A 115343-nucleotide genomic window follows, 5' to 3' on the forward strand; every position below is an offset into this window, starting at 1 on the left:
TGGCGACAGGAGAGTCTAGCACCGGTCAATTCCGGGGTGCGTCGATTGCGACGAGCAATCTCGCCGCGGCGCACGGCGGCGCCACGGATGGATTTTCGGGGGTCGAAAGGACCTGAGAGCAATTGGGCCGGATTGCGGCGGAGAAATCAGTCTGCGGCGCGCCAGGCGGCGACGAAGGCGGCGGCCTGTTCGGCCACCTGCTCCGGCGAGCGGCCCGGGCGGTAGAGGGCCGAGCCGATGCCGAAGCCGGAGGCGCCGGCGAAGCGCCAGGCGGCCAGGCTGTCCGGAGCGACCCCGCCGACCGCGTAGAGCCGCTGGTCGGGGGGCAGAACGGCGCGGACGGCCTTGAGTCCCGCCACGCCCGCGATCTCCGCCGGGAACTGCTTCAGCACCTGGGCCCCGGCGGCGAGCGCTGCGAAGGCCTCGGTCGGGGTGAAGAAGCCCGGCATCGAGACCAGACCCGCGGCGCGGGTGGCGCGGATCACGGCCGGGTCGCTGTTGGGCGAGATGACGATCTGGCCGCCGGCGTCGGCGACGTCGCGCACCGCCTGTTCGCTCAGGACGGTGCCGGCCCCGACGATGGCGCGCTCGCCCAGGGCGTCGCGCAGTAGACGGATACTGGTCAGGGGGCGCGGCGAATTGAGCGGCACCTCCAGACAGGTGAAGCCGGCGCCCAGCAGGGCCTCGCCCACGCCGACCGACTCCTCGGGCGTCAGGCCGCGTAGGATGGCGACCAGCGGCAGGGCGTCGAGCCGCCCGATGATCTCGTCGCTCACTGCGAAGCCTCCCAGATGCGCCACAGGCCCGCGGCCGTGACGGTTTCGACGTCGGCGGTCTCGACCCGAGCATGACCGGCGATGGCCAAGGCCTCGGCGTAGCGGGCCGACAGGGCCGGGGCGCCGACCAGGGTGACGTCGACCGACAGGTCCGCGCCCGCGACCTCGGCCCCGATCAGAAGACCGGACAGGTAGTCAGCGGCCCCGCCGGGATCGAGCCGTCCGGCCAGTCCTTCGACCCGCACGGAGAACAGCGCGGCCGAGACGTCGCGGTCCTCCAGACTGCGTTCGACGCCGCGACGGAAGGCCTCGGCGTCGCCGCCAGGATCGCCCATCCCCGAACCGAGCATGGTGGCGGAGCGAACGGCGGCGAACAACTCGCCGGTCAGGAAGGTGCGGAAACGGGCGATGCGGCCGTCCTCGACGGCGATCCATTTGCTGTGCGTGCCGGGGGCGACCACGAGGCGATCATCGGCGTCGAGGCCGAACACCTGGGTCTCCTCGCCCCGCATGACGTCGCGCAGACGCCCCGCGGGACTGAGGGCGACGCCGGGGACAATCCGAAGGTCGCGACCCGGATCCGGCTTCGCCAGGCCGGCGGCGAGGTCGGTCGCCGACGCAGGACATGGCCGGTAGTCGACCTCAAGCCACCGCCCGCGCGCGCCGGCCATGCCGCAGACCAGGACGGGAGCCTCGCCCAGCCAGTCGCCGGCGACCTCGGCGAGGACGGCGGGGAAGTCGGCCGGCCCCAGGCCCGCCGCGCCGCGCGGATCGCTGCGGTGGGCCAGGACGGCGCCGCCCGCGGCGATCTGCATGACGCGGAGGTTGCTGCCGCCCCAGTCGACCCCGATCAGGGCGGGTTTGTCGCTCATCGCCTCACCGTGCCGGGCAGATCGCGTCGCCTTCGTTCGAGGCGAGCCGGATGTCCTCCAGCGTGACGCCGAAGGCGCCCTGTGTCGACAGCATGAAGGGGGTGTCGACCGCACCCAGGTCGGCGCCCGCGTCCCGGAAGCAGGACAGCCGCACCTTGACCGTCCGCCACTCGCCCACCGGGGCCGCCTGGAAGACGCCGGTGGCGTCCACCGCCCCCTGCCCGACCAGGAGCTGGATCGGGCCCGCCGGCTTCGCGTCGACGCGGTAGCGGAAGGCCAGGGCCATCTCGCCGTTGGCCTGGCGGTTCAGGTCGACCGGACGGGCGGCGAGGGCGGCCTGGCCCTGGCCGGTGAAGGCCAGGCTGATGGCCGACTCCTGAGCCCCGCCGTCGACGGCGCGCATGGTCACCGTCTGGCGCGGCGACTGTCCGAACTTCTCCTGGCCGAGGCGGAACTCGCCGCCCGCGTCGCGCAGCATCAGCGACCACGGCGGGATGAAGCGGCCGTCGACGAAGTACCGGTCCAGGCTGGCGGCGTCGCCGGCCACGCCGCTCTCCTCGCTCAGGGTCGGGACCCGCGCCGGGGCGGCGTAGCTCAGGCCGTAGCCGTAGGCGAACTGCGGGTCATAGCCGGGCTGGCCGCGGTTCAGCGGCGCGCCCGTGGCGTCCTTGGGCCAGGAGAAGCTGAGCTTGCCGTGGAAGTCGTGGCGTGGGCGTCCCTGCGCGTCGCCGATCAGGACGTCGGCTACGCCGGCGCCCTCGGTGCCGGGCAGCCAGGCGGCGACGAAGGCGTCGGACTGGTTGATCTCCGGGTTGGTCCACAGCGGACGGCCCGAGAGGAAGACCGAGACGGTCGGGATGCCCGCGGCCTTGAGACGCTTCAGGGTCTCAAGCGGTTCGGTCTGGACGAAGTCGAGGTTATCGACGTCGCCCTGGAACTCGGCGTAGGGCGTCTCACCGAAGACGACGATGGCCACGTCCGGCTTCCTGTCGAAAGAGCCGTCCGGGCTGAGGGTGGCGCTGCCGCCGCTGGCCGTCACCGCCTCCTGGATGCCGCTGAAGATCGACTGGCCGTTGGGGAAGTCGGCATTCGCGTTGCCCGTGCCCTGCCAGGTCAGGGTCCAGCCGCCCGACGCCTGGCCGATGTCGTCGGCGGAGCCGGCGACGAGCACGTTGGCGCCCGCCCGGATCGGCAGGACTGAACCCTCGTTCTTAAGCAGAACCAGCGACTTGCGGACCGCCTCTCGCGCGATGACGCGGTGTTCGGGCGAGCCGAGGGCTTCGAAACGCCCCTCGACCGGACGGGCGTCCTCGAACAGGCCGGTCTTGACCTTGGCGCGCAGGATGCGGCGCACGGCCTCGTCCAGGCGGGCCTGGGAGATCTCGCCCGACCGGACCTGGGCCAGGGTGTTCGTATAGAGCGGCTTCCAGCTGTCGGGGGCCATCAGCATGTCGATGCCGGCGTTCACGGCCAGGGCGCAGGACTCGTTCGAGCAGCCCGGCAGCTGGCCGTGGGCGTTCCAGTCGGAGACCACGAAACCGTCGAAACCGAGCGGGCCGCGCAGGACATCCGTCAGGATGGTCTCGTTGCCCGAGTGCTTGACGCCGTTCCAGCTGGAGAAGCTGGCCATGACCGACAGGACGCCGGCGTCGATGGCGGCGGGGTAGCCGCCGACGTGGATGTCGACCAGCTCTTGCTCGGAGCCCTTGAAGTCGCCCTGGTCCTTGCCCGTATCGGTGCCGCCGTCGGCGAGGAAATGCTTGGCCGAGCCGGCGATGTGGCCGGGGGCCAGGTGGCCGTCAGCGGTCAGGGCGCCCTGCAGGCCCAGGGTCATCGGGCCGGCGTAGCTGCGGGCGACTTCGGGGTCCTCGGCATAGCCCTCATAGGCGCGGCCCCAGCGATCGTCGCGCGGCACGGCCAGGGTCGGGCCGAAGGTCCAGTCGGCGCCGGTCACGGCGACCTCGAGCGCGGTGGCCTCGCCGATGCGCTGGATCAGGGCCGGGTCGCGCATGGCGCCCAGGCCGATGTTGTGCGGGAAGATGGTCGCGCCGACGACGTTGTTGTGCCCGTGCACGGCGTCGATGCCGTAGATCAGCGGGATGCGGGCGCCGGGGCGGGCCGCGGCGGCGGCGCGGAAGTCCTGGGCCAGCTTGACCCAGGCCTGGGGCGAGGCGCGCTCGTCACCGCCCGGCGAGGAGTTGCCCCCGGCCAGGATGGAGCCGAGCGGATAGGTCGCCAGATCCTCGGGCTTGATGGCCGAGATGTCAGCCTGGATGAGTTGGCCGACCTTCTCCTCGACGGTCATGCGGCTCATCAGCTCGGTCACGAAGGCCTCGGTGCGCGCGTCGCTCATCGCATCGGGCGACGACGCGTGCGGCCAGACGGCCGGGTGGGCGCGCGAGGCGTCGGTGACGATCGAGTCGGCCGGCAGGACGTGGGAGGCCGGCGTCTGCTGGGCGCGGCCATCCGTAGCGCAGCCGGCCGCGGCCAGAACAAGGGCGATGCCGGTGAGGGCGAAAGCACTTTGGGAGACGGGGCGGAAGCGTGAGGTCATGGTCGGTCCGATCCAGCGAAAAGACCGGCGCAGCGGATCACCGCCGCGCCGGTAGTCGGCTCAGGTGCAAGAACAAGGGTCGCGTGAAGGCGTGGGGCCCATTCGGAAACACGGTTGGGCGACTTCCCCCCGAGCCCCTTCGCGAATGACTTCGGCGAGGCCCTTGTTTTTACCAGTGCAAACTTGATGCACAGGTGACAAACCTGTCAACCGCAATCTAGATAGCGCTAACAATTGAATGCGGCCGTCGAGCCGCGCGTGGCGTGGGAGGGGCGGATGCGGCTCGAACTGAACCGGCGACAGGCGGGCGTCGCCCTGCTGGCCACGGCCGCCGCGAGCGCCCTCGCCTGCCCCGCCGCTGCGGCCGCCCCCTATGTCTGGCGCAATGTGAAGGTCGGGGCCGGGGGCTTCATCCCGGGCATCGTCTTCAGCCGCGTAGAGAAGGATCTGGCCTACGCCCGCTCGGACATGGGCGGGGCCTATCGCTGGGATTCGCGGGCCCAGCGCTGGATGCCGCTGCAGGACGGCTCGCCGGTCGGCAACGATTTCGGCGTCGAGAGCATCGCGCCCGATCCGGTCGATGCGAACGTCGTCTATGCGGCGGTCGGCGTGCACCGCCGCGAGCCCGCGGCCATGCTGCGCTCGCGCGACCGGGGCGTGACCTGGGAGCGCTTCCCGGTCGACTTCCGCATGGGCGGCAATGAGGACGGCCGCGGCCTGGGCGAACGGCTGGCGGTCGATCCCAACGACACCCGCATCCTCTATTTCGGCTCGCGCCACGACGGCCTGCAGCGCAGCGAGGACGCCGGCGCGATCTGGCGCAAGGTCGACAGCTTCCCCGTCGGCGGCCAGGGCCTGCAAGCGGGTGGGCCGACTCATCCGGGCCTGAGCTTCGTGGTCTTCGATCCGGCCAGTGGTGCGGCGGGCACTCCGACACGGACCCTGTTCGTCGGGGTGGCCGACCCGGGCGGACCGCGGCTCTACCGTTCGGACGACGCCGGGGCGAGCTGGACGGCGGTCGCGGGCGGGCCGCGGGCCGAGCTGTCCGCGGCCAAGGCCGAGCTGGACGGGCGCGGCGTGCTCTATCTGACCGCGACGCTCGGTGTCGGGCCGAACGGGATCAGCGACGGCCAGGTCTGGCGGCTGGATACGAAGACCGGCGACTGGCGCGACATCAGCCCGCCGCGGCCGCTGGGCGGCTTCATGGGGATCTCGGTAGACCGGCAGAAGCCGGGGACGCTGCTGGTCTCGACCCTGAACCGCTGGCAGCCGGGCGACACCCTGTGGCGCAGCACCGACGACGGACGCAGCTGGAAGAGCCTCCGCGAACAGGCGCGGCACGACGTCAGCGCCACGCCCTTCCTCAACTGGGGCAATGACAAGCCAGACTTCGGCTGGTGGATCGCGGCCCTGGCCGTCGATCCGTTCGACTCCGACCGCGCCGTCTATGCGACGGGGGCGACGGTCTACGCCACGCGCAACCTGACCGAGGCCGACCGGCGCCGCCCGACCGACTGGGCGCCCTGGGTCGAGGGCATCGAGCAGACGGCGGTGATCACCCTGATCAGCCCGCCGGCGGGCCCGGCCCTGCTGACCGGCTTCGGCGACATTTCGGGCTTCGCGCACGAGGACCTGGGCCGCTCGCCGACCCTGCAGTTCACCACCCCGGTCTTCGCCAACACCAACCAGATCGACTACGCCGGGCGCGCCCCGAACATCGTGGTGCGCAGCGGCACGCCCCACGAGGGCGTCGGCTCGGAGGGCCACGACGGCTCGACCATCGCCTGGTCCGACGACCACGGGCGCAGCTGGAAGCCGCTGGGCCGGCCTCGGCCGGCGGGCGTGGCTGAACAGGCGTCGAACCCGCGGATGGACCTGTACCGCGACGCGCCGATCACGGTGACGGCGGACGGGGCGACCTTCGTGCTGGCGACGCCGCAGGTGGTGATCTCGACCGACCGCGGGGCGGGTTGGAAGCCGGCCCAGGGCCTGCCGCTGCTGCTGCGGCCGGTGGCGGACCGGGTCGATGCGGGCCTGCTGTACGCTCTGGATTTCGACCGCGGCGAATGGTGGGTCAGCATCGACGGCGGAGCCAGTTTCGCCCCCGTGCCGAGCCGGGGCCTGCCGGCCGACCTGGCCCGCGACAAGCCGACCTGGCGCGAGCAGGCCTGGCCGCTGAAGGCGACGCCGGGACGCGACGGCGACCTGTGGCTGGTCTCCAAGTCGGGGTTGTTCCACACGGCCGACGGCGGCCAGAGCTGGAGTCGCGTCGACGGCGGGCTGCAGGTCGAGATGATGGACTTCGGCAGGGCCCCGGCGGGATCGACCTACCCGGCCCTGTTCGCGATCGGCACGGCCAGCGACGGGACGCGCGGCGTCTACCGTTCAGACGACCAGGCCCGGTCGTGGGCTCGGGTCAATGACGCCGCCAACGAATGGGGTCGGCGCTTCCGGGCCATCGCGGGCGATCCGCGCGTGTTCGGGCGAGTGTATGTGGCCACCGACGGCCGCGGCGTGGTCTATGGAGAGCCGGGGGAATGAGCGTGAGATCGTCGATGAACCTGTCCCGCCGCGGCCTGCTGGGCGCCGGCCTGGCCGCCCCCGCCCTGACCGGTTGCGCCACGGTGGGCGGCGCCGAGGCCAAGGGGCCGTTCGAAGCCAGCTGGGACTCGCTGATCGCGGGCTATCAGACGCCGGACTGGTTCCGTGACGCCAAGCTGGGCATCTGGGCGCACTGGGGCCCGCAGTGCGTGCCCGAGTTCGGCGACTGGTACGGGCGCCAGATGTATATCCAGGGCAACCCGTACTACGAGCACCACCTGAAGAATTACGGCCACCCCAGCCGGACCGGCTTCATGGAGATCATCGGCCAGTGGAAGGCCGAAAACTGGGATCCCGCGAGCCTGATGGATCTCTACCAGGCGGCCGGAGCGAAATACGTCGTGGCCATGGCCCAGCACCACGACAACCTCGACCTGTTCGACTCGAAACACCACGCCTGGAACAGCCTCAACGTCGGGCCGAAGAAGGACATCGTCGGGACCTGGGAGAGGCTGACGCGCGAGCGCGGCCTGCGCTTCGGGGTCAGCAACCACGGGGCCCACGCCTGGCACTGGTGGCAGACGGCCTACGGCTATGACGCCGAGGGGCCGCTGGCCGGTCGGCGCTACGACGCCGCCTGGCTGCGGCGCGAAGACGGGGCCGGCAAATGGTGGGAAGGGCTGGACCCGCAGGAGCTCTACACCGGCCCGACCTTCGCCCCGCCGGAGGGGATCGCCTCGATCGCCGAGATGAACGCCTGGCACGACGCCCGCGACGGCCAGTGGATCGAGACTCCGCCCGAGAGCAACCCGGCCTTCGTGCGGTCCTGGGTGGCGCGCCAGAAGGACCTGGTCGATCGCTATCGGCCGGACATGGTCTATTTCGACAACTACGGCCTGCCGCTGGGCCAGCACGGGCTGGACGCCACGGCCCACTACTACAACGCCTCGCTGGGCTGGCGCGGCGAGCTGCCGGTGGTCAACGGCAAGCGGCTGGAGCCGGCGCAGCGCAAGGGCATCGTGGAGACCTTCGAGCGCGGCTTCACCGACAGCCTGATGCCCGAGCCGTGGCAGACCGACACCTGCATCGGCGACTGGCACTACAACCGCTCGCGCTTCACCGATCATTCCTATGTGCCGGCCAAGGCCGTGGTGCAGCGGCTGTGCGACGTGGTCAGCAAGAACGGCAACCTGCTGCTCAACATCCCCATGCGCGGCGACGGCTCCATCGACGACGACGAGCGCCATATCCTGGCCGACATGGCCGCCTGGATCGCCGTCAACGGCGAGGCGATCTTCGAGAGCCGGCCGTGGCGCAGCTACGGCGAGGGCCCGACCCAGGTGGTCCAGGGCATGCAGAACGAGGGCGGCGCCCGGCCGTGGACGGCGCAGGACATCCGCTTCACGACAAAGGGCGGACAACTGTACGCCATCGCCCTGGACTGGCCGGAGAGTCGGACGCTGGCCATCCGATCGCTGGGCAAGGCGGCGCTGGAAGGGCGCTCGGTCGAGCGGGTCGAGCTACTGGGCGGCGGCGAGGTGAGGTTCACGCAGACGGGCGAGGCGCTGACGCTGGAGCTGCCGGAGCGGCGGCCGACGGCGTTCGCGCCGGTGTTCCGCGTGCACGGCCGGGGGCTGGTCTAGCGCTTGTCATCCCCGACACCGCGCAGCGGTGATCGGGGACGGAGGCGTACCCCCTTCTGGCCTCCCGGAAATCGCAGCGCGATTATCCGGGAACCGGGAGTCCGCAGCCTGTCTCCCGGATCGCTGCTGGCGCAGCGTCCGGGAGGGGCTTTCAGGAGCGCTGGCGTCCCCGATCTCCGCTTCGCTGGGTCGGGGATGACAAGCTTAGCCTTACTGGATGCCGATCTCGAACGGTACGGCCGGCAGGCCGTCGGGGCCGTAGAGGTTGCACACGGGGCTTTCGGACCAGCAGAAGCGGACCAGCGACGGGGCGGCGCCCTGGCCGATCGGCAGGACGACGTCGGAGCCCTGCACCGCCCCGCTGACGAATCGGCAGCCCGTCGCCGTCGCGCACAGTTCGAAGCCGACGGCCTGGGCCGAGCTGAGCGTGATCAGGCCCGTGCCGATGCGGTCGAAGCCGACGCGGACGACGTCGCCGTCCCGGCGGGCGCTGGCCGGCGACGGCGAGCGGGCCGCGGTCGTGTCGCCGTGGGCCAGGCGGCGGGCCTCAAGGGCGAGGCGGCGGCCGACTTCCTGCTTGTTGGTCGGGTGGATGTCGTAACGGTCGCCGATGTCGATGGCGACGGCGAGGCCAGCGCGCGGATCAGCTTCGACGGTGCGGCGCTGCACCTCGCGCAGCCCCGCCCAGCCCGACGGCTGGGCCACGGCCGAGGCCGGGCCGTAGTTGGCCAGCTGGACGACCAGGAAGGGCGCCTCAGGGGCGTCGAAGGCGCGGCGCCAGTCGGCCATCAGGCCGGGCAGCAGGCGGCTGTAGCCGACGGGATCGCCGACGTTGGACTCGCCCTGATACCAGGCGAAGCCGGTCAGGCCGTAGTCGCCGAACGGGGCGATCATGCCGTTGTAGAGGGTGGTCGTGCCGCTGCCGCCGATCCACGGCGCTCGCGGTGGGGGCGGCAGGTCGGCCAGGGTCGCCGACGGCTTCAGCCGCCAGGGCGCGGCAAGGGAGATCACCGAACCGTCGGCGGCGGTGATGAGCTTCTTGTCGGCCGGGCCCCACATGCCGCCGCCGCCGCCGGTATCGAGCACGCCGACGGCGATGACGTTGCGGCCGGGGCGCAGCACGCCGGGCTCGAGCGTGTAGACGCGCGGCGTATCCCAGCCCTGGGCCCCGCCGACGCGGCGGCCGTTGACGAAGACGACGTCGACGTCGTCGATGGGCCCCAGCTCGAGCCGCGCGGCGCCGCGCGCCTGGGCGGCGGTCAGGGTGACGGCGGTGCGGTACAGGGCGGTGCCGTCGAAGGTCGCCATGTCGGGGACGGCCTCCCAGGCGCCCTCGGGCTTCACCGAGGGCCAGGCGCTGTCGTCGAAGGCGGCCTCGGTCCAGTCCGGCCGGGTCTTCAGGGACGGATCGGCGGCCCGCCACCAGCGGTCGACGCTGGTGTTCCAGAGCCGCTGGGCCTCCTCCGGCGAGCGCTCATAGGCGGCCAGGATATCGAGGGACTCGCGGTAGTCGCCGGCCTTGAGCAGAGAGTCGGCGCTGAGCCAGTCCTCGATGATCGACCCGCCCCAGGACGACGAGATCAGGCCGATCGGGACCTGCTGGGTCTGCCGCAGGTGACGGCCCATGAAGTAGCAGGCGGCCGAGAAATGCGGCGTGCTTTCGGGCGAGGCGGCCTTCCAGACGCTGTTGGCGGGCAGGCGGTCGGTCGGCGACGGCAGGCTGTTGCGGGCGACGTGGAGCAGGCGCAGCTGCGGGTCGGCCGAGGCGGCGACCTCGGTGTCTGCGTTGGTCACCTGCCGCAGGCCGAACTCCATGTTCGACTGGCCCGAGCAGAGCCAGACGTCGCCGATGAGGATGTCGGACAGGGTCTCGGTGCGGTCGGCGACGCGGGCCGACAGGGCGTAGGGTCCGCCGGTCGCCGGCGGTGTCAGCGAGACATGCCAACGCCCCTCTCCGTCCGCCCGGGTCTCGGTGGAGGTCTCGCCGAGGGTGACGGTGACCGGCGCGCCGGCGGCGGCCTGGCCCCAGACAGGGATCGGCTTGCCGCGCTGGAGCACGGCATGATCCTGGAAGACGTCGGCGAACAGCCGATCCTGCGCGGCGGCGGGCGACGCCGCCAGAAGGGTCGTCGCCAGGAGCACCGCGCGCAGTTTCATCGACTGTTCTCCGTGTCCTAGCGGCGGACCTGAACCGCCGAGCCCGAGTACTCGACCACGCGGGCGCCGGCGGCGTCCCAGTCCATCGCCGCGCCGGTCGGGCCGTCGATCCAGCGGATCTTGAAGGTCCGGTTGGCGGGCATGCCCGGATAGGAACCGCTACGCTCGCCGATCGTCAACACGCCCGACGCCTGGTCCCAGCGGACCGGAATGCGCGAGAACTCGCCCCGCTCGTAGCCGTAGGTCGTGCCGGCGTCATCGTAGAGTTCAAACGACCCGTCGGCGCCCGTGTAGACGGTCAAGGTGATCGGGCCGTCCAGCTTCTCGGCGGTGTACTGCACCTGCGGACCGGTCGGCAGGATCGAACCAGCGCGCACGAACAGCGGGATGCGCTCCAGCGGAGCGTCGACCGTCGCCTCGGCCCCGCCGGCGATGCGGCGGCCGGTGTAGGCGTCGTACCAGTCGGCGCCGGCCGGGAAATAGACCGAGCGGCTGCGCGCCTTGTACTGATGCACCGGGGCGACCATCAGGGCCGGGCCGAACATGTACTGGTCGTTGATGTCCTGGACGCGGGCGTCCTGCGGGAAGTCCATGGCCAGGGCGCGCATGATGGTGCCGTCCTCGTGCCAGGTGTCCCCGGCCAGGGTGTAGATGTACGGCATCAGGCGGTAGCGCAGACGCATCTGGTCGGCGAACGCCGCGTACAGGGCGGTGTCCGGCTTGGCCAGGTTATAGACCTCGCGCAGCGGGAACTCGCCGTGCGAGCGGAACACCGGCGAGAAGGCGCCGAACTGGAACCAGCGGAGGTTCAGCTCGTCCCACTCGGCCTGGTCCTCGGGCTTCATGCCGGCCGGGTTCGAGTAGCGCGACTCGACCGAGAAGCCGCCGATGTCGTGGGTCCAGTTGGGCAGGCCCGACAGGCCGGCGTTCAGGCCCGCCGAGACCTGTTCGGCCAGGTCGTCCCAGCGGGCCGCCACGTCGCCCGACCACAGGGTCGAGCCGGTGCGCTGCAGGCCGCCCCAGGCCGAGCGGGTCAGGATGTAGGTGCGGGTGTCCGGCTGTTCGGCGCGGAAGCGCTCGTAGACGCCCTCGGCGTTGACCAGCGGATAGGAGTTGAACAGCAGGGCGCCCGGACCGGCCGCGGTCGGCCCCATGCGCAGGGTGCGCTCTGGGATGTCGAGGTTCGAGTGCATGTCCGGCTCGACCGAGTCGAGCCACCAGCCGTCGAAGTCCTTGTCGCGCATCTTGTCGCTGATCTGGCGCCAGTACAGGTCGCGGGCGGCCGGCAGATAGGCGTCATAGAAGCTGTTGGCGTAGCCGGGTCCGACCCAGTCGCGCGCGCCCATCTCAACGTTGCGGGTGTACATGCCGCCGATCGCGTCGAGCTGCTTGTAGTGGTCCGTCGTCGGATAGAATTTCGGCCACACCGAGATGATGATGTTGGCGTTCAGGTCATGGACGTCGCGGACCATCTGAGCCGGGTCCGGATAGCGGGCGGCGTCGAAATCGTGCGAGCCCCAGGCGTTCTCGGGCCAGTAGAACCAGTCCTGGACGACGTTGTCGATCGGCAGGCCGAGGCGGCGATATTCCTTCACCGTGTCAACGACTTCAGCCTGGGTGTTGTAGCGCTGGCGGCTCTGCCAGAAGCCGTACGCCCAGCGCGGCAGCATGGTCGCCTTGCCGGTCAGGCCGCGGTACTCGGCCATGACCTCGTCGAGGTTTTCGCCCTCGACGAAATAGTAGTCGATGTCGTGGCCGGCCTGCGACCACAGCGACAGGGCCTGCTGGTCGGCCGGCGCCTGCGGGTCAAGGTGGCGCAGGGCGATGTAGCCGTCGCCGGGGATCCATTCGATCTTGATCGGCACCTGACGGCCTGCGGGCAGCTCGACGTCGAAGTCGTGGAACCACGGGTTCCAGTTCTGGCGCCAGCGGTCGATCTTCAACTCGCCGTCGACCCAGACCTTGGCGTAGCCCGACGAGTAGAGCTTGAACTTGTGGTCGCCGGCTTCCGGCGTCTCGATGGTGCCTTCCCAGACGACGCGCACGCCCTCCTGGCCCGAGCGACCCATGTCGCCGACCTGAACGGGCTGGGCCGGCTGGGCCTTGAAGCCCTCGGGCCAGCGCTGCTGGTCGCGGATGAACTCGTAGTTCACCTGGGCTTCCTGGCGCTGAACCTTCAGCACGTCGTTCTGATAGTAGCTGGCCGTCAAGCCGCCGAAGCGGCCGGTGGCGTCGCGCACGATCAGGCGCTCGTCGATCATGCCGTAGGCGCGCGGGTCGCCGAAGCGGGTGATCGAGTTGTTGTCCCACAGCACGCCGTAGCCGCCGGTCGAGGCCACGAAGGGCACGCCGACGTCCATGTTGTGCTGGGCCAGCTCGACGTCCTTGCCGCGGTAGTTGAGCACGCCCTGTTGGTGCTGGCCGAGGCCGTAAAAGGCGTCGTCGGCGCCCGGGTCGAAGACCTGGCGGACGGTCTCGAACTGGTGCGAGCCCTTCTGGTCCTCGATGGTCACCGGCGAGATCTCGCGGCCGTCCGAGCGCTCGGCCAGGATGACCTCGCCCGAGGGCTCGAGGAAGCGCACGGCGCCGGTGTCGAGCGAAACCTCGGCGGTCAGTTCGGCGGTCTTGAGCAGGACGCGGTCGGCCAGGGTCTCAACCTCGAAGCCCGTGGTCTGCGGCTGGGCCGTGACCATCAGGCTGGCGGGGGCCGTGAAGTCGGCGTCCGGCGAAGCGGTGACTCGAATGGCGCGTGGGCCGAAGACCTGCAGGCGGACCGCCCTCGCCTCGCCCGTCTGCGGCGTGACGATGACGCCGTCGGCGGTGCGCTGGACGGCCGAGCCGATCGCGGCTTCGGGCGTCGCGCCGACCCCGGGCGCCGAGGCGCAGGCGGCGCTGGAGGCCGCGAGCAGGACGGCGACGCTGGCCGATTTCAGAAGGCGGGTATTGAGCAGCATACGGAAGCTCCGCTCCGGGGGGAGTTGCGGGTCAGTAGGTGGCGGTGACCACGCGCAGCAGGCGCGGACGGTCGGTGAAGTTGACGCCGTAGTCGGTCTGGTCGCCGTTCCAGACGCTCTCGAAGACCCATTGGCCGTCGGCGTCGAAATGGCCCTGCTCGTAGCGCAGCACCGTTCGGCGCTTGCCGTCGGTCGAGGGCTTGGCGTTGAAGTCGATGCGGGCGCGCAGGCCGGTGGCGATGTATTCGCCCGGCGCGATCTCGGCGATGACCACGCCGCCGCTGGGCTTCTCGAGGTCCGGGGTTTCAGGCAGCAGGTCGGGGCCGAACTGGCCGCGGAGGTAGCTGACGACGGCGGTCCATTCGCCGAGGTCGAGGGTCTGGGACGAGCGATCATCCGGCTCGGAGGCGCCCCAGACCTGACGCTCGTAGGCGGCCTTGGCCCAGACGCGCTGCCAGGGGGCGATGAGGCGATAGACGTCGCGCATCGGCGTCAGGGACTGCTCGTTCACCACCCGGGCGCCGAGCGGGAAGTTGGAGTAGCCGGTGAAGTCGATGCCGAAGGGCGAAAAGCCGATGCCGCCGCGGCCGAGGGTCGAGAACAGGTAGCGCGGGTACTGCACGTCATTGCCGGTCTCGGCGACGAACAGCGGATTGTCGGCGCGGTCGTAGCGGTCGAGGTGGGCCTCGTACTTGACCGAGGCGCGCTCGTAGATGTCGGGCGACAGGAAGTCGATGGCCGGCGCCGCGGCCTGCCAGACCTCGACGACGTTCCAGGTCGGGCCGCCCGAGGCGTAGGTGTTGGGATCCTGGTGATTGACCGGATCGCGCAGGGCGGCGTTGACGTACATCGGCAGCGGGTACTCGGCCTTGCCCGCGGCGGCGACCTCGCCGACGAAGGAGCCGATGGCCCAGGCGTGGAAGAACTCGTCGGCGTCCTTGCCGAACACTTCGCTCCAGGTCCCCGGCTGCTTGCCCATGCGCTGAAGGAGGGCGGCGGGGACCGGACCGTTGAACAGGGCCTGGGCCTCGGGGCCGAAATCGCGGACCGAGCCGTAGGTGCCGGTCTCGTTCTCGGGCTGGACCATGATGACCGTGCGCTCGCGCTCATCAATCTGGCGCAGGTGGCGCATCAGGGCGACGAAGGCGCGCTTGTCGGCCTCGAGCGTAGCCTGCGCGTGCGGCGACAGGGCGTAGGAGTCCGTGCCGTCCGACTTCTGCAGCAGCGGGAAGCGCTCGGGATCGAGGCGGACCCAGGCCGGAGCGTATTTGGGGGCGGTGTTCTTCCAGGTGCCGAACCACAGCAGCACCAGGCGGACGTCGTTCTTGCGGGCCTCGGCGACCAGATGGTCGACGAAGCTGAAGTCGAACTGGCCCTCGACCGGTTCGATCTGCTCCCAGCCGAGCGGGACCTGGACGGTGTTGGCGCCGACGAAGCGGACGGCGGGCCAGACCTCGGCCAGGGGCGTCGGATAGTTGCTCGAGTTGTTGACCTGGGCGCCGAGGATGGTGAAGGGCGCGCCATCGACCAGCAGGGCGTGGCGGTCGCCGTCGCGGACGATGCGGGGAATGGGCTCCTGGGCCAGGGCTACGCCGGCGAGCGCCAGTTGTCCGATCACCACCGCCGCGGCGGTCCAAGCCTTCACACCCATCCCAACACCTCCCACGCAAACATGAAACCGGGCGCCGCCGAGGACGGCGGCGCCCGGGTAGTCGTTCAGGCGCCGGTCCTAGTAGCGGACGCGGAGACGGACGCTGAAGCGGCGGTCGTCGACCTGATAGTCGCGATAGCGGTTCTGGACGATCTGATACGTCTGGAACTCCTGGTTCAGGATGTTCTGGGCGTCGAAGGTCAGAGCCACGTTTTCATTGAAGTCATAGCTGATCGAACCGTCGAGGACGCCATAGGCCTTGCCGAAGATCGGCAACTGGCCGGTGCCCACGTTGTTCGTGCCCTGGAGGTAGTCGTCGCGCCAGTTGTAGGCGAGGCGGGCATTGAAGCCGTACTTCTCGTAGAGCAGGATCAGGTTGTAGCTGTTCTTCGACAGACCCTGGATCGGCACCGAGATCTCGTCCCCGCCCGTCTGGGCATTGGCCGCGATGGTGGCGGCGTTGGAGTCGATGAAGGTGTAGTTCGCCTGGACGCCGAGCCCGTCGAAGGGCGCCGGCAGGAAGTCGAAGAAGCGCTGGCCGCCGATCTCGAAACCTTCCAGCTCACCCTCGTCCACGTTCTCGAGCCGCTGGATGTTGAACTGCACATCCCCGATCCCGGGCAGGAAGTAGGTCTCGAGACCGCTCGTCGTGAAGAACAGGTCTTCGATGTTCTTGCGGAAGACGGTGCCGTAGACGAAGCCGACGTCGTCGAAATACCACTCGATCGAGGCGTCGAACGCCGTGACCAGCTGCGGATCCAGGGTCGGATTGCCGGTGGCGGTGCCTGTGCCGGGGGTGTTCGGATCCGGCAGCGGCGACTGCGAGTTCGGCAGGTAGGTCGGGCTGATGTTGAAGGTCGCGTTCAGCTGTCCGAAGTCCGGCCGGGCCAGGTTGCGCGACGCCGCGAAGCGCAGTTGCAGCTGGTCGGTCACGTGCAGACGCAGGTTCAGGCTGGGCAAGACGTGCGTGTACTGGTTCTCGCCCACGATCGGCGTGACGATCGACAGGGTCGGCGGCGTGGTGCCGGGCGACGGGACGTAGGCCGGGTCACGGTAGTTGATCGTCTGGAACCCGTCCGAGGCCGAGTTGGTACGGACGATGCGGACCCCGGCGTTGCCGTCCCACGACATGCCGCCGACGGTCGAGCCGAAACGGACCACCGTGTAGCCGGCGTAGGTCTGCTCGGTGACGTTCGAGACCTGGGCCGCCGGATCGTTGAAGTCGCGGAAGCCGACGGTCTGGTTGATCGGCGGCGCGCCGAGCATGTCGAACACCGCCTGCGGGTTGGAGACCTGGCGCAGGCCCCACATCCAGACGTCGCCGAAGACGTTCTGGCCGTCGCCGTTCAGGAAGGAGTTCCGGAACGGGAACATCTCGGCCTGATCGGGGAAGTCGCTCAGGCGGAAGCAGCCCGCCGGGCTGGACCAGTTGGCGCAGGTCGAGCCGACCGCGGTCCAGGTGCCGTAGGTGGTCGAGCGGTTGACCGCCGAGCGGTCGGTGGCGCGGACGCCCATGCGCACGTCACGCAGGAAGCCGCCGTCATCGAACTCCCAGGTCAGGTCGGTGCGGAAGGCCAGGCTCTCGGCGTCGTTCAGCTCGCGGTACGGCAGCACGGCGGTCAGGCCGTAGTTGTCCAGGTCTGCGTAATAGTCGTCGCTGGCGCCGAAGGACGGGATCGACGTCGTGGTGTCGAAGTCGAAGACGTAGTTGCCCGGGAACATGGGCACGCCGCCGTTGCCCCAGTCGATCGGACCCGAGGTGTTGGTCAGGACCGACGCCGTCAGGTTCATCGTCTCCATGTAGACGTTGGAGTCGATGTACTGCAGGTCGGCAGTGATCTTGAAGTGGTCGTTGACCTGCCACGAGCCGCCGACCGAGATGTCGGTGGTGTCGGTCTCACGGCCGGTCGAATAGGTGACCGCATCCACGCCCGGGTTGATGAAGGAGCCCGAGGTGGCGATGCCGTCCTCTACGGTGAACACCCCGCCCGGCGCGACGGTCAGCGGCGAGCCGCCGCCGTAGGCGAAGTAGGACAGGCCATTGTCGCGGAAGTCGTAATCGGCGCGCAGGGCCTGGAGGTAGAACTCCATGCTGTCGTTCGGACGCCATTGCAGGGCCAGGGCCGTGCTGAGGCGCTCACGATCGCCGAAGCCGACGGAGAAGCCGCCGCCGTTCGGCACGGCGATCTCCTGGCCGAGGAAGCCGGGGATGTCGGTGCGGGCGAAATAGGGCTCGACGACCGCCTTGTCCTGACGGAAGGCGGTCTCGCCGTAGGACATGTTCAGCATGGCGCCGAACTCGCCGGCGCCGGTCATCCAGCGGTCGCTGACCAGGAAGGAGGCCGAATAGCCGTTGTCGTTGACCAGGTCGTAGTGGGTGCCCGAGACGCTGGCCGAGATCACGCGGTCCGAGGCGTCGAACGGCAGGCGGGTGCGCAGGTTGATGGTGCCGCCCAGACCGCCCTCGATCATCTCGGCCGAGGGGTTCTTGTAGACGTCCACGCCGGCGAGCAGGTCGGCGCCGACCTCTTCCCAGCTCAGGCTGCGACCGCCCGAGGCGGAGAAGATGTCACGGCCGTTCAGTTCCGAACGGACATTGGTCAGGCCGCGGATCGCGATCCCCGAACCTTCGCCGTAGTTGCGGGTGATCTGCACGCCCGAGACCCGCTGAAGGGCTTCGGCGACGTTGACGTCCGGCAGACGGCCGATGTCCACGGCGGTGATCGAATCGACGAACTGCTCGGCGTTCTGCTTGCGCGACTGAGCCGACTGCAGGCTGGCGCGAATGCCGGTGACGATGACCTCGTCGACCTCGTCTTCCTGGGCGGGCGGCGAAGCGTCCTGCGCCAGGACCATGGTCGGCGCGGCCAGCGCGGCGATCGAAAGCACGGAAGCGCCACACATCAGCGCCAGCCGTCCGGCGCGGTTAATCCGAGACATCAATGTCGACCCTCCCCTTTTGTCGCCGCGGCCGCTCTGAGGCAGTCCTGGGGTGACACATTCTCCCAACGGAACGGACTTTTCCGGGCGTGCCGGGTCCGTTCGCATTTCAAGGATGCAACAAGTTTCAGGGAAAGAAAACCGTTTTTTGTTAGCGCTATCATCGGTTGGCGGACCGTTTCCCCGTTGCAACGCTTGCGGACAGGGAAATCATGAGTGAAATCTGTTTCCAGATATGAACCCATGATAACGGTGGGTCAGGCGCGGCAGACGCCATGGGGAGCGACATGACGGACAACCGGCTGAAGCGAATCGTCATCGTCGGCGGCGGCACCGCCGGCTGGATGGCGGCGGCGGTCATATCGAAGAGCCTGCGGCCCGGCTACTGCGCCATCGAGCTGGTCGAATCGCCGGAGATCGGCACCGTCGGCGTCGGCGAGGCGACCATCCCCCCGATCCAGGCGCTGAACCGCCAGCTGGGAATTGACGAAGACGAGTTCGTCCGCCGCACCCAGGCGACCTTCAAGCTTGGCATCCAATTCCAGAACTGGGGTTCGCTGGGCAACGAGTATGTCCACCCGTTCAGCACCTATGGCGCGGACCTGGAGGGCCTGCACTTCCATCACCACTGGCTGCGCGCCAAGGCGAACGGCATCGAGGCCGGGTCGCTGGATGACTATTCTCTGGTTATCCAGGCGATGAAGGCCGGCAAGTTCGCCCGCCCGTCTCAGGATCCGCGTAACGTCCTGTCGCGGATGGCCCACGCCTTCCACTTCGACGCCAGCCTGTACGGCGCCTTCCTGCGCGACATGGCCATGGGCCGGGGCGTGCGCCGGCACGAGCGCAAGATCGTCGGGGTGAACCTGAACTCCGAGACCGGCTTCGTGGAATCGCTGTCGCTCGACAACGGAGAGACGTTGGCGGGCGACCTTTTCATCGACTGCTCAGGCTTCCGCGGCCTGCTGATCGAGGGTGCGCTGCAGACCGGCTACGAGGACTGGTCCCACTGGCTGCCGGTCGATCGGGCGCAGGCCGTGCCCTGCGAGGCCGTCGGCGCGCCGACGCTCTATACCAAGTCCACCGCCCATGACGCCGGCTGGCAATGGCGCATCCAGCTGCAGCACCGCACCGGCAACGGCCACGTCTACTGCTCGTCCTTCACCACCGACGAGGCCGCCCGCGACACGCTGATGGCGAACCTGGACGGCAAGCCCTTGGCCGAGCCGCGCATGCTGCGCTTCCTGACCGGCCGCCGTAAGAAGGCGTGGAACAAGAACGTCGTCTGCCTGGGCCTGGCGTCCGGTTTCATCGAGCCGCTCGAGTCGACCAGCATCCACCTGGTGCAGACCGGTGTGACGACGTTGATGTCCTTCTTCCCCGACCTGCGCTTCGATCAGACGGACATCGACAAGTACAACGCCATTATCCAGGAGGAGTACGAGCACGCCCGTGACTTCGTGATCCTGCATTATCACGCGACCCAGCGGGACGATTCCGAGTTCTGGAACCACGTCCGGACGATGAGCATCCCGGACAGCCTGAAGACGCGGGTCGACCTGTTCCGCAGCCGGGCCCGAGTGTGGGGCAAGCAGGAGGATCTGTTCGCCTTCACCAGCTGGGTCGCAGTGATGCTGGGCCAGGGCATCATGCCGAGCGGCTACGACCCGATGGCCGACCAGAAGCCGCTGGCCGAGCTCGCGACCAAGCTGGAAGGCATGCGCGGGGTGATCCAGCGGGGCGTGGCGAGCATGCCGACGCACCAGCAGTTCATCGACCGCCACTGCCGCGCCTACGACGACGCCGCCTGACGTTCCCTCTCCCGGAGATCGCCCGATGACCCTTCGCTCCATGCTGATGGGCGCCGCGGCGACCCTCGCCTTCGCCTCCCCTGCCCTAGCCCAGGACCTGGGCCTCGCCTCGCCGGACGGGCGGATCCGGCTGACCGTAGCCAGCCCGCAGGACGGAACGGCCACCTATGCGGTCCGGCTGGACGGGCGCGAGATCCTGTCGCCGTCGCAACTGACGCTCGACCTCGAGGCAGGCGGGACGCTGGGCCGCGGCATGACGGTCGAGGGGTCGGCCCGTCGGCAGGGCGAGGACCGCTACGACCTGATCGGCAAGGCCTCGCGCGTCCGCAAGCCGTACAACGAACTGACCGTCGACCTGACCGAGCCGGACCAGCCCGGCCGCCCAGGCCGCGACATGCAACTGGTGTTCCGCGCCTACGACGACGGCGTCGCCTTCCGCTACCTCGTGCCGGCCGCACCGGGGACCGAGACGCTCGGGCTCAAGGCCGAGGGCACGCAGTTCGCATTCCCCGGCGACTATCGCTGTTGGGGGCTGAACCTGGGGCGGTTCAACTCGTCCCACGAGGGGGAATTCGACCCGATCGAGGCCGCACGCTTCCGCGACCACAACGCCTATGACGCGCCGCTGGTCTGCGAGACCGGCGACGGCGGCCCGGCCCTCGCCCTGGCCGAGGCGGACCTGCGCGACTATCCGGCCCTCTACCTTGCCGGGCGCGGCGACGGCGGGACCGGCGTCCAGGCCAAGCTGGCCCCGCGGCTGGACGACCCGCAGGTCGCCGCCCGCACCCGCGTCGGCTCGGACCTGGCTACGCCCTGGCGGGTGGTGATGATCGCCGACCGTCCGGGCGAGCTGATCGAGTCGACCCTGGTGACCGACCTCAGCCCCGGCCCGGACTTCGACGCCTCCTGGGTCAAGCCCGGCAAGGCGGCCTGGGACTGGTGGAACGGCGGCCAGGTCTCGTCCGTGCCGAACGCCGGCATGAACACCGAGACCTTCAAGGCCTACATCGACTTCGCGGCCGCCAATGACTTCGAATACGTCATGATCGACGAGGGCTGGAACCTCGGCGCCGGGGGCGGCGGCTTGGTGCGGCGCGGCGTCGACGTGACCCGGACCATCCCCGAGATCGACATGCCCGCCCTGGTCGCCTACGGCCGCGAGCGCGACGTCGGGGTCCTGCTGTGGGTCAACTGGAAGGCGCTGGACGCCCAGTTCGACGCGGCGCTGGACCAGTACCGCGACTGGGGCGTGGCCGGCATCAAGGTCGACTTCATGGACCGCGACGACCAGCAGATGGTCGACTGGTATCACCGCCTGCTGGGCCAGGCCGCCGAGCATCGGCTGCTGGTCGACCTGCATGGCGCCTTCCACCCGACCGGCCTGGCGCGGACCTATCCCAACTACCTGACCCAGGAAGGGGTGCTGGGGGCCGAGTACAACAAATGGTCCTCGCGGGTGACGGCGACGCACAACGTCACCCTGCCCTACACGCGCATGATCATCGGCCCGATCGACTACACGCCGGGCGGCTTCCGCAACGTGCGGCCCGAGGACTTCAAGGACCGCTTCATCCTGCCGACGGTGCAGACGACGCGGGCGCACGGCCTGGCCATGTATGTCGTCTACGACAGCCCGCTGGCGATCGTGGCCGATACGCCGGACGCCTACGCCGGCCAGCCCGAGATGCCCTTCCTGCAGGCCGTTCCCACGACCTGGGACGAGACCCGCTTCATCGCCGGCGAGATCGGCCAGTCGATCGTGCTGGCGCGGCGCAAGGGCGCCGACTGGTACCTGGGGGCCATGACCAACGAAGAAGCGCGGACGGTGACCGTGCCGCTCGACTTCCTCGGCGGCCGGACCTTCACGGCGACGATCTACGCGGACGGCGATGCGCCGGACCGAACCGTGATCGAGACGCGGACGGTGCGGGCGGGCGACGCCTTGACCCTGAACCTCGCCGGCAGCGGCGGGGCGGCGGTGCGCCTGACGCCCCGCTGATACGAAAACGGCGCCGCTCGGGGAGCGGCGCCGCCTGCGTTCGACCCTCAGGCCACGGTCACCACCAGATGGCGTAGACCGCGATGAGGAAGGCGATGACGCCCAGGGCCGCGATGTTGAAGCCCGTAGTCGTCTTGTAGCTGACGCCCTCGAAGGTGATCGGGACCGGCTGGGTCTTTTGCGGGACCAGGAGGGAGACGATGATCGCCGCCAGCAGGGAGACCACGAAGACGACGCCGACCCGGTTCATGAACGGGAAGACGAAGGCGCCGGTCGACTGCAGCCACCAGAACCCGGCCGACAGCACCACCGACAGGATGGCCCCGGTCAGGGCGCCGGCCTCGGAGGCGCGCTTCCAGAACATGCCCAGCATGAAGATCACCACGATACCCGGGGTGAAGAAGCCGGTGAACTCCTGGATGAACTGGAAGGCCTGCTCGAAGCTGCCGACCAGCGGGCGGGCGGCGATGATGCCGATGACGGTGGCGACCACCGCCGCGATGCGGCCCACCAGCACCAGGTGCGACTCGGACGAGCCCTTCCGGGCCTTGGCGTAAAGGTCGAGGGTGAAGATGGTGGCGATCGAGTTCACCTTCGACGCCAGCGAGGCGATGATTGCGGCGACCAGGGCGGCGAAGACGAGCCCCTTCAGGCCGACCGGCAGCAGGCCCATGACCATCGGATAGGCGGCGTTGTGGCCGACCGCTCCGGGCTCGAACAGGGCCAGGGCGGCGAGGCCCGGCAGGACCACGATGACCGGCATCAGCAGCTTCAGATAGGCGGCGAAGGCGATCCCCTTCTGGGCCTCGGGGACCGACTTGGCGGCCAGGCCGCGCTGGATGATGTACTGGTTGAAGCCCCAGTAGCTCAGATTCATGATCCACAGACCGCCGATCAGGACGGCGATGCCCGGCAGGTCCTTGAAGTGCGGGCTGTCGGGCGAGAGGATCATGTCGAACTTCTCGGGGAACTGGCTGGTCAGGGTGGTGAAGCCGCCGAGAACGCCGGCGTCGCCGCCGATCTGGCCGAGCGCGATGTAGGCGATGATCAGGCCGCCGAGCACCAGCAGGGTGACCTGGACGATGTCGGTCAGGGCCACGGCCTTCAGCCCGCCCCACATCTGATAGGCCAGGGCGAAGAGGCCCAGGATGATGACCGAGACAATCGGATCGAGGCCCGTCAGGGTATGGATCGGCACGGCGCCCAGCCACAGGATCGAGGTCACGTTCACGAAGACGTAGAGGATCAGCCAGAACACGGCCATGACGGTCCGCAGCGTCGGTCCGTACCGCTGCTCCAGAAACTGGGGCATGGTGTAGATGTTGTTGGCCAGGAAGATCGGCAGGAAATACTTGCCGACGATGATCAGGGTCAGGGCCGCCATCCATTCGTAGGAGGCGATCGCCAGGCCGATCACATAGCCCGAGTGCGACATGCCGATGATCTGCTCGGCCGAGATGTTGGCCGCGATCAGAGAGGCGCCGATAGCCCACCAGGGCAGGTTCTTCGACGCCAGGAAATAGTCGGTCGAGGTCTTTTTCGCACCGGTCTTGTCGCGCGAGACCCATTGGGCCAGGCCGAAGATGCAGACGGCGTAGATGGCGAGAATGACCAGATCGATGGTCGCGAGCGTCATGAAATGCCTCCCCGGCGCGGTCCTGTTCCGGACTCGGCCGGGACGCTAGGGGACGCCGGCGGTGTCGGCAATACGGTTTTCATATTCGACACGATGGTTCACAGGTGATCGGGCTGCGGCGACTTCTCCGAAGCAGCGGGAACGGCTAGCTTCGCTATCCGAACGAGAACCGAGGCCTCATGTCGCTGAACGACGATACCGACGACCGCAAATACCGCGCGCCGGCGCTCGAGAAGGGGCTCGACGTGCTGGAGCTGCTGGCGTCGCATGGCGAGCCGATGACGCCGTCGCAGATGTCGGGGGTGCTGGGCCGGTCGGTCAGCGAGCTGTTCCGCATGATCCAGGTGCTGGAGTTCCGCGGCTATATCGAACAGTCGCCGGAGGGCTATCGCCTGACCAACCGGCTGTTCACCCTGGGCATGGCCCAGGCGCCGGTGAAGTCGCTGATCGACGCCGCCCTGCCGGTGATGCGCGAACTGGCTCTGACGACGGTTCAGTCCTGCCACCTGGTGGTGCTGTCGGACGAGCAGATCGTGGTCATCGCCCGCGTCGAGGGACCAGGCGACCTCGGCTTCTCGGTGCGCGTTGGCTACCGCCGCAATGTCATCGACGCCACCTCCGGCCTGATGTTCTACGGCGCGGCCTCGGCCGTGGCCAAGGCGCAGCTGCGCGAGCGGCTGACGGCCAAGTTCGGGGCCGGGCGGACGCAGAAATTCATCAAGGCCGCCGACGAGGCAGGCGCGCACGGCCATGTCGAGCGGGCCAGCGACTTCGTGAAGGGGGTCACCGACCTGGTGGCGCCGGTCATCGGGGCCGACGGGGTCATCGCCACCCTGATCTCGCCCTATATCGAGCGCACCCCGCCGACCTGCAGCATTGAGGAGGCCGTCGGCCACCTTCGTAAGGCGGCGGCGGCGATCTCGGCCGAGATGAGCGCGGTCTCGCAAGCCTCCTGATCAAACAAGCCACCGAAATTGATGACGCGCCCGCCCCGGCGCGTTGACTTCGCACGCCCGGATCAGCATTTTCGCGGACGAACAGCGCTTTCATGAGTGAAAGGTGCTGACTGGGGAGCGCCATGGCCGCCATCTATCCCGATCTCGCGGGCAAGACCGTCGTCGTCACCGGCGGCGCGGGCGGCATCGGCGAGGCCATCACCCGCGCCTTCGTCGCCCAGGGAGCCAGGGTCGGCTTCCTCGATCTCGACGCCGCGCGCGGCGAGAGGCTCCAGGAAGAACTGGGCGAAGCCGCCCTGTTCGTTCGCTGCGACGTGACCGACATCCCGGCCCTGAAGGCTGCGGTGGACGAGGTGCGCGCACGCCTCGGTCCGATCGGCGTGCTGATCAACAACGCCGCCCACGACGAGCGCCACGAGACGCTTGAGGTCACCGAAGACTACTGGGATGGCCGCATGGCCGTGAATCTGAAGCACCAGTTCTTCGCATCGCAGGCCGTGCTCCCCGACATGATGGCCGCCCAGAAGGGCTCCATCGTCAACCTGGGCTCCTGCTCCTGGATCATCGGCCAGGGCGGCATGGCGGCCTATACGGCGTCCAAGTCGGCGGTGCTGGGCCTGACCCGCTCGCTGGCCCGCGACTTCGGCGGGCACGGGGTGAGGGTCAACGCCGTCGCCCCCGGCTGGATCATGACGGAACGCCAGCTCGAGCTCTGGGTCACCCCGGAGACCGAGAAGGAGATCTACGCCAACCAGTGCATCAAGCGCCCGCTGGTCCCCGACGACGTCGCCCGCGTCGTGGTCTTCCTGTCGTCCGACGACGCCTCGGCCATCACCAATCAACACTACGTCGTCGACGGCGGCTGGAACTGACCTGACATGAAGAAGCCGCTGCGCTCGCGCGCCTGGTTCGACAATCCGGAGAACCCGGACATGACCGCGCTCTATCTCGAGCGCTACCTGAACTACGGCCTGACGCGGAAGGAGCTGCAGTCGGACAAGCCGATCATCGGCATCGCCCAGACCGGCTCGGACCTCAGCCCCTGCAACCGCCACCACCTGGTGCTGGCCGAGCGCCTGCGCGAAGGCATTCGCGAGGCCGGCGGCATCGCCATGGAGTTCCCGGTCCACCCGATCCAGGAGACCGGCAAGCGCCCGACCGCCGGGCTGGACCGCAACCTGGCCTACCTCGGCCTGGTCGAGAGCCTGTACGGCTATCCGCTGGACGGCGTCGTCCTGACCATCGGCTGCGACAAGACCACTCCCGCCTGCCTGATGGCTGCGGCGACCGTCGACATGCCCGCCATCGCCCTGTCGGTCGGCCCGATGCTGAACGGCTGGCACAAGGGCGAGCGCACCGGCTCGGGCACGATCATCTGGAAGGCCCGCCAGATGATGGCCGCCGGCGAGATCGACTACGACGGCTTCATCGAGCTGGTGGCCTCCTCGGCGCCGTCGGTCGGATACTGCAACACCATGGGCACGGCGACGACGATGAACTCGCTGGCCGAGGCGCTGGGCATGTCCCTGCCCGGCTCGGCGGCCATCCCGGCGCCGTACCGCGAACGGGCGCAGGTCGCCTATGAGACCGGCCTGCGCATCGTCGAGATGGTGCGCGAGGACCTCAAGCCGTCGGACATCCTGACCAAGGAGGCGTTCCACAACGCCATCGTCGTCAACAGCGCCATCGGCGGCTCGACCAACGCCCCGATCCACCTGACCGCCCTGGCCCGCCACGCCGGCGTCGAGGTGCCGCTAAAGGACTGGGAGACCCACGGCCTGCACGTGCCGCTGCTGGTCAATCTGCAGCCCGCCGGCGAGTACCTGGGTGAGGACTATTTCCATGCGGGCGGCGTGCCCGCCGTGGTCAACCAGCTGATGCAGCAGGGCTTGATCCACGAGGGCGCCCTCACCGTCAACGGCAAGACCATGGGCGACAACTGCCGCGGGGCCGAGATCGTCCTGCCGGACGTGATCAAGACCTTCGACGCGCCGATGAAGACCGACGCCGGCTTCCTGGTGCTGACCGGCAACCTGTTCTCGACCGCCATCATGAAGCTGAGCGTCATCAGCCCGGAGTTCCGCGAGCGCTATCTGTCCGACCCGGCCGACCCCAACGCCTTCGAGGGCCCGGCGGTCGTGTTCGACGGGCCGGAGGACTATCACCACCGCATCGACGACGAGAGCCTGGGCATCACCGAGCGGACCCTGCTGTTCATGCGCGGCGCCGGTCCGATCGGCTATCCGGGCGCGGCCGAGGTCGTAAACATGCGGCCGCCCGCCTACCTGATCAAACAGGGCGTCACCGCCATCGCCTGCATCGGCGACGGCCGCCAGTCGGGCACCTCGGGCTCGCCCTCGATCCTCAACGCCTCGCCGGAAGCGGCCGCGGGAGGGAACATCGCCCTGCTGCAGACCGGCGACCGGGTGCGCATCGACCTGAACACCGGCCGCGCCGACATCCTGATTTCGGACGAGGCGCTGGCCGAGCGCCGTGCAGCCTTCGAGGCGGCGGGCGGGTACACGTACCCCGCCTCGCAGACGCCCTGGCAGGAGATCCAGCGCAGCATGGTCGGCCAGCTGGAAACCGGCGCGACTCTGGAGCCGGCCGTGAAATACCACCGCATCATCGACAAGTTCGGCCTGCCCCGGGACAACCACTAGGACGGCCTGTCCTGGCGTGGAGCTTGTCATCCCGGAAGCGCCGCAGGCGCTATCCGGGACGCGGAACCACTTTGACTGGCGCTCCCGGAAGCTGCGTCGGCAGCTGTCCGGGAGACAGGCAGCGTCGCACAGGCAGTCGCCCGGCTTGCTGCTGCGCAGCCTCCGGGCGGATCAACTAGAAATGCAGCTGGCGCCCCCGATCTCCGCTTCGCTTCGTCGGGGATGACAAGGGGTCAGCGCTCGACCCCGATCTCCATCCACATCGCCATGCTCCCGCCGGGCTGGAGGACGGTAAGGCCGCTGGCCTCGCCGGCGGGCGCGTGGAGCGCGTTCGGGCGGTGGGTGACGGGTTCGACGCAGCAGAAGTCTTCGCCGGGCGCATAGACGTGGGCCCAGGCAGCGTTCGCCGAGGCGCGGACGACGGTCGCCCTGCCCTGCCCCTCGATCCGCGCCACACCGTCCCAACCCGCGTAGCAATGGTCCACGAAGGGGGCGTCGGCGACGGTGCGGCCCTGCGACCAGTCGAGCACATCGGCCGTGCCGACCTGGGCGGTCGGGATCAAACTGCCCTCGGCGCGCCAGACGGAGGTCGCGGCCAGGGTCAGGCGGGTGTCGTCCGCGACCGGGAAATACGGATGCAGACCCAAGCCTGCGGGCATGGCGGCGTCGCTGAGGTTGCGCACCGACAGGTCGACGCGCAGGCCGGCCTCGGTGAGAGCGAAGGTCTGGATCGCCTCATAGGCCCAGGGCCAGGCGCCGGCTTCGTGCCGGTAGACCATCCGGGCCGAGGTCGCGTCCTGGTCCAGCATCTCCCAGGGGTTCAGCCAGCCGTCGCCGTGCAAGGCGTGCGGCGAGAACTGCGGCAGCGCCGGCAGGGACACCGCGCGGCCGTCGAAGGCGAACCGCCCCTCGGCGATGCGGTTGGCGTAGGGGACCAGGGGGAAGCAGGCGACCTGCAGGATGTCGGTCTCGCCCTCGGCGGTCGGACGCAGCACGTCGCGACCGTCGACCGTCAGCCGGGCGATCGAGCCGCCGAGGTCGGGGCGGAGGGACAGGCGCCAGCCGCCCCGTTCGAGGACGATCACAGCTTGACCCGCGCCTGCGGCAGGCCGGGGGTCTCGACCCGGACGCGATACAGGCCGCCGAGCGTCGGCTGGGCCGCGCGCTTGTCGGCGTTCCCGAGCCAGGCGGTGGTGCAGTAGAGGTCGCGCCGGTCGCCGCCGCCGAAAGCCGCCTTGGTCACCGTCTGCACCGGCAGCTCGATCTTGCCGATGCGCTCGCCCGACGGCGCGAAACGGGCCACGCCCCAGCCGTTGAACAGGCCGACGTGCAGCACGCCGTCGGCGTCCACGCTTGGGCCGTCGGCGAAGCCGTCCTCGGTGATGGCGAACAGCCGCTTGTTGGTCAGATAGCCATCGGCGTGGTCGAAGGCGTAGACGCGCCGCTCAGTGGTGTCGTGGTGGTACATCGTCCGGCCGTCCGGGCTGAGCGCCGGACCGTTGGTGACGCGGTAGCCGTCGTCGTGGCGGGTCAGTTCGCCGCCGCGCCAGCGGTAGAGGGCGCCGGAGACGGTGTCTTCGCTGTCGTCCATCGACCCGAACCACAGGGTCCCATCCGGGGCGACGAAGCCGTCGTTCAGCCGGTTCTGCGGCCGGTCCTCTTCGACCCGCTGGATCAGGGCGAAGGCGCCCGTTTCCGGATCGAACCGGTGCAGGCCGCCGCGCACGCCGCAGACCAGCGAGCCGTCCTCGGCCGGAAGGGCGAAGCCGGTCTGGTCCGGCGTATCCCACGAGTCCTTGCCGCCGGTCGCCGGGTCGTAGCGATGCAGCTTGCGGCCCTTGATGTCGACGAACCACAGGCAGCCGCTGGCGTCATCCCAGACGGGGCCCTCGCCCAGCTCGGCCTGGACGTCCCAGATCAGTTCGGGTTGTGCGCTCATCGATCAGCCGGCCGAGTAGGAGGTCTTGGTCAGGGTGAAGAACTCGGCGGCCGCGAAGCCCTGCTCGCGGGCGCCGTAGCTGGACGACTTCGTGCCGCCGAAGGGCACGTGATAGTCGACCCCGGCGGTCGGCAGGTTGACCATGGTCATGCCGGCCTTGGCGCGGCGCTGGAAGTCGCGGGCGTGCTTCAGCGAGCTGGTGACGATGCCCGCCGACAGGCCGAACTCGACGCCGTTGGCGATGGCCAGGGCCTCTTCGTAGTCCTTGACCCGGATGGTCGAGGCGACCGGACCGAAGACCTCTTCGTTGTTGATCCGGCCATTCGGGTCGGTGTCGGCGATCAGGGTCGGCTGGACATACCAGCCGGGCGTTTCGAGGCTCAGGCGCTCGCCGCCGGCGACGATGCGGCCGCCCTCCCCCTTGGCGATGTCGATGTAGCGGTAAGAGGTCTCGCGCTGGTCCTCGCTGACCGCCGGGCCGATCTGGGTGTTGGGGTCCAGGGCCCCGCCGACGCGCAGGGCCGCGACCTTCTCGCCGAGCAGTTGCACGAAGCGGTCGTGGATGCCGTCCTGGACGATCAGGCGGCTGGAGGCGGTGCAGCGCTGGCCGGTGGCGTAGTAGGAGCCGTCGAGCGCGATCATCACGGCGCGCTCCAGGTCGGCGTCGTCGAGCACGATCAGCGGGTTCTTGCCGCCCATCTCGAGCTGGACGCGAGCCTGGCGCGCCACGGCGCCGGCGGCGACGCCGCGGCCCACGCCCTGCGAGCCGGTGAAGGAGATGCCGTCGACATCCTTGTGGTCGACCAGGGCCTGTCCGACGCGGCCGCGGCCGACGACCATGTTGAGCACGCCCTTGGGCAGGCCGGCCTCATGCAGGATGGCGACCAGGGCCTCGGCCGTGGCCGGGGTCGGGCCGGCGGGCTTGATGACGACGGTGTTGCCGAAGGCCAGGGCCGGGGCGGCCTTCCAGGCCGGGATGGCGATGGGGAAGTTCCACGGCGTGATCAGGCCGAAGACGCCGACCGGCTGGCGGTAGGTCTGGATCTCGACGCTCGGGCGGACGGAGGCCAGGTTCTGGCCGTGCAGGCGCAGGGCCTCGCCTGCGAAATATTTGAGGATGCGGGCGGCGCGGGCGGTCTCGCCGATGCCTTCCGGCAGGGTCTTGCCCTCTTCGCGCGAGAGCAGGCGGCCGACCTCCTCCTTGCGCGCCATCAGCAGGTTGGAGGCCTTGTCCAGGATGTCCGAGCGGACCTCGGGCGAGGCCTCGGACCAGGCCGGGAAGGCGTCCTTGGCGGCGGCGACGGCGGCGTTCACTTCGGCGACGTCGCCATCGGGGGTGCGGGCGACCAGGTCGCGGGTGTCGGAAGGGTTGAGGCTTTCGCTGGGCCGGTCGGTCGGGACCTTCTCGCCATTGATCCAGTGGGAGAGTTCGAGCGTGTCGGTCATGGCGAGTTCCTCAAAGTGACACGGGCGGCGGGGGAGCGCCGCCCGTGAGGGTAGATAGTCTTCGACGCGGCCGGGGTCAGCCGGTCATCTCTTCCAGTTCCTTGCCCTTGGTCTCCTGGATGAAGGAGCGGACGAGGAAGATGCTGACGACGGCGGCCGCCGTGTAGAGGGCGTAGGTGCCGCCCAGACCCAGGCCGTCGGCCATGCGCGGGAAGCTCTGCACCACCAGATAGTTGGCGCCCCACTGGGCCAGGCCCGCGATCGCCAGCGCCGAACCGCGCATCTGGTTGGGGAACATCTCGCCCAGCATGACCCACATCACCGGGCCCCAGCTGAAGTTGAAGAAGATGACGTAGAGGTTGGCGGCGACCAGGGCGACCATGCCGGTCGTCGGGGTGAGCGCCAGATTGCCGGCGGCGTCATGGCCGGCGCCCATGAAGGCCCAGGTCATGGCGGCCAGGCTCACGGCCATGCCGACCGAGCCGATCACCAGCAGCGGCTTGCGGCCGATCTTGTCGATCACGGCCAGGGCGGCGAGCACGGCGGCGATCGAGACCGCGCCGGACAGGATGTTGCGCTCCAGGGCCACGGACTCGGAGACCCCGGCCAGCTTCCACAGGGTCTCGCCGTAATAGAAGATGACGTTGATGCCGACGAACTGCTGGAAGGTGGCCAGCATGATCCCGGCCCAGACGATGGGGCGGAACAGGATACCCTTGGCGGCGATGTCCGCGAAGCTGGGGCGGTGGTCCTTGGAGAAGGTGGCGCTGATTTCGCCGACCTTGCGCTCGGCGGCCTCGGCGCCGAACAGCTTGGTCAGGACGGCGCGCGCCGCATCGATCTTGCCCCGGCCGATCAGGTAGCGCGGGCTTTCCGGGATGAAGAACAGGGCCACCAGGAAGACGGCGGCGGGCACGGCCTGGGCCAGGTACATCCAGCGCCAGGCTTCCGTGCCGGCGATGTGGCCCAGCGAGCTGCCGGCGGTCTTGGCCAGGAAGTAGTTGACCAGGAAGGCGGCGGTCAGGCCGGTGATGATCATCACCTGCTGCACCGTGCTCATCCGGCCGCGGATGTTCGCCGGGGCGACTTCCGAGATGTAGAGCGGCGAGAGCACGCTGGCGGCCCCCACCGCCATGCCGGCGGCGAAGCGGGCGGCGACGAACAGGGTGTGATCGCCGGTGAAGCCCTGGATCAGGGCCCCGAACAGGAACAGCAGGGCGGCGACGATCATCACCGTGCGGCGCCCGATCACGTCGGCCAGACGCCCGGCGAAGAAGGCCCCGAAGGCGCAGCCGATCAGCAGCGAACCGACCGTGAAGCCCAGCCCGTCAGCGTCGAGGTTGAAGGCCGCGGTCAGCCCCGCCTGGGTGCCGTTCACGGCGCCGCTGTCGTAGCCGAACAGAAGACCGCCGATGGTCGCCACGGCGACGATGGCGGCGATGAAGCCCATGTTGACCTTGTCCGATCCGGCCAGATCTGGGCCCGAGCCCCCCGTCGGTCCTGCCATTCTCAATCCTCCCTCATGGGCTCTTGCGGCCCCGCTGTCGCAACCTCGGGCTATCTCCAGCCCGCGTCCACGAAATACTCATGCCCGGTGATGAAGCGCGCGTCATCCGAAGCCAGGAACAGGGCCAGGGCGGCGACGTCGACCGGCTCGATGCGACCCTTCAGGCACTGGGCGGCGACGATCTCGGCCTCGCCCTCGGGCGTGTACCATTTCATCTGGCGCGGGGTGCGGACGTTGCCCGGCACGATGCAGGCGACGCGCACGCCGTCCGCGCCGAGCTCGCGGGCCAGGGCGCGGGTCATGCCCTCGATGCCGGCCTTGGCCGTCTCGTACAGCGACAGGTCAGGCAGGCCGAGGTGCCAGCTGATCGAGCCGAGGTTGAGGATGACCCCGGCGCCGCGCTCGCGCATGGCCGGAGCCACGGCCTGAGCCGCGAAATACAGGTGCCGCAGGTTCACCGCGATGCGGTCGTCCCAATAGGCCGGCGTGACTTCGGTCAGGGTGTGGCGATCGTCATTGGCCGCGTTGTTGACCAGGACGTCGACCGGGCCGTGCGTCGCGGCGATGTCGGCCAGGCAGGCGCGCAGGGCCTCGACGTCGCACAGATCGCAGCGGTGGAAGATCGGGGCCGGATCGAACGAGGCCAGGGCGGCCTCGAGCTTGCGCGACTCGTCCTCGAGCACATCGAGGAAGACCACCCGCGCGCCCTGGCGGGCGAAGCCCTCGGTGAGACCGGCGCCGATGCCCGAGCCTCCGCCCGTCACCACCACCAGCCGACCCTTCAGCGAAGGATAGATCGCCCCACTCATTGACTCGCCCCCACCAGGCCCCGCCCGGCCAGATTACGCATCAGCCCCAGCACCCCGAGCGTCCATTTCGGCGCCTGGTCGCAGGTCGTGACCTTGTTCTCGAGCACGCCCAGCCGCTCGGACGAGACGCGCACGACGTCGCCGACCTTGTGGGTGAAGCCCTTGCCCGGGGCGTCACGGTCGTCGATCGGCGCGAACATGGTGCCGAGGTAGAGGGCGAAGCCGTCGGGATACTGGTGGTTCGAGCCGGTCGTCTGTCGCACCAACGCCTCCGGGTCGCGGCTGATCAGGCTCATCGAGCTCTGGCCGCGCATGACGAAGCCATCGTCTCCGACCACCTCCAGGGCGATGGTCGCCTGGCGCACGTCGTCCATGGAAAAGCCGCCGTCGAACAGCCGGATGAAGGGGCCGATCGAGGCGGAGGCGTTGTTGTCCTTGGCCTTGCCGAGCAGCAGGGCGCTGCGGCCCTCAATGTCGCGCAGGTTGACGTCGTTGCCGAGGCTCGCGCCGACCGGGCGGCCCTCGGGATCGCAGACGATGACGACTTCCGGCTCGGGGTTGTTCCAGGCCGAGTCGGCCCGCACGCCGACCCAGTCGCCCCAGCCGACCGAGGCCAGGATGGGGGCCTTGGTGAAGATCTCGGCGTCGGGGCCGATGGCCACTTCCAGATACTGCGACCACAGGCCGTCGTCGATCAGGGCGGCCTTGAGAGCGGTGGCCTGTTCGGACCCCGGCTGCACGGCCTTGAGGTCGCCGCCGATGCGGGCCGACAGGCGCTCGCGGATCGACCCGGCGGCCGAGGCGTCGCCACGCGCGGCCTCTTCGATGACCCGCTCCAGCGCCGAGACCGCGAAGGTCACGCCCGAGGCCTTGATGACCTGCAGGTCGACCGGCGACAGCAGGGTCAGGCCCTCGCTGTCGGATTCCCACGCACGGGTGAAGTCGAGGTCGTCAAGCGCGCCGAGGTCCCGGCCTTCCACGGTCGCGAGGTCGGCGGCGCGGGACACGGCTTCCGCGCTGGTCGGTGCGAAGCCGGAGATGTCGTAGAGCCGGCCGCCGCGCACGAGCACAGGGGTCGGGCCCTCGGCCAATTGGGCACGGCCCAGCAGCAGGGCGTCACGCCAGTCGGCGGGCAGATGATCGATGAGTCGCGCCATTTTCCTCGGCCGCTGGCTTCCCGCTGGGCGGGGCCGGGTCGTTGTATGTTAGCGCTAACAGTCGCCAGCGTCGGCGACCGTGTCAAGCTTTTATGGGTGAAATCACTGTGCGGGAGGGGCCGAGGATTCCCGGACGATCAGCTGGTGGGCGACCAGGTGTTCGGTCGCCTCTTCGGGGTCGCGGTTCGGCCCAGCCTCGGCCAGCAGGCGGATGGCGGTCTCGGCCATCTCGGCGACCGGCTGGCGGATGGTGGTCAGCGACGGCCAGACGGCGGTGGCCAGCGGCGTGTCGTCGAAGCCGACCACCGTCAGCTGACCTGGCACGTCGAGGCCGCGCCGATGAGCGGCGGCGATGGCGGCCGCGGCCATGTCGTCGTTGCTGGCGAAGATGGCGGTCGGCGGACGGCGCGCCGAAAGCAGGCGCTCGGCGGCCTCGAAGCCGGAGCGGTAGGTGAACTCCCCGGCTTCGACCAGGCATTCGGCGGCGGGCTCTGCGGCGGCGATTTCGGTCTCGAAGCCGATCAGGCGCTCGGCGCTGGCGGTCTGGTTGGGCGCGCCCTTGATGAAGCCGATGCGACGGTGGCCCAGGGACAGCAGGTGGCGGGTCATCTCGGCAGCGGCGGCCATGTCGTCGATGCGGACGCTCTGGGCCTCGGACTTGAAGCGGCCGGCGGCGACGGCGACTACGGCCAGGTTATGCGCCTGCACCTCGGCCAGGGCGGCCCAGGACTCGCCATGCGGCGGCGGCAGGACCACGCCGACCACCCCGCCGGCGACCAGCCGGTTGATGGCGGCGCGTTCGCTCTCCGGATCGGGCTCGCACTTCTCGATCAGCAACTGGGCCCCGACGCGGTGCACCCCCTCCAGGGCGCCGATCAGGAACTCGCTCAGATAGCTGGCGCTGGGGTTGGAATAGAGCAGGCCCAGACGGCCGGCGCCGGCGCGGGCCAGGCTCCGGGCGGCGGCGTTGGGGGCGTATCCCAGGGCCTCGACGGCCTTCAGCACGGCCTCGCGAGTGGAGGCCTTCACGCCCGGCGCATTGTTCATGACCCGTGACACGGTCATCGGCGAGACGCCCGCCCGAAGGGCCACGTCGCCGATCTTGACCACCGACTTGCCGGGATCCGCAGCCATTGACGCCCCTCGCCATTCCCCGCGCCGCGCGCGAAGCCTCACTTAGCAACCCCGACGCGCTTGCAACAGCCCGTGATCGGCTCGCGTCCGACGGCGCTTGACCGCAGGTTGCATGCCGCGTCACCTTGCGACGTTCGGCCGAGCCATGGCGCGTGAGGCATGCGGCACGCCGGACGCGTGGTCAGTATCTGGAAACGCACAAGGGCCCCCGACAACCGAGGAGAGCCGCCATGACCAAGACCATCATGCTGATCCACGGCGCCTGGCTGAATTCGGCCAGCTGGGCCGGCTTCAAGGCCCGCTACGAGGCCAAGGGCTATACCGTCGTGGCGCCGGACTGGCCCTATGACGACCGCACCCCGGCCGAGCTGCGCCGCGCCCCGGCGCCCGAGCTGGCGCGGCTCGGACAGGTGGCCATCTTCGACCACTACGATCGGCTGATCCGCGCCCTGCCGGAAGAGCCGATCCTGATCGGCCATTCGCTGGGCGGGGTCATCACCCAGCACCTGCTCGACCGCGGCCTCGGCGTCGTCGGGGTGGCGATCAACCCGGCCCCGACGCCCGGCGTGCCGCTGGGTCCGCATGCCATCGTCTCCGCCCTGCCGGTCTTCAGCGACCTGTTCAGCTGGAAGAAGTCGAAGGTGATGAGCCGCAAATTCTTCGCCGAGCGCTTCGCCCAGACCGCGCCGCGCGATCAGGTCGTCGCGCTGTACGACCGCTTCATCGTGCCCACGCCGGGCAAGGTCTATTGGGACGGCGTCACGGGCGCTTCGGGGCGGATCAACTGGAAGAACCCCAAGCGGGCCCCGCTGCTGCTGATCGGCGGCGAGCTCGATCTGATCGCCGACGCCAGCATGACTCGCGGCATCTACAACAAGCAGAAGCAGGCGCCGTCGCGGACGGACCTGAAGATCTTCGAGGGCCGCTCGCACTGGACCGGCATCGACGCCGGCTGGGAGGCGGTCGCCGACTACGCCCTCGACTGGGCGGTCGAGCACCAGCGCAGCCCGGCGCGGGTCGAGACGGTCGTCTGACCGGCGGAAGGCCGGAGCCTGGCCCTATGTCGACCGACCGCTCCGTCTTCCTGATCCACGGTCTGTGGGTGACGACCGACTCGTGGGCGGACTTCCGCAGACCGTGGGAGGCCGCAGGCTGGACCGTACTGACGCCGACCTGGGGCCCGCTGAAAGGGCGGACGGCGGCCGAACTGAACGCCGCGCCGCCGCCGGAGCTGGGCGGGCTGAGCGTCGGGGCGATCGTCGACGGGCTGCAGGCCGACATCGCCGCCCTGCCCTCTCCGCCGCTGCTGGTGGGACACTCGTTCGGCGGCCTGTTCACCCAGATGCTGCTCGACCGCGGCGTCGGTCGGGCGGGCATCGCGATCAACCCCGCCCCGATCGGCGGCGTCATACCCGGGTGGCTGACCCTGACCGCCGCCCTGCCGCCGATCCTGCGCTGGAACGGGTGGAACCGACCCTATGCGATGAGCCGTCGGCGCTGGGCCGAGCGCTTCGCCAATGCGGCGCCGCCGAAGCTGCAGAACGCCTCCTACGACGGCTATGTCATCCCGGCGCCAGGGCGGGTCTTTTATCAAGCGGCCTTTTGGGCCGGGACACGGATCGATCCGCGGCGCCGAACCCGCCCCCTGCTGATCACCGAAAGCGACCGCGACCGGCTGGTGACGCCCTATCTGGCGCGCGCGGCGTATCGCCTGCAGCAGAGCTCATCGGCCGCGACCGACTACCTCGCCTTCCCCGGCCGATCGCACCTGCTGCTCGCCGAGCCCGGCTGGGAAGAGGTGGCGGCGGCCTGCATCGCCTGGGCCGAGCGTCAGGACACCACGCCTGAACCAACCAGCTCGGCGACACGCTCGTCGGCCAGACCGAAACCGGACAGCACCTCGACGGGGTCGACGGCGCGGCGGCCGGGCATCGAGGGAGACACGGTCGGGGTCGCCGAATAGCGCGGCGCCGGGGCGGGCTGGGTCACGCCGCCCGCCTCGACGAACGTCCCGCGGGCGGCGTTGTGCGGATGCGCCGGCGCCTCGTCCATCGACAGCACCGGGGCGAAACAGGCGTCGCTGTACTCCAGCAGTTCGCACCACTCGGCCCGGGTGCGGGTCAGGAACAGCGCCTCCAGCCTGGTCTTCAAGACAGGCCAGGCGCGGGGATCCATCTGACTGTCGAAGTCGGGGTCTGTGGCCAGCCCGGCGAGCTCACGCAGGCGGCCGTAGAACTGCGGCTCGATGGCGCCGAGAGCGACGTGGCCGCCGTCGGACGTCGCGTAGGTTTCATAGAAGTGGGCGCCGCTGTCGAGGAAGTTGGTCCCCCGCTCGGGCCGCATGCCGCCCATCGCTTTCAGCCCCCAGAACATGCTCATCAACAGGGCCGAGCCGTCGACCATGGCGCAGTCGACCACCTGCCCCTGCCCGGTCCGCTGCGCATGGAGGATCGCCGCCAACATGCCGAAGGCCAGCAGCATGCCGCCGCCTCCAAAATCGGCCACGAGATTGAGCGGCGCGAGCGGCTTCTCCCCTTCCCGGCCGATCGCATCAAGCACCCCGGCCAGGGCGATGTAGTTGATGTCGTGGCCCGCGACCTGGGCGTATGGCCCCTCCTGCCCCCAGCCGGTCATGCGGCCGTAGACCAGTTTCGGATTGTCGGCGAGCAGCACGTCCGGCCCGAGGCCGAACCGCTCCATGACGCCGGGCCGATAGCCTTCGATCAGGCCGTCGGCGGTCTTCGCCAGTTCGCGCACGGCCGCGGCCCCCGCAGGCGACTTCAGGTCGATGGTCAGGGTCGGACGCGAGCGCAGCAGCACGTCCTTCGACGAGTCCGGCAGGCCCGTGCCGCCGCCCGGCCGCTCGATGCGGATCACCTCGGCCCCGTGGTCGGCCAGCATCATGCCGCAGAACGGGCCCGGCCCGATGCCCGCGATCTCGATGATCCTCAATCCTGCGAGCGGACCCGCCATGCGTCGTTCCTCTGCTGGGCGGCCGGCCGAATCCGCGCGCCGCCGCCCAACACCCTCGCACAGGCCTCGTCAAAGGCCAGCGTCGGACGGCTCAGTCGGAGGTGGGTTGCGCCGGGGCGTTGCGCATGGCCAGGACGAAGCCGATCAGCGAGACCAGGCTGGTCACCGCGCCGACAATGGCCAGGGCCGGGGCCAGGTGCGCCTCACCGCCCAGCGCCTCGCTGCCGAGCGAGACGAGCACCGGCGACAGGCCCAGGCCGATCAGCGAGCCGAGGATCATGAAGGCGCCGAGGCAGACGCCACGCTCCTCGTTGGGCACCAAGACGGCGATCGAGGTGGCGGTGATCAGGCCGGTGACAGAGCCGGCGGCCAGCAGAGCGAACAGCACGCCGACAAAGGCGGGAACGCTGGTGACGAGCGGGAACAGGGCCGCCGGGACGCCGATGGCCGAGGCGACGACAGCGCCGATCAGGATGCCGCCGCGCACCGAACTCTTGTGGCCCCTGTCTGCCGCGAAGCCGCCGATCAGCGGGCCGAGAACGCCCGCCACCAGCAGCAGGCCGCCCACCAGGGCGGTCGCCGAGCCGGTGCTCTGGCCGAGGTTGCGCTGAAGCACGGGTACGGCCCAGACGCCAGCGGCGGCGTCCGCCATGATGACGCTGATCTGGCCGACGAACAGCGGGGCGAGGAAGCGACGGCGGGCCCACAGGGCGCGGAGCATGGCCTTCAGGGAGTTGCCGCCGTCCTCGACCTCGTGTCGGGCGGGTTCGCGGATCAACAGCTGCGGGACCAGCAGGACGGCGCTGGCGATCCCGAACACCAGGGCCGCTTCGCGCCACGGGGCCAGTTCGACGCCCGGCAAGGCGGCGCCGGCGACGAAGGCGGTGAACAGGGCGCCGCCGACGATGAAGGCCAGCGCCGGCCCGAGCGTATTGCCCATGCCGAGGAACAGCATCGCCCTGCCGCGGCTCTGCGGCAGAGACAGGTCGGCGAGCACCGAAATGGCGACGGGCACGATGCTCATGGAGCCGAGACCGGCCAGCATCCGGGCGGCGAACAGGGTCTCGAACGACTGGGCGAAGGCGGTCCCGATCATACCGGCCGTCCAGATCAGGCCCAGCACCAGCATCAGGCGCGTGCGCTTGGTGTGATCGGTCAGCCACCCGAGCGGAATGGCGATCAGCGCCATCGGCAAGGCCGCGGCGATGCCCTGCACCAGACCGATCTGGTAGTCGCTGAGCCCCAGGTCGGCCTTGGCCGCCTCCTGCAGCGGCGAGAAGCCGAGGCGCACGGTTCCGGCCGACATGACCACCAACGCCACCAGCAGCACCGCCCGCCAGGCGGTCCGGCGCAGGGGATCGACGGGAGCGACGGCGGCGGCGTCGTCGAGGGTGGGAGCAGTCACGATGGCCATGAGAAGCCTCCGGCGCGCGCGGCGCCTCAGGGGTACGCGGTCAGAGCTGGAAGATCTTTCCGGGATTGAACAGGTCGCGGGGGTCGAGCGCCCGCTTGATGGTGCGCATCATGTCGACGGCCTCGCCCATCTCCTCGACGAGCCAGTCCTGCTTGCCCAGGCCGATGCCGTGCTCGCCGGTGCAGGTGCCGTCCATGTCCAGCGCCCGGCGGACCAGGCGGCGGTTCAGGGCCTCGGCCTCCTCGGCCTCCTCCGGCTTGTTCGGGTCGATGACGAAGACGACGTGGAAGTTTCCGTCGCCGACGTGGCCGAGGATCGGGCCGGGGATGCTGGCGCCCTCGAGATCCTTCTTGGTCTCGAGGATGCATTCGGCCAGGCGGCTGATCGGCACGCAGACGTCGGTCGGCCAGCCCACCGCGCCCTTCCGCAGGCCGACAGCGGCGTAATAGGCCTGGTGCCGCGCCTTCCACAGGCGGGCGCGCTCCTCGGGCAGGTTCGACCACTGGAACTCGCTGCCGCCGTTGTCGTGGGCCAGGGCCGAAACGGTCTCGACCTGTTCCTGGACGTAACGTTCGGAGCCGTGGAACTCGAAGAACAGGGTCGTCTTCTCGGGATAGGCGAGGTTCGACCAGGCGTTGACCGCCTTCATCTGGACGTCGTCGAGGATCTCGACGCGGGCGAGCGGGATGCCCAGCTGGATCGACTGGACGACGGTGTCGACCGCTCCGCCCAGGGTCTCGAAGCTGCACACCGCGGACATGATCGCCTCGGGGATGCCGTGCAGGCGCAGGGTCACTTCGGTGATGATGCCGAGGGTGCCCTCCGAGCCGATCATCAGCCGAGTCAGGTCGTAGCCGGCCGCCGACTTGCGGGCCCGGCGGGCGGTGCGGATGTCACGGCCGTCCGGGGTCACCACGCGCAGGCTCAGGATGGCCTCGCGCATGGTGCCGTAGCGCACGGCGTTGGTGCCCGAGGCGCGGGTCGCCGCCATCCCCCCGATGGTGGCGTTGGCCCCCGGGTCGATGGGGAAGAACAGGCCGACGTCGCGCAGATACTCATTGAGCTGCTCGCGGCGCACCCCGGCCTGGACGGTGACGTCGAAGTCCTCGGCGTTGACCTGCAGGATGGCGTCCATCTGCGACAGGTCGACCGAGACCCCCCCGCGCACCGGCGTGGTGTTGCCCTCGATCGAGGTGCCGGCCCCGTAAGGGATGATCGGCGTGTCGGCGGCGACGCAGGCCTTGACCAGCGCCACCACCTCCTCGGTCGAATGCGGGAAGACCACGGCGTCCGGCAGCACGGTGTCGAAGTGGGCCTCGCTGGCGCCGTGCTGGCTGCGCATGGCCTCGCCGAAGTGCAGCCGGTCGCCGAAGAGAGCCCTCAGCTCGGACGTCAGCGCTTCCGAAAGCGGGGATGCGGGGGACGTAGTCACCGTCAGGCTCCCTTCATCCCGCCTAGAAGCTGTAGCCCACGCGGACGCCCACGCGGCGCCCGTCGCCGATCTGTCCCAGGCTGCCCAGCGCCGGCAGACCGGCGACGGTCAGGACCGAGCTGTCGATGTAGCTTTCATAGTATTCCTCATCGAACAGGTTGTTCGAGAAGATCGCCATCTCGAGGTTGTCGATGCGGTAGATGAGCGAGGCGTTGGCCAGGAAGTAGCTGGTCAGCTTCGGCGAGAAGGTCTCGCTCAGGCTCGAGCCGACCCGGTCGCCCTTGCCGACGACGCCGCCGGTGAAGGTCAGGTCGCCGCGACCCAGCGGCACGACGTAGTCGGTCTGCAGGTTGAGGGTCCAGTCGGGGTTGAACGGGATGCGGTCGCTGGGCAGCTGGCGGCCGGTGGTCTCGACATAGCGGCTGTCGTCGGTGATGCGCGCGCGCTGCAGCATGGCGCCGCCGCGGACCGACCAGGCCTCGGTCAGCTGGGCGTCGACCTCGACCTCGACGCCGTAGCTCTCGGCGTCACCGGTGTTCAGGTTGATGCCGACGATGCCGCCGCCGCCGACCATCGGCGCCAGGCTGTTCTGGCCGATCATGTCACTGTAATCGTTGTAGAAGACTGCGCCCTGGATCGAGAAGGTGCGGTCCGGGCTGGCCAGTTTCGAGCCCAGTTCGTAGGTCCAGACGGAGTCGCCGTCGAAGATCGGGTTCGGCGCGCCCGGGCCGTTGGTGCCGCCGCCGCGGAAGCCGCGGGCGATCGAGGCGTAGACCATCCGGTTCTCGTCGAACTTCTTGCGCAGGGCGATGCGGGGCTGGATCTCCTCGGCCTCGTAGGTCGAGTCGATGGCGCTCTGGAAATCGATCTCCTGGTGGTCGTAACGGAGGCCGACGGTCAGCTCGAGGTCGGGCTGGATGTCCCAGAAGGCGGTGCCGAACACGCCGACAATATTGGCGTCCGAGAAGGAGGTCGCGGTCACCTGGGCGCCGCCGAGGAAGACCAGGGTGTTGGTCGAGCTCTGGTCCGAGGTCTGGTTCGAGGCGAAGACGCCGAACAGGGTGGAGAAGTTGTCGCTCCACTCGCTGTCGAAGCGGATCTCGGCGCTGGTCGTTTCAAGGGTGCCGAAGGTGCTCGACTCGATCAGGGGCAGCGGTTGGAAGTCGCCGTCGCTGGAGCCTTCGTTTTCTCGGCGGTCGTAGGAGACCAGGGCGGTCATGTCGGTGGAGCTGCTGATCGGCAGGTCGACCTTCAGGTTGACGCCGCTGTAGTCGTAGGTCGCCTCGCTGCGCACGTTGGTCTGGGCGTCGCTGCGGTAGTCCGTCGGGCCGGTGGTCAGGGCGTAGAGCGGCCCGGTGCCTTCGACGGTGTCATAGTAGGCGTTGAGCGTGACCACGGCGTCGGCCGGAGCGATCCAGCGCAGCGAGCCGCGGACGGTGTCCTGCTGCAGGCGGTTGGCGTCGTCGTAGCCGAGCAGGCTGTTCTCGATGAAGCCGTCACGGCTCTGGGTGCCGGCGGTCAGGCGGCCCTGCAGCACGCCCGGGATCAGCGGACCGGCCACGGTGGCGCCCACGATGTAGTAGTCGTCCGGCCCGGCGTAGGTGGCGGTGACGCGGCCCTCGACGTCGTCCGACGGCTGTTTGGTGGTGACGTTGATGGCGCCGCCGAGGGTGTTCTGGCCGAACAGGGTCGACTGCGGCCCGCGCAGGACTTCGATCTGCTCCACCGCCAGGGTCGGGCTGTTCAGGTAGGAGGTGTTGGCCTGGTAGACGCCGTCCACGAAGATGCCGACGCCCGGCTGGACGTTGTCCAGCAGGGTGATGCCGATGCCGCGGATCGACAGGAAGCCGCGACCCGCGGCGTCCGAGTTGATGTTCAGGCCGGGGGTGATGGCGGCGACGTCGCGCACCGAGGTCAACTGGCGACGCTCGATGGTTTCCTCGGTCACGGCGGTGACGGCGACCGGCACGTCCGCCAGACGCTCGGAGCGCTTGCGGGCGGTGACGATGATGTCGTCGACCTGAGCGGCGCCGTCTTCGTCGGCCGTCTGGGCCGGAGCAGGCGCAGTCTGGGCCGCGGCGGCGCCGGCGGTGAGGGCGAGAGCGGCGACGCTGGTCGCGAGGATGGTGGTCAGACGCATGATGTCCCCCCTAGGGATCGCTCCGAAATCGGGTCCGGTAGCTGTTAGGGAAAGCATGCCATCGACCGACCTGTATGAAAGGTCAGTGACTATGCCGAACAGCACGGAACGTTGACCGTCGCCGCCGCCGGAACGGCTCAAAGCCCCGCCAGCGCAGCCTTTCCGAGGGCGATCGATCCCAGCGGCCCGGCCATGCCGCCCAGCCCGGGGGCCTGAATGAAGTCTTCCAGCTGGGGCAGGATGCGATCGGCGGTGGCGTAGCCGTTGAGGCTCTCGGCCAGGGCGCGGCGCAGGCGCGGGAACAGCCATGCCTGGCCGTCGGCGACGCCGCCGCCGATCAACACTCGCTCCGGCGCGGTGGTCAGGACCAGGTTGTGCAGCATGCCGCCCAGGGCGTGGACGACCATGTCCCAGACGGGGTCGTCAGGATCGAGTTCGCCGCCCGGTCGCCCGGCGCGGGCGCCGATCGCCGGCCCCGAGGCCAGGCCCTCGACGCAGTCGCCGTGGTAGGGGCAGGCGCCGGGCCAGGTGTCGCCCGGCAGGCGTCCGACCCTGAGATGGCCGGCTTCCGAATGCCCCAGCCCCTGCACCGATCGTCCTTCGACAATCGAGCCCACGCCGATGCCGGTGCCGACGGTGACGTAGGCGTAGCTGCGCAGACCGCGCGCTGCGCCCCACAGGCCCTCGGCGTAGGCGGCGCCGTTGACGTCGGTGTCGATCAGGACTGGCACGTCCAGGTCCGCGCCCAACACGTTCAGATCCGCCTCGCTCCAGCCCGGCTTGGGCGTGGCGACGATGCGGCCGTAGCGCGCCGACTGGCGGTCCAGCTCCAGCGGGCCGAAGCTGCCGATGCCGACCGCCGCGAAGCCAGGCCCTGCGTGCCAGCGCGACAGCACCTTGACCACCTCGCCCAGGGCCTCCGCCGGCGTGGTCGTGGGGATGCGCACCGTCTCGCGGATGTCGTCCGGCCCGGTGGCCAGCAGACAGACGATCTTGGTGCCGCCCAGTTCGACGCCGGCGATCAGCGGATGGTCGTGCGATTCAGTCATGCCCCACCCTGCCCCGAGCTTGGCCGCAACGCTACCAGCAGCTGTAGCCGCCGTCCGTCAGGACGACGGCCCCGGTCATCAGGCTGGCGGCGTCCGAGGCCAGGAAGGCCACCACCGACGCCACCTCTTCCGGCTCGCCGAGGCGGGCCATCGGCGTGGAATCGATCCAGCGCTTGAACATCGGCGCCTCGCGGTCGGCGAAGGCGTTCAACGGCGTGGCGATATAGGTCGGGGCCACGGCGTTGACCCGCACGCCGCGCGCGCCCCATTCGGCGGCCAGCGACTTGGTCAGGTGGTGCACCGCGGCCTTGGAGGCGTTGTAGTGGGCCTGGCCCTGCGGCCGGTTGACGATGAAGCCGCTCATCGAGCCGACGTTGACGATCGAGCCCGAGCCCTGGGCCAACATGTGGCGGCCGAATTCGCGGGCGCACCAGAAGGTCCCGTTCAGATTGACGTCGAGGACGTTGAGCCAGCGCTCGTCCTCCATGTCCTCGGCGTTGATCTCGCTGCGGGCGATGCCGGCGTTGTTGACCAGGATGTCGATACGGCCGTGGCGGGCGACGACGTCGTCGGCGACCTCGGAGACGCGGGCGGAGTCGGTGACATCCATGACAATGCCTTCAACGTCATAGCCCTTCTCGGCCAGGGCGTCGGTGGCGGCGTCGATGGCCTCGCGTGAGCGGTCCGCGATGATCACGCGGGCCCCGGCCTCGGCCATCGCCTCGACGCAGCACAGGCCGATGCCGCTGGCCCCGCCGGTCACGAGTGCGACGCGGCCGGTCAGTTTCAAACGCTCGAGATACAAGGGACTTCCTTCAGTTCAGGACGGCGGCGCAAGGCATGGGCGGCTCGCGCTCGGCGCGGCCCGCGGCCAGGCCGTAAACCTGGGGATCGGCGGCCGAATACTCCGGCCAGGGCAGTTCGCCGGTGCGGGCGAACCGGACCCACAGGCCGTGCACGTGATCCGCCAGGGCCTGCGGCGGGGCCTCCCCGGCCAGGCCGGTCGGTCCTGTGACCACGCCGAGCGTGTCGAAGACGAACGGCAGTTCGATGCCGTGGCAGGCGCCGAGCTCGCCGCCGGTGGCGGGCGAGCGCCAGTCCATCTCATACACGTGGGTCCGGCCGCGGTGGGCGGCGGCGAACTGACGGGCCGGATAGCGGAACACCAGATCGCTGAGGGCCCGGGTGAAGGTCCACCCCGCCTTCTCCCCCTTGCGCGCGTAGGCCTTGAGCACCGGCCCCGCCTTGGGCTCGACGCGGCCGAGGATCAGGCGAGACAGCCAGCCGCTGAGTTTGGGCCGCACGCCGGTGGGGACGAAATAGAGGTTCATCTCCTCGGTGTTGGTCCCGATCAGCAGATCGACCTCGGCGCCCGCGCCCTTGGCCAGGGCGTCGAGCGGGTGATCCGGCAGGACCTCGTCCTTATAGACCGGCAGGAATTTGCTCAGGCCGTAGGCCGGCTCGCGACCCTTCTCGTCGCGCAGATCGACGCGGACCGCGGGCTGGCTGATGCGTTCGAGGGCGACCAGGGTTTCATCGAAGCCGCGGCTGCGGAAGCCGGCGACATCCGGCTTGATGCGCAGCATCCGGGCCAGCTTCTTGACCAGCCGCTGGCCGGCCTCGGGCGGACGGACCATCGAACCGTGGCCGCTCTGGACGATGGCGCGGCGGAACAGACCCTTGGCCAAAGGCGAGACGATCAGATTGGCCACCGACATGGCGCCGGCGGATTCGCCGAAGACGGTGACATTGGCCGGATCGCCGCCGAAGGCCGCGGCGTTGCGCTGAACCCACTGCAGAGCGGCGATCTGGTCGCGCAGGCCAAGATTGGTCGGGACGCCGGGAATCGGCACGAAGCCGTCGACGCCCAGTCGATAGTTGATCGAGATCAGCACCACGCCGTCGCGCGCGAAGGCGGCGCCGTCCTGGACCGCCGCGCTGTTGCTGCCCAGCACGAAGGCGCCGCCGTGGATGAAGACCATGACCGGCCGGCCCGAGGCGCCGCCCTTCGGGGCCCAGACGTTGGCGTTCAGATAGTCGTCGCCGCGCAGCCAGCCGGTCCCGATCAGGGGGGCGATATCGAGACCGGGGAAGTCGCGGACCACCTGAGGGGCGCTGCCGGGCGGGGTCGCCGCATCGCGCACCTCGGTCCACGGCGCATGGGCTTGAGGAAGTGCGAAGCGGCGCTCGCCGACCGGCGCGGCCGCATAGGGCAGGCCGAGATAGCGCACGACACCATCGGTCTCCGCGCCGCGCACGCGGCCGGTGTCTAGGGTCACGAGTATTTCGGCCATGGGCGCTCCGACGTCAGGTCGCGGTAGCATAAACGGCCAAAGCGCCGATCCGGAGCCGTCCGATTGTGCACGGCGGCACGAAGAGGTCACCGCCGCGCCGAGGCTTTCACCTGTATTACAGGTCTTGTCAAACCTGTCAGATAGGTTATCCCTGTCGATCAGGAAGCGATCTCAAGAGCCGGAACGGCCGTCATCGCTCAGGGAAACGACAGGAGCGGCCGTGCAGACCTCCCCTCTTTCAATGACCAGCGATTCCAGCGCCGGTCTCGACCTCCAGCCGGGACTGAAGGTGCATATCGCCCGAAACGGCACGCCGCCGCTGATCGAGGCCGCCGACGCCCGTGCGGCGCGCTGCACCTTGGTCTGGCAGGCCGCCGGCCGCGGGGGCGCACGGGCGACGCTGACGCTCGGATCGGTCGCCGGCCTCGCCGCGCGCCCCCTGCCCGCGACCGAACCGGAGGGCCCCGGCGTCCTGACCGTGACCTTCATCGCCGGCGGCGCCTTCCAGCCGCTGTTCGCCGGCCTGGGCGACGGCGACTATTATCTGGACGACGCGCTGTCGGCCCTGGTCACCGCCGCCGCCTCCCCCGCCATCAACGGCGCGGCCCGCGACCTGTACCAGCGCGCCAAATGCCAGGAGTTGATCTGCGAGATCATCGACCGCGCCGACCGCGGCGAACTGGTGCCGCAGGCCTCGACCTCCAGCCTGAGTTTGTCAGAGATGGAGCGGCTGATGACCGCCCGGCGGATCATCGCCACCCGCTTCGACGAAAAGCTGACCCTCAGTCTGATCGGGCGCACCGCCGGCCTGAACCGCGCCAAGCTGACCCAGGGCTTCCGCGAAGTGTTCGGCCAGACCGTGGCCGACTGCCTGGCCGAGCACCGCCTGACCAAGGCGGCCGCCGACCTGACCTCCAGCAACCGGCCGGTGTCCGCCGTCGGCTACAGCGCCGGCTATCTGAACAACGCCAGCTTCGCCCGCGCCTTCAGCAAGCGCTTCGGCCTTTGCCCGACCGATTTTCGGCGCGCCGGAGGCCAGGTGACGATGGCCGCGTCGACCCCCGTCCCGACGGCCGTAGCCGCCTAGTTGCTTTTTCGGCGGCCATGCTAGGCTGACCGCCTCATCAATCGGTTTCATCGATGCCTTCCGACGTCCATTCCGAAGAAACCCGCGTCCAGTACGTCATGCGCAACGTGGCCGAGCACATCGGCCGGGAGCGGTTGAGGGTCGGCGACGAACTGCCCAGCGAATCGAGCTTCGGCGAACGGCTGGGCGTCAGCCGCCCGGTGGTGCGCGAAGCCTTCGGGGCCCTGGCCGCCCTGAACATCATCGACACGGCCAACGGCCGACGCCCGCGGGTTAGCGCCCTGAGCAGCCAGACCCTGTCGATCTCGCTGGATCACGCCGTGCGTACCGAGCAGATCAGCGTGCGGCAGGTCTGGGAGACCCGGCGCTGCCTCGAGACCGAGACCATCGCGCTGGCCGCCCTGCGCCGGACCGATGACGAGGCCGCGCGCATCAGCGCCATCGCCGCCGCCATGGCCCGCGCGGAGCGGAGCTCGCCGGAGCTGATCAGCCTCGACATCCAGCTGCACAAGGCCATCGCAGAAGCCAGCCGCAACGCCCTGATGGCCAAGATCATCGCCTCGTTCGAGCCGCTGCTGGAGTCCGCCGTGCCGGCCGCCTGGCGCACCCGGCGCACCCAGGCCGAGCATCAGGCCATCATCGAAAAGCACCTCGAACTGGCCGAGATGATCGCGCGCCGGGACCCCGAAGGCGCCCGCCAAGCCATGGACGAACATTTCGACCGCGCCGTCGGCGCCATGCTGGCCGCCCAGGACGTCGCCTGATGGCGAGTCTCTCCGACGCAACCGGCGTCGAGGCCATGCACGACCTGATCGAGACCGCGTTCCGGGCCATCGAGATGGGCGACCATGACGTGCTGGAAACCTGCCTGCATCCCGACGTCACCTATCGCCGCCCCGGCGTGAAAGTGCTGAGCGGACGCGACGAGGTGATGAACTGGTATCGCCGGGAGCGCGTCGCCCTGACCTCGCGCATCCTGATGGACGAGGTCGTGGCCGAAGGCGACCGGGCTGTGGTCCTGGGCATGGTCGAGGGCCGCGGTCGGGACGGAGCGCCGATCCACGAGCGGTTCGCGGACGCCTACGCCTTCGAGGACGGCCTGATCCGCGACCGGACCACCTACTTCTTCCGCCACGGTTTCTGAAACGCCGAAGACCCCGGCCCCCGACCGCCGAAACGATCGGAAACCGGGGTCCCCGGGGTTGGCTGCAGGGGATCAATACAGCCAGTCGTCGAGGTGGAAGCCCTTCTCGGCCGGACGGCCGTCGGTCCAGTCCTCCCAGGTGTGCATCGCCACGGTGCCGGCGAAGACCGACCGAGGGGCGAAGACTTCGAACGCTTCCGGCAGGACCTGCGCATCGAACAGGCCCTTGGCGGAGAGATCGGCGACCCCCGGCAAGACCTGCGGGTCGACGACCTCGCCCAGCAGGAAGGCGTCCTGGTCGGCCGCCGGCAGAACCAGAGCCGTGTCGGCCGACTTGGCGCTCATCAGCGGGGCGCCGGCGGCGACGAGGGTGGAGATGGCCACCGCCGCCGCTGAGCCGAAGCGCACCTGCTCGACGCCGGTCAGCAGATCGATCCCGTCGCGGCCGCTGACCGTATCGGTGATCCGGTAGGCGCCGCCGCCCAGATCCTCGACCGTGTAGTTGGCCCGCGCGCCGCTGAAGACGGCGATGTCGGTCCCGCCGCCGCCGTTCAGGGTGTCGTTGCCCTGGCCGCCGGTGAGGGTGTCCGCGCCCGCGCCGCCAGTGATCACGTTAGCCAGGGCGTTGCCGACGCCGGCGAAGGCGCCCGCACCGGTATACTCCAGGTTCTCGACATTGGCCTTGAGGGTGTGGCTCGCCAGGGCCGTCGCCACGGTGTCGGTCCCCTCGCCCGCCGCCTCGACGATCGAGTCGCCGGTGGCGCTGACGATGTAGCGGTCATCGCCAAGGCCGCCCTGAAGGGTGTTGGCCGTACCGGAGCCGCCGACCAGGACGTCGTCGCCGGCGAGACCGATCAGATAGTCCGCCCCGGCGCCGCCGGTGAGGACGTTGGCGACGGCGCTGCCGATCAGGGTGTCGTTCAGGGCCGAACCGATGAGGTTCTCGATGTCGGTCAGGCTGTCCGAGCCGCCGTCGCCGTCGTTGGAGGCGACGCCGCCGCTCAGGTTGACCGAGACCCCGGCCGCCGCCGCGGCGTAGGTCGCCGTGTCGACGCCCGCGCCGCCCTTCAGCTGGTCCGCCCCGCCGCGGCCGGCGAGGGTGTCATTGCCCTCCCCGCCCTCGAGGATGTTGGCGGCGCTGTTGCCGACCCCGGAGAAGTCGCCGGTCCCGATGAAGACCAGGTTCTCGAAGTTCGCCTTCAGCTCGTAGGCCGCGCGGTTGGTGGCGACGGTGTCCGTACCTTCGCCGGCCACCTCGATCAGGGTGTCGTTGGCTTCGACGATATAGGTGTCGTTGCCCTGGCCGCCCTGCATCTGGTTGGCCAGACCGGCGCCGCCCGACAGCACGTCGTCGCCGCCGAGGCCGAGGAGGACATCCGAACCCGCGCCGCCGAACAGGATGTTCGCGCCGGCCGCGCCGATCAGGGTGTCGTTGAAGGCCGAGCCGACCACATTATCGATGCTGGACAGGGCGACGATGTCGTCGGTGTCCGCCTTCTCGATGGCCGTGCCGGCGCCCAGGTTCACCGTCAGGGCGCCCGAAGCCGCCTCGAAGCTGACCGTATCCATGGCCGCCGCCGAGCCGACGACGGCGTCATCGTCGTCACCCGCCACGAACATCTGGTCCGAGGCGCCGACCGAAGCCGCGAGCACCGCCGCCGCCGGGCCGAAGGCCTCGATGACGTCGTCCGGACGCAGGGTCCCGACGATGGTGTCGCTGCCGCCGTTCTGGCGGAAGACGATCCGGTGCGCCGAGGTCAGGGCCGAGATGTCGACGGTGTCGTCGCCCTCCGAGCCGTCCAGGGTGATGGTGCTGGTGGCCAGGCTGGTGCCGACGAACGAGCCGATCGGGATGAAGACGTCGCCGCCGCCGAAGCCGCTGATGACGATTTCCTCGATATTGTCGAGCTCGGCGATGACCGAGGCGTTGCTCGTCCCGTTGCGGGTGATGACGATCTCGGTGTTGGCGTTCAGGCCGGTGATGCCGGCCGCCAGCGCCGCCGTCCGCGAGTAGATGCGGTAGGTCTCGGCCGAGGCGTCGCCCTGGATGCGGACGGTGTCGGTGTTCAGGCCGCCGTCGATGAAGTCGCGGCCGTCGCCGACGCCGACCAGGATCAGGTCGTTGCCCGCCCCGCCCAGCGACGTGTCGTTGCCGGCGCCGCCGACGAGGACGTCGTTGCCGCCCGCGCCGTTGACGGTGTCATTGCCGCCGTGGCCGAGGACGATGTCGGCTCCCGTGCCGCCATTGGAGGTTCCGGCCGCGTTCGTGCCGTTCACCAGGCCATAGGTTGCACCGGCGAAGCGCAACTGCTCGACCGTCGTCAGGGTGTCTGTCCCTTCCCCGCCGGCCAGATCGGTCACCGTCAGTTGACCCGTCCCGTTCAGGCCGAAGGCGAAGCCGCCCACAGACCCCGCCCAGACCGCCACGTCGGAACCCCCCGCGCCGCCGTCGATCCGGTCGTTGCCGGCGCCGCCGTTGAGCGTGTCGGTCCCGCCGGCCCCGTTGAGCTGGTCGTCGCCGGCATTGCCGTTGAGGGTGTCGTTGGCCCCGAGGCCGAACAGGCCGCTGGTGCCGTCGGCGATATCGTCGCCGGCGGTGCCGTTGAAGGTGTTGGCGAGGAACGCGATGGCGTCCCAGTTATCGCCGACCACGCCGGTGGGGACCGAGTAGACCACCTCGGCATTGCCGCGGGCGTCGGTGAAGCTGACCTCGACGCGCAGGGTCCCGCCCACCTGGCCGCCGAAGCCCAGGATGCCGTCATTCGGCGTGAAGGACGCAGCGGTGGCGCCGCCGATGTCCGTCCAGGTCGTGCCGCCGTTGGTCGACACCTGCCACTGGTAGGAGAAGGCGCCCAGGCCGTTGCCGTCCTGGATGCCCGCGGTGTTGACGGTCAGGGTCTGGCCTTCGGTCGGCGTCTGGTCGTTGATCACCGGCAGGCCGGTGGCCGGCGCGTTGACCAGCTGGTCGACGTCGTACTCGACCGTGCCGCCGTTGCCGTCCGAGAAGCGCAGCCGTTCGATGTTGAACAGCCGGTCCTCGCCGTCGGACAGCGGGCGGGTGTTCAGGCCCTCCACATTGCCCGGATCGCCGTCGTCGCCCTGAGCGTCCTCGTCGAAGCCCGTATGAGAGATGGTGACGCTGCCGTCAGCGTTGCGGGTGAAGGTGTAGTTCTCGACCACGTCCGTATAGACGGCCACGTCGACGCCGGTGTTGGCCAGGTCGCCGTCAATGATCTCGCGGACGATGACCAACTGGCCGGCATGAAGTTCGCCGGACAGCATGCGGGCAGCGAGCTGGGTCATGCTGTCGACGCTGAACAACTCGGGTCCGCTGCCGTCGTTGTTGGCCCTCACGCTGATGCGCACGTTGAGCCAGCTGTCGCCGTCGATGATGTCATTGCCGGCCAGGCCGGTAATGACGTCGCTGCCGCCGCCGCCCAGGAGGATGTCAGCCGCGGCGGCGGTGTTCATCACCACCACTTCCTGATTGCCGTTGGCGTCGAGGACCGGCGAGCCGTCCTCATTGACCACGGGCACCCGGGTCAGGTGGGCCACCAGAGCGGCCAGGCCGTCGATCAGGTGGACATTCTTCTCGAGCAGGTCGTTCGAATAGGAGTCCAGCGGCGAGTCCGCGGACGGGATCGCGGCGGTGCCGCTGGCCTCGACCGCGGTATTCACCGGACGGGAGCGGCCGACCAGCACGTCGTTATGGATCCAGCCCGAGAGCCCTTCGACAAGGTCGAAGCGGTCACGCAGGATGACGGCTTCCTGGGTCTCGAAGACCGCGATCCCCAGGTTGGAGTTGGCCGCGTGGGCGTCGCCCTTGTGGATGGCCCAGTCGAAGCCGGCCATGCCGTTGTTCCGCTGGATGCCCTCGGCCTGGAACATGATGTCGTCGCCGGATTCACCGTCGTAGTCGGTGTCGCTGCCGCCGCCGTTCATGACGTCGTGGCCGATGATCCGGGAGTTGAAGAACAGTTCCGAGTTGTCGCCCGACATGATGTCGAAGCGCGGGCCGCCTTCCAGCCAGTCGTCGCCCTCGTTGCCGAGCAGGCCGTCGCCGCCGTCGCCGCCGAGCATGAAGTCGTTGCCGGTGCCGCCGAAGGCCTCCTTGCCGTCCGGGCCGGTGACGATGAAGTCGTTGCCGGCGTTGCCGAAGATCAGGGCCAGGCCCGAACCGCCGTGGATGACGTCATTGCCTTCATTGCCGTGCAGGAAGTCGGTCTCGCCGATGTCCGTGCCGGAGTTGGTGATGATGTCGTCGCCGGCGCCGCCGAAGACCTTGTCGACGCCGTAGCCGGCCTCGATCTTGTCGTCGCCGCCGTAGCCCCACAGGGCGTCGTCACCACCGCCGGCGACGATGGTGTCCGCGTTCTCCGTCCCGCCGACGATGAAGTGCTCGTTGCTGTTGATGCGGATGTAGGCGGCGTCGGTGGTGGTGTCGTTGATCAGGGCGCCGGCCGCGTCCCGGCGCTCGACCAGCCGCGAGACGGCGGCCAGCATCGGATCGTCGTGGGTCGGATCGACGCCCAGCTGCTTGCTGATGTCCATCTCGAGGATGGGCATCTGGAAGGCCGAGAACAGGTCGCCCGGCAGGGCGGTCGAGTCATGGCTGTCCAGGTCGGTGTTGCGACGGACCAGCTCGGAGAAGGTGTTGTTCTCCAGCTCGTTCAGCAGGTTCAGGCCCTGGACCCGCGACAGGTAGTAGAAGCGGTCGGCCTCCTGCAGGTTCTCCATCGTCATTTCGAAGACGAAGCTGAAGGACGAACCGAGCATGCCGCCGAAGGCCATCTTCTTCTCGGCCAGGCCGCCGATCCAGAAGTCGACCGTGTTCAAGCCGCCCAGCGATCCGCCGGCGTAGGTCCCGGTGGCGTTCAGGAAGTCCAGCCGGTCGGCCGGGGCCCCTTCGCCGCCGAGCACCAGCAGCATGGCGGCGTCGCGCTTCTCGTCGACCGTCACCGCGCCGGTGATGGAGCTGTGCGTGCCGTAGGCGGCGATGAAGTTGATCACCGAGGCCGGGTTCTTCAGGTTCACCGCGAAGTCGGCCCAGCTCTCATAGGGCTTCAGTTGGGTGTCGCCGGTCTCCTCGTAGAAGCGGGCGCGGGCCTCGTTCAGCGGCGGGGTGCCGACGTCCCGGCCACGGGCCAGGTTGATGGTGGCCAGGTCCAGCGGCAGGCCCAGCAGGTTGTTGCGCAGGGCCCCGGTGACGAACTCGTCGATCTCGTTGCCCGTCTGGCTCGCCATGCCGCGAATGATGGCCCCGGCCGCAACGTCGGCGTCGCCCGCGCTGGCGAACTCGATCGGATTGAGGAAGCCCTGGATCAGACTGATGTCGTCGCGGACCGGATTGCCGTTCTCGTCGATGCGGATGCGGGCGATGTCCTCGGTCAGCATGGAGTGGCCGAACCGGTAGACGACGTGGGCGAACTCGGCCGCGATGGCCGGGTTGATGTCGGCCGAGGGCTCAAAGACGAAGACGTCGATGTCCGGCTGCATCTTGCGGCCGAACTCCTCGAACACGAGGTGCTGGTACTCCATCTCATTGGTGAAGCGACCGACCTGGAACAGGCGCTCGCCGTCCCACACCAGGGCCGCGATAGCGGCCGGGCTGGTCGGAATCTCGGTGACGTCGACCAGCAGCCACTCATTGAGGAAGGCCAGGTCGCCCGAGCTGAGCGCCAGCGCCTTGGTCTGGTCGACAATCCGGTTGTGCTCCGAGTGGAAGACGTGGTGCACCGCGGTCAGGGCGATGTTCTCGTTCGCCCGACCGTCGCCGGCGATGTAGTGGGCGTCGAGCAGCTCGTTATCGTACGAGGTCTGGTTGCCGCGGGCGTCGTAGCCGCCGGAATAGCCGACCGCCGTATCGCTATCGGCCTGCAGCACGCCGCCGACCGAGACCGGACCGGCCGCGTGGGCGATGTCGTCGAGGAAGGCGTGGCTGGTCAGGATGGCCGAAGGCGGAATGTTGACGCCCAGGCCGCCGTTGGCCGCCGGATCGCCTTCCAGCAGGACGTCGTCCGCGGTCCCGAGCTGACCATCCGGGCCGAGTCCCACGACCAGTTGCGGACGCCCGTTCGCGCCGGGGATGAAGTTGCCGTAGGGGTCCGAGGCGATCAGCGGGATCTTGCCGACGTGGGCGTCGGTCAGGTTGATGCCCAGCATCTCGCGGGCCTGCGCCTTGATGTCGGCCCAGGTGGCCAGCCCGCCGCCCACCGAACCTTCAAGCAGATGGCCGCTGGCGATCGGCGAGCCGTCCGGCCCGTCGATGTATTCGCGCATGAAGATCTGCTTCGAGGCCGTCGAACCGTAGGTCTGGTTCTGGTCGACCCAAGGCGTGGTCAGGTTGGTCGGCGCACGACCGTCGTCTTCCGTGCCGAGGCGGCCGTCGGGTCCCGCGTCGACGGAGACGCGTGTCAGGACCATGAAGTTGGTGTGGCTGCCTTCGACGTAGAGCGGATCGTCCGGCTGCAGAGGCACATACACGCTGCCGCTGCCGCCCTTGGCGACCAGATCGAGACCGTGGTCGAAGAACTGGCCGAAGATGGTCATCCAGCCGTTGTAGGGCGAGGACAGGCCCTCATCGGGCGAGACGTTGGGCAGGAAGACGGAGTCGCCCTCCATCTGGATGCCGTAGCCCTCCAGGGCCAGGGCCAGTTCGGCCTCGGCCGCAGTCAGCACGGTCGGATCGCCGCCCTCGGCGGCTTCGACGGCGGCGTGCAGGGCGCGGATGTCCGCCAGGGCGGCCATCAGCTCGGGTCCGGGAACGCCGGCATACTGCAACGCCGCCATGATGACGGCGGGGTTGTTCAGGGACTGGTCGGCGACGAGGTTCGAGATCAGGCGCGGATCGGCGTCGATCACCGTGCCGCTGCCCGGTCCCGGCATGGTTCCCGGCAGCGGGCCGGAGTTGCCGTAGTCATTGTTGGTGTAGGTCATGCCCGGACCGAAGGTCATCTGGTCGCCGTCGGCGTCGTTCAGATAGCTCGGGGTGAACAGGCCGGGGAAAGACTGGTCCGAGGCGCCCCACAGCTCGCGGCCGGGCAGCAGATTGTTGTAGCTGCCGTCGACCGTGCGCAGGCCGTAGGGCAGCAGGTGGGCCTGGGCGAGGCCGTCGTTGCCCCCGTAGCCGGCCACCAGGGCGGCGAGATTTCCGCCGGCCGCATGGGCCTCGGCGATCTTGATCTGGTTCAGGATGAACTGAAGGTCGTGTTTGACGAGCGTAACCATAGGACTTCTCCCCGCGCATAGCGTTGCTGCGCGCCAAACCGGAGGTCTGACGCTGATTTGAGTTCAACAGGGAACTGATTGGTCATAGCGACGGACGCAGGAGTGCGAGGTTTGCCGCTATAGTTCTGAAGGCCCCATTTCGAACACTAAGTTCAGGTTACGTGAACCATACTCCGCGTCGATATTGTCTCCCGACATAGGCCGGAACCTACCACCCACTTAATCAATTGGTAATAGATTTGCGCTTGCGGAGCGATTACAGCGCATGCGCTACGCGAATACTTCAATCGACCACGCCGAAAGGGCGACGCACCCGGGGCGCGCCGCCTTCGATCTCTCGGAAAACCCGTCCGGCCAGGCCGGACGACGAGCGCCCTACCAGGCCACCCCCACGCGTCGCCCATCGGGGAAGCCCGGCAGCAGATGCTGGCCATAGGGCCCACGCAGCACCAGGGCCGCCTCGACGCGATTGCGAACGCCCAGCTGACGGAAGGCGGCCAGCAAGTGAACCTTGACCGTCCCCTCGCAAATCCCGAGGGCGCGCCCGATCTCCTTGTTGGACTTGCCGTCGGCCAACAGCCCCAGAACATCTCCCTGACGCTGGGTCAGCCCCGGACCGACATCGTTGGCCGGCACGCGCGACACAGCCGCGACCTTGCGCTCGCCTTCAGACACCCGGACCTGGCCGGCGAGAACCGCCCGCAGGTCGGCGGCGATCTGCTCGTCCGCCCGGTCCTTGAGAACATAGCCGCGCGCCCCCGCCGCCAGAGCGTCGCTGGCTCCCAGGGTCGTGCGCGCGCCCGCCACCATGACCACCTTGGCCGCGGGGAAGTTGGCGACGATGTCGCGGACCCCTTCCGCACCATGCAGGTCGGGAAGCTCGGTATCGAGCATGATCAGGCAGGTGGCGCCCCATCCACGCAGGATGGCCATGGCGCCGCCCAGGTCACCGACCCCTGCGACCTGGCTGACTTTCAGATTCCGTTCGGCCAGAGCGAGCAGCCCCGCACGGAACAGAGAATGGCTATCCGCCACCAAAGCTCTCTTGATCGTTCCCATCCCATTCCGCACTTCACAGCGCGGCCTCCAATAACTTCTCCACACATGACAATGTTGACACCCTCATACGTCAACGTAATTCCGTCATTTAATAGTAAGAATTCAGCTCTTTACCTATATAGTCGTAATCAATACAAACTACCCGGTCAGCATCGCGTCAGGTCAGCGTCAGACGGCAGTCAGGTTACGTCAGAAACAAGTCAGTTTTACTGTCAGATCGCCGTCAGGATACGGTCAGGTTCGCGTCAGAGATCTGCGTTACGCTTCCCCTCATGTGCGAAGCTCCTGTCGACCTCGAAAACCTGCGCCGGGCGCTGGAACTCTCCGTGGAGCGGGCGGAGGCGTACACGCGGCGCCTCGCCGAGACGCAAGCTCCTCGCCACCTGTTGGTCGAGGCTCAGGACGACTGGAGCGACGCGGTGTCGAACCTCGCGGCCTACCTGCTGGCCACCGGCGAGCCGGGCTGGGTCGGCTCCACACGCGCTACGGTCTACAGCGCAAGCTCTGCGCCGGAGTTGCGTCCGGTGTAGCTCCTCCCGGCGTCGCCCGCCGGACGCCGCGCCGTTTCGACACAGTCACGTAACGGCGGCTTGCATCAGGAGATGCAACCCCGCATTATGATGGGGAAATTCAATAGTTCCGGTTGTCGGTGTGCGACTTCTACTCGTAGAAGACAATGTTCGACTATCCGACCTGGTATCGGAGAGATTGAACGCGCGCGGCTTCTGTTGCGACTGCGCCTATACTCTCCAGTCGGCCGTGGAATGTCTCGATACGAGCACCTACGACCTCGTCGTGCTCGATCTCGGCCTGCCCGACGGCGACGGCCAGCAATGGCTCCAGGCGCAGCGGCGCCGCGGTTTCCTGCCGCCCACCCTCATCCTGACCGCACGCAATGGCCTCGAAGATCGGATCGAGGGCCTGAACGCCGGCGCGGACGACTACCTGGCCAAACCGTTCGAGGTGGAGGAGCTGATCGCCCGCCTGCGCGCCCTGATGCGCCGCCCCGGCCTGCGCAGCCAGCCGGTGCTCGAAGTCGGCGCCCTGCGCTTCGAATCCGCCTCGCGCGCCGGCGCCTTCGACGGTGCGCCCCTGGACCTGTCGCGACGCGAGGCCGATCTGCTGGAGTTGCTGATGCGCAATGCCGGCTCCCTGGTCCCGCGCCGGGTCATCGATGACGCCCTGTACGGCATCGAAGAAGCAGTGACGCCCAATGCGGTCGAGGCCATCGTGTCCCGCCTCAGGCGCAAGATCGAGACGGCCGGCGGGGAGGCCATGCTCCATACGGTTCGCGGCATCGGCTATCTGCTCCGAGCCCCGGCCGCCCGATGAAGAACTCGATCGCCGCCCGCCTGCAGCTGCGGCTGGTTCTGATCGCCACCCTGCCCTTCCTCGCTCTGTTCCTGTTCGTCCTGTTCGATGTCGACGGCGTGTTCGACGATCGCTACCAAGACCTCGGGATGACGGGCATCGCCTATGAGATCGGCGACCACGTGGTCCTGCCCTTCCTCGTACTGCTGCCGCCGATGGTCCTGGCCATCCCCTGGGCGGTGCGCCACGCGCTGGCCCCGCTCGGCATGACCGCGCGACGGCTCGACGCCGTAAGCGGACGGGACCGCGGCTTCCGCGTGGAGGTTGACGGCCTGCCGACGGAGACCGCGCCTTTCGCCACCGCGGTCAACGATCTGCTGCGCCGCCTCGACGAGTCGGCCGAACGCCAGGAAGCCTTCGCCGCTGACATCGCCCATGAGCTGAAGACGCCCTTGGCCATTCTGAAGCTCGAGCTGGACGCCTACGGCGACCCGCTGGCGGACAAGATCAAGTCCGACATCCGCGCGATGAACCGGCTGATCGAGCAACTGTTGCTCATCGCCCAGCTGGACGCCGACGCCGCCGCACGGCTGGCTTACGACGCAGTCGACCTGGCCGACGTGGCCCGGGACGTGGTCAGCCGGCACGCGCCGCTGGCCATCGCCGACGGCATCGGCCTCGAGCTGCAGGTTCTGAGCGCCCCCAAGGTGAGCGGCCGCCGCGAAGCCATCGCCGCCGCCCTTCGCAACCTCATTGAGAATGGCCTCCGCGTGACGCCGCGGGACCAGCAGGTCACAGTGATCGTCGGGCCGGGAGCGGAGCTGCGCGTTCAGGACGGCGGGCCGGGGCTGACGCCGGCGCGGCTGGATCAGGTCAGCCAGCGGCTGTCCCGGGCGGACAACGCCAGTTTCGAGGGGGCGGGCCTGGGTCTGGCGATCGTCAACAAGATCATGGCCAGTCACAGCGGACGGCTCACTACCGTGCCGGAGGCGCGCGAGCTCAAGCTGGTGTTCGTCGGAGCCCCCGAAGCCGCGGAGGCCTAGGCCGCCAGGCTAGGAGATCTTCTGCGACAGGAAGACGGCCTGATAGGCGAAGGCCAGGGCCGCGAAGACCCCCAGGACGACGATCCGCGTCAGGCTCGGCGGACGGAAGTGGGACACGGCCAGATCGGTCTCGTGACGCCGCATCTGGAGCCGCCGCAGCGCCCGCGTCTTCATCCGCGGCGCCGGGGCGATGAACTGCCCGCCGGCTTCAAAGATGGCGCGCGCGCCATTTCGCTTGTCTCGTGTGTGGTAGGTCATAACGCTCTCCCCGTGTCCTACGGGAACCACGCCGACGCATGAGTCACAACTCGGCTCAACGCACTAAGACCTAGGTCATACGCCTTACAGGCGAATACCTCAGCGGGAGAATCAACCGTCAGCGCGGTTCCGGACCAGGTCGTCCACCACCGACGGATCGGCGAGGGTCGAGGTATCGCCCAGGGAGGAGAGGTCGTTCTCGGCGATCTTGCGCAGGATGCGGCGCATGATCTTGCCGGAGCGGGTCTTGGGCAGGCCCGGGGCCCACTGGATGCGGTCCGGGGCGGCGATCGGGCCGATCTCGCGGCGCACGTGCAGGACAAGCGCCTGGCGCAGCTCTTCCGTCGGTTCGGCGTCGGCGTTCAGGGTCACATAGGCGTAGATCCCCTGTCCCTTGATGTCGTGCGGGAAGCCGACCACCGCCGCCTCGGCCACATCGTCGTGCAGCACCAGGGCCGACTCGACCTCGGCCGTGCCCATGCGATGGCCGGAGACGTTGATGACGTCATCGACCCGGCCGGTGATCCAGTAGTAGCCGTCCTCGTCCCGGCGGCAGCCGTCGCCGGTGAAATACTTGCCCGGATAGGCGCTGAAATAGGTGTCGAAGAACCGCTGGTGGTCTCCCCAGACCGTGCGCATCTGGCCCGGCCAGCTGTCGGTGATGACCAGATTCCCCGAGGCGGGGCCTTCGAGGACGCCGCCGTCGGCGTCGACCAGCTGCAGCTCCACGCCCGGCAAGGGCTTGGTCGCCGATCCCGGCTTCAGGTCGGTGGCGCCCGGCAACGGCGAGACCAAGGCGCCGCCGGTCTCCGTCTGCCACCATGTGTCCACGATCGGGCATCGGCCTTCGCCGACGACCTCGTGATACCAGCGCCAGGCCTCGGGATTGATCGGCTCGCCGACCGTGCCGAGGAGGCGCAGAGACCGGCGGGACGTCGCATGGACCGGCTCGTCGCCCTCGCGCATCAGCGCCCTCAGCACGGTCGGCGCGGTGTAGAAGATCTCGACCTGATGCTTATCGACGACCTGCCAGAAGCGCCCGAAATCCGGATAGTTGGGCACGCCTTCGAACATCAGGGTGGTCGCGCCGTTGGCCAAGGGACCATAGACGCCATAGGTGTGGCCCGTGACCCAGCCGACATCGGCGGTGCACCAGAAGACCTCGCCGGGGCGGTAGTCGAACACCAGCTCGTGCGTCCACGAGGCCCAGAACAGATAGCCGCCCGTCGTGTGCAGCACGCCCTTGGGTTTGCCGGTAGACCCCGAGGTGTAGAGGATGAACAGCGGGTCCTCGGCGTTCATCGGCTCGCACGGACAGTCGTCGGAAACGCCGTGCTTGGCCTCGCCGTAGCGGACGTCTCGGCCCTCGACGATCGGGATGTCGGCATTGGTGTGCGAGACGATCAGAACCGCCTCGACCGCCTTGTCGGCCGGCAGCTTCTCCAGCGCCGCATCGACATTGGCCTTCAACGGCACCCGCTTGCCGCCACGCAGGCCTTCATCGGCCGTGATCACGACCTTGGAGCCGCAGTCCTCGATCCGGCCCGCCAGGCTATCCGGCGAAAAGCCCCCGAACACCACCGAGTGCACCGCTCCGATGCGGGCGCAGGCCAGCATGGCGACGGCGGCTGCGGGGATCATCGGCAGGTAGAGGGTGACCCTGTCGCCCTTGGCCACGCCCAGCCCCTTGAGCACATTGCCCATGCGGCACACCTCGGCGTGCAGCTGCCGATAGGTCAGGCCGCCCGACTGCGCCGGGTCGTCGCCCTCCCACAGGATGGCCGTCTGCTCGCCGCGGGCTTCCAGATGCCGATCCAGGCAGTTCCAGGCGACGTTCAATTCCCCGTCGGCGAACCAGCGGATGCGGAAGTCCTCGCGGTCAAAGGAGACGTCCTTGATCTCGGTCGGGGCGCTGATCCAGTCGAGGCGCTTTGCCTGCTCCGCCCAGAAGAAATCCGGCGTCTCCCTCGCCGCCACGCGGGCCGCCTGGTAGCCGGCTGCGTTCATTCGGGCGCGGACGGCCCACTCATGCGGAACGGGGTAGATCTCGATCGGATCGGTCATGCGGAGTCCGTGGCTGAATCGCTCCGAGGTCGGCGGCGGCGAGCGCTCGCGGCGGTCCCGGCGAAGGAGGCGCGAATGCTGCGCCGCCGAGGGATCATGGTCAACGCCGCCCTGGCCTCTCGACTTCGCCCGCGGCAATCGGCATCGTGGCCGGGATATGGGGCGTTCGACAGTTGATACCTTTGCGGAAGGCGGCCAGCTGCTTCCGCCAAACGGCGACGCCATGATTCCGGTTGTGCAGGCGCCCCCGGCCGTCCCCGCTGCGCCCGCGCCCCCGCTCAATTTCGACGCCGCCCAGGCCGCTCTGGCGGGCGACCGGAGTCTGCAGTTCAAGTTCGATGCGCCGCCGCCTCCGCCGGAGCCGCCGAGCTGGCTCGGCGACGTGCTGCAGTTCCTCGGCCATTTCGCCCCGGTGTTCGGACTGATCTTCTGGATCGGGCTGGCGGCCGCCGTCCTGGGTTTCCTGTGGCTGGTCGGGCGCGAGATCATTCGTATTCGCCTGCCCGAACGCCGCGACAAGCCGTTGCCGCCCTCCGGCGCCGGCGACTGGCGCCCGGCGGCCGCGGCGGCCAAGGCGCTTCTGTCCGACGCCGACGCCCTGGCCGCCCAGGGCCGGTTCGACGAAGCCGTGCACCTGCTGCTGCTGCGCAGCATCGGCGACATCGACGGCTATCTGCCGAATACCGTGCGGCCGGCGCTGACGGCGCGGGACATTGCGGATCTCGGCCGCCTGCCCGACGCGGCCCGCCCCGCCTTCTCGCGCATCGCACGGGCGGTCGAGTCCAGCCTGTTCGGCGGCCGGCCGGTCGACAAGGAAACCTTCCTCGCCTGTCGCCAGGCCTATGAGGCCTTCGCCTTCCCCGCGGCCTGGTCGGCATGACTGAGACGCCCGTCGAACCCACCGCCCGGACCTTCCGGCCCGGCATCGTCCTCGCGCTCATCCTGGCGGCGGTGTTCTCGCTGTCCGCGATCGGCGTGCTGGGCGCCTACGCCCCCGAGCTCGAGCGCGGCGACAATGGCGGCGACCACGCCCTGTCTCGCTCGGCGATCGGCTACGCCGGCGTGGTGAAGCTGCTTCGGGGCCTTGACCGCGCGGTCCTGGTCAGCCGCGGCGCGACGGGGGCCGGATCCGCTGAAAGCCTCCTCGTCCTGACTCCATCGACCGAGCCCGACGCGAGGGCCCTCAACCGCCTGCTCGACAGCCCGACCGCGACCCTGCTCGTCCTGCCGAAATGGCGGGCCGTTCAGGACCCGATGCGTCGTGGCTGGGTGCGGCGGGACGGCACGCTGCCGCCTGCCGCCAGCCTGTCGGTCCTGCCCGAAACCCTGGCCGCCGGCGTGAATTTGCGCTTGGCGTCCGAGGCGGAAACCGTGCAGCTGAGAAACGCGCCGGGAACGCGGCTCGGCGGGACGGTCCACGTCGAGGAACTCCGGACGATCGACGGGCCGGGCTGGAATCCGATCATCACGGACGCGAGGGGCGGCGCCGTCGTCGTCCAACACCAGGACACCGGCGTTTATGTGCTCTCGGACCCGGATCTGCTGAACACCCGCGGCCTGAACGAACCGGGCAAGGCTCTCACGGCCGTCGCCCTGCTCGACTCGCTTCACCCCGCCGAGGGAGGCGTCGTCTTCGACGTGTCCTTGCACGGCTTCGCTCGGCCGCGCAGCGTGATGCGCCTGCTGCTCGAACCGCCCCTGCTCGGCTTCACCCTGTGCCTGGCCTTCGCGGTCGGCCTGGTCGGTTGGCAGGCGATGGTGCGGTTCGTCCCCCATCTCGATGTCCGCCGGGCGGTGGCGCTGGGCAAGAAGGCGCTCGCTGACAACACCGCCGCCCTGGCGCGACTGGCGCGGCGCGAGCACCGGATGGCGACGCCCTACGCCGAGCTGGTGCGCGCCCAGGCCGCCAAGGCGGTCGCCGCGCCGCCCAATCTTTCCGACGAAGCCCTGACCGCCCTGCTCGACCGGCTGGCGAAGCGGGACGACGTTGCACTCACCTATGCCGCCCTGTCCGCTGACGCGGACAAGGCCAAGAACGCGGGCGACCTGATGGCCGTGGCCCGCGCCCTGAATCGCTGGAAATCGGAGATGACCCGTGGACGTGGCTGAAGTCGGGGCGATCGCCGCCCGCATCCGAGCCGAAGTCGGCAAGGCCGTGATCGGCCAGACCGCAACGGTCGACCTGATGCTGACCGCCCTGTTCTGCGGCGGTCACATCCTGCTGGAGGGGCCGCCGGGAACCGCCAAGACCCTGCTGGCGCAGAGCTTCGCGCGCTCGCTGAGCCTGGACTTCGGCCGCATCCAGTTCACCCCGGATCTGATGCCGGGCGACATTCTCGGGTCGAACATCTTCAACTTCCAGACCTCGACCTTCACCCTGACGCGCGGCCCGGTGTTCTGCGACCTGCTGCTGGCGGACGAGATCAACCGCACCCCGCCCAAGACCCAGGCGGCCCTGCTCGAGGCCATGCAGGAGCGCTCGGTCACCGTCGACGGCGACACCCATGTGCTCAGCGATCGCTTCACCGTCATCGCCACCCAGAACCCGATCGAGCAGCAGGGCGTCTACCCCCTGCCCGAGGCCCAGCTGGATCGTTTCCTGTTCAAGCAGACGCTCGACTATCCGTCGCGGGAAGACGAACTGAAGGTGGTCGAGGCCCACGGCTCGCACGCCGGCATGCCCGACCCGGTCGCCCTGGGCGTCCAGCCGGTGGCGGACAGCGCCACGGTCGGCGCCGCCATCGCCACGGTCGCCCGCGTGCGGCTGTCGCCCGAGATCGCCGGCTATGTCGTCGACCTGGTTCGCTCGACCCGCGAAAGCGCCGACCTGGAGACCGGCGCCTCGCCGCGCGCCGGCGCCATGCTGGCCCTCGCCTCCCGCGCCCGCGCCGTCCTCGACGGCCGCGACTATGTCATTCCCGACGATGTCAAAACGCTCGCCCTGCCGGCGCTGCGTCACAAGGTGGTGCTGTCCCCGGCCGCCGAGATCGAAGGCCGTCGCGTCGAACAGGTCATCCGCAGCCTCATCGACCAGGTCGCCGCGCCGCGATGATCTACCCGACGCGCCTTTGCGTCCTGGCCGCCCTGATCGGCGCGCCCGTGGCCCTCGTCCTCGGTCTGCTTCAGCCGGGACTGTGGCTGGTCGCGCCCGGCTGGCTGTTGGGCCTGGGCGCGCTGATGTTGTGCGACGCCCTGCTGGCCGCGTCGCCGCGCAAGGCGGAGATCACACTTGAGACCCCGGACTACGTCGCCGTGGCCCATCCGACCACGGCCCGGCTCGCCGTCGCCTTCCCCCAGCGCACCATCCATCGCGCTATTCAGGCCGCGCTCGACGCCGAGCCGCGGCTCGGGCTGTGCTCGGCGCGCGGCGAGGCGGACGGCGCGGGCGGTTTCCTGTTCCCGATGCAGCCCGATCGACGCGGCCTGGGCGTGTTCCGGGAGGCCGTCGTCCGCTGGCAAGGGCCGCTGGGCCTGACCTGGCGCCAGGCGCGCCGCAAGCTGGATGAGACCGTCGCCATCGGCGCCGACATCCGCCGCATCGAGGATGAGGCGGTGCGCATGTTTTCGCGCGACGCCCAGCACGGGGCCAAGGTCCAGCTGGACATCGGCGAGGGGGCCGAGTTCCACGCCCTCAGCGACTTCCACTCCGGCATGGACCGCCGGACCGTCGACTGGAAGCAGTCTGCGAGGCACCACAAACTGCTCGCCAAGGAGTTCCGCACCGAGCGCAACCACCAAGTGGTCATGGCGCTGGACTGCGGCCGGACCATGAGCGAGCCGGTCGCGGGCGCGCCGCGCATCGACCGCGCCATTCACGGCGCCCTGATCCTGGCCTACGCCAGCCTGCGCGCCGGAGACCGGGCCGGGCTTTTCGCCTTCGACGACCGTCCCCGCCTGTCGACCGGAGCCGTCGCCGGAGTCGGCTCCTTCCCCCTGCTGGTGCGCCAGGCCGCCCGCGTCGACTACGGCGCCCAGGAGACCAACTACGCGCTCGGCCTGACCAGCCTGTCCTCCAGCTTGAAGCGCCGCTCGCTGGTGGTGATCTTCACCGAGTTCGCCGACTCGACCTCGGCCGAGCTGATGATCGAGACCGTCGGCCGCCTGGTGAAGCGCCACCTGGTGCTGTTCGTGGTCATGCGCGACGAGGAGCTTGAAGCCCTGGTCACCGCCGCCCCCGAGACGCCCGAGGACGTGTCGCGCGCCGTCGTCGCCGCCAGCCTGCTGCGCGAGCGCGATCTGGTCCTGGCCCGCCTGCGCCGCCTCGGCGCCCATATCGTCGAGGGCCCGGCCGACCGGCTGGGTCCTGAAATCCTCAACGTCTACCTCGACCTGAAACGGCGGGATCTGCTGTGAGCGAGCTGCAACTCAAGAGCCAGCGTTTCCGCCAGGACCGGGAAGCCGACTGGCGACGTCTGGAGGCGATCGTCGACAAGGCGGAAAAGAAATCGGCCTCGGCCCTGTCCGACACCGAGATCCGCGCCTTGCCGGTGCTGTATCGCTCGACCCTGTCATCCCTGTCGGTGGCGCGGGCGACATCGCTGGATCAGGGGGTGATCGGCTATTTGGAGAGCCTGTCGGCCCGGGCCTATTTCTTCGTCTACGGGGCGCGTTCGACGCCCCAGGAGCAACTGGCCGCCTTCTTCCGTCACGACTGGCCGCAGGCGGTGCGCGGCATGTGGCGCGAGACCCTGGTCGCCCTGGCCGTGACCATCCTGGGGGCCGCCGTGGCCTGGCACCTCGTCGGCACGGACAACGACTGGTATTTCGCCTTCGTCAACGCGGGCCTGGTGCAGGACCGCGACCCGACCGCCTCCTACGCCAGCTTGCGCGCGACCCTCTATCACGACGAGGGATCCGACGGCCTTTCGTTCTTCGCCACCTACCTGTTCACGCACAACGCCTCCGTCGCGATCACCGCCTTCGCCCTGGGCTTCGCCTTCGGGGCGCCGACGATCCTGTTGCTCCTGATGAACGGAGCCATGCTGGGGGCCATGCTGCACGTCTTCTATTCGAAGGGCCTCGGCTACGAATTCACCGGCTGGCTGCTGATCCACGGCGTCACCGAGCTACTGGCCATCATCTTGGCGGGCGCCGCCGGCCTGCGCATCGGTTGGGCGGTCGCCTTCCCTGGCCGGAACAGTCGCCTGGAGGCGATGTCCGCCGCGGGACGCCAGACCGGCGCCGCCATGGCCGGCGTGGTCCTGATGCTGCTGCTCGCGGGCCTGCTCGAGGGCTTCGGCCGACAGCTGATCGTCAACGACGTGGCGCGCTACGCGATCGCCGCCACGACCGCCCTGATCTGGGGCCTGTATTTCTACGGGCCGCGCCCGACCAAGGCTGCGGCATGAGCGCGATCGAACTGGAGACGTCCGCCGGAAAGCGTCAGCGGACCCTGGTCACGCCCGAAGGCCTCGAGTTGCGGCTGGAGCTGGCCAGCGTCGGCCAGAGGTTCAGCGCCCTGGTCATCGACATGCTGATCATCCTCGGCGTGACGATCGCCCTGATCCTGATCCTGTTCAGCGCCATTGCCCTCACCGGCGGGCACGGCGCCGAAATGGTGGGCATCGTGGCGGTGCTCGGCCTCTTCTTCCTGCGCAACGGCTATTTCCTGGCCTATGAGATGTCGGCCAAGGCGGCGACGCCCGGCAAGCGCATGCTCGGCCTGCGGGTGGCGGCGCGAGACGGCGGCCGCCTGCGCTTCAGCGCGGTCTTCACCCGCAACGCCCTGCGTGAACTCGAGCTGTTTCTGCCGCTGCAGGTGATGATCTCCGCGCCGTTCGGCGACGTCGACGCCTGGATCTACCTCCTGGCCCTGATCTGGTGCGGCGTGTTCGTGCTGCTGCCGCTGTTCAACGCCGACCGGCTGCGCGGCGGCGATCTGGTGGCGGGCACCTGGGTCCTGCGGTCGCCGCGCCAGAAGCTGTTGCGCGACATGGCCGACGAGGGCGCCCTGCATCGCCCGACTTTCCAGTTCACGGCCGATCAGCTGAACGCCTACGGGGTCAAGGAGCTGCAGGTTCTGGAGCAGGTGCTGCGGACCGCCGACCGAGGGACGGTGCGCGCCGTGGCCGACCGGATCGCCGGCAAGATCGGCTATGTTCGAGGCGACGCCAGCGACCTGGAGTTCCTCAAGGCCTACTACCACGCCATTCGGGAACGGCTGGAATCCGGCCTGCTGATGGGCAAGCGGCGCAGGGACAAGTTCGACGTCTGACCCCGCGCCGCCCGCGTGATTACTCGAAGATCGCCGCGACGCTGTCCCGGCCGCCGCCTTCCTTGACGGTGCGCAGTTCGACATAGACCGCCGCGACGCCGGCCGCGCCGATCAGCGAGAACAGGGCCTGGAACACGGCGCTGACGATCGTCGCGATCGGGCTGACCGAGCCGAGGCCGCCGCCGGCGATGGCCGCAATGATGTTGACGGGAATCATCAGCACCCAGCTGGCGATCGCATAGATCACGATCAGGCCGAGGATCACCCAGCGATGGTTCTCGGTCAGCTTCATGCTGCGCGAGAACGCCTGGCCGAAATCAGCGCGCTCGGCGACGACCACGGGGCCGACGACGAACCAGATCAGCGCCAGGAAGATGCCCGGGATCAGCAGGAAGACCGCCCCGATGGCGATTGCGATACCGCTGACGATGCCGACGGCGAGCAGCATCCAGAAGGACCGCATGGCGGCGTCCATGCTGTCGCTGAGCGTCGCCTTGCGGCCGAGCAGGTCGGTGACCACGGTGTGGGTCACCACGCCTTGCAGCAGGATGCCGCAGACCAGGCTGACGACCATCCCGATGAGTCCGGCGAAAAAGGCGCCGACCCAGTTCCCATCAGCCACCCAACCGGCGGAGATCAAGTTCAGGACGGCGGTGGGCACGCCCGCGAACAGCAGGGCGGCGAGCAGCAGTGTGGCGGCGTTGGCGCTGATGGCTCCGAAGGTGCGTTCGATGACGCGGCTCATGTCGAAGCGTTGCTGGCCCATGAAGGCTGAAGTCATTTGTGGGTTCCCCTTTACCGTTACAGCAGAGCATTCCCACTTCACGCGAACAACCTCCAGAAGGCGATCGGGGGATAATTCCACCAACCTCAGGCGCGAGACCCCGTTTGCGCAAAATTCTTCCCACGCCCCTTGTGCGTCGCAGCGAGACATGGTTTCCTGATCCTATCACTCGGAGGTTCCCCGTGGTCGCTCGCGCCCACATCGCTGATCGCTCTGTCGCCCGTACGGCGGCGGCGCCGGCGCGCGACTGGACCGTCGAGATCGCCCTGACCACCCTTATTCTCGTTGTAGCGCTTGTGCTGCTCCCCGGAGCGGTGTGGATGCACGCAACCTGACCTAAGACCCCCTCAGGATCGCCCGCAGCCACCCGCTCCCGAAAGGAAGCGGGTTTTTTGTTGTGTGCGGTCCGGCTCTTCCAGAACCGGCTACGCCAGATGACGCAAGATTTTACCCCGGACAGACCCCCGCCCAACGCGCGCAGCCGCGCCGTGACGGCTGGTCCGAACCGCGCCGCGGCCCGCAGCTATCTGCGCGCGGCCGGCATGACCGATGCCGACTTCGACAAGCCGATGATCGCGGTGGTCAACACCTGGTCGAGCGTCACTCCGTGCAACATGCACCTGGACCGCCTGGCCCGGGACGTCCGCGCCGGCATCATCGCTGCGGGCGGCTATCCGGTCGACTTCAACACCATCGTCGTCACCGACGGCATCTCGATGGGCACGGCGGGGATGAAGGCCTCGCTGATCAGCCGCGAGGTCGTCGCCGACTCGATCGAACTGGCCGTCGAGGGCCACCAGCTGGACGGCGTCATCTGCATTGTCGGCTGCGACAAGACCATCCCGGCCGCCGCCATGGCCTTGGCCCGCATGGATATCCCCGGCCTGGTCTACTACGGCGGCACCATCATGCCCGGCCGGATCGGGGCCAGGGACATCTCGGTCCAGGAGATCTTCGAGGCCATCGGCGCCCATGCCTCGGGCGCCCTGGACGACGAAGGCCTGAAGGCGGTCGAGACCGCCGCCTGCCCCGGCGCCGGCGCCTGCGGCGGCCAGTTCACCGCCAACACCATGGCCATGGCCCTGTCGGTCATGGGCCTGTCTCCCATGGGCGCCAACGACGTCCCGGCCGTCGATCCGGGCAAGGCGTCCGAAGGCGAGCGCTGCGGCCGGCTGATCGTCGAGCGGGTCTTCGCCGGCGACACGGCGCGCAAATACATCACCCGCAAGTCGCTGCGGAACGCCGCCATCGCGGTCTCCGCCTCGGGCGGCTCGACCAACGCCGTCCTGCACCTGACCGCCATCGCCACCGAGGCGGGCGTCCCCTTCGGCATCGAGGACTGCCACCGCGCCTGCGAGGACGCGGCGGTGATCTGCGACCTGAAGCCGGGCGGCCGCTTCCTGGCCTCGCACCTGTACGCGGCCGGCGGCACCCGCCTGGTCGTCCAGCGGATGGCGGCGGCCGGCAAGATCGTCAACACGCCGACCGTCTCGGGCCGGTCCCTGTTCGCCGAGGCCGCCGAGGCCGAGGAGGCCCCGGGCCAACAGGTCGTCACGGACTTCGACCGCCCCGTCGCCGACCGCGGCTCGTTCGCGGTCATCTACGGCGACATCGCCCCCGAGGGGGCGGTCATCAAGCTGACCGGCCACGCCCTGGATCGCTTCGAGGGTCCGGCCTGCGTCTTCGACAGCGAGGAGGACGCCTTCCACGCCGTCCAGGACGGCTCGGTAGGCGAAGGCGATGTGATCATCATCCGCCACGAGGGTCCGCGCGGCGGTCCCGGCATGCGCGAGATGCTGCAGGTCACCGCCGCCCTGAAGGGCCGCGGCGTCCAGAACGTCGCCCTGATCACCGACGGCCGCTTCTCGGGCGCCAGCTACGGCTTCGTCGCCGGCCACGTCTCGCCCGAGGCGGCCGCCGGCGGCCCGATCGCCCTGATCCGCGACGGCGACCCGATCGTCATCGACGTTCCCAACCGCCGGATCGACACCCCCGTCGATCTGGAATCGCGCCGGGCGGGCTTCATCCCCCCTCCCGCCCGTCCGGCGCACGGAACCTTCGCCAAATACCGCGCTGCGGTCGCCTCGGCGGCCCAGGGCGCTGTGACCATCCCCAACCCGCCGCCGGCCCAGGTCCCGACCCACAGTCCGGCCGCCGCCCCTTCCGCCCGCGAGGACGCATGACCATCACCATCTACACCAACGACGACATCCGCCCCGGGGCCATCGCCGGCCAGCGGATCGCCATCATCGGCTACGGCAGCCAGGGCCGGGCCCACGCCCAGAACCTGCGCGACTCCGGCTTCGACGTGGTCGCCGGCGTCCGCGAGGGCGGCAAGGGCTGGACCCATGCCCGCGCCGACGGCATCGCCACCGCCGAACCCGCCGAGGCCGTCCGCGGCGCCGACATCATCGCCATGCTGACCCCGGACATGGCCCAGGCCGAGATCTGGACCGAGACGGTCGAGCCCAACGCCAAGCCGGGCGCGGCCATCCTGTTCGCCCATGGCTTCTCGATCCTCTACGAGCGCGTCACGCCGCGCGCCGACATGGACGTCATCCTGGTCGCGCCCAAGGGCCCCGGCGACCTGGTCCGCCGCGAGTACGCCCGCGGCCGCGGCGTCCCGGCCCTGTTCGCCATCCACCAGGACGCCACGGGCAAGGCCCGTAACCGCGCCATGGGCTACGCCCGCGGCATCGGCGGCGCCATCGGCGGCCTGATCGAGACCAGCTTCCGCGAAGAGACCGAGACCGACCTGTTCGGCGAACAGGCCGTCCTGTGCGGCGGGGCCAAGGAGTTGGTCATGTCCGGCTTCAACACCCTGGTCGAGGCCGGCTACCAGCCCGAGGTCGCCTATTTCGAATGCATGCACGAGCTGAAGCTGATCGTGGACCTGTTCTACGAGGGCGGCGTCTCGAAGATGCACGAGTTCATCTCGGAGACGGCCAAATACGGCGCCGTCGCCTCGGGCCCGCGGATCATCACCGACGAGACCCGCGAGCGCATGCGCGACGTCCTGACCGACATCCAGTCGGGCAGCTTCGCCCGCGAATGGATCGCCGAGAACGAAGCCGGCAAGCCGAAATACCAGGCCTGGTTGGAAGCCGATCACGCCCATCCCATCGAGACCGTCGGAGCCCGCATGCGCGAACGCATGGCCTGGCTGCAGACGGCCAAACCCGAGGCCGCCTGACCCCATGCCCGCCTCCGCCGCCGCCCTGATGCCTGCCCCGTCCCCCGCCCGTTCCGGCGCGCGCCTGCTGGTCTCCACCCTGGAGCGGCTGGGGGTGGAGGTCGTGTTCGGCTATCCGGGCGGCGCCATCATGCCGGTCTATGACGCCCTAACCGGCTCGAGCCTGCGCCACATCCTGGTCCGCCACGAGCAGGGCGCGGCCTTCGCCGCGGACGCCTACGCCCGGGCCTCAGGCAAGGTGGGGGTCTGCATGGCCACCTCCGGCCCGGGAGCCACCAACCTGGTCACCGGCATCGCCAACGCGATGATGGATTCCGTGCCGATGGTCTGCATCACCGGCAACGTCTCCCAGGCCGTCATGGGCACGGACGCCTTCCAGGAGATCGACATCCTGGGCGTCACCCTGCCGATCGTGAAGCACTCGGTCCTGGTTCGCGACCCGGCCGACATCCCCGCCGCCGTCGAGGAGGCGTTCCACATCGCCGCCTCGGGCCGTCCGGGGCCGGTGCTGATCGACCTGCCCAAGGACGTCCAGGTCGGGACCACGACGCAGGACTTCGGCTTCAACGTCCCCAACCACGCCGCGGCCCTGGACGACGACGCCATCGCCCGCGCCGAACAGGCCATCCGCGCCGCCGAGCGGCCGCTGCTGTACATCGGCGGCGGGGTGAAGATCGCCCAGGCGACCGCCGCGGTCCGCGCCTTCGCCGAGGCCACCGGCATCCCCTCGGTCGCGACCCTGAACGCCCTGGGCACCCTGGCCTCCGATGCGCCGGGCCACCTGGGCATGCTGGGCATGCACGGCGGGCGCGCCGCCAACGAGGCGGTCCAGGAGTCCGACCTGCTGGTCGTCCTGGGCGCCCGTTTCGACGACCGCGCCACCGGCAAGCTGGCCGAGTTCGCGCCGCACGCCCGCATCGTCCATTTCGACGTCGACGCCTCCGAGATCGGCAAGCTGCGGGAGACCGCCGTCGCCGTCGCCGGCGACCTGAAGGCCGGCGTCGAGACCCTGACCGCCCGCATGGCGGGTCGCCCGCTGGCCATCGATCCCTGGATCATCCGTTGCGAGACCCGCGCCCGGAACACCGCCTTCGACTACGACGGCGCGCCCGGCGAAGGCGTCTACGCCCCGGCCCTGCTGAACGCCCTGTCGCGCGCCGCCGGCGATCGCTTCGTCGCCGCCTGCGACGTCGGCCAACACCAGATGTGGGCCGCCCAGCACTGCCGCTTCGCCCGGCCGGAGGCGCACATCACCTCTGGCGGCCTGGGAGCCATGGGCTTCGGCCTGCCCGCCGGCATCGGCGCCAAGCTGGCCGATCCAACGGCGACGGTCGTCACCATCGCCGGCGACGGCGGCTTCATGATGAACGTCCAGGAGCTGGCGACCCTGCGCCGCTATGGCATCGCCCTGAAGATCCTGCTGATCGACAACGCCAGCCTGGGCCTGGTGCGCCAGTGGCAGGAGCTGTTCTTCGACGGGAATTTCTCCGAGATCGACCTGTCGGACAATCCCGACTTCGTGCGCGTCGCCGAGGCCTTCGGCGTCGAGGCCTTCCGCATCGATCGCCGCGACCAGGTCGAGACCGGCATCGCCCGCCTGCTGGCCGCGCCGGGGCCCTGCCTCGCCCACGTGATCATCGATCCCCGCGAAAACGTCTGGCCGCTCGTGCCGCCGGGCAAGTCCAACGCCGAAATGATGGAAGGCTGAACCCATGACCGACACCCTCATGATCCGCATCGATCGGGCCGACGGCTCGCTTCAGCGTCTCATCGGTCTGGTGGAGCGCCGCGGCTTCCACATCGACGGCCTGACCCTGCGTGACGAAGGCGCCGGGCGCCGCATCGAGATGGCTGTGCGCGGCCGCGACGATGGTCGCTCCGTCGACACCCTGGGCCGCCAGATCGACCGCCTGTTCGGCATGAGCCGCGTCGCCGACTTCCAACCGGAGCAGGCGACATGACCGGCCGAGTATCCAACACCGATCCGAACCGCGTGATCGTCTTCGACACCACCCTGCGCGACGGCGAGCAGGCGCCGGGCTTCTCCATGTCCCCCGCGGACAAGGTGCGCATGGCCGGGGCCCTTGCGGCCCTGGGCGTCGACGTGGTCGAGGCCGGCTTCGCCGCCGCCTCGCCCGGCGACGAGGAGGCGGTGCGCCGCGTCTCCGGCGAGGTCGAGGGGCCGATCTTCTGCTCCCTGGCCCGAGCGAATGAAGGCGACATCGACGCCGCATGGCGCGCGCTGAAGGACGCCCCCAGGAAGCGGATCCACATCTTCCTGGGCACCAGCCCGATCCACCGCGCCGCCAAGCTGCGCATGACGCCGGAACAGGTCCTGGCCTCGATCGAGCGCGCCGTCGGCTACGCCCGGGCCCGCTTCGACGACGTGGAGTTCTCGGCCGAGGACGCCATCCGCACCGAGCCCGACTTCCTGGCCGAGGCCTGTCAGGTCGCCGCGGCGGCGGGGGCCTCGACCCTGAACATCCCGGACACGGTCGGCTATTCGACCCCGGCCGAGATCGCCGAGCTGTACGGCTTCCTCATCGACGCGGTGCGGCCCAGCCATCCGCACGTCGTCTTCTCGACCCACTGCCACGACGATCTGGGCATGGCCGTCGCCAACAGCCTGTCGGCGGTCGAGGCCGGCGCGCGCCAGGTCGAGGGCGCCATCAACGGCATCGGCGAGCGGGCCGGCAACGCCTCCCTGGAGGAGGTGATCATGGCCCTGCGCACCCGCGCCGATCACTACGGCCTGGACACCGCCGTGGACACCACCCGTCTGCTGGCCGCCAGCCGGCTGCTGAGCGAGATCACCTCGACGCCGGTGTCGCGCAACAAGGCCATCGTCGGCTCCAACGCCTTCGCCCACGAGGCCGGCATCCACCAGCACGGCATGATCGCCGACGCCCGCACCTACGAGATCATGCGGCCGGAAGACGTCGGCTTCGAGGGCAGTTTCTTCGTCCTGGGCAAGCACTCGGGCCGGCACGCCGTGGCCAAACGCGCGGCGGTGCTGGGGCACGAGCTGAAGGGCGTCTCCCTGGACGCCGCCTTCGCGGCCTTCAAGCGGCGCGCCGACCAGATCGGCGAGATCGACGACACGGAGCTGACCGCCATCTGCAGTCAGGTTCGTCAAGCGGAGGGCGCCGCCCATGCCGCCTGAAACCCTGCTGGACAAGGTCTGGAAGCGCCACGTCGTCACGCCCGAAAGCGATGACGCGCCAGCGGTGCTGTATGTCGATCTTCATCTTGTGCATGAAGTGACCAGCCCCCAGGCCTTCGCCGAGATCGAGGCGCGCGGCCTGACTGTCCGCCGTCCCGACCGGACGTTCGCCACCCTGGATCACTCGACCCCGACCCTGCCCGCCATCGAGGGCGAGCGGCCCTATGCGACTCCTGAGGCCCGCGCCCAGGTCGAGGCCCTGGAAGTCTCCTGCGCCCGCCACGGCGTCGAGCTGGCCGGTTGGGACAGCCCCGACCGCGGCGTCGTCCACGTCATGGGGCCCGAGCTGGGCCTGACCCAGCCCGGGATGACCGTGGTCTGCGGCGACAGCCACACCGCCACCCACGGCGCCTTCGGAGCCTTGGCCTTCGGCATCGGCACCTCCGAGGTCGGCCATGTGCTGGCGACCCAGTGCCTGGCCCAGCGCAAGCCCAGGGCCATGCGGGTCACCGTCTCCGGCCGGCTGCAGCCCGGGGTCTCTGGCAAGGACGTGGCCCTGGCCATCATCGCCCGCCTCGGCTTCGGCGGCGGCACCGGCTACGTCATCGAATACGCCGGCGAGGCCATCCGCTCGCTCGACATGGAAGGGCGGATGACCGTCTGCAACATGTCGATCGAGGCCGGCGCCCGGGCCGGGATGATCGCGCCCGACGCGACCACCGTCGCCTGGCTGCAGGGCCGTCGGCACGTGCCCAAGGGCGAGGCCTTGGCCCGGGCGGCCGCCGACTGGCTGACCCTGAAGTCCGATGCGGAAGCGGTCTTCGACGCCGAGATCGAGATCGACGGCGCCGCCATCCGGCCCATGGCCACTTGGGGCACGACCCCGGACGCCGGCGCCGCCATCGGCGCGCCGGTGCCGCAGCCGCGCAATGCATCGGACGAAAAAGCCATGCACTACATGGGCTTCGAGCCGGGAGCAGCGACGACGGATCATCCGATCGACGTCGTCTTCGTCGGCTCCTGCACCAACGGTCGCCTGCCCGACCTGCGGGCTGCGGCCGAGGTGCTGCGTGGACGCAAGGTAAAGCCCGGCGTGCGCATGCTGGTCGTTCCCGGGTCCGAGGCCGTGCGCCGCGACGCCGAGGCGGAGGGACTGGACCGGGTGTTCACCGAGGCGGGCGCCGAGTGGCGCATCCCCGGCTGCTCGATGTGCATCGCCATGAACGGCGACTTCGTCGGCCCCGGCCAGCTGGCCGTCTCGACTTCGAACCGCAATTTCGAGGGCCGCCAGGGCAAGGGCGCGCGCACCATCCTGGCCAGTCCGGCCACCGCCGCGGCCAGCGCCGTGACCGGCTTCCTGACCGACCCCCGCACCTTCGCCCGGGAGGCTTCCCTCCTCAAGCAGCCGAGCGCCGCGCGCGAGGCGGTAGGAGTCCAAGATGCCTGAACCCTTCGTCTCCCTGACCTCAAAGGCCGTGGTGCTGAGCCAGGCCAATATCGACACCGACCAGATCATCCCGGCCCGCTTCCTGACCACCACGACTCGCGAAGGTCTGGGCCGCCACGCCTTCCACGACTGGCGCTATGAAGCCGACGGCGCGGCCAAGCCCGAGGCGGTGCTCAACCGCATCGATCCGAGCGAGCGGCGCATCCTGATCACGGGCCCGAACTTCGCCTGCGGGTCGTCGCGTGAGCACGCGCCCTGGGCGCTGATGGACTATGGCTTCCAGGCGGTGATCTCGACCTCGATCGCCGACATCTTCACCTCCAACGCTCTCAAGAACGGCCTGCTGCCGATCGAGGTCAGCCAGGCCGATTGGGACGCACTGGCTGCCGAGCCGGACCGGCCCATCCGCATCGACCTTGAGGCCTGCGAGATCCGCGCCGGCAATGCGGCGCCCATCGCTTTCTCAGTCGAACCCTTCGCCCGCCGCTGCCTGCTCGACGGGGTCGATCCCCTCGGTTGGCTGCTCGCACGCCTGCCCGACATTCACGCCTACGAAGCTTCCCGCCAGCCGGAGACCGCCTGATGCCCGCTCCCAGAACCTACGACATCGCCGTCCTGCCCGGAGACGGGGTCGGCCCCGAGGTCACCCAGGCGGCGCAGACCGTGCTTGCCGTCATCGGCGACTTCTTCGGCCACCGCTTCCGTTTCCACGAGCACCTCATCGGCGGGGCGGCGATCGACGCGACGGGCGACCCGCTGCCGCAGTCAACTGTTGATTCCTGCCTGGCCGCTGACGCCGTCCTGCTCGGCGCCGTGGGTGGACCCAGGTGGGAGGGCGGCAAGCGCCGGCCCGAGGAGGGTTTGCTGGGGCTGCGCAAGGCCATGGGCCTGTTCGCCAACCTGCGCCCGCTGCAGGTGTCGCCGGTCCTGGCGCACCGCTCGCCGCTGAAGCGCGAGATCGTCGAGGGCGTCGACCTGATGGTGTTCCGCGAACTGACCGGCGGCATCTATTTCGGCGAACGCACCCGCACCGCCGAGGGCGCCACCGACCGCTGCGAATACACTGTGGTCGAGATCGAGCGCGTCGCCCGCGCCGCCTTCAAGACGGCCCAGCAGCGCCGCGGCAAGGTGACCTCGGTCGACAAGGCCAATGTCATGGAGACCAGCCGCCTGTGGCGCGAGGTGGTCACCCGCATCCACGCCGAGGAGTTCCCGCGGGTCGAGCTTGAGCACGCCCTGGTCGACTCCATGGCCATGCATCTGATCCGCAAGCCGCGCGAGTACGACGTCATCCTGACCGAGAACATGTTCGGCGACATCCTGTCGGACGAGATCTCGGTGCTGGGCGGGTCGATCGGCCTGCTGCCCTCCGCCTCCCTGGGCGAGAGCGGGCCTGGTCTGTTCGAGCCGATCCACGGCTCGGCGCCCGACATCGCCGGCAAGGACATCGCCAATCCGGTCGGGGCCATCCTGTCCGCCGCCCTGATGCTTCGCCACAGCCTGGGGCTGGACGACGAGGCCGGCTCGATCGAGGCGGCGGTGGCCGCCGTCCTGTCCGCCGGCCAGACCACCGCCGACCTGGGCGGGACCTTGGGCACCCGGGCGGCGACCGACGCCATCGTCGACGCCATCCGCGCCATCCACTGGGCCGCGGCGCACCGCATTCAGATGCATTGGGCCTGACATGGAAGGATCGTGTCATTCCAGCCGCATGAGCGGGTTGCAAATGGCCCTGAAACGCCTGTTTCCCGCGCCGCAGGGCAATTTCCGTGCATCAAGGGTTGACGGACGCCGCCGTCTTGCGTCAGCCTCCCGTTCGAACTTCAGCCTGGAACAGGTCCCGTGAACCCGACGTCCATTCGCATTACCGCCGCCTCGGTCGCCCTGCGCGACGGCGTCGCCGTGCGCGTCATCGGGACCGGGACCATGACCACCACCACGCCCTCGGCGGGGACAGGTTAGCGCGCGCATCAAACTAGGATCGCACCAGACCAAGCCCCGCCGGATCACCCGGCGGGGCTTTTTTCTTTCCGCCCAGCTCTCCCCGAAATCTCCCCATCGAAAGCCTCCGCAAATGTCCCTCGCCCTCCTCTCCCCGCTCCGCCCCGACCAGGCTGACGCCGCCTTCGCGGCCCCAAGCGTGGTGGTGATGAAGTTCGGCAGCTCGGTGCTGCGTTCGCCCGCCGACGCCCCCAAGGTCGCATCCGACATCTACGCCCAGGTCCGCCAAGGCCGCCGCGTCGTCGCCGTGGTCTCGGCCTTCGAGGGCGAGACGGATCGGCTGCTGGCCGAGGCCCGCACGCTGGGCCTGCCGCACGACAACCCCCTGCTGCCCGCCTATGTCGCCATGGGCGAGGAGCGCGCCGCCGCCCTGACGGCCCTGGCCTGCGACCGTGTCGGCCTGGACGCCCTCGCCCTGTCGGTGCGTGACCTCGGCCTCGTCGCCGAGGGCCCGCTGGAGCACGCCCGGCCGCTGCGGCTGGAGCGGGAGGCGCTGGACGCCGCCCTGCTCCGTCACGAGGTGGTGGTGGTGCCCGGCTTCGGCGCCCTGTCGCCCGAGGGCAAGGTCGTCCTGCTCGGCCGCGGCGGCTCGGACTTGACGGCCCTGTTCCTGGCCGCAGAGCTCGGCCTCGAGGCCGCCCAGCTGGTGAAGGACGTCGACGGCCTCTACGACCGCGACCCCAACGCCGATCCCGACGCCCGCCGCTACGATCAGGCCAGCTGGAGCGAAGCCCGCTTCCTCGGCGGCGGCCTGGTCCAGCCGGACGCCATCGACCTGGCCGAGGCGCGCGGCCTGCGGATCGAGGTGCGCAACCACGAGGACGGCCATCGCACGGTGATCGGTCCCGACAGCGCCCCGCCGCGCGCGCCGCTGCCGCATCGCCGCCTGCGCGTGGCCCTGGCCGGCTGCGGCGTGGTCGGCGGCGGCGCCCTGTCGCGCCTGCTCGACGATCCCAGGGTCGAGGTCGTCGGCGTACTGGTCCGCGATCCCGCCCGCCCCCGCGACGTGCCCGGCGCCGACGCCGCCCGCCTCAAGGACCTGCTCGTCGCTGACGCCGCGGCCCTCCTCGATTGTCGCCCCGATGTGGTGCTTGAAGCCTTGTCCGAAGCCGACGCCGGCTACGACCTGATCCACGCCGCCCTCGAACGCGGCGTCGATGTGGCCAGCGCCAACAAACAGGCCGTGTCGCGCGATCCCGCGGGCCTGCTCGCCCTCGCCAACGCCCACGGCGCCCGCCTGCTCTGGTCGGCCTCGATCGGCGGCGGCGTGCCCATGGTCGAGTCCCTGCGCGCCGCCCAGGCCGAGGGTCCGGTCGCCGGCTTCGAGGCGGTGTTGAACGGCACGGTCAACTTCATGCTCGAACGGCTCGGCGCCGGCGCCGGCTTCGACCGCGCCCTCGCCGAGGCCCGCGCCGCCGGCTTCGCCGAGGAGGATCCCTCCTCGGACCTCGAGGGCCTCGACGCCGCCGCCAAGGTCCGGCTGCTGGCCTTCGAAGCCTTCGGCCAGATGCCCGACGCCGCCGACATCGCCCGCGACGTGCTCTCGGCCGACGCCCTTCCGCCCGCCGGCGCAAGACAGCTCTGTCGCTGTCGCCTGGAAGGCGGCAAGGTGGTCGGCGAGGTTCGGCTCGTGTCCGGTCCGATGGACGCGCTGTTCGCCACGCTGAAGGGAGAGGGCAACGCCTTGAAGGTGCTCCGCCAGGACGGTTCGTTCGCCCGCTGCCGCGGCCGCGGCGCTGGCCGCTGGCCCACGGCCGAGAGCCTGCTCGCCGACCTGTCCGAACTGGCCGCCGGCCGCCTCGCGCTCCGGGTCGCCTGACCATGGCCGTCTTCACCCCCGTCGACGAGGCCGACGCCGAGCCCTTCATTAGGAGCCGGGGCCTGGGCGCCCTGCGCGCCCTGGCCCCGATCGCCGAAGGGGTGGAGAACACCAACTACCGGGTCGAGGCCGAGCGCGGCCGCTATGTCCTGACCCTGTTCGAGGGCCGGACCGACGCCGCCGCCCTGCCCTTCTGCCTGGGTCTGACGCGCCACCTGGCGGACCGCGGCCTGCCCTGCGCCCATCCGGTCGCGGACAAGACCGGCGAGACCGTCGGCGAACTGAACGGCCGTCCCGCCGCCGTCCTGGAGTGGCTGCCGGGCGAGTGGCGGCGCGCACCGTCCGTCGCCGACCAGGCCGCCGCCGGCGCCCTGCTCGCCCGCTTTCACCTGGCCGCCGCAGACTATCCGGCGATCCGGGAGAACCCGGTCGGCCCCGCCGCCCGCCGCGCCCTGTTCGACCGCTGCGCCCTCCGCGCCGGGCCCGCCGACCAGGCCCTGCTGGCGCGCATGGCCCCCTGGGTCGACGGCAGTGCGGCAGACCCCGCCGCCGGCCTGCCGCGCGGGCCGATCCATGCGGACTATTTCCCGGACAATCTGCTGTTCGAAAACGGCGCGCCCAGCGGCCTGATCGACTTCTACTTCGCCTGCACCGACGCCCTCGCCTACGACCTGGCCATCGCCCTGTCGGCCTGGGGCTTTGACGCCGACGGCGCGCCCCTCCCCGCCGCCCTGCGCGCCTTCCAGTCGGGCTACGAGTCCGTCCGTCCGCTCAGCGCCGCCGAGCGCGACGCCCTGCCGGCCCTCGGCGCGGTGGCGGCGGTGCGCTTCACCCTGACGCGGCTGCACGACCGGCTCTACGTCGATCCCAAGGCCCTAGTGACGCCCAAGGACCCCGCCCCGTTCCTGCGTCGGCTCGACTGGTGGACCGACCCGGCGCTTGCCGCCTAGGCCAGCGCGGCCAGCACGGCGTCCAACGTCGGATCGACGGTCTCGAACACCTCGGCCCGGCCTTCCAGGCCCTCCAGCTGACGCGGCCGCTCGGGCGCGAAACCAAGCGCCGCCTCGACCGACTCCGGAAACTTCGCCGCATGCGCCGTCGACAAGGCGACCACCGGACCGGCGCTGCGGTCCAGTCGCCGCGCCGCATGCAGGGCCACCGCCGTGTGAGGGCAGATCACTCGGCCGGTTTCGGCGTGAGTCCGGGCGATCTCGGCCGCCGTCTCCGCCTCGCTGACCGACACGGCACGGACCTCCCGACGCAGCGCCGCCAGCAGGTCTTCGGGCAGGACCATCCGGCCGTCGCTTGCGAAGTCCTCGAACAAGCCGCGGGTCAGGTCGGCGTCGCGGCCCGAGGCCTCGAACAGCAGCCGCTCGAAATTGGACGGCGCCTGCACGTCCATGCTGACGCTGGCCGTCGGCGCGGCCTGCGCCCGGGCGTAGACCCCGGTCTGCAGCGCCCGCACCAGGGCGTCGTTGCGGTTGGTGGGGGCGACGATCCCGCCCATCGGCAGGCCCATCCGCCGCGCCGCCCAGCCGGCGAAGGCGTCGCCGAAATTGCCCGTCGGAACCACATAGGTCGCCCGCGCCGCCTGGGCGCCCAGCGCCCGCGCCGCGCCGACATAATAGGGAATCTGTCCCGCCAGCCGGGCCCAGTTGATCGAGTTCACCGAGCTCAACCGCCCGCCTCCGGCCGTACGCGGATCCGCCAGCAGGGCCTTAACCAGCCGCTGGCAGTCGTCGAAGTCGCCGCGCACCGCCAGGTTCTTCACATTGGCCGCGCCGGTCGTGGTCATCTGCAGCCGCTGCACCGGCGACACCCGCCCCAGCGGATGCAGCACCACCAGCTCGACCCGCTCCAGCCCGCCGAAGGCCCGCACCGCCGCAGCGCCGGTGTCGCCGCTGGTCGCGGTGACCAGCCGCAGCCGCTCTCCGCTCGCCTCCAGCGCCGCCTCGGCCAGGACGGCGACCATCTGCATGGCGTAGTCCTTGAAGGCCGCCGTCGGGCCGTGGAACAGCTCCAGCACGAACAGGCCGGGCGCGACCTCGACCAGGGGCGTCGCCGCCGGATCGTCAAAGCCGTCTGTCAGCCTTCGCGTCGCCCGCGCCAGCGCGCCCTCAGGCAGGCTGTCTCCGATGAAGGGCCGCAGCACCGCCTCGGCCGTTGCGGCCGGGCCATCCGCGGTCAGCGCTTCGGGCGACAGGGTCGGCCAGCGCGCCGGCACATAGAGGCCCCCGTCGCGCGCCACGCCGCTGAGCAGGGCCTCGACGAATCCGACCGCTCCAGAGCGGCCGCGCGTACTGACATAGGAGGGCTGGGCGGACATCCCGCCATCTGACGGCGCCGCTTGCTGCGACGCAACAAAAAGCCGCCGTCAGGCTCCGGCCGTCGCCCCGGGCCGCGCGCGGCAATCCTCCAGCCAGCGGGACAGATGCTCGAACTCTTCAGGCGGCCGGTATTTGATCAGCCGGGCGAAATCGAGCCCGACCACGCCGACGATGTCGGCGATGGTGAAACGGTCGCCGGCCAGGAACTCGTTCTCGGCCAGCCGGCGGTTCAGGCCGTTCATCACCTTCTCGGCCCCGAGCCGGTTGTGCTCAGCCACCTGCCGCACCTGCACCGACTCCAGCGCCGCCAGGGCCGGGTGGGAATGCCGGACCGTCAGCATGAGCGGATTGGCGAGGTAGAACTCGGCGCGCCGTGTCCACATCTCGATCACCGCCTCTTCGCGCGCGCCGTTCCCGAACAGGTTCGGCTCGGGATAGAGCGCCTCCAGATAGCGGCAAATGGCGACGGACTCGGTGATGCACTCGCCGTCGTCCAGCTCCAGCGCCGGCACGTGCGGGATGCCGACCTTGGCGCGGTAGTCCGGCGTGCGGTGCTCGCCGGCCATGATGTCGACCTCGACCATCTCGACGTCCTCGATGCCCTTCTCAGCCATCACCCAGCGGACCCGCCGGGGGTTGGGAGCGCGGTGTGAGGTGTAGAGCTTCATCGAACGGCCTCCGCTCAGTCGAATATGGTCGCAGGCATCGCGCCGACAATGCAGGCGGTCATCAGGGTGGCCAGGAAACCGGCGAACAGCGCCTTCCCGACGAGGCCCAGCACCTCCTCGCGACGCTCCGGCATCAGCACGCTGAGGCCGGTGACGGTGATGCCCACCGAGCCGACGTTGGCGAAGCCGCACAGGGCGTAGGTCATCAGCATGCGGGTGCGCTCGGTCATCTCGCCGGCCGGGATGGCGCCCAGGTCGATGAAGGCCTTGAACTCAGTCTGGGTCAGCTTGGTGCCCAGCAGCAGACCCGCGTCGCGCGTCTCCGCCGCCGGCACGCCGGTCAGCCAGGCGACCGGGGCGAAGATCCAGCTCAGGAACCATTCGACGCTGATCGACGGCCCGAAGATCGCGCCGACGATGATGTTCACCAGCGCCACCAGCGCCACGAAGACGATCAGCACCGCCGAGATGTTCAAGACCACCATCAGGCCGTCCGACGTGCCCTTCACAATGGCGTCGATGGCGCTGTCGTACTTGAGAGCCGAGTTGTAGTCGGCCACCGCGCCGCCCTCGCCCGGCTTCTCGGGGATGACGATGCGGGCCAGCAGCACGCCGGCCGGCGCCGAGATGATCGAGGCGACCAGCACGTGGCCGGCGGCGGCCGGCAGGGTCGCGCTGAGCATGGTGGCGTAGGCGACCATGGTCGAACCGGCGACGGTGGCCAGGCCGACCACCATCATCAGGAACAGCTCGGAGCGGGTCAGCTTGTCGAGATAGGCGCGGATCACGATCGGGCTCTCGATCATGCCCAGGAAGATGTTGGCCGCCACTGCCAGGGCCGAGGCGCCGCCCAGGCCCATGGTTCGCTGGAACAGGAAGCCGAAGCCGAGCGTGATCCACTTCAGGATCTTCCAGTGCCACAACAACGCCGACAGGGCCGAGATCACCAGGATCAGCGGCAGGACCTGGAAGGCGAAGGTGAACATCGCGTTCTGGTCTTGCACCGGATAGGGCTGTGGGAAACGGCTCCCGGCCAGATAGCCGAAGACGAATTGGGTGCCCTGCTGCGTCGCCCGGTTCAGGCCGTCGACGGCGCCGGTTATGGCGCTGAGCACGCTGTCCGAGCCCGGGATGCCGAACAGGATCAGCACCAGGGCCGCCTGCACCGCGATCGCGCCGACCGCCAGGCGCCACGGAAAGACGCGCTTGTTCTCGGACAGGCCCCAGCACGCCGCCACGATGACCACCAGGCCGAGCAGGCTCTGCAGGTTCAGCACATTGAACATCGACGCGATTTCCCTCCCGGCTCCCCGCCGGTCCCTCGGCCCTTGAACGCCAGTGCGGGCGCTGTGGCAAGAGGCCGCGATTTCGGCCGCATATGGCCCCGCTTCCGCTTCTTCCCCGTCGAGATTCCGCCCCGATCCGGGCGCGCCATCACGAAACCGTGATCAGCACGGTGACAGGGAGAATGACGATGAAGAAGGCACTGATGACGGCGGCCGCGACCGCCCTGCTGCTGACCGCCTGCTCGCCCGGCGAAAAGGTCGAGGAGGCTCCCGCCGCCGAGATGGCGTCTGCCGAAGCCCCGGCAGCAGACGCCGCCGCCCAACCGGGTTCCGAACAGGCCCGCATTCGGACCGCGCCCGTCGCCCCCGCCGCCGTCGCCCCCGCCCCGCTCGCCCCCATCGCCAAGATCGCCTACGCCTTCAGCTACGCCCTCTCCGTGCCCGAGGACCGCGGCGCCGAGCTGATGAGCCGGCACGAATACGCCTGCGTCAGCGCCGGGCCTGGCCTCTGCCAGGTGATCTCGGCCCAGGCCGACTGGAGCGGGCGCGATCCCAGCGGGCGGCTGGAACTTCGTGGCCAGCCCGAATGGATCAACCGCTTCCGCGCCGGTCTCGCCGTCGACGCCCAGAACGCCGGCGGCCGTCTGGAAGAGGCGGTCACCGACGGCGAGGACGTCACCCGCGGCATCGACGCCGCCTCGACCGGCGCCAAGACCAGCGCCGCCCTGGCCGACCGCATGCGCGAGCTTCAGGCCCGCACTGGCGGCACGACCAAGCAGCGCCTGGAGATCGAACGCGAGCTGGCCGATCTGCAGCGTCAGCGCGACGCACAGCAGATCCAGCTGCGCGAGCTCAACGACCGCGTCCAGTCGGCCCGCCTGACCATCGACTACCGCCAGGGCGGCGTCATGGCCGCCGACAGCCCGACCCGGCCGGTCGCCCGCGCCCTGCAGGACGCCTTCGGCCTGTCGATGGGCATGCTCGGCTTCCTGATCACCGCCGGCTCGGTGATGCTGCCCATCGTCGCCATCGGCGGCGTGGTCTGGTGGGCGGCGGTGCGCCGGAAGCGGAAGCCGATTTCGGCCTGAGCGCCAGGAACGGTCGCGGTCCCCGGGGCCGCGACCATTCAGCGCTCCTGACAGAAACCGGCAGGATCGAAAGACACCAGCCCCTTGTAGTGCACCCGGATCCGCCAGTCCGACATCCGCTCGCGCTTGAAGGCTGTCAGCCGCCCATCCTGCGCCATGCCGACGAAGTCGAAATCGCCATTGTTGGGCCGGTAGAGCGCGACGATCCCGTTGTGCGGCTCATATTCGTAGACGACGCCGGGCTGCACCGGATCGCCGAGAAACCAGGTCACTTCCGCGCTTCGGTGAGGGCTGAGGGGATGATCCTCGCGACCCAGAACCTTTGTCGTCACGCCGGCCGCGGTCCATTCGTCTCCGACCGCGATCTCCTGGCAAAAGCGAGGAATCACGACCCGAAAGGCCGCGCCCGAGGCGCAGTAAACCTCGCTGGTCGAACAGTCTTCTAACGGCCGCGTCTCGAGCCACGAGCCTTCCAGCCCCTGCCTGAAATCAACGACGAAGTCGTCGTAGACGAACATACCGCGTTCGGACCAGCCGGAGTTCGCCGCGGTCTGCGCTTGGGCCACACTGTTCCCGAGCCCTACCGCTGCAAGAAGTGCGAGCACTGACGCGGGATACGAGGCCATCGGCGGTTCTCCGCTGCGAGACATGCATCTCTGCAGAATTCACCGCCGATGACAACCTTAGAGCGAACATCTCAGGGTCGCCCTACAGCTGCCCGCGCACCAGCTTGCCGTAGTCTTCCATCAGGCCCAGGCTCAGCGCGCCGGGGGTGAAGCGGTATTCGCCGATCTCGCTCACCGGGGTCACCTCGGCGGCCGTGCCGGTCAGGAAGCATTCGCTGAAGGTCGACAGCTCTTCCGGCTTGATGTGGCGCACGACCACCTCGATGCCCTTGGCCTTGGCCATTTCGATGACCGTCTGGCGGGTGATGCCGTCCAGGATGGCGTCGACCGGCGGGGTGTGCAGCACGCCGTCCTGGACGAAGAAGACGTTGGCGCCGGTGGCCTCGGCCACATAGCCGCGCCAGTCCAGCATCATGGCGTCGGCATAGCCGCGCTTCTCGGCGGCTGTTTTGGACATGGTGCAGATCATGTACAGGCCCGCGGCCTTGGCCGCCGACGGGGCGGTCATCGGGTCCGGGCGGCGCCATTTGGCCCACTCCAGGCGAATGCCCTTGGCCTTCACCTCGGGATCGAAATAGCTGGGCCAGTCCCACACGGCGATGGCGACGTGGGTCTTGTTGTTGATGGTCGAAACGCTGACCTGTTCCGGCCCCCGATAGGCCACAGGACGCACATAGCAGTCCGAAAGCCCCATCTTTTCGCAGGTTTCCTTGCAGGCGGCGTCGATCTCGGCCACGCTGTATGGAAGGTCGAAATCGAGCAGGTTCGCGGAGCGTTGCAGGCGTTCCGAGTGAGGGGTCAGCTTGAAGATTTCGCCGCCATACATACGCTCACCCTCGAAGACCGACGAGCCGTAGTGAAGGGCATGGGTCAGAACGTGCGTTTTCGCTTCCCGCCAGGGCACGAAATCGCCGTCCATCCAGATCCAGCCGTCACGATCGTCGAAAGGAACGAAGGCCATTGAATAACGTCTCCCGCGTAAGTCTTCGGGTTAGACCCGTCGGAATCGCTCAGGTCAACGCCTGCCGCGCCCCCATGGCCGCTTCGTGATGAGCGATGTCCGTCCCTATGGCCGTTCGGGCCCCATCGCGGGCCCGGGCGCCGGTCGTCACCTGCTGGTCGTCGACGACGACGACCGCATCCGCGAACTGCTGAAGGAATTCCTCGCGCGCGAGGGCTATCGGGTCACCGGCGGCGCCCATGCGGCGGCCGCCAAGCGCCTGATGGAGCTGATCGAATTCGATCTGGTCATCCTCGACGTGATGATGCCGGGCGAGAGCGGCTTCGACCTGACCACCTGGGTGCGCTCCAAGGCCGAGACCTCCAAGACGCCGGTCCTGCTGCTCACCGCCCGCGGCGATCCCGACGACCGCATCGAAGGCCTGTCCCGCGGCGCCGACGACTACATGTCCAAGCCGTTCGACCCGCGCGAACTGGCGCTGCGCGTCGACGCCATCCTGCGCCGCACCGGCGGAAAGCCGCTGACGCCGCGCGAGATCAAGCTCGGGCCGGCGGTCTTCGACATGGAGCGGCTGGAGCTGTCCAAGGACGGCAAGCCCCAGCGCCTGACCGAGGCCGAGGCCCAGTTGCTCAAGACTCTGGCCATCCACGCCCACGCCCCGGTCGAGCGCATGAGCCTGTCGCCCGACACCGCCGACATCACCGGCCGCGCTGTCGACGTCCAGGTCACCCGCCTGCGCCGCAAGCTCGAGGCCGATCCCAAGAACCCGCGCTACCTGCAGACCGTGCGCGGCGTCGGCTACATGCTGGCCCCGGACTAGGCCTCGCATGCGGCTGCTCCCCGCCGGCGTCTGGGCCCGGGTGCTTAAGCGGCGCCTGCCGACCTCGCTCTGGGGTCGGTCGCTGCTGATCATCGTCCTGCCGGTGCTGGTCATGCAGGTGGCCGTCACCTGGGCCTTCTTCGACATGCACTGGCAGACGGTGACCGCCCGCCTGTCCGAAGGCCTGGCCGGCGACGTCGCCTGGATCGTCGAAAGCTATGCAGAGGATCCGACGCCGGCCAATCTGGCCGTGATCGCCGATCGGGCGGAGCGCACCATGTCGCTGTCGGTCGCGCTGCAGGACGGCGCCACCCTGCCCGCCGAGCGCCGACGCGGCCCGATCGGCGTGGTCGACCGCGCCCTGGGTCAGGCCCTGGAGGCCCGCGTCGACGAACTGCTGTGGTTCGATACCGTCCGATATCCCGCCTATGTCGATATCCGGGTGCAGCAGCCGCAGGGCGTACTGCGCATCATCGCCCCGCGCGAGCGCGCCGTCGCCACCCAGGCCCACATCTTCGTGGTCTGGCTGCTGATCGCCACCGTCCTGCTGATGGGCGTCGCCATCCTGTTCATCCGCAATCAGGTCCGCGCCATCGAGCGGCTGGCCGAGGCCGCCGAGGCCTTCGGGCGCGGCGAGAGCCAGGAGCGGTTCAAGCCGCACGGGGCCCGCGAGGTCCGCGCCGCCGCCAAGGCCTTCATGGACATGCGCGACCGCATCCAGCGCCACATCGACCAGCGCACCGCCCTGCTCGCCTCCGTCAGCCACGACCTGCGCACGCCCCTGACCCGCCTGCGCCTGGAACTGGCGCTCGCCCCGCCGTTCAAGCGCGCCTCGGCCATGCAGGGGGACATGGACGAGATGGAGCATATGATCGACGAATACCTCGCCTTCGCCCGCGGCGAGGCCGGCGAAGCGGCCCAGGCCGTCTCCATTTCCGACCTGCTCTCCGCCGCCGCCGAGGACGCCCGCCGCGCCGGGGCCGAGGTCGAGGTCCGCGTCCCGACCGGGCTGACCGCCAGCCTGCGTCCCCTCGCCTTCAAGCGCGCCATCACCAACCTGGCCGGCAACGCCGCCGCCCATGGCGAGCACGTCCGCCTGGCCGCCCGCGAACTGCCCTCGGGCGGGCTGGAGGTCACCGTCGACGACGACGGCCCCGGTATCCCCGACGACATGCACGAAGAAGCCTTCCGGCCGTTCTCGCGCCTCGACGACTCGCGCAATCAGAACCGCAAGGGCGTCGGCCTGGGCATGGCCATCGCCCGCGACGTGGCCCGCGGCCACGGTGGCGACATCACCCTGGGCCGCAGCGACCTGGGCGGCCTCAGCGCCGTCATCCGCCTACCCGGCTGAGCCGCAATCACGATTTGCCGCCCCCTCTGGCGAAGCGGGGCCATAGGGCGCATCTTTCCAGGCGACAGGGCCTTGGAGGATACAAATGCGCAGACTCGCCTTTACCGCTCCCCTCGCCGTCGTGCTGGCCATGGCCGCCGCGCCCGCCTTCGCCGAACCGCAGAGCGTCAACGTCACACTCGGCCCCGAGGTCGAGGAGCAGATCGATGAACTGGGGGAACGCGAGGTGCGCGAGCAGGCCGACCGCCTCGCCGAGGTCGTCCGGCGCACGCTCGAGACCAAGGGCGCCCTCAGCGGCGCCCGCATCGATCTGGTCCTGACAGACCTCAAGCCGAACCGGCCGACCCGGCAGCAGATCGCCGACCAGCCCAATATCGACTGGTATCGCAGCATCTCGCTCGGCGGCGCGGCCATTGAAGGTCAGATCACCCAGGCCGACGGCCGGGTCGAACCCGTCCGGTTCGACTATTTCTCGAACGATCTCGTCGACGTCCGGGGCTTCAGCACCTGGCAGGACGCCGACCGCGCCTACGAACGGTTCGCCAACAACCTGGTCGGCGGGCGCTACGTCACCCGCTAGCCGCGGAGCTGCGCCGCCCGCGCCACGGCGGCCTTGACCGCGGCCTCGGCCGCGCGCTCGAGGTCGCCGCTCGCCGTCATGGCGTCCAGCCCTGCCCGCGTCGTCCCGCCCGGCGAGGCGATGCGGCCGATCAGGGCCTCGAGCCCCTCCCCCGTCTCCAGCCCCGCGCCCGCCGAACCCAGGGCGCCGCGCGCCAGCCGCTCAGCCGCTTCGGCCGGCAGTCCCTGAGCTTCCCCGGCGCGCGCCACCGCCTGGACGAAGGCGTAGATGAAGGCCGGGGCAGACCCGGCAGTCGCGGTCGCGGCGTCCAGTTGTTCTTCGGCGTCCAAGTCGACCACGTCGGCGATGGGAGCGAATAGACCCCGCGCCGTCTCGCGCGCGCCGGAGTCCGCGGCCCACAGCGCCGCCACGCCCCGGGCCTGAGCCACGCCAGTGGTCGGCATGACCCGGGCGACTGGGCTCTTCAGGACCGCGCCGATCGCCGCGGCCGGCGTTCCGGCCATCACCGACACGACCGCCTTCGGCCGGCCGATCGCCTCGGCCAGGGGCTCGACCGCCCCGCGCCACGCCGCCGGCTTCACCGCCAGGACGACGGCCGCCGGGTCGTGCAGCGCCTCGAGCGGCGGGTTGACCCGCGCTCCCCTCGCCCGCGCCGCCTCGGCGACCGGCTTCGGCGACGGCGTCAGAATGATCAGCTCGCGCGGATCGACCGCGCCCGTCGCCAGCCAGCCTTCGACGATCGCCGAGCCCAGGCGGCCGCAGCCCACCAGGACCACGGCGCCGGTCTTTGACGTGTCTGTCATGGCCTCAGGCCGTGCCGACGGTCTCGAACAGGCAGGCGTCGATCGCCTCCTGCGGCTTCTTCGATCCGCGGATCATGAAGTCGAACGCCGGGTAATAGCGGTCCGCCGCCTCGACGGCGGCGTCGATCATCGAGGCCGCCTGGCCCAGGGTCGGGCGCTCGCCCATGGGCAGGGCCAGGGAGTGGCGGAAGACGATCTCGCCGTCCTCGGCCCAGACCTCGAAATGGCCCATCCAGGTACGTTGGTTGATCAGGCCGACAAGCTCATACGCCGCCGCCCGCTTGGACTTCGAAGCCTGGAGGTCCAGGGCGCAGCACAGCTGCAGGCAGTCGCCTTCCGGTCGCCAGGCGAACCACAGCTCATAGTCCTTCCAGTCGCCGGCGAGGGCGAAGGCGAGATCGCCTTCGTCGGTGCGGTCGAACGGCAGGTTTTCGGCCGCCAAAACGTGCTCCACGACATCCAGCGGGTCGTAGGGAACGTCGACTTCTTCGGGCCGTGCAGCGTCCATTAAGGATTCTCCGGGCGCGACTCACGCCCTCTCAGGAAACGGTATGCGGGTTCGCAGATTCGGCTCAACCGGCTGCGTCCTGTGCGGGAGTTGCCGCTGTGGACGTTCCCTTTTGAGGCTTCTTCGCCGCCTTCAGGGTCGCGATCTCCGCCCGCAACGCCGCAATTTCCGCTTTCAGAACATCGAACTCGTCCCGGCGCACCAGGTCCATGTCCGCGACAAAGCGATCCGCCTGAGAACGGAAGGCCGTCTTGGCCTCCTCGCCCGCCGCCTGGGCCAGTCCCATGGCGCCCGTGGTCAGTTTCGCGAACTCGTCGAGGATGGGATTGCGTGTCTGCATCAAACGTCTCCGACTCGAACAAGCGAACTTCGTTAAGGATGGTTGCGGGATATGGTGAACGAAACCTTGCGGTATACTTCACTCATGGCCTGATTTGGTCGCCCTGTCGCCTGTCCGAAATTTCAGGGACGGCGGCGGCGACGCTTGCTAAACCTCGCCTCGAAGTCAGCCGTCAGGAGCGCCCGTGCCCTTCCCCGAGTTCGATCCGGTGCTGTTCAGCATCGGCCCCCTGGACATCCGCTGGTACGCCCTCGCCTATGTCGCCGGCATCGTCCTGGGCTGGTGGTACGCGAGCCGACTGGCCAAGAACATCGCCGTATGGGCGCCGGGGAAGCCGCCGGTCACCTCGCTCCAACTGGACGACCTGGTGCTGTGGATCACCCTCGGCATCATCGGCGGCGGCCGCCTCGGCTACGCCCTGTTCTACAAGCCGTCGCTGTACGCCCAGATCTTCACCGGACCCGAGATGGGGGACCGCCTGGCCCTGTTCCGCCTCTGGGACGGCGGCATGTCCTTCCACGGCGGCCTGATCGGCGTGACCCTGGCGATCGTCTGGTTCGCCTGGAAGCACAAGATCCGTCTGCTCAGCCTCGGCGATCTCGTCGCCCCCGTGGTGCCGATCGGCCTGTTCTTCGGCCGCATCGCCAACTTCATCAACGGCGAACTGTGGGGTCGCCCGACCGACGCCCCCTGGGGCATGGTCTTCTGCAACAGCCACATCGCCAAGCTGTACGGCGGCGGCTGCCCGCCCGAACTGCTGATCCCGCGCCACCCCAGCCAGCTGTATGAAGCCGCTCTCGAAGGCGCACTGCTGGCCGTCATCCTGTGGCTGGCCGTGTTCAAGGGCCGCCTGCTGGCCAAGCCCGGCTATGTTACCGGCATCTTCCTGCTCGGCTACGGCCTGGTGCGCGCCTCGCTTGAGAATGTGCGCCAGCCCGACGCCGGCAAGCTGTCCGAGCTGCCGTTCGGCCTGACCATGGGGATGATGCTGTCCGTGCCGATGATGATCATCGGGGCCTGGCTGATCTGGCGCGCCTGGAAGCGGCCTCCGGTCGAAGCGACGGCCTGATCCGATGGCCGCGCCCGCCCTCCCCCTCAAGGACAGACTGGCCCGGGAGATCGCCCTGACGGGCCCGATGTCGATCGCCGACTACGTCACCCGCTGCCTGCACGATCCCGAGGCCGGCTACTATTCGACCCGGCCCGCCATCGGCGCGACCGGCGACTTCATCACGGCCCCGATGGTCAGCCAGATGTTCGGCGAACTGATCGGCCTGTGGGCGATCGAGCTGTGGCATCGCCTTGGCGCGCCCGAGCGGGTTCGGCTGGTCGAGGTCGGCCCCGGCGACGGCACGCTGATGGCCGACGCCCTGCGCGCCGCCCGTCTGGCCCCGGACTTCCTCCAGTCCGTCGACCTGGTCCTTATCGAGCCCAGCCCGCCGCTGCGCGCCGCCCAGGCCCGCATGCTGGCCGACAGCGACGTCCATCCGCGCTGGGTCTCGTCGCTGGACCGCATCGAGACCGACGCCCCGGTGATCCTGGTCGCCAATGAGGTGCTGGATTGCCTGCCCGCGCGCCAGTTCGTTCGCACCGAGGACGGCTGGGCCGAGCGTCGTGTCGGCGTCGACGACGCCGGCGCATTGACCTTCGGACTGGTCCGCATCACTAGCGCCTTCAAGCGCCCGGCCTTCGACGTCGAGCCCGGCCAGACGGTCGAGATCTCCGACCAGCAGGCCGCCTTCGGGCGCGATCTGGCGACCCTGGTCAAGGCGGCCGGCGGCGCCGCCCTGCTCATCGACTACGGCCGCGCCCGGCCCGAAGCCGGCGACACCCTGCAGGCCCTGCGCCGCCACCAGAAGGTCGACCCCCTGGCCACGCCTGGAGAAGCCGACCTGACCCAGTGGGCCGACTTCCCGACCGTGCTGGAGGCCGCCGTCCACTCCGGAGCGGATGTCTCGGGCTGCCTCGGACAAGGGGATTTCCTCCGCCTCCTGGGGATCGAAGCGCGCGCCGACCGGTTGAAACAGGGACGGCCCGACGCTGCGGACGTCATCGACCGACAGCTCGACCGCCTGACCGGAGACGATCAGATGGGGACCCTGTTCAAGGCCTGCGCGATCTTCTCGCCCCGCTCCCTCGTGGTCCCGGGCTTCGAGGCCTGACCATGAGCCTGACCCCCATCACCCACGCCCTGCTGGAGGGCGCCGGCGTGCGCCACGGCTTCTTCACACGCCAGGGCGGCGTCTCGACCGGCCTCTACGACAGTCTCAACGTCGGCGTCGGGTCGAACGACGATCCGGCCGCCGTGGCCGAGAACCGCGCCCGCCTCGCCGGATGGTTCGGCGGGACCGCCGACGATCTGGCCAGTTGCTACCAGATCCACTCCGCCGTCGTCCGCGTCGCCGAGGCCGGCTGGAAGGGCGAACGACCCGAGGGCGACGCGACGGTCACCGCGGTCCCGGGCGTCATCTGCGGCGTCCTGACCGCCGACTGCGCCCCGATCCTGCTGGCCGACGCCGAGGCCGGCGTGGTCGGCGCGGCCCATGCGGGCTGGAAAGGCGCTTTGGGCGGCATCGTCCATTCCACGGTCGCCGCCATGGAGGCGCTGGGCGCCCGGCCCGACCGCATGGTCGCCGTCGTCGGCCCCTGCATAGGCCTGGAGAGCTACGAAGTCGGGGCCGACTTCCAGGAGCGGTTCGAACACCACGACGCCGGCAGCGCCCGCTTCTTCTCGCCCGGCGTCGCGCCGGACAAGCGGCTGTTCGACCTGCCCGCCTTCGTGCTGTGGAGACTGGAGCAGGCCGGAGTCGGCGACGCCGCCTGGACCGGCCACGACACCCGCATCGACGGGGCCCGCTTCTTCTCGAACCGCCGCGCCCACCTGGACGGAGAGGCCGACTTCGGCCGGATGATGAGCGCGATCAGCCTGGGCTGATCAGCCGGCCATCGCCATTTCAGGCACGCGCACCACCTCGCGCCAGGCCTGCGGATTGGCCAGCAGTTCGCGGACCAGCAGGTTGTTGATGGCGTGGCCCGCCTTGACGCCCTCGTAGCGGCCCAGCAGGGGGGCGCCGAGCACATACAGGTCGCCGATGGCGTCCAGCGCCTTGTGCTTCACGAACTCCCGCTCCATGCGCAGGCCGCCCGGATTCAGGATCTCGTCGCCGTCGATGACCACGGCGTTTTCCAGCGAACCGCCGCGGGCCAGGCCGGCGCGGCGCAGGGCCTCGACCTCATGGGCGAAGCCGAAGGTGCGGGCGGCCATGATCTCGTTGCGGAAGGTTTCCTCATCCACCACGAAGTCGACCACCTGGTTGCCGATCACCGGCGTGGCGAAGTCGATCTCGAAGCGCATCTCGTAGCGGTCGCACGGCAGCAGGACCGCGGACTTGTCGCCGTCCTGGACGCGAATCGGCTCGAGGATCTCGATGTAGCGGACCGGGGCCTCCTGGCGGCGGAAGCCGGCGCGGTCCAGCAACTGGACGAACGGCAGGGCCGAACCGTCGAGGATCGGCAGCTCCGGACCATCCACCTCGACCACGGCGTTCGACACGCCCAGGGCGGCGAAGGCGGCCATCAGGTGCTCGATCGTCGACAGGCGCACGCCGTCGGCGTTCTCGATCATGGTGTTCAAGCGAGCGTCGACCACGGCCTCGCCCGAGACCGGAATGCGGTTGTCACGGTCCTGGATGTCGGTGCGCACGAAGACGATTCCCGTGCCGGACGGAGCCGGGCGCACGGCCAGGCGCACGCGGTCGCCCGTGTGCACGCCCACGCCGGCGATAATAGCCGGCGCGACGGTCGTCTTCTGGTGATGGTCGGTACGGACCGTCAAAACTCAAACTCTCTGCTTCTGCGTCCCGCCTCTACGTGCGGAGTTCGCCCCAGGAACCGTCTACCGGTCCCCGCGCCACCCGAAAATGAAAGTCGGGTTTCGGATTGTTTCGCTCATGGTTACCGAACGCGAAACCGCCCCGGAGCGCGGGGCTCCGGGGCGGCGTCGACGGTGCGATCGTTTCTTAGTTGGCCAGGCGACGCAGGAAGGACGGGATCTCGAGATCGTCCTCGGCTTCCCCGAGCTCCGGCTCGGGGGCGGGCTGCGCCTGGCTGGTGGCCCGCATTTCAGTCTGCCGCGAACCGGCGGCGGGATAGGTCGGCTGCTGCTGGCGCTTGCGGCCGAACAGGCTCCAGCCCGACTTCCGGTGATCCCGGTCGTCGTGGTCGTCATAGGCCGGCTCTTCGCGCCGGCTCTCGACCGGCTCGGGGGCGCGCTCGGCGGCCGGACGCTCGTAGCGCTCGGCGTAGAGGTCGCCCTGGGCGGCCGGCGCCTGGGCGGCGGTGCGCGGCGAGGCTTCGTATTCCTCGACCCACGGATCGACGATCGGCTCAAGCTTCCGCTCTTCGGCGACGTGGATCACCGGCTCCGGGCGGGGCTCTACCCGCGCTTCAGCGCGGGCGGCCTGAAAGGTGGGGACGATCGGGGCCGGCTCGGGCGTGCGGGCGACCTCGGCGCGGACCGGCTCGCGGATCGGCTCGGGACGGATCGGATCGATGCGCGACGGGCTGTAGCTGGTCGGACGACGGGCGTCGAAGGTCGAGGACGCCGTGGCCGGCGGAGCCTTGATCGCCGACAGGTCTTCCATGCCCGTGGCCACGACCGAGACGCGGATCTTGCCGTCCAGGGCCGGGTCGAAGGCGGCGCCGAAGATGATGTTGGCGTCGGCGTCCACTTCGCCGGCGATGGCGTTGGCGGCCTCGTCGACTTCCAGCAGGGTCATGTCCATGCCGCCGGTGATGTTCACCAGCACGGCCTTGGCGCCCTTCAGCGAGGTCTCGTCCAGAAGCGGGTTGGCGATGGCGTTCTGGGCCGCCTGCAGGGCGCGGTCCTCGCCCGAAGCCTCGCCCGTGCCCATCATCGCCTTGCCCATTTCGGACATGACGGCGCGGACGTCGGCGAAATCGAGGTTGATCAGGCCCGGCAGGATCATCAGGTCGGTGATCGAACGGACGCCCGAGTGCAGCACCTGGTCGGCCATGCCGAAGGCGTCGGCGAAGGTCGTGCGCTCGTTGGCGACGCGGAACAGGTTCTGGTTCGGAATGACGATCAGGGTGTCGACGTAGCGCTGCAGCTCGGCGATGCCCGCATCGGCCAGGCGCATTCGGTGACGGCCTTCGAAGGTGAAGGGCTTGGTGACGACGCCGACGGTCAGGATGCCGCGGTCACGGGCGCATTTGGCGATGACGGGGGCCGCGCCGGTGCCGGTGCCGCCGCCCATGCCGGCGGTGATGAACACCATGTGGGCGCCGTCGAGGTGCCCGTAGATTTCGTCGGCCGATTCCTCGGCGGCGTTCATGCCGACCTCGGGGTGGGCGCCCGCGCCCAGGCCCTGGGTGATGGTCTCGCCCAGCTGGACGCGTCGGTCGGTCTTGGCGAACGACAGATGTTGCGCGTCGGTGTTGGCGACGACGAACTCGACGCCCTCCAGACCCGCATCGATCATGTTGTTGACGGCGTTGCCGCCGGCTCCCCCGACGCCGAAGACGACGATCCGGGGCTTCAGTTCCGTGTTTTGCGGACGCACCAGCGAGAGAGACATTTTCTTATCCGACCTTATCCGACCCTGCCCTTGACGCCACCGATGCGAAATCCCCGCCGATTCGCATTGGTTATGAGCGCGTTAAGGAAGCACCTCATCTGCTTAAGAGAGTGTTACCGGATAGGCTGAGTCGGGCCGGGGGCCACGGAAATCATTAACCTTCACTGCAGTTTTCCACCGCGACCACGAAAAAGGGCGGCTCTTGCGAGCCGCCCTTATCCGTTCTGGAGATAACTCCAGGCAGTAACGCCAGGCTTAGAAGTTCACGCCCAGGCGCAGCGACAGACGACGACCGCGCATGTCGTAGCCGTTCAGCGCGGCGTTGCCGGTGCGGAACAGGCCGACGCCCGCCGCCGGAGGCGCTTCGTCCCACAGGTTCTGGACACCGAGCGAGGCGCTCCAACGGTCGTTCCGGTAACGGATCGAGGCCGAGTGCGTCGCGTAGAACGGCGTTTCGAAGTTGTAGAGCACGCAGGCGTTGTTCGGCAGGGTGCAGTTCGTGTTGGTGATGCCGTTCACGACGTCCGCGTACTTCGAGTTGTACAGGATCTCCGAACCGCCCTGCTCCTCGATGTCGTCGCCACGGCCGATCATGTCGATGCCGTAGAAGTACGAGAAATCGCCGCGGGTCAGGGTGACGTAGAGGTTACCCGCGTAGGCCGGACCACCGAAGTTGAAGGTGTCGCCGAGGAACGAGTCGGTGTCGCTCACGACGGTTTCGGTGTCTTCCAGCTTGAAGTTGTGAGCGGTTTCGATCGTCAGACGACCGAAGGAGTACTCTTCCGACCAGCGAACTTGCAGGTCGACGCCGCGGTTGGTCTGCTCGGCGACGTTCGTATAGGCGTTGTCGACGGTGGCCAGCTTGCCGATCGCAGCCGGGTCACCGGTGCGAACGCGGGTGAAGAGGCTGCAGAAGTCGGTCTGGCCGCGGTAGCAGCGGGTGATGATCTCGTTCGCGCCCAGCTGGCTGACCGCGTCGTTGATCTCGAACTCGTAGTAGTCGACCGCAACGCTGATCGGCATGTCCTGCGGGGTGATCACGAAGCCGACGGTCCAGCTGTTGGCCGTTTCGGCGTCCAGCAGGTCACGTCCGCCGACCGACGACACGGCGACGCTGGAGCCGCCGAGGGTGGTCGACGCGCCGTCCGCGATACAACCGGCGAGAACGGCCGGCTCGATGCTGTCGTTGTTCGTGTAGTCGTAGCAGGGGTCGATCGTCTGACCGCTGTAGCCGACCTGGGCGCCGAGGAACTGTTCGTACAGCGCCGGGGCGCGGAACGAGGTGCCGTAGCTGGTGCGAGCGCGGACTTCCGGCGTGAAGGCCCAGTTCAGGCCCGCCTTGTAGGTCGAGCTTTCACCGTACGAGTCGTAGTCCGAGAAGCGGCCCGAGACGTTCAGGTTCACCTGGTGAGCCATCGGGAGATCGGCCAGCAGCGGCAGGTCGAGTTCGCCGAAGACTTCCTTGATGGTGTCCGAACCGGCGGTGCGGCCGGCCGTGGTGTAGAGCGCCGTGTTGCGGGCGATCGCCTGCGGGCCAGGCGTGTCGTCGAGCTCTTCACGACGGATCTGAGCACCGAAGGCGGCGCCGACGTCGCCGGCCGGGAGGGTGAACAGCGAGTTGGTGCTGACCACGCCCTCGAGGTAGGCGTGCTCATAGGTGGTGGTCGCGTTCTCGGTGAAGAACAGGAAGTTGCGCTCGGCCTCGGTGTAGTTGCCGCGCCCAATGCGCTCGCTGGTCCACGGGATGCCGCCCGGCAGGTCCGCGCAGTTGAAGTTCGAGACGTTGCCGCCCACCGGGTTCTGCTCGCAGGCCACGTTCGGGCTGTTTAGGGCCAGGAAGCGGTCCAGGTAGATGCGCGGGCCGTTGTTGTAGTTGGCGTCCGACAGCGAGTACTGGCCGTAGATGTCCCAGTCCCAGTCACCCACGGTGCCGCGCAGGCCGACCACGCCGCGGTAGTAGTCGATTTCCTGGAACGAGCTGGACTCGTACACGCCGACGGTCTGGACCGGTTGACCGAACGGGTTGTTCGGGTTCGAGGCCGGCAGGTTGTTCGGGGCGCCGTTGACGATGTTCCGTTGAGCGAAGCTCTGGAACACCTGGGCCGAACCGACCTGGCTCGACTCACGGTGGCTGTACAGGAACTCACCGTACAGCTCGACATTGTCGCTCAGCTCGTAGGCTGCGTTCAGGTTCACCGAGTAACGCTCGGCCGGGCTGATCACCGAAGCGTTCTGCCAGTACTCGTTGTCGCTCGGGGTGTAGAGGTAGGTGCCCGGGTAGCCGGCGCGGTTGAAGCGCGCCCACTCGCCAGCGAACGCGGCCGGGACGTTGTTGCCCTGAGCGGCGGTCGGGTAGGTGTAGCCCGGAATACGGCGGACGATGTTCTGGCCCGAAGTCAGCAGCGAGACGTAGTTCGTGTTCTGGTTATAGCACTTGAACTCGCCGGTGAACGGATCGATGTAATCGACGCGGTCGCCGGTCGTCGGGTTGAACAGGTAGTCCGAGGTACAGCTGGTGTAGTCGCGGTCACGGCGACGCAGGATGCTGGTTTCCGAGTACTCGGCCGCGATGTTGACGTAGCCACGGTCGAACGTCTTGCCGAACGTGCCGTCCAGGCGCAGCTGCTCGCCGCCCTCTTCGAAGGGCTGGCTGTAGAAGACGTTCATCGAGCCGCCGTCGAGGTCGCGCTTGGTGATGATGTTCACCACGCCGGCGACCGCGTCCGAACCGTAGATCGACGAAGCGCCGTCCTTCAGGATTTCGGTGCGCTCAACTTGCGAGCCCGGGATAACGCCAAGGTCGAAGGCCTGAACCTGGCCGCGCGTACCGGCCGGACCGGCGCGACGGCCGTTCAGCAGGGTCAGGGTGCGCTGCGGGCCGGCGCCGCGCAGGGCGACCGACTGGGTGCCGCCGCCGCCGGCGGTGACGAAGCCGGTCAGCTGGTCGTTCAGCTGGAAGCTGCTGACCGCGAGCGGCGAGTTGAGCAGGGCCTGGGCGACGTCCGGGATGCCGCGCAGATCGGTCTGTTCCGAGGTGATCACCGAGACCGGCGAAGCGGCGGTGTATTCCGGGTTGCGGATACGCGTACCCGTGACGACGACTTCCTCGACTTCGTCCTCAGCCGGCTGAGGAGCGGGCTGCTGGGCCTGCGGCCGCGGCTGCGCCGTCTGCGCGAAGGCCGGAGCCGTGACGGCCATGACGCCCGCGAGGATCGTCGTGCCAAAGAGGTACTTGCGCTTAGTCAGCATGTTTGGGTGCCCCAACCGATGTGAATCCATACAAACGCCCGCCTTGAGGCGGATCTGTTTCGGACGGGCACGCTAGGCGCCATTGCTTAGGCCGACAAGCTAATGTGGCCGATCCGCGACCATTCGAAGCCTGAGCTGTTACAATCTAGACACAGTTCAGCTACAGGGCCGCAAATGCCTCGAAAACCACGAGTCTTCGGCCTCTGAGCCGGGCCGCCCTAGAGGTTTTCGCGGAGCCAGCCGGCGGCTCGGGCCACAATTCCGCCGCGGTGGACACGCGGCGCGTCGGCTGCGGTGATCTGTCGCGACATCAGCTTTCGGGCCGAGACGGCCTCGCGCGGACCATAGGCGGCGCGGAGCAGGACGCCGGCGGCTGAACAGAAGGCCGGGCCGGACGCGGCGTCGGCCAGGTGCGGCGCCCGCTGCGGCTTGCCCAGACGCACGGGGCGGTCGAACACGCGCACGGCCAGTTCGCGCACGCCGTTCAGCTGGCTGGCGCCGCCGGTCAGGACCAGGCCCGCGCCTGGCTCCAGGCCGACGCCGGCGTGGCGCAGGCGGTCGCGCAGCAGCTCCAGCGTCTCCTCGACGCGCGGGGCGATGACGGTCTTCAGCATCGCGCGCGGCACCACGACGGGGCCGGCCGAGGTGTCCTCGCCGCGCGGCGGGGCCTCGAGCATCTCGCGGTCTTCGTTGGCGCTGGCCATGGCCGAGCCGTGCAGGGTCTTGAGTCGCTCGGCGCCGGCGCGCGAGGTCGACAGGCCGCGGGCGATGTCGGCGGTGACGTGGTCCCCGCCCACATTGAGGCTCTCGATATGCAACAGCGAACGGCCGCCCCAGACGGCCGCCGAGGTCGCGCCGCCGCCCATGTCGATGCAGACGCAGCCGAGATCCATCTCGTCGTCTTCCAGCGCGGCGAGCGACGAGGCCACGGGCGCGGCGACGACGCCCTGCAGGTCCAGGTGCGCCAGCTCGAGGCAGTGGCTCAGGGCGGTGAAGGCGCTCTCGGCCATGGACACCACCAGCAGGTCCAGGCCCAGCGAGTGGCCGCGCATCGCGCGCGGGTCGTGCACGCCGCGCGCGCCGTCGACCGACCAGGCGATCGGCAGGACGTGGATCGGACGGCGGTTGGGCAGGCGGATCTGGGCCAGGGCCATGGCGATGGCGCGGGCCAGGTCGGCGTCGCCGATCGGGTTCTGGCCCAGCGAGACGCGGGCCTGCACGCGGTGGCTGGCCATCTGGCCGATGGCCGTGGTCACGACCACGCCCGAAACCGGCGAGCCGGCGGCGCGCTCGGCGCGCTCCACCGCGTGACCGATGGCCTGAGCCGCTTCGTCCATGTTGACGATGCCGCCGCCGCGCACGCCGCGCGACTGCACATGCCCGGCGCCGGCGACGCGGATGGTGCGATCGGCGTGGCGCACGCCGTCCGGCTTCATGATGAAGCAGCCGACCTTCGACTGGCCGAGGTCCAGCGCCGCCACGACGGGCGCGCGGCTCGCGGCGTTCCGGCCGCCATCCACAGTTTTGTCCACAGACCGTCCGGCCATTCTACACCCCAGCCTGTACGTCGCCGGCGGAGGGCCGGACGGCGACCTCCTCGGGCGTTCTCAAATCGATGCGGGCGAACCCGAGCTCCAGCAGCCGCTCGCGCTGGTCCAGCGCGTCCAGCTGGATCAGGGCCGCGTCCTGGTCCGTGGCGGGCAGTTGGATCAGGCTGCCGTCCTTGAGGCGCAGATCCCAGCGGCGCTCGTCGACACGCACCAAGGCCTCGACCCGCGACGCCAGCCGCGGGCGCTGCGCGATCAGCGGCAGCACGTCGGCGGCGGCCTGCTCGGCCCCCTTCCCCACCACCAGCGGCAGGTTGGGATAACGGCCGGCGTCCGCCCCGCGGATCACCTGACCCTGACGGTCGATGACCAGGTTGCGGCCGCCCGCCTGCCAAATGGCCATCCGGTCGTGTTCGATGACATGGACGATCAGGGTGTTGGGCAGCAGGCGCACCACCTTGGCCGACTTGACCCAGCCGACCGCCTCGACCCGCTCGCGCACCGCGCCGAGGTCGATCGAGGTCATGGCCTGGCCCGACTGCAGCTGCACGGCGCGCTGGATGGCGGCCGAGGCCTCGGCGGACTCGCCTTCGATGAACACCTTGTCGAGCTTCAGCCCCATGCCGACCGCCGCGCCGTCCAGGCCCTGGCTGATCGACTGGCCGATCCGTTCGGCGCGCGCGCCCGTGGCCAGGACGCCGCCGAGCACGACGACGCCGGCGGCGATGCAGATCATCACTGCGCGCGGGGACAGGTCGAGCCTGCCAATCGCCGCCACCTTGCCCGGCGAGGCCGGGGCGTTACGCGACGAGCGGCCGCGCCCCCCATTCTTGGAAGCCGCAGGCCGCTTGGCTGGCTGGTTCGAACTCTGTCGCCGACCGCCGCGAACTACCGCGGGCATGAGGCGTCCTCCACCATCCACCGGACCAGGTCTTTGTAATCCATCCCGACGAACGCAGCCTGCTCCGGCGAGAGCGAGGTCGGCGTCATGCCGGGCTGGGTGTTGACCTCCAGAAGAACGAGAACGTCCTTAACATCGTCATAACGAAAATCGGATCGCGAGACTCCGCGGCAACCCATGGCTGCGTGCGCCAGCTCCGATTCCCGAAGCGCCGCCTCGAACACGTGGGGCGGCAGAACCGCCGGCAGCACGTGGCTGGAGCCGCCCGGGGCGTATTTCGCTTCGTAGTCGTAGAAGCCCTTGTGCGGGGTGATGTCGGTCACGGTCAGGGCGCGCGGCCCGGCCTTTTCCCCAAGCACCGTCACCGCCAGCTCCTTGCCGGCGATGAAGGGCTCGACCATCACCTGCTCGCCGTAGGTCCAGCTGTCCTCGCCAGCGGCCGCGCAGGGCGGATCGCCCGGCATGACCACATAGACCCCGACCGAGGAGCCCTCGGCGTTCGGCTTGACCACATACGGCGGCTCGATCGGATGGGCCGCCGCCACCGCCTTGCGGTCGAACAGACCGCCGCCCGGGACGACCACGCCGGCGGCGCGCAGCACAGCCTTCGACTTGTCCTTGTCCATGGCCAGGGCCGAGGCCAACACGCCGGAGTGGGTGTACGGAATTCCCAGGGTCTCGAGCACGCCCTGGACGCAGCCGTCCTCGCCCCATTCGCCGTGCAGGGCGTTGAAGACGACGTCGGGCTTCAGCGCGGCCAGCACCTGGGCCAGGTCGCGCCCGGCGTCGACCCGGCTGACCTTGGCCACCTGCCCCTCCAGGGCATCGGCGCAGCCCTTGCCCGACGACAGCGACACCTCGCGCTCCGACGACAGCCCGCCCATCAGGACGGCGACGTGCAGGTCGGAAAACGGGCGGGTCATGACAAGCTCCACGGACAGTCACCGCAATGCGACGAACGTCCTTAACAGGCCGTCAACCAAATGGAGTCCGTGGCGGATAAAACGCTTGTGATCCGACCTTTAAGCGGGACGCCCGATCCGCCGGATCTCCCAGTGCAGGTCGATGCCGGTCTTGGCCAGGACGTCGGCGCGGACCGTGTCGCCCAGGCTCTCGATGTCCGCCGCGGTGGCCTCGCCCGGGTTGATCATGAAGTTGGAGTGCAACTCGCTGAACTTGGCCCCGCCCCCCGTCACGGCGTGCAGCTTGCCGCGCCAGCCCGCCTCATCGACCAGCTTCCACGAGGAATGGCCGTCCGGGTTCTTGAAGGTCGAGCCGCCGGTCTTCTCGCGGATCGGCTGGGTCTGTTCGCGCCGCGAGGTGATCTCGCTGATCTTGGCCGACACGGCCTCAGGCGCGGCGGGTACGCCGCGATAGGTCGCCTCGATCCAGATGATGTCGGCCGGGGCGTCGGTGTGGCGATAGCTGTAGCCGAAATCCTCCAGCGAATAGTCGACCCGCTCGCCCTGGCGGGTCAGCCCCCAGGCGGAGACCAGGATGTCCTTGGTCTCCGAGCCGTAGCAGCCCGCGTTCATGGTCAGGGCCCCGCCGATGGTGCCCGGAATGCCGGCGTAGAACTCCAGCCCGCCGATGCCCGCCTTCGCGCTCGCCTTGGCCACCATCGAGTCCAGCGCACCCGCGCCGGCCGTGATCGTGTCGCCCTCGGCCGTGATGCCCGCGAACGGCCGCCCGGCCAGCCGCACCACCACGCCCTCGATGCCGCCGTCGCGCACGATGACGTTCGAGCCCACGCCCAGCACGGCCACCGGCACGGCGGGGTCCAGCGCTTTCAGGAAGGCCTGCAGGTCATCAGCGTCGGCCGGGATGAACAGCGCATCCGCCGCCCCGCCCACGCGGAACCAAGTGTAGGGCCCCAGCGGCTCGTTCGGCAGCAGCTTGCCGCGGACAGTGGGAAGATCATCGCGCCAGTCGGTCATCGGGCTGCGATGCCCGCTCTCGCTGGAGTGCGCAAGGGGGTCGCCCCCTGCCGGCCTCGACGGCGTAGCAACCCTTAATGATCCCGGTTCAGTCGTCTGGCCGCGTCACGGACCGCCGCAACGAAAGGCCGTGACTGAATGCGAGTCAAAGTTGATCCGATCGTATCCTGGGAGGTCGGCGTCATGGCCGAAACATACACGTCCGGGCTTTTTTCCAAGCGCGTCAGGAACTCATCCACCGTGATCCGCAAGGCGGTGTCGGAACGCCGGTCCCAATGGACGATCAAATCGTCGCGACCGTCGGCGCCCCCTCCCACAAGCAAATGCCCCTCGACCCCTTCGACCAAGGGACGGCCTTCGGAATCGTGCATCCACGGCGAGGGCTGGAAAAACGCCTGCGTCGTTTGTAGGGATACGACCTCTTCCCCGAGTTGACCCGTCACGGCGGCCAGACGGAGCCCCAGGCTGTCTTCATGGCTAAGGAGCACGACAGCAAGACGGGCGGATGTGATTTCGCAATGCTGCCGCTGACATGAAACCTTGTAGGTTTCTGCCGGTGCGGGCTGGAGGAACGCGGGGTTCACTTCCCGGACAGTCGGTACAGGACTGTCCCGTTCCGCTGGCGGATTGGCTGGGTGATCCGCCGCAGGCTTACAAGCGGTAAAGAAGAGGCAGAGCCCTAGAAGAGCCCCAGGCATGACCAGAAGCCCTGCGCCTTTCAACCCAGCGCCTCCAGCTGCGCCGGCAGCGCATAAGCCCAGCTGGTGATGTCGCCGGCGCCGAGCAGGACGACCAGGTCGCCGGCCTTGGCCTCTTCCTTGATCACCCGCGGCAGCACGGCGGCGTTCTCCAGGGGCTGCACCGAGCGGTGGCCGAAGCGGCGCACGCCCTCGACCAGGGCGTGCTTGTCGACACCCTCGATCGGGCTCTCGCCGGCCGGATAAACGTCGGCCACGATCACCGCGTCGGCGTCGGAGAAGCAGGTCGAGAACTCCTCCATCAGGTCGCGCAGGCGGGTGTAGCGGTGCGGCTGGACCACGGCGATGACGCGGCCCTCGGCCACCTGGCGGGCGGCCTTCAGCACGGCGGCGATCTCCACCGGGTGGTGGCCGTAGTCGTCGATGACGCGCACGCCGTTGGCCACGCCCGTGGTGGTGAAGCGGCGCTTGACCCCGCCGAAGCCGGCCAGGCCGACCTTGATGGCCTCGTCGGAAACGTCCAGCTCGCGCGCCACGGCGATGGCGGCCAGGGCGTTGGAGACATTGTGCCAACCGGCCATCGGCAGGTGCAGCCCCTCGATGCGGATCGGCTCGTCGAGGGCGGCCAGGCCCTGCTTCTGGATCACCACGTCGAAACGGCAGCCGTCCGGGCTCATCTGGCAGTTGTCGGCGCGGACCATGGCCTGCGGATTGACGCCGTAGGTCACCAGCCGGCGGTTATCGATCGAAGCCACCAGCCGCTGCACCTCGGGGTGGTCCAGGCAGACCGCGGCGAAACCGTAGAAGGGGATGTTCTCGACGAAGTCGACGAAGGCCTTCCGCACGCCTTCGAAGTCGCCGTAGTGGTCCAGGTGCTCCGGGTCGATGTTGGTGACGATGGCGACGGTCGACTTGAGGCGCAGGAAGCTGCCGTCGGACTCATCGGCCTCGACCACGATCCAGTCGCCGTCGCCCACCTTCGCATTGGTGCCGTAGGCGTTGATGATGCCGCCGTTGACCACAGTCGGGTCCAGGCCCGCCGCGTCCAGCAGGGCCGCCACCATCGAGGTTGTCGTCGTCTTGCCGTGGGTGCCGCCGACAGCGATCGAGAACTGCAGCCGCATCAGCTCGGCCAGCATCTCGGCCCGGCGCACCAGCGGAATGCGGCGCTCGCGAGCGGCCACCATCTCGGGGTTCGAGGCCTTCACCGCCGTCGAATAGACCACCGCCGAGACGCCGTCCGAGACATTGGCTGCGTCGTGGCCGATGAACACCCGCGCGCCCAGCTTCTCCAGCCGCTCGGTGTTGGCGCTGGCCTTGGCGTCGGAGCCCTGCACCGAATAGCCGATCTTGAGCATGATCTCGGCGATCCCGCTCATGCCGATGCCCCCGATGCCCACGAAGTGAACGGGGCCGAGGTCGAACGGTACGGGGCGAAGGCGAGCGATCATCGCAGCCGCTTAGCAAGGGTTGGCGGGGATTGCACCACCCCCGGCGGCAGCGCCCGGAAAGTGATGAGTGGTTAGTGATTAGTGGTTGCGACTTCACTGACCATGAACAGCCGGGAACCGGCGTCGGCGGGATCAGCCACTAATCACCAGCCACCAATCACTTGGCCGCACCGGCGTCCGACGATCCTGGCGCGTCTCGCCGTCCAAGCGTCAGTCGTCCGACACGAAGTCCTGGGCGAACTCCGGCGCGTCCTCGACGCCTTCCAGCAGCGGCGCGTCGTCCTCGTCCGACGCGCGGGTCGGATCCGGGACCTCGAAGCCGACCGGGATGGACAGGTCGAGCAGCCCCGCCGCCTTCATCTCCTGAACGCCGGGCAGGTCGTACAGGCTGGCGAGGCTGAAATGCTCCAGGAACTTGTCGGCCGTGCCGTAGGTCACCGGTCGGCCCGGCGTGCGGCGCCGGCCCTTCAGCTTCACGAAGCCCATCTCCAGCAGCAGGTCGAGCGTGCCCTTGGACAGGGACACGCCGCGCACGCTCTCGATCTCGGCCCGGGTGCAGGGCTGGTGGTAGGCGATGATGGCCAGGGTCTCGAGCGCGGCCTTGGACAGGCGACGCGGCTCCTCGCGCTCCTCGGTCATCATGAAGCTGAGGTCGGCGGCGGTGCGGAAGCGCCAGCGATCGGCGACGCACTCCAGCTCGACGCCACGGCCCTGATAGCGTTCGCGCAGGGCCGAGATGGCCCCGCCGACGTCCGCCCCCTCGGGCAGCCGGCGCGCCAACTCGGCGGCTGACAAGGGCGCAGCCGCCGCGAACAGCAGCGCCTCGACGCGGCGCTCGATCTCCCCCTCGTCCGGGGCGAACTGGATACTCATCGGAACGCCCTCATGGTGTCAGCTCAAACGCCTGAGCCTGCCCGGCGCCCTGGCCGCGGCGCTTCAGGAACAGTTCGGCGAAGGCCTCGGCCTGTTTCACATCCATGGCCCCCTCCTTCACCAGCTCCAGGCTGGCTGACAGCGTCGAGGCCGTATAGCTGGCCTGCGAGGGGCCTTCCTCCCCGTCCTTTTCCGGCGCGATGCGCTCCAGCGGGGTCCATTGCTCCAGCTTGGGGAGGATGTCGCGCAGCCAGTCGCGCGCCGCCTCCAGGCCGAAGGCTTCGACCCGCTGGTTCGGATTGTAGCGCCGCTGCTCCTCGCGCCGCCGCTGGGTCACATAGGCGGCCATCAGTTCGTACAGGCTGGCGTCGATGCGGTCCGAGGGCACGATCACCGTCGCCTCGGGGTCGCCGCGGGTGAAGACGTCGCGCTTCAACTGCGGCCGCGACTGGATCGCCTCCACCGCCCGACGCATGGCCTCCAGCTTCTGCAGTCGGAAGGCCAGAGCCATGGCCATCTCCTCGGCCGGCAGCTCGTCGCCCTTGCCCTTCTCGTTGCGCGGCAGCAGCAGGCGCGACTTCAGATAGGCCAGCCACGACGCCATCACGAGATAGTCCGCCGCCAGGGCGAAGTTGCGCCGCCGCGCCTCGTGCACGAAAGCCAGATACTGCTCGGCCAGCCGGGTGATCGACAGCTTCAGCAGGTCGACCTTCTGCGTCCGCGCCAGCGCCAGCAGCACGTGCAGCGGGCCCTCATAGCCCTCCAGGTCGACGACGAAGGTCTCCCGCTCGTCCGCCTGGTCGGCGGCGGTGAAGTCCAGGTTGGGCTGGAAGGCGTCGGTCACGCCTGCGCCTCCCCAACGTCCGGTCCCTTGGCCGCGTCGAGCTTGCCCGACATCAGGGCGTCGAAGCGGCCCCGGGCCTCAAGCACCTCCAAAGGCTCCACGTCGCGGACGATCCGCGCCAAGGCCGTCTCCGCCCGCCGCGCCGCCTTGCCCTTCAGCTTGCCGACACCCTCGGCGACAGCCCGCATCTCGTCCAGGTCGCCGTTGCAGTGCAGGACCACGTCGCAGCCGGCCTTCAGCGAGGCCTCGGCCCGGTCGCGGAACGAGCCGGTCAAGGCCTTCATCGACAGGTCGTCGGTCATGATCAGGCCCGAGAAGCCCAGATGCTCGCGCATCAGCTTCACCGCCTTCTTCGAGGTGGTCGCCGGCCCCTTCTTGTCGATCGCCGTGAATACGACGTGCGCCGTCATGGCCAGCGGCATGTCCGATAGGGCCCGGAACGGCGCGAAATCCCAGCCGTCCAGGGTCTCCAAGTCGGCGTGGACCACCGGCAGCTCCTTGTGGCTGTCGGCGAAGGCGCGACCGTGGCCGGGGACGTGCTTGATCACCGGCAGGACGCCGCCGGCCAGCAGGCCCTCCGCCGCCGCCCGACCCAGCTGGGCCACGGTGGCCGGGTCCTGGGCCCAGGCGCGGTCGCCGATGATGTCATGGGCGCCGGGGACGGGCACGTCCATCACGGGGGCGCAGTCGACGTCGACGCCGACCGACTTGAGGTCATGGGCCATCAGCCGCCCGCCCAGGCGGACCAGCTCACGCGCCGTCAGCAGGTCGTTGGTCGCCTTCAGATAGGCCTGGGCCGGGGGGTATTTGGGCCAGTGCGGCGGGCCCATCCGCTGCACCCGGCCGCCCTCCTGGTCGATCAGCACGGGAGCCTGGGCGTCGCCGATGCTGTCCCGCAGCTCGGCGGTCAGGGCCCGCATCTGCTCGGGGCTGTCGACATTGCGCCGGAACAGGATGAAGCCCCACGGACGGGCGTCGGCGAAGAAGGCCCTCTCCTCGGCCGTCAGCCGATGACCTGAAACCCCATAGATTGCGGCCGACGTCATTCCCTGCCCCGCTCATCCCCGCGAACGCGGGGATCCAGTCCTGTCCAGCCTGACGCCGGCGCTTCAGGACGAGCGTAGGCGACCCGCCGATCTCCCGCCATCACCCAAAGCACTGGGTCCCCGCTTTCGCGGGGATGAGCGGGATGAAGGGACATCAGGGCCGCCAGGAAGAGCCCGTCAGCGCACGATGCAGTCGCCGCCGGAAGCCTTGATCGCGCCGCACAGGCCGGTGGCCTGTTCGCGGCTCAGGCCGGCGACGGTGGTGCGATACAGGGTGGAGCCGCTGGAGTTGGTCACCTCCTGCACCCGGCGGCTGGCGCCGCGGGTGAACTGCGCATAGCGGCCGACCACGGCGTTGTACTCGCGCTCGGCCAGGGTGGGGGTCGAGAAGGCCCCGATCTGCACGCCGGACGAGCCGCCGGCGGCAGGCGCCGCGGGGGCCGCCGGGGCCGGCTGGACCTCGGCGCGCTCGATCGGACGGGTCGAGGCGGTCTGGCTGGACGGCGCCGGGCGGTTCGAGGGCGCAGCCACGGCCGGCGCCAGCGGCGCGGCCTCGACGGGACGCGGCAGCGGACGCGGCTGAACCGCTTCCGGCGGCGGCACGAAGGTCGGGGCGGTCGTCGGGGCCTCGGCCTCGGCGTAGACGTCGATGCCCGCCTCCGGATCGATCGGCTGGGCGTCGATCGGCGCTTCGGACTTCATCGAGGCGACGGGCGTGCCGACGGCCGGCGGGGCGTCGTTGGAGCCGCGGGTCTCCCACGGCTTGAGCAGGATCACGGCCACCACGATGGCCAGCAGCACCGCGATGCTGATCATCAGGGTCAGCGGCGGCGCCTTGGCCGCGCCGGTCTGGCTGCCGCGTCGCGGATCATAGCCGCCGCGATCGAACGGCAGGTCGTCGTCGGTCGGCGGCGTGTAGGCGCCGCGGTCGCGCCCCTGATAGGGGCGATACGGATCTTCGTGGGACATGGCCGACCTTCCAACGGTCCGCGCGAATCGCACGCGCGGGAGGCCATGGTAACCCGGCTAGTGGCGCTTTTCAGGCCGTTCAGAGATCGAGAGCCAGGTCCAGGCTGAACAGCTTCTTGTGTTCCTCGATCGCATAGCGGTCAGTCATGCCGGCGATGTAGTCGCACACGGCCCGCGCCCGCTTGGTCTCGTCCGAGGCGCCGGCCTTGCCCGACCATTCCGGCGGCATGGTGCCCGGCTCGGCCATGAACAGCTGGAACATCTCGGCCAGGATGCGCCGGGCCTGGCTGCGCGTGCGGTTGACCCGATAGTGCCGGTACATCCGCTCGAAGAGGAATTTCCGCAGCACGCCCAGTTCGGCCAGCATGCCCGGCGAGAAGGCCACCAGGGTGCGCCGCGCCGTGCGTACGTCCTCGGTCGAGCGGATGTTGTCCGCCTCCAGCCGCGCCTCGGTCTCGGCCAGCACGTCCTCGACCATGACCCCGATCATCCGCCGGACCGCCTCGATGCGGATCATGCGGGCGTCGATGTTCGGCCAGTCCTTGCGCACCCCGTGCAGCACCGGCCCGATCAGCGGCACCTCGGCCAGGTCGTCGAGGGTGAACAGGCCCGCCTGCACCCCGTCGTCGACGTCGTGGTTGTTGTAGGCGATGTCGTCGGCGATCGCCGCCGCCTGGGCCTCCAGCGAGGCGAAGCTGTCCAGCCGCAGGTCCCAGCCCGGCGAATAGTCCGCAATGGCCTTCCAGGCCGGCTCGTCCAGGCGGTGGCTGACCGGCCCGTTGTGCTTGACCACGCCTTCGACCGTCTCCCAGCTCAGGTTCAGGCCCTCGAACTGCGGATAGCGCTCCTCCAGCTTGGTCACGACGCGGAACGTCTGGACGTTGTGGTCGAAGCCGCCCCAGGGCTGCATCTGCGCCTGCAACTCGTCCTCGCCCGCGTGGCCGAACGGCGGATGGCCCAGGTCGTGCGCCAGGGCGACCGTCTCGGCCAGGTCGGTGTCCAGCCGCAGGGCATGGGCCAGAGACCGCGCGATCTGCGCTACCTCCAGCGAATGGGTCAGGCGGGTGCGGTAGTGATCGCCCTCGTGGGCCACGAAGACCTGGGTCTTTTCCTTCAGCCGACGGAAGGCCGTGGCGTGGATGATCCGGTCGCGGTCGCGGGCGTAGGCGTTGCGCGTCCGGCTGATGGGTTCGGGCGTCAGCCGGCCGCGGCTGTGCTCGGGATATTCGGCGTAGGCGGCGCGCTCGGGGATCAAGGTCGGCTGCTCTTCTTTGCCGGGCCTTTGCGATCGCCCGTCCGCGCCTCATATAGACCCCCGTGAGCACCGTCCAATCCGCACCCGCCTTCGAGATATCGCCGTCCGCCGGCGGTCACGGCCTGACCCTGTCCGACAGCGCCGCCCGCCGCCTCGCGCGCCTCGCCGAGGCCGAGGGCCGGCCGGTCATGCTGCGCGTCGCCGTCGACGGCGGCGGCTGCTCCGGCTTCCAGTACCGCTTCGAGCTCGTCGAGGCCGGCGAGCCGGACGACATCCGCATCGAGGCCGGCGGCCAGGCCGCCCTGGTCGACCCTGTCTCCCTGCCCTTCCTCAAGGGCTCCGAGATCGCCTTCGTTGACGAGCTCGCCGGCGCCCAGTTCGTGGTCCGCAACCCGAACGCCGCCTCCAGCTGCGGCTGCGGGGTGAGTTTCTCGATCTAGTCTTTCCTTCTCCCAATGGGAGAAGGTGGCCCGAAGGGCCGGGTGAGGGTCGGCTGGATGGCAAAACTCAAACGCGCTGGTGAAATCGTATGCGTCTTGTCGGCAGTGCTGTCGCTGCTGGGCGCGCTCGCTTTCATGGCAATGACGGCGACATATATCGCGGACGTTGTTAACGATAAGCCCGGCGCATCTATATTAAACTGCGTGCGATCGAGCGTGGCCATCGTTTGGCAACTTCTACTTGCGGCCTTTTTCATCTGGTTGAAGGGCTACATTCGGCAAGCGTCAGATTAAGTCTCAAGGCTTCCGCCACCCTCCACCGCTCATCCCGGCGAATGCCGGGACCCAGACGCGATGTCTCGCTGATCGGGCCATTGTCCCCGCAGCCAACCGCAAGCCCTCTGCGCCCTACGATCTGGATCCCGGCATTCGCCGGGATGAGCGGTGAAAAATCAGCTAGGCTTGCATTTAGCCTTTTTCCTAATTAGCCTTCTCCCTATGAACGCCCTGTTCAAGGCCCTGTCGCACCCGGTGCGGCGCCGCATCATCGAGATGCTGCGCAAAGGGCCGCTGGCCTCCGGTGACATCGCCGCCGCCTTCGACATGAGCTGGCCGACCATCACCGGCCATCTCAACGCCCTGAAGGAGGCGGGCCTGGTGTCGCCCGAGCGCGACGGCGCCTCGATCCGCTACCGGCTCGAGATCTCCGCCGTCGAGGAGGCCCTGGCCTTCCTGCTGGCCATGACCGGGGCGCGCGCCGAGGACCCGAAGGAGGAGGCCCCCCGATGAAATTGACCGCCGCCGACCGCGCCACCGTCGCGATCTCGCTGCTGATCATGGGCGCGGGCGCCGCTATCGCCTTCGCGGGCCCGACCGGGGCCCTGCCCTACCACTACGGCGGCGACGGCTACGCCGACGCCTGGACGACCCGCGAACCGATCGGCGGCGGCATCGCCGCCCTCGGTGCGCTGACCCTCGTCCTGGCCGGCGGCATGGGGATCGCCGCCGCCCGCGCCGGAGACCCCGCCCGCGCCCGCGGCCTGCGCTTCGGCCAGATCCTGATCCTCGTCGCCATGCTGGGCGTCAGCCTGTTCGCCGGCCTCGCCAGCGTCACCGGCCTGACCTCGATCGGCGGCGCCGCGCCGATGGCGGCGATGTCCGCCCTGTTCCTGATGCTCGGCGCCGTGCTCGGCCGCGTCGGACCCAATCCGATCGCCGGGGTGCGCACGCCCTGGGCCTACAAGAGCCGGCTCGCCTGGGACCGCTCCAACCGCCTCGCCGGCCGCCTGTTCTTCCTGATCGGCCTCGGCGGCCTGGCCCTGTCGCCCTTTATCGCCCAGCCCCTGGGGATCCAGATCATCATCGGCGCCGTCCTCGTCGCAGCCGTCTGGTCGATCGTCGAGAGCTGGCGCGTGTGGCGCACCGACCCCGACCGCCAACCCTTCTGACCGACGGAGACCGACCATGCTCAGCCTGATCCTCACCGCGGCCCTCTCAGTCCCCGTGGCCGGTCCGACCTCGACCCCGGTGGCCCTGCCGTCCGATCCGTCACCGATCCACGGGACCCTGCTGGCGCCCGAAGGCCAGGCCCGCGCCGTCGCCGTCATCCTGCCCGGCTCCGGGCCGACCGATCGCGACGGCAACAGCCCGCTCGGCGTCTCGGCCTCGACCTACCGCCTGCTCGCCGAAGGTCTGGCCGAGCAGGGGATCGCCACCGTCCGCATCGACAAGCGCGGCATCGCCGCCAGCGCCGCGGCCGGCCTGTCCGAGACCGACCTGCGCTTCGACCACTATGTCGCCGACGCCCGCGCCTGGGCCGAAGAGGCCGCCGCTCGCACCGGCAAGCCCTGCGCCTGGCTGATCGGTCACAGCGAGGGCGCCCTGATCGCCCTGGCCGCGACGAAGGAGGACGACGACAAGATCTGCGGCCTGGTCCTGCTCTCCGGCGCGGGCCGCCGCGCTCGCGTGGTGCTGGAGGAACAGCTCGCCCCGATCCCCGAGCCGCTGAAGACCCAGGCCTACGCCGCCCTCGCCGAGCTGGAGACCGGCCGCACCGTGGCCGATACCCCGCCCGCACTGCAGGCCCTCTTCCGCCCCTCGGTCCAGCCCTATCTGATCTCCTGGTTCGCCTACGATCCCGCCGTCCTGATCGCCGCCTACGACGGGCCGATCCTCATCGGCCAGGGGACCACCGACCTGCAGATCACCGTCGAGGACGCCCGCGCCCTCGCCTCCGCCCGGCCGGATGCGACCCTCGTCCTCTGGGAGGGCGTCAATCACGTCCTCAAGCTCGCCCCGGCCGACCGCGCCGGCAATGCCGCCACCTACCGCGACCCGTCCCTTCCGCTGGCCGGCGGCATCGTCGACGACGTCGCCGAGTTCATCCTGACGCGCTGAGTCCCTGGCCCGCGTCGGCGACGCCCGATCCCTCTCCGACAGCTGCTGGCGCCTGACCTGCACAGCGGCGCCGAATTGATCGCCAGCCGCACCTGGTGCGACGCGTTGCTCCGCTGGTTGGGCCGCTAGGCCAGCGTCTCCTGGAACCGCACCGGCCGCCCGTGGGCCGTGCCGATCAGCTCGCCGTCGCGCATCACCACCCGGCCGCGCACGATCGTGGCCATGGCCTTGCCGGTGGCCTCGAAATTGTTGAACGGCGTCCAGCCCGAGCGGGTGGCCATGTCCTCGTCCTTGATGAGGTGCCTGGCCTTCAGGTCGACGATGGTCAGGTCGGCGTCATAACCCTCGGCCATCCGGCCCTTGCCGGCGATGCCGAAGACGCGGTTGGCGCCATGGCTGGTCAGGTCGATGAAGCGATCCAGGCTCAGCCGGCCGTTGGCGACGTGGGTCAGCATCACCGGCACCAGGGTCTGCACCCCCGGCATGCCCGAGGGCGACGCCGGATACGGCCGCGCCTTCTCCT

92 protein-coding genes (1 of these 92 running past the window's edge) are annotated in these 115343 nt (G+C 69.4%); 42 read left to right on the forward strand and 50 right to left on the reverse strand.

Annotated features, from left to right (window positions below; translation table 11 throughout):
• Window positions 1-146 precede the first annotated feature (146 nt).
• Genes ASC65_RS12610 through ASC65_RS12620 form a run of 3 tightly spaced genes read right to left on the reverse strand, consistent with a single transcriptional unit; the run spans window position 147 to window position 4202 of the window.
• Window positions 147-776, reverse strand: coding sequence for a 2-dehydro-3-deoxy-6-phosphogalactonate aldolase (locus tag ASC65_RS12610; protein WP_235561490.1), 630 nt, complete (start codon window positions 774-776; stop codon window positions 147-149).
• Window positions 773-1648, reverse strand: coding sequence for a 2-dehydro-3-deoxygalactonokinase (locus ASC65_RS12615; RefSeq protein WP_056453814.1), 876 nt, complete (start codon window positions 1646-1648; stop codon window positions 773-775). The genes ASC65_RS12610 and ASC65_RS12615 overlap by 4 nt, the downstream gene beginning before the upstream one ends.
• A 4-nt stretch (window positions 1649-1652) precedes the next feature.
• Window positions 1653-4202 (reverse strand): glycoside hydrolase family 3 protein, encoded by a 2550-nt coding sequence (locus ASC65_RS12620; RefSeq protein ID WP_082526045.1) that lies wholly within the window; start codon window positions 4200-4202, stop codon window positions 1653-1655.
• A 276-nt stretch (window positions 4203-4478) separates the two neighbouring features.
• Between ASC65_RS12620 and ASC65_RS12625 the strand changes: the two genes are divergently transcribed.
• Together ASC65_RS12625 and ASC65_RS12630 are read left to right on the forward strand one after the other, a co-directional pair.
• On the forward strand, window positions 4479-6743 hold the full coding sequence (locus ASC65_RS12625; protein WP_056453817.1) for a hypothetical protein: 2265 nt from the start codon (window positions 4479-4481) through the stop codon (window positions 6741-6743).
• A gap of 14 nt (window positions 6744-6757) precedes the next feature.
• Window positions 6758-8386 (forward strand): alpha-L-fucosidase, encoded by a 1629-nt coding sequence (locus tag ASC65_RS12630; RefSeq protein WP_056453820.1) that lies wholly within the window; start codon window positions 6758-6760, stop codon window positions 8384-8386.
• A 210-nt stretch (window positions 8387-8596) separates the two neighbouring features.
• Here ASC65_RS12630 and ASC65_RS12635 read toward each other — a convergent pair whose 3' ends face one another.
• The 4 genes from ASC65_RS12635 to ASC65_RS12650 all read right to left on the reverse strand — a co-directional run bounded on the left by ASC65_RS12635 (window position 8597) and on the right by ASC65_RS12650 (window position 18088).
• Window positions 8597-10543 (reverse strand): sialate O-acetylesterase, encoded by a 1947-nt coding sequence (locus ASC65_RS12635; protein WP_082526046.1) that lies wholly within the window; start codon window positions 10541-10543, stop codon window positions 8597-8599.
• A 17-nt stretch (window positions 10544-10560) separates the two neighbouring features.
• The gene (locus ASC65_RS12640) at window positions 10561-13497 is read right to left on the reverse strand and encodes a TIM-barrel domain-containing protein (protein WP_156459659.1); all 2937 of its coding nucleotides are present in this window, start codon (window positions 13495-13497) and stop codon (window positions 10561-10563) included.
• Window positions 13498-13528: 31 nt separating this feature from the next.
• Window positions 13529-15148, reverse strand: coding sequence for a DUF5597 domain-containing protein (locus tag ASC65_RS12645; RefSeq protein WP_056453823.1), 1620 nt, complete (start codon window positions 15146-15148; stop codon window positions 13529-13531).
• Between the two features lie 78 nt (window positions 15149-15226).
• Complete coding sequence (locus tag ASC65_RS12650; protein ID WP_162245681.1) at window positions 15227-18088, reverse strand: TonB-dependent receptor; 2862 nt, start codon at window positions 18086-18088, stop codon at window positions 15227-15229.
• A 287-nt stretch (window positions 18089-18375) separates the two neighbouring features.
• Here ASC65_RS12650 and ASC65_RS12655 point away from each other — a divergent pair, with 287 nt between their 5' ends.
• On the forward strand, window positions 18376-19896 hold the full coding sequence (locus ASC65_RS12655) for a tryptophan halogenase family protein (protein WP_056454194.1): 1521 nt from the start codon (window positions 18376-18378) through the stop codon (window positions 19894-19896).
• Window positions 19897-19921: 25 nt separating this feature from the next.
• Entirely contained in the window at window positions 19922-21895 is a 1974-nt protein-coding gene (locus ASC65_RS12660) for a glycoside hydrolase family 97 protein (RefSeq protein ID WP_056453829.1), read from the forward strand.
• 58 nt (window positions 21896-21953) lie between these two features.
• Here ASC65_RS12660 and ASC65_RS12665 read toward each other — a convergent pair whose 3' ends face one another.
• Entirely contained in the window at window positions 21954-23531 is a 1578-nt protein-coding gene (locus tag ASC65_RS12665; RefSeq protein ID WP_056453833.1) for a sodium/sugar symporter, read from the reverse strand.
• 179 nt (window positions 23532-23710) lie between these two features.
• Between ASC65_RS12665 and ASC65_RS12670 the strand changes: the two genes are divergently transcribed.
• The 3 genes from ASC65_RS12670 (at window position 23711) to ASC65_RS12680 (ending at window position 27150) form a co-directional block, all read left to right on the forward strand.
• Entirely contained in the window at window positions 23711-24487 is a 777-nt protein-coding gene (locus tag ASC65_RS12670; RefSeq protein WP_056453836.1) for an IclR family transcriptional regulator, read from the forward strand.
• A 122-nt stretch (window positions 24488-24609) separates the two neighbouring features.
• A complete protein-coding gene (locus tag ASC65_RS12675) occupies window positions 24610-25359 on the forward strand; it encodes an SDR family NAD(P)-dependent oxidoreductase (protein ID WP_056453839.1) in 750 nt (249 codons plus the stop codon).
• A gap of 6 nt (window positions 25360-25365) precedes the next feature.
• Window positions 25366-27150 carry an IlvD/Edd family dehydratase gene (locus ASC65_RS12680; protein ID WP_056453842.1) on the forward strand — a complete coding sequence of 595 codons (1785 nt, stop codon included), beginning with the start codon at window positions 25366-25368 and terminating at the stop codon, window positions 27148-27150.
• A 233-nt stretch (window positions 27151-27383) separates the two neighbouring features.
• On the opposite strand, the gene ASC65_RS12685 is transcribed toward ASC65_RS12680, so the two are convergent.
• The 7 genes from ASC65_RS12685 to ASC65_RS12715 form a co-directional block, all read right to left on the reverse strand.
• Complete coding sequence (locus ASC65_RS12685) at window positions 27384-28235, reverse strand: aldose 1-epimerase (protein ID WP_056453845.1); 852 nt, start codon at window positions 28233-28235, stop codon at window positions 27384-27386.
• Window positions 28232-29089, reverse strand: coding sequence for an SMP-30/gluconolactonase/LRE family protein (locus tag ASC65_RS12690; protein ID WP_056453848.1), 858 nt, complete (start codon window positions 29087-29089; stop codon window positions 28232-28234). The genes ASC65_RS12685 and ASC65_RS12690 overlap by 4 nt, the downstream gene beginning before the upstream one ends.
• A gap of 3 nt (window positions 29090-29092) precedes the next feature.
• On the reverse strand, window positions 29093-30535 hold the full coding sequence (locus tag ASC65_RS12695) for an aldehyde dehydrogenase family protein (RefSeq protein ID WP_056453851.1): 1443 nt from the start codon (window positions 30533-30535) through the stop codon (window positions 29093-29095).
• Window positions 30536-30611: 76 nt separating this feature from the next.
• Window positions 30612-32042, reverse strand: a complete 1431-nt coding sequence (locus tag ASC65_RS12700; protein WP_056453854.1) for a sugar porter family MFS transporter — start codon at window positions 32040-32042, stop codon at window positions 30612-30614.
• Between the two features lie 50 nt (window positions 32043-32092).
• Window positions 32093-32851 (reverse strand): SDR family NAD(P)-dependent oxidoreductase, encoded by a 759-nt coding sequence (locus tag ASC65_RS12705; RefSeq protein ID WP_056453857.1) that lies wholly within the window; start codon window positions 32849-32851, stop codon window positions 32093-32095.
• Window positions 32848-34008, reverse strand: a complete 1161-nt coding sequence (locus ASC65_RS12710; protein WP_056453860.1) for a fumarylacetoacetate hydrolase family protein — start codon at window positions 34006-34008, stop codon at window positions 32848-32850. Before ASC65_RS12710 ends, ASC65_RS12705 begins: the two co-directional genes overlap by 4 nt.
• A 102-nt stretch (window positions 34009-34110) precedes the next feature.
• Window positions 34111-35142, reverse strand: coding sequence for a LacI family DNA-binding transcriptional regulator (locus ASC65_RS12715; protein ID WP_056453862.1), 1032 nt, complete (start codon window positions 35140-35142; stop codon window positions 34111-34113).
• Window positions 35143-35372: 230 nt separating this feature from the next.
• On the opposite strand from ASC65_RS12715, the gene ASC65_RS12720 reads away from it, so the two are divergent.
• Window positions 35373-36176 (forward strand): alpha/beta hydrolase, encoded by an 804-nt coding sequence (locus tag ASC65_RS12720; protein WP_056453865.1) that lies wholly within the window; start codon window positions 35373-35375, stop codon window positions 36174-36176.
• A 796-nt stretch (window positions 36177-36972) separates the two neighbouring features.
• On the opposite strand, the gene ASC65_RS12725 is transcribed toward ASC65_RS12720, so the two are convergent.
• The 7 genes from ASC65_RS12725 to ASC65_RS12755 all read right to left on the reverse strand — a co-directional run bounded on the left by ASC65_RS12725 (window position 36973) and on the right by ASC65_RS12755 (window position 46444).
• On the reverse strand, window positions 36973-38115 hold the full coding sequence (locus tag ASC65_RS12725; RefSeq protein WP_056453868.1) for a CaiB/BaiF CoA transferase family protein: 1143 nt from the start codon (window positions 38113-38115) through the stop codon (window positions 36973-36975).
• Between the two features lie 91 nt (window positions 38116-38206).
• Complete coding sequence (locus ASC65_RS12730) at window positions 38207-39529, reverse strand: MFS transporter (RefSeq protein ID WP_056453871.1); 1323 nt, start codon at window positions 39527-39529, stop codon at window positions 38207-38209.
• A gap of 40 nt (window positions 39530-39569) precedes the next feature.
• Complete coding sequence (locus tag ASC65_RS12735; RefSeq protein WP_235561491.1) at window positions 39570-40961, reverse strand: FAD-binding oxidoreductase; 1392 nt, start codon at window positions 40959-40961, stop codon at window positions 39570-39572.
• A 22-nt stretch (window positions 40962-40983) separates the two neighbouring features.
• Window positions 40984-43101, reverse strand: a complete 2118-nt coding sequence (locus ASC65_RS12740) for a TonB-dependent receptor (RefSeq protein WP_056453878.1) — start codon at window positions 43099-43101, stop codon at window positions 40984-40986.
• Window positions 43102-43238: 137 nt separating this feature from the next.
• Window positions 43239-44150, reverse strand: coding sequence for an ROK family protein (locus ASC65_RS12745; protein WP_056453881.1), 912 nt, complete (start codon window positions 44148-44150; stop codon window positions 43239-43241).
• A 31-nt stretch (window positions 44151-44181) separates the two neighbouring features.
• Window positions 44182-44940: an SDR family NAD(P)-dependent oxidoreductase gene (locus ASC65_RS12750; RefSeq protein WP_200939839.1), complete on the reverse strand. Its 759-nt coding sequence runs from the start codon at window positions 44938-44940 to the stop codon at window positions 44182-44184.
• A gap of 25 nt (window positions 44941-44965) precedes the next feature.
• Complete coding sequence (locus ASC65_RS12755) at window positions 44966-46444, reverse strand: carboxylesterase/lipase family protein (protein WP_056453887.1); 1479 nt, start codon at window positions 46442-46444, stop codon at window positions 44966-44968.
• Between the two features lie 241 nt (window positions 46445-46685).
• On the opposite strand from ASC65_RS12755, the gene ASC65_RS12760 reads away from it, so the two are divergent.
• From ASC65_RS12760 to ASC65_RS12770, 3 genes are read left to right on the forward strand one after another with little or no spacing between them, the layout of a single operon-like run.
• Complete coding sequence (locus ASC65_RS12760) at window positions 46686-47531, forward strand: helix-turn-helix domain-containing protein (protein ID WP_056453889.1); 846 nt, start codon at window positions 46686-46688, stop codon at window positions 47529-47531.
• A gap of 53 nt (window positions 47532-47584) precedes the next feature.
• Window positions 47585-48295, forward strand: a complete 711-nt coding sequence (locus ASC65_RS12765; protein ID WP_056453892.1) for a FadR/GntR family transcriptional regulator — start codon at window positions 47585-47587, stop codon at window positions 48293-48295.
• The gene (locus tag ASC65_RS12770) at window positions 48295-48675 is read left to right on the forward strand and encodes a nuclear transport factor 2 family protein (RefSeq protein WP_056453895.1); all 381 of its coding nucleotides are present in this window, start codon (window positions 48295-48297) and stop codon (window positions 48673-48675) included. Before ASC65_RS12765 ends, ASC65_RS12770 begins: the two co-directional genes overlap by 1 nt.
• Before the next feature lie 72 nt (window positions 48676-48747).
• On the opposite strand, the gene ASC65_RS12775 is transcribed toward ASC65_RS12770, so the two are convergent.
• The gene (locus tag ASC65_RS12775; RefSeq protein ID WP_056453898.1) at window positions 48748-55902 is read right to left on the reverse strand and encodes a peroxidase family protein; all 7155 of its coding nucleotides are present in this window, start codon (window positions 55900-55902) and stop codon (window positions 48748-48750) included.
• A 375-nt stretch (window positions 55903-56277) separates the two neighbouring features.
• Window positions 56278-56937, reverse strand: coding sequence for a LuxR C-terminal-related transcriptional regulator (locus ASC65_RS12780; RefSeq protein WP_162245682.1), 660 nt, complete (start codon window positions 56935-56937; stop codon window positions 56278-56280).
• Between the two features lie 296 nt (window positions 56938-57233).
• Between ASC65_RS12780 and ASC65_RS12785 the strand changes: the two genes are divergently transcribed.
• The 3 genes from ASC65_RS12785 to ASC65_RS12795 all read left to right on the forward strand — a co-directional run bounded on the left by ASC65_RS12785 (window position 57234) and on the right by ASC65_RS12795 (window position 59315).
• Window positions 57234-57491, forward strand: coding sequence for a hypothetical protein (locus ASC65_RS12785; protein WP_056453904.1), 258 nt, complete (start codon window positions 57234-57236; stop codon window positions 57489-57491).
• A gap of 121 nt (window positions 57492-57612) precedes the next feature.
• Entirely contained in the window at window positions 57613-58293 is a 681-nt protein-coding gene (locus tag ASC65_RS12790; RefSeq protein WP_056453907.1) for a response regulator, read from the forward strand.
• A complete protein-coding gene (locus ASC65_RS12795; protein ID WP_056453910.1) occupies window positions 58290-59315 on the forward strand; it encodes a sensor histidine kinase in 1026 nt (341 codons plus the stop codon). Before ASC65_RS12790 ends, ASC65_RS12795 begins: the two co-directional genes overlap by 4 nt.
• A 9-nt stretch (window positions 59316-59324) precedes the next feature.
• Here ASC65_RS12795 and ASC65_RS12800 read toward each other — a convergent pair whose 3' ends face one another.
• Window positions 59325-59573 (reverse strand): hypothetical protein, encoded by a 249-nt coding sequence (locus ASC65_RS12800; RefSeq protein WP_056453912.1) that lies wholly within the window; start codon window positions 59571-59573, stop codon window positions 59325-59327.
• A gap of 111 nt (window positions 59574-59684) precedes the next feature.
• Window positions 59685-61637 (reverse strand): acetate--CoA ligase, encoded by a 1953-nt coding sequence (gene acs / locus ASC65_RS12805; protein WP_056453917.1) that lies wholly within the window; start codon window positions 61635-61637, stop codon window positions 59685-59687.
• Window positions 61638-61860: 223 nt separating this feature from the next.
• On the opposite strand from acs, the gene ASC65_RS12810 reads away from it, so the two are divergent.
• Genes ASC65_RS12810 through ASC65_RS12835 form a run of 6 tightly spaced genes read left to right on the forward strand, consistent with a single transcriptional unit; the run spans window position 61861 to window position 67851 of the window.
• On the forward strand, window positions 61861-62517 hold the full coding sequence (locus tag ASC65_RS12810) for a DUF4129 domain-containing protein (protein ID WP_056453920.1): 657 nt from the start codon (window positions 61861-61863) through the stop codon (window positions 62515-62517).
• Window positions 62514-63746 (forward strand): DUF4350 domain-containing protein, encoded by a 1233-nt coding sequence (locus tag ASC65_RS12815; protein ID WP_056453923.1) that lies wholly within the window; start codon window positions 62514-62516, stop codon window positions 63744-63746. Before ASC65_RS12810 ends, ASC65_RS12815 begins: the two co-directional genes overlap by 4 nt.
• Window positions 63733-64689, forward strand: a complete 957-nt coding sequence (locus tag ASC65_RS12820) for an AAA family ATPase (protein ID WP_056453927.1) — start codon at window positions 63733-63735, stop codon at window positions 64687-64689. Before ASC65_RS12815 ends, ASC65_RS12820 begins: the two co-directional genes overlap by 14 nt.
• Window positions 64686-65990 carry a DUF58 domain-containing protein gene (locus ASC65_RS12825; protein WP_056453930.1) on the forward strand — a complete coding sequence of 435 codons (1305 nt, stop codon included), beginning with the start codon at window positions 64686-64688 and terminating at the stop codon, window positions 65988-65990. The genes ASC65_RS12820 and ASC65_RS12825 overlap by 4 nt, the downstream gene beginning before the upstream one ends.
• On the forward strand, window positions 65987-66985 hold the full coding sequence (locus ASC65_RS12830; RefSeq protein ID WP_056453933.1) for a stage II sporulation protein M: 999 nt from the start codon (window positions 65987-65989) through the stop codon (window positions 66983-66985). Before ASC65_RS12825 ends, ASC65_RS12830 begins: the two co-directional genes overlap by 4 nt.
• The gene (locus ASC65_RS12835) at window positions 66982-67851 is read left to right on the forward strand and encodes an RDD family protein (protein WP_056453937.1); all 870 of its coding nucleotides are present in this window, start codon (window positions 66982-66984) and stop codon (window positions 67849-67851) included. The genes ASC65_RS12830 and ASC65_RS12835 overlap by 4 nt, the downstream gene beginning before the upstream one ends.
• Before the next feature lie 19 nt (window positions 67852-67870).
• Here ASC65_RS12835 and ASC65_RS12840 read toward each other — a convergent pair whose 3' ends face one another.
• Window positions 67871-68632 carry a hypothetical protein gene (locus ASC65_RS12840; protein ID WP_056453939.1) on the reverse strand — a complete coding sequence of 254 codons (762 nt, stop codon included), beginning with the start codon at window positions 68630-68632 and terminating at the stop codon, window positions 67871-67873.
• 185 nt (window positions 68633-68817) lie between these two features.
• Here ASC65_RS12840 and ASC65_RS17210 point away from each other — a divergent pair, with 185 nt between their 5' ends.
• The 11 genes from ASC65_RS17210 to ASC65_RS12890 all read left to right on the forward strand — a co-directional run bounded on the left by ASC65_RS17210 (window position 68818) and on the right by ASC65_RS12890 (window position 81208).
• Window positions 68818-68970: a hypothetical protein gene (locus ASC65_RS17210; RefSeq protein ID WP_156459662.1), complete on the forward strand. Its 153-nt coding sequence runs from the start codon at window positions 68818-68820 to the stop codon at window positions 68968-68970.
• A gap of 99 nt (window positions 68971-69069) precedes the next feature.
• Entirely contained in the window at window positions 69070-70818 is a 1749-nt protein-coding gene (gene ilvD / locus ASC65_RS12845; RefSeq protein WP_056453943.1) for a dihydroxy-acid dehydratase, read from the forward strand.
• 2 nt (window positions 70819-70820) lie between these two features.
• A complete protein-coding gene (gene ilvC, locus ASC65_RS12850; protein WP_442854128.1) occupies window positions 70821-71828 on the forward strand; it encodes a ketol-acid reductoisomerase in 1008 nt (335 codons plus the stop codon).
• Window positions 71829-71832: 4 nt separating this feature from the next.
• A complete protein-coding gene (ilvG, locus tag ASC65_RS12855) occupies window positions 71833-73536 on the forward strand; it encodes an acetolactate synthase 2 catalytic subunit (protein ID WP_056453949.1) in 1704 nt (567 codons plus the stop codon).
• Between the two features lie 4 nt (window positions 73537-73540).
• Window positions 73541-73789: an ACT domain-containing protein gene (locus ASC65_RS12860; RefSeq protein WP_056453953.1), complete on the forward strand. Its 249-nt coding sequence runs from the start codon at window positions 73541-73543 to the stop codon at window positions 73787-73789.
• Window positions 73786-74991, forward strand: coding sequence for a 2-isopropylmalate synthase (locus ASC65_RS12865; RefSeq protein WP_056453955.1), 1206 nt, complete (start codon window positions 73786-73788; stop codon window positions 74989-74991). Before ASC65_RS12860 ends, ASC65_RS12865 begins: the two co-directional genes overlap by 4 nt.
• Window positions 74981-76438: a 3-isopropylmalate dehydratase large subunit gene (gene leuC / locus ASC65_RS12870; RefSeq protein ID WP_056453958.1), complete on the forward strand. Its 1458-nt coding sequence runs from the start codon at window positions 74981-74983 to the stop codon at window positions 76436-76438. The genes ASC65_RS12865 and leuC overlap by 11 nt, the downstream gene beginning before the upstream one ends.
• Window positions 76431-77021, forward strand: coding sequence for a 3-isopropylmalate dehydratase small subunit (leuD, locus tag ASC65_RS12875; protein WP_056453962.1), 591 nt, complete (start codon window positions 76431-76433; stop codon window positions 77019-77021). The genes leuC and leuD overlap by 8 nt, the downstream gene beginning before the upstream one ends.
• Window positions 77021-78121 (forward strand): 3-isopropylmalate dehydrogenase, encoded by a 1101-nt coding sequence (gene leuB, locus ASC65_RS12880; protein ID WP_056453965.1) that lies wholly within the window; start codon window positions 77021-77023, stop codon window positions 78119-78121. Before leuD ends, leuB begins: the two co-directional genes overlap by 1 nt.
• Before the next feature lie 391 nt (window positions 78122-78512).
• Window positions 78513-80258, forward strand: coding sequence for an amino acid kinase family protein (locus tag ASC65_RS12885; RefSeq protein ID WP_056453968.1), 1746 nt, complete (start codon window positions 78513-78515; stop codon window positions 80256-80258).
• A 2-nt stretch (window positions 80259-80260) separates the two neighbouring features.
• Window positions 80261-81208, forward strand: a complete 948-nt coding sequence (locus ASC65_RS12890) for a homoserine kinase (RefSeq protein ID WP_056453971.1) — start codon at window positions 80261-80263, stop codon at window positions 81206-81208.
• Here ASC65_RS12890 and thrC read toward each other — a convergent pair.
• The 3 genes from thrC to ASC65_RS12905 are packed head-to-tail and all read right to left on the reverse strand — an operon-like array spanning window position 81205 to window position 84539.
• On the reverse strand, window positions 81205-82584 hold the full coding sequence (gene thrC / locus ASC65_RS12895; protein ID WP_056453975.1) for a threonine synthase: 1380 nt from the start codon (window positions 82582-82584) through the stop codon (window positions 81205-81207). The genes ASC65_RS12890 and thrC overlap by 4 nt on opposite strands.
• 48 nt (window positions 82585-82632) lie before the next feature.
• Window positions 82633-83253 (reverse strand): glutathione S-transferase family protein, encoded by a 621-nt coding sequence (locus tag ASC65_RS12900; protein ID WP_056453978.1) that lies wholly within the window; start codon window positions 83251-83253, stop codon window positions 82633-82635.
• A 14-nt stretch (window positions 83254-83267) separates the two neighbouring features.
• Complete coding sequence (locus ASC65_RS12905) at window positions 83268-84539, reverse strand: NupC/NupG family nucleoside CNT transporter (protein ID WP_056453980.1); 1272 nt, start codon at window positions 84537-84539, stop codon at window positions 83268-83270.
• A gap of 188 nt (window positions 84540-84727) precedes the next feature.
• Between ASC65_RS12905 and ASC65_RS16815 the strand changes: the two genes are divergently transcribed.
• The gene (locus tag ASC65_RS16815; protein WP_162245683.1) at window positions 84728-85627 is read left to right on the forward strand and encodes a DUF4349 domain-containing protein; all 900 of its coding nucleotides are present in this window, start codon (window positions 84728-84730) and stop codon (window positions 85625-85627) included.
• A 38-nt stretch (window positions 85628-85665) separates the two neighbouring features.
• Here ASC65_RS16815 and ASC65_RS12915 read toward each other — a convergent pair whose 3' ends face one another.
• Both ASC65_RS12915 and ASC65_RS12920 read right to left on the reverse strand, forming a co-directional pair.
• Entirely contained in the window at window positions 85666-86253 is a 588-nt protein-coding gene (locus tag ASC65_RS12915; protein ID WP_156459663.1) for a hypothetical protein, read from the reverse strand.
• Window positions 86254-86335: 82 nt separating this feature from the next.
• Window positions 86336-87214 carry a branched-chain amino acid aminotransferase gene (locus ASC65_RS12920; RefSeq protein ID WP_056453986.1) on the reverse strand — a complete coding sequence of 293 codons (879 nt, stop codon included), beginning with the start codon at window positions 87212-87214 and terminating at the stop codon, window positions 86336-86338.
• 88 nt (window positions 87215-87302) lie between these two features.
• Here ASC65_RS12920 and ASC65_RS12925 point away from each other — a divergent pair, with 88 nt between their 5' ends.
• The 3 genes from ASC65_RS12925 to ASC65_RS12935 all read left to right on the forward strand — a co-directional run bounded on the left by ASC65_RS12925 (window position 87303) and on the right by ASC65_RS12935 (window position 89965).
• Window positions 87303-88034 carry a response regulator gene (locus tag ASC65_RS12925; RefSeq protein ID WP_056453989.1) on the forward strand — a complete coding sequence of 244 codons (732 nt, stop codon included), beginning with the start codon at window positions 87303-87305 and terminating at the stop codon, window positions 88032-88034.
• Between the two features lie 7 nt (window positions 88035-88041).
• On the forward strand, window positions 88042-89385 hold the full coding sequence (locus ASC65_RS12930; protein ID WP_056453991.1) for an ATP-binding protein: 1344 nt from the start codon (window positions 88042-88044) through the stop codon (window positions 89383-89385).
• 85 nt (window positions 89386-89470) lie between these two features.
• The gene (locus tag ASC65_RS12935; RefSeq protein ID WP_056453996.1) at window positions 89471-89965 is read left to right on the forward strand and encodes a hypothetical protein; all 495 of its coding nucleotides are present in this window, start codon (window positions 89471-89473) and stop codon (window positions 89963-89965) included.
• On the opposite strand, the gene ASC65_RS12940 is transcribed toward ASC65_RS12935, so the two are convergent.
• The 3 genes from ASC65_RS12940 to ASC65_RS12950 form a co-directional block, all read right to left on the reverse strand.
• On the reverse strand, window positions 89962-90768 hold the full coding sequence (locus ASC65_RS12940) for a pyrroline-5-carboxylate reductase family protein (RefSeq protein WP_056453998.1): 807 nt from the start codon (window positions 90766-90768) through the stop codon (window positions 89962-89964). The two genes, ASC65_RS12935 and ASC65_RS12940, sit on opposite strands and share 4 nt — an antisense overlap.
• Window positions 90769-90772: 4 nt before the next feature.
• Complete coding sequence (locus tag ASC65_RS12945) at window positions 90773-91276, reverse strand: YbjN domain-containing protein (protein WP_056454000.1); 504 nt, start codon at window positions 91274-91276, stop codon at window positions 90773-90775.
• A 64-nt stretch (window positions 91277-91340) separates the two neighbouring features.
• Window positions 91341-91616, reverse strand: a complete 276-nt coding sequence (locus ASC65_RS12950; protein WP_056454005.1) for an accessory factor UbiK family protein — start codon at window positions 91614-91616, stop codon at window positions 91341-91343.
• Window positions 91617-91800: 184 nt separating this feature from the next.
• Between ASC65_RS12950 and lgt the strand changes: the two genes are divergently transcribed.
• From lgt to pgeF, 3 genes are read left to right on the forward strand one after another with little or no spacing between them, the layout of a single operon-like run.
• Window positions 91801-92685 (forward strand): prolipoprotein diacylglyceryl transferase, encoded by an 885-nt coding sequence (lgt, locus tag ASC65_RS12955; RefSeq protein ID WP_056454008.1) that lies wholly within the window; start codon window positions 91801-91803, stop codon window positions 92683-92685.
• 4 nt (window positions 92686-92689) lie between these two features.
• Window positions 92690-93778, forward strand: coding sequence for a class I SAM-dependent methyltransferase (locus tag ASC65_RS12960; protein ID WP_056454009.1), 1089 nt, complete (start codon window positions 92690-92692; stop codon window positions 93776-93778).
• Window positions 93779-93780: 2 nt separating this feature from the next.
• The gene (pgeF, locus tag ASC65_RS12965) at window positions 93781-94551 is read left to right on the forward strand and encodes a peptidoglycan editing factor PgeF (protein ID WP_056454010.1); all 771 of its coding nucleotides are present in this window, start codon (window positions 93781-93783) and stop codon (window positions 94549-94551) included.
• Here the strand turns inward: pgeF and lpxC are convergent, their stop codons facing one another.
• From lpxC to ASC65_RS13035, 14 genes are all read right to left on the reverse strand, one after another.
• Window positions 94552-95451 carry a UDP-3-O-acyl-N-acetylglucosamine deacetylase gene (gene lpxC, locus ASC65_RS12970; RefSeq protein ID WP_056454011.1) on the reverse strand — a complete coding sequence of 300 codons (900 nt, stop codon included), beginning with the start codon at window positions 95449-95451 and terminating at the stop codon, window positions 94552-94554.
• Between the two features lie 184 nt (window positions 95452-95635).
• Window positions 95636-97213, reverse strand: a complete 1578-nt coding sequence (gene ftsZ, locus ASC65_RS12975; protein ID WP_056454012.1) for a cell division protein FtsZ — start codon at window positions 97211-97213, stop codon at window positions 95636-95638.
• A 255-nt stretch (window positions 97214-97468) separates the two neighbouring features.
• A complete protein-coding gene (locus ASC65_RS12980) occupies window positions 97469-100462 on the reverse strand; it encodes a TonB-dependent receptor domain-containing protein (RefSeq protein ID WP_056454013.1) in 2994 nt (997 codons plus the stop codon).
• A 218-nt stretch (window positions 100463-100680) separates the two neighbouring features.
• Window positions 100681-102009: a cell division protein FtsA gene (gene ftsA / locus ASC65_RS12985; protein ID WP_056454014.1), complete on the reverse strand. Its 1329-nt coding sequence runs from the start codon at window positions 102007-102009 to the stop codon at window positions 100681-100683.
• A 1-nt stretch (window position 102010) separates the two neighbouring features.
• Window positions 102011-102910: a cell division protein FtsQ/DivIB gene (locus ASC65_RS12990; RefSeq protein ID WP_056454016.1), complete on the reverse strand. Its 900-nt coding sequence runs from the start codon at window positions 102908-102910 to the stop codon at window positions 102011-102013.
• Window positions 102898-103833, reverse strand: a complete 936-nt coding sequence (locus tag ASC65_RS12995; RefSeq protein WP_056454017.1) for a D-alanine--D-alanine ligase — start codon at window positions 103831-103833, stop codon at window positions 102898-102900. Before ASC65_RS12995 ends, ASC65_RS12990 begins: the two co-directional genes overlap by 13 nt.
• 99 nt (window positions 103834-103932) lie before the next feature.
• On the reverse strand, window positions 103933-104847 hold the full coding sequence (gene murB / locus ASC65_RS13000; RefSeq protein WP_056454020.1) for a UDP-N-acetylmuramate dehydrogenase: 915 nt from the start codon (window positions 104845-104847) through the stop codon (window positions 103933-103935).
• A gap of 74 nt (window positions 104848-104921) precedes the next feature.
• The gene (locus ASC65_RS13005) at window positions 104922-105431 is read right to left on the reverse strand and encodes a hypothetical protein (protein WP_156459664.1); all 510 of its coding nucleotides are present in this window, start codon (window positions 105429-105431) and stop codon (window positions 104922-104924) included.
• A gap of 134 nt (window positions 105432-105565) precedes the next feature.
• Entirely contained in the window at window positions 105566-106996 is a 1431-nt protein-coding gene (gene murC, locus ASC65_RS13010; protein WP_056454032.1) for a UDP-N-acetylmuramate--L-alanine ligase, read from the reverse strand.
• A 210-nt stretch (window positions 106997-107206) separates the two neighbouring features.
• Complete coding sequence (gene scpB / locus ASC65_RS13015; RefSeq protein ID WP_056454036.1) at window positions 107207-107869, reverse strand: SMC-Scp complex subunit ScpB; 663 nt, start codon at window positions 107867-107869, stop codon at window positions 107207-107209.
• A 10-nt stretch (window positions 107870-107879) separates the two neighbouring features.
• Complete coding sequence (locus tag ASC65_RS13020; RefSeq protein ID WP_056454038.1) at window positions 107880-108713, reverse strand: segregation and condensation protein A; 834 nt, start codon at window positions 108711-108713, stop codon at window positions 107880-107882.
• Window positions 108710-109759 (reverse strand): beta-N-acetylhexosaminidase, encoded by a 1050-nt coding sequence (nagZ, locus tag ASC65_RS13025; protein WP_056454040.1) that lies wholly within the window; start codon window positions 109757-109759, stop codon window positions 108710-108712. The genes ASC65_RS13020 and nagZ overlap by 4 nt, the downstream gene beginning before the upstream one ends.
• 177 nt (window positions 109760-109936) lie before the next feature.
• On the reverse strand, window positions 109937-110728 hold the full coding sequence (locus ASC65_RS13030; RefSeq protein WP_056454041.1) for an SPOR domain-containing protein: 792 nt from the start codon (window positions 110726-110728) through the stop codon (window positions 109937-109939).
• A gap of 79 nt (window positions 110729-110807) precedes the next feature.
• The gene (locus ASC65_RS13035) at window positions 110808-111983 is read right to left on the reverse strand and encodes a deoxyguanosinetriphosphate triphosphohydrolase (RefSeq protein WP_056454042.1); all 1176 of its coding nucleotides are present in this window, start codon (window positions 111981-111983) and stop codon (window positions 110808-110810) included.
• A 62-nt stretch (window positions 111984-112045) separates the two neighbouring features.
• Between ASC65_RS13035 and erpA the strand changes: the two genes are divergently transcribed.
• From erpA to ASC65_RS13055, 4 genes are all read left to right on the forward strand, one after another.
• Entirely contained in the window at window positions 112046-112423 is a 378-nt protein-coding gene (gene erpA / locus ASC65_RS13040; protein ID WP_082526053.1) for an iron-sulfur cluster insertion protein ErpA, read from the forward strand.
• 498 nt (window positions 112424-112921) lie between these two features.
• Window positions 112922-113212: a metalloregulator ArsR/SmtB family transcription factor gene (locus ASC65_RS13045; protein WP_056454043.1), complete on the forward strand. Its 291-nt coding sequence runs from the start codon at window positions 112922-112924 to the stop codon at window positions 113210-113212.
• On the forward strand, window positions 113209-113871 hold the full coding sequence (locus ASC65_RS13050) for an SdpI family protein (RefSeq protein ID WP_056454046.1): 663 nt from the start codon (window positions 113209-113211) through the stop codon (window positions 113869-113871). Before ASC65_RS13045 ends, ASC65_RS13050 begins: the two co-directional genes overlap by 4 nt.
• 16 nt (window positions 113872-113887) lie before the next feature.
• Window positions 113888-114820 (forward strand): alpha/beta hydrolase, encoded by a 933-nt coding sequence (locus tag ASC65_RS13055; RefSeq protein WP_056454048.1) that lies wholly within the window; start codon window positions 113888-113890, stop codon window positions 114818-114820.
• Between the two features lie 125 nt (window positions 114821-114945).
• Here ASC65_RS13055 and ASC65_RS13060 read toward each other — a convergent pair whose 3' ends face one another.
• Window positions 114946-115343 carry the end of a dihydroorotase gene (locus ASC65_RS13060; protein WP_056454051.1) on the reverse strand. 934 nt of this gene lie beyond the right edge of the window, so 398 of the gene's 1332 nt are visible here — the last part of the coding sequence; the start codon falls outside the window, past its right edge; its stop codon occupies window positions 114946-114948.

The sequence above is a fragment of the Brevundimonas sp. Root1279 genome, assembly GCF_001425945.1.
Lineage (GTDB): Bacteria > Pseudomonadota > Alphaproteobacteria > Caulobacterales > Caulobacteraceae > Brevundimonas.

What these genes read in the sequence shown, in the direction of transcription:
- ASC65_RS12615 (WP_056453814.1), bottom strand. Translation starts at nt 1,648, where the DNA reads ATGAGCGACAAACCCGCCCTGATCGGGGTCGACTGGGGCGGCAGCAAC.
- ASC65_RS12620 (WP_082526045.1), bottom strand. Translation starts at nt 4,202, where the DNA reads ATGACCTCACGCTTCCGCCCCGTCTCCCAAAGTGCTTTCGCCCTCACC.
- ASC65_RS12625 (WP_056453817.1), top strand. Translation starts at nt 4,479, where the DNA reads ATGCGGCTCGAACTGAACCGGCGACAGGCGGGCGTCGCCCTGCTGGCC.
- ASC65_RS12630 (WP_056453820.1), top strand. Translation starts at nt 6,758, where the DNA reads ATGAACCTGTCCCGCCGCGGCCTGCTGGGCGCCGGCCTGGCCGCCCCC.
- ASC65_RS12635 (WP_082526046.1), bottom strand. Translation starts at nt 10,543, where the DNA reads ATGAAACTGCGCGCGGTGCTCCTGGCGACGACCCTTCTGGCGGCGTCG.
- ASC65_RS12640 (WP_156459659.1), bottom strand. Translation starts at nt 13,497, where the DNA reads ATGCTGCTCAATACCCGCCTTCTGAAATCGGCCAGCGTCGCCGTCCTG.
- ASC65_RS12645 (WP_056453823.1), bottom strand. Translation starts at nt 15,148, where the DNA reads ATGGGTGTGAAGGCTTGGACCGCCGCGGCGGTGGTGATCGGACAACTG.
- ASC65_RS12650 (WP_162245681.1), bottom strand. Translation starts at nt 18,088, where the DNA reads ATGTCTCGGATTAACCGCGCCGGACGGCTGGCGCTGATGTGTGGCGCT.
- ASC65_RS12655 (WP_056454194.1), top strand. Translation starts at nt 18,376, where the DNA reads ATGACGGACAACCGGCTGAAGCGAATCGTCATCGTCGGCGGCGGCACC.
- ASC65_RS12660 (WP_056453829.1), top strand. Translation starts at nt 19,922, where the DNA reads ATGACCCTTCGCTCCATGCTGATGGGCGCCGCGGCGACCCTCGCCTTC.
- ASC65_RS12665 (WP_056453833.1), bottom strand. Translation starts at nt 23,531, where the DNA reads ATGACGCTCGCGACCATCGATCTGGTCATTCTCGCCATCTACGCCGTC.
- ASC65_RS12670 (WP_056453836.1), top strand. Translation starts at nt 23,711, where the DNA reads ATGTCGCTGAACGACGATACCGACGACCGCAAATACCGCGCGCCGGCG.
- ASC65_RS12675 (WP_056453839.1), top strand. Translation starts at nt 24,610, where the DNA reads ATGGCCGCCATCTATCCCGATCTCGCGGGCAAGACCGTCGTCGTCACC.
- ASC65_RS12680 (WP_056453842.1), top strand. Translation starts at nt 25,366, where the DNA reads ATGAAGAAGCCGCTGCGCTCGCGCGCCTGGTTCGACAATCCGGAGAAC.
- ASC65_RS12690 (WP_056453848.1), bottom strand. Translation starts at nt 29,089, where the DNA reads ATGAGCGCACAACCCGAACTGATCTGGGACGTCCAGGCCGAGCTGGGC.
- ASC65_RS12695 (WP_056453851.1), bottom strand. Translation starts at nt 30,535, where the DNA reads ATGACCGACACGCTCGAACTCTCCCACTGGATCAATGGCGAGAAGGTC.
- ASC65_RS12700 (WP_056453854.1), bottom strand. Translation starts at nt 32,042, where the DNA reads ATGGCAGGACCGACGGGGGGCTCGGGCCCAGATCTGGCCGGATCGGAC.
- ASC65_RS12705 (WP_056453857.1), bottom strand. Translation starts at nt 32,851, where the DNA reads ATGAGTGGGGCGATCTATCCTTCGCTGAAGGGTCGGCTGGTGGTGGTG.
- ASC65_RS12710 (WP_056453860.1), bottom strand. Translation starts at nt 34,008, where the DNA reads ATGGCGCGACTCATCGATCATCTGCCCGCCGACTGGCGTGACGCCCTG.
- ASC65_RS12715 (WP_056453862.1), bottom strand. Translation starts at nt 35,142, where the DNA reads ATGGCTGCGGATCCCGGCAAGTCGGTGGTCAAGATCGGCGACGTGGCC.
- ASC65_RS12720 (WP_056453865.1), top strand. Translation starts at nt 35,373, where the DNA reads ATGACCAAGACCATCATGCTGATCCACGGCGCCTGGCTGAATTCGGCC.
- ASC65_RS12725 (WP_056453868.1), bottom strand. Translation starts at nt 38,115, where the DNA reads ATGGCGGGTCCGCTCGCAGGATTGAGGATCATCGAGATCGCGGGCATC.
- ASC65_RS12730 (WP_056453871.1), bottom strand. Translation starts at nt 39,529, where the DNA reads ATGGCCATCGTGACTGCTCCCACCCTCGACGACGCCGCCGCCGTCGCT.
- ASC65_RS12740 (WP_056453878.1), bottom strand. Translation starts at nt 43,101, where the DNA reads ATGCGTCTGACCACCATCCTCGCGACCAGCGTCGCCGCTCTCGCCCTC.
- ASC65_RS12745 (WP_056453881.1), bottom strand. Translation starts at nt 44,150, where the DNA reads ATGACTGAATCGCACGACCATCCGCTGATCGCCGGCGTCGAACTGGGC.
- ASC65_RS12755 (WP_056453887.1), bottom strand. Translation starts at nt 46,444, where the DNA reads ATGGCCGAAATACTCGTGACCCTAGACACCGGCCGCGTGCGCGGCGCG.
- ASC65_RS12760 (WP_056453889.1), top strand. Translation starts at nt 46,686, where the DNA reads ATGACCAGCGATTCCAGCGCCGGTCTCGACCTCCAGCCGGGACTGAAG.
- ASC65_RS12765 (WP_056453892.1), top strand. Translation starts at nt 47,585, where the DNA reads ATGCCTTCCGACGTCCATTCCGAAGAAACCCGCGTCCAGTACGTCATG.
- ASC65_RS12770 (WP_056453895.1), top strand. Translation starts at nt 48,295, where the DNA reads ATGGCGAGTCTCTCCGACGCAACCGGCGTCGAGGCCATGCACGACCTG.
- ASC65_RS12775 (WP_056453898.1), bottom strand. Translation starts at nt 55,902, where the DNA reads ATGGTTACGCTCGTCAAACACGACCTTCAGTTCATCCTGAACCAGATC.
- ASC65_RS12785 (WP_056453904.1), top strand. Translation starts at nt 57,234, where the DNA reads ATGTGCGAAGCTCCTGTCGACCTCGAAAACCTGCGCCGGGCGCTGGAA.
- ASC65_RS12795 (WP_056453910.1), top strand. Translation starts at nt 58,290, where the DNA reads ATGAAGAACTCGATCGCCGCCCGCCTGCAGCTGCGGCTGGTTCTGATC.
- ASC65_RS12800 (WP_056453912.1), bottom strand. Translation starts at nt 59,573, where the DNA reads ATGACCTACCACACACGAGACAAGCGAAATGGCGCGCGCGCCATCTTT.
- acs (WP_056453917.1), bottom strand. Translation starts at nt 61,637, where the DNA reads ATGACCGATCCGATCGAGATCTACCCCGTTCCGCATGAGTGGGCCGTC.
- ASC65_RS12810 (WP_056453920.1), top strand. Translation starts at nt 61,861, where the DNA reads ATGATTCCGGTTGTGCAGGCGCCCCCGGCCGTCCCCGCTGCGCCCGCG.
- ASC65_RS12815 (WP_056453923.1), top strand. Translation starts at nt 62,514, where the DNA reads ATGACTGAGACGCCCGTCGAACCCACCGCCCGGACCTTCCGGCCCGGC.
- ASC65_RS12825 (WP_056453930.1), top strand. Translation starts at nt 64,686, where the DNA reads ATGATCTACCCGACGCGCCTTTGCGTCCTGGCCGCCCTGATCGGCGCG.
- ASC65_RS12835 (WP_056453937.1), top strand. Translation starts at nt 66,982, where the DNA reads ATGAGCGCGATCGAACTGGAGACGTCCGCCGGAAAGCGTCAGCGGACC.
- ASC65_RS12840 (WP_056453939.1), bottom strand. Translation starts at nt 68,632, where the DNA reads ATGACTTCAGCCTTCATGGGCCAGCAACGCTTCGACATGAGCCGCGTC.
- ilvD (WP_056453943.1), top strand. Translation starts at nt 69,070, where the DNA reads ATGACGCAAGATTTTACCCCGGACAGACCCCCGCCCAACGCGCGCAGC.
- ilvG (WP_056453949.1), top strand. Translation starts at nt 71,833, where the DNA reads ATGCCCGCCTCCGCCGCCGCCCTGATGCCTGCCCCGTCCCCCGCCCGT.
- ASC65_RS12860 (WP_056453953.1), top strand. Translation starts at nt 73,541, where the DNA reads ATGACCGACACCCTCATGATCCGCATCGATCGGGCCGACGGCTCGCTT.
- ASC65_RS12865 (WP_056453955.1), top strand. Translation starts at nt 73,786, where the DNA reads ATGACCGGCCGAGTATCCAACACCGATCCGAACCGCGTGATCGTCTTC.
- leuC (WP_056453958.1), top strand. Translation starts at nt 74,981, where the DNA reads ATGCCGCCTGAAACCCTGCTGGACAAGGTCTGGAAGCGCCACGTCGTC.
- leuD (WP_056453962.1), top strand. Translation starts at nt 76,431, where the DNA reads ATGCCTGAACCCTTCGTCTCCCTGACCTCAAAGGCCGTGGTGCTGAGC.
- leuB (WP_056453965.1), top strand. Translation starts at nt 77,021, where the DNA reads ATGCCCGCTCCCAGAACCTACGACATCGCCGTCCTGCCCGGAGACGGG.
- ASC65_RS12885 (WP_056453968.1), top strand. Translation starts at nt 78,513, where the DNA reads ATGTCCCTCGCCCTCCTCTCCCCGCTCCGCCCCGACCAGGCTGACGCC.
- ASC65_RS12890 (WP_056453971.1), top strand. Translation starts at nt 80,261, where the DNA reads ATGGCCGTCTTCACCCCCGTCGACGAGGCCGACGCCGAGCCCTTCATT.
- thrC (WP_056453975.1), bottom strand. Translation starts at nt 82,584, where the DNA reads ATGTCCGCCCAGCCCTCCTATGTCAGTACGCGCGGCCGCTCTGGAGCG.
- ASC65_RS12900 (WP_056453978.1), bottom strand. Translation starts at nt 83,253, where the DNA reads ATGAAGCTCTACACCTCACACCGCGCTCCCAACCCCCGGCGGGTCCGC.
- ASC65_RS12905 (WP_056453980.1), bottom strand. Translation starts at nt 84,539, where the DNA reads ATGTTCAATGTGCTGAACCTGCAGAGCCTGCTCGGCCTGGTGGTCATC.
- ASC65_RS16815 (WP_162245683.1), top strand. Translation starts at nt 84,728, where the DNA reads ATGAAGAAGGCACTGATGACGGCGGCCGCGACCGCCCTGCTGCTGACC.
- ASC65_RS12915 (WP_156459663.1), bottom strand. Translation starts at nt 86,253, where the DNA reads ATGGCCTCGTATCCCGCGTCAGTGCTCGCACTTCTTGCAGCGGTAGGG.
- ASC65_RS12920 (WP_056453986.1), bottom strand. Translation starts at nt 87,214, where the DNA reads ATGGCCTTCGTTCCTTTCGACGATCGTGACGGCTGGATCTGGATGGAC.
- ASC65_RS12925 (WP_056453989.1), top strand. Translation starts at nt 87,303, where the DNA reads ATGAGCGATGTCCGTCCCTATGGCCGTTCGGGCCCCATCGCGGGCCCG.
- ASC65_RS12930 (WP_056453991.1), top strand. Translation starts at nt 88,042, where the DNA reads ATGCGGCTGCTCCCCGCCGGCGTCTGGGCCCGGGTGCTTAAGCGGCGC.
- ASC65_RS12935 (WP_056453996.1), top strand. Translation starts at nt 89,471, where the DNA reads ATGCGCAGACTCGCCTTTACCGCTCCCCTCGCCGTCGTGCTGGCCATG.
- ASC65_RS12940 (WP_056453998.1), bottom strand. Translation starts at nt 90,768, where the DNA reads ATGACAGACACGTCAAAGACCGGCGCCGTGGTCCTGGTGGGCTGCGGC.
- ASC65_RS12945 (WP_056454000.1), bottom strand. Translation starts at nt 91,276, where the DNA reads ATGGACGCTGCACGGCCCGAAGAAGTCGACGTTCCCTACGACCCGCTG.
- ASC65_RS12950 (WP_056454005.1), bottom strand. Translation starts at nt 91,616, where the DNA reads ATGCAGACACGCAATCCCATCCTCGACGAGTTCGCGAAACTGACCACG.
- ASC65_RS12960 (WP_056454009.1), top strand. Translation starts at nt 92,690, where the DNA reads ATGGCCGCGCCCGCCCTCCCCCTCAAGGACAGACTGGCCCGGGAGATC.
- pgeF (WP_056454010.1), top strand. Translation starts at nt 93,781, where the DNA reads ATGAGCCTGACCCCCATCACCCACGCCCTGCTGGAGGGCGCCGGCGTG.
- ftsZ (WP_056454012.1), bottom strand. Translation starts at nt 97,213, where the DNA reads ATGTCTCTCTCGCTGGTGCGTCCGCAAAACACGGAACTGAAGCCCCGG.
- ASC65_RS12980 (WP_056454013.1), bottom strand. Translation starts at nt 100,462, where the DNA reads ATGCTGACTAAGCGCAAGTACCTCTTTGGCACGACGATCCTCGCGGGC.
- ftsA (WP_056454014.1), bottom strand. Translation starts at nt 102,009, where the DNA reads ATGGCCGGACGGTCTGTGGACAAAACTGTGGATGGCGGCCGGAACGCC.
- ASC65_RS12990 (WP_056454016.1), bottom strand. Translation starts at nt 102,910, where the DNA reads ATGCCCGCGGTAGTTCGCGGCGGTCGGCGACAGAGTTCGAACCAGCCA.
- ASC65_RS12995 (WP_056454017.1), bottom strand. Translation starts at nt 103,833, where the DNA reads ATGACCCGCCCGTTTTCCGACCTGCACGTCGCCGTCCTGATGGGCGGG.
- murB (WP_056454020.1), bottom strand. Translation starts at nt 104,847, where the DNA reads ATGACCGACTGGCGCGATGATCTTCCCACTGTCCGCGGCAAGCTGCTG.
- murC (WP_056454032.1), bottom strand. Translation starts at nt 106,996, where the DNA reads ATGATCGCTCGCCTTCGCCCCGTACCGTTCGACCTCGGCCCCGTTCAC.
- scpB (WP_056454036.1), bottom strand. Translation starts at nt 107,869, where the DNA reads ATGAGTATCCAGTTCGCCCCGGACGAGGGGGAGATCGAGCGCCGCGTC.
- nagZ (WP_056454040.1), bottom strand. Translation starts at nt 109,759, where the DNA reads ATGACGTCGGCCGCAATCTATGGGGTTTCAGGTCATCGGCTGACGGCC.
- ASC65_RS13030 (WP_056454041.1), bottom strand. Translation starts at nt 110,728, where the DNA reads ATGTCCCACGAAGATCCGTATCGCCCCTATCAGGGGCGCGACCGCGGC.
- ASC65_RS13045 (WP_056454043.1), top strand. Translation starts at nt 112,922, where the DNA reads ATGAACGCCCTGTTCAAGGCCCTGTCGCACCCGGTGCGGCGCCGCATC.
- ASC65_RS13050 (WP_056454046.1), top strand. Translation starts at nt 113,209, where the DNA reads ATGAAATTGACCGCCGCCGACCGCGCCACCGTCGCGATCTCGCTGCTG.
- ASC65_RS13055 (WP_056454048.1), top strand. Translation starts at nt 113,888, where the DNA reads ATGCTCAGCCTGATCCTCACCGCGGCCCTCTCAGTCCCCGTGGCCGGT.